This is a genomic window from Novosphingobium sp. NPDC080210 (genome assembly GCF_050281025.1).
GTDB lineage: Bacteria > Pseudomonadota > Alphaproteobacteria > Sphingomonadales > Sphingomonadaceae > Novosphingobium.
Genome location: NZ_JBNNWL010000007.1, coordinates 1 through 100567, shown reverse-complemented (window position 1 = coordinate 100567; position 100567 = coordinate 1). Strand labels below are relative to the sequence as shown.

Genomic DNA, 100567 nt, shown 5'->3' with positions numbered 1-100567 from the left:
CGCTCTTTACTTCGGGAGACATCGTGTCCGTCTATGTTGGCGACCAGACCAGAGCATCTCAGCGTCCCGTCCGGTGAAGCGGCCTCTAAGCCCACACCTCGATTCGGTCAACAGGCTTTTTGCAATTTTATTTCAATCGCCCGGAACTCGCGGGATTTCAGGGCTTTTTGCGCCTCTGGCCAAGACACCAAGCGAGGTCCTTGCATCGCTTTCCTGTTCATTTCCCTCAGATTCGGTGGATTTGATGCCGATTCTTGGCTGCCAAGGAACGTGATTCCCGCTCTCGGACGCCCTGCTCTTCCTGCTGATTCAGTTTTCGACAGGCGACATGGCCTGGCAGAACCATCGGAGGTAGCTTGATCCCGTTCGATGAGGATCGGCCATGTCGTTCACCTTCGCCCTTGCATATCACTCCATAGCCTTTGCAGCGCTGAGCGCGCTCACCGTCTTGCCCATGCAGCAGGAGGGTGCCCAGCAGGCGAGCGAGGTGGACCTGATCGAGACCGGTCAGGACCGGCACCAGCGCATGACGGTTCCGGTCAGCATTGGCGATGCCGGTCCGTACGAGTTCATGGTGGATACCGGATCTGAGCATACGGTCCTGTCTTCGGCTCTGGCGGGGTCGCTGGGCATTCCCCTCGGGCGCCGGGCGAAACTGACCGGCGTTGCCGGGACCGAAATGGTCGACACGGTCGAACTGGACGCAATCACTCTGGGCAAGCGGTCCTATTATGCCCTGCTGGCTCCCCTGCTGGAGCGGTCTGACATCGGCGCTGACGGGATCATCGGGCTGGACAGCCTGCAAGGGCAGCGGGTGCAGTTCGACTTTCGCAAGGGCCTCCTCGCTGTCGCCGATGCCAAGAGCCTGGGCGGGGATCGCGGCTATGAGATTGTCGTGACCGCACGGCGCCGGTCCGGGCAGCTGATCATGACCAATGCCCTGATCGACGGAGTGCGCGTCCAGGTTGTGATCGACACCGGTTCGGACACCTCCATCGGCAACCGCGCCTTGCAGCGCCAGCTTTCCCGGAGCGGACAGACGGGCCAGCTGACCCTGCAATCCGTCACCGGCCAGACCATCGTGGCCGACATCGGTTATGCCCGGAACCTGAAGATCCATGACATCACCTTCCGGAATGTCCTGATCGCCTATGCCGACTCTCCGCACTTCCCGCTGCTGGGCCTGGACAAGAAGCCGGCCCTGTTCCTGGGCATGCGCGACCTGCGGCAGCTGGACCGGGTGGCAATCGACTTTGCCAGCCGCAAGATCTTCTTCGATGTTCCCGGCTCCGCGATCAGCAGGAGCAACCTGGTCGATCCGCGAGATTCCGGCCTGAACTGACGCTGGGCGCTTCCTTTTCCGGGCAAGACTCCTAAATGGAGCCGATGCCGCCAGACTTTCCCGCCGCCCCTTCGCGCGATGCCCGCCATGATGGCTGGGGCACGCTGCGCCGCTTCATGCCTTACCTCTGGCCCAAGGACGACTGGCGCCTGCGCGCGCGGATCGTCGGCGCGGTTACGCTGATCCTGGCCTCTACGGCCACGCAGTTCGCCCTGCCCTATTTCCTGAAGTGGGCGGTCGACGCGATGAACATGACCGGCGAGCGGGTGGCGACTTTCGCCATGCTGTTCGTCCTGGCCTATGCCGCCGGGCGCCTGGGCGGCGTGGTGTTCGACAATCTGCGCAACATCGTGTTCGAGCGGGTCGGCCAGCAGGCGACCGCGCAACTGGCCGAGCACGTGTTCAACCGCCTGCACCGCCTCTCCCTGCGCTTTCACCTGGCCCGCCGCACCGGCGAAGTGACCAAGGTGATCGAGCGCGGGACCAAGAGCATCGATACGATGCTCTATTTCATGCTGTTCAACATTGCGCCGACGATCATCCTGCTCGTGGGCATCGCGGTGGTGTTCTACCTCAATTTCGGGTGGCCGCTGGTCGCTTCGACCAGCTTGGCCGTGGTGGCCTATATCTGGGCGACCCGCGCGATCACCGAATGGCGCAGCAAGCTGCGCGAGCAGATGAACCGACTGGACGGGCAGGCCTTGTCGCGCGCGGTGGATTCGCTGCTGAACTATGAGACGGTAAAGTACTTCAATGCCGAGGCGCGCGAGGAAGCGCGCTATGCCCAGGCGACCCAGGCCTATGCCGCAGCGGCGGTGAAGAGCGAAAACAGCCTGGGCCTGCTCAACATCGCGCAGGCGCTGATAACCAACCTGCTGATGGCCGTGGCCATGGCGCTGACCGTGCGGGGCTGGGCGCGCGGCGAATATAGTGCCGGGCAGCTGGTCTTCGTCCAGACCTATCTGACGCAGCTGTTCCGCCCGCTCGACATGCTGGGCATGGTCTATCGCACGATCCGCCAGGGCCTGATCGACATGGCCGACATGTTCCGCCTGATCGATACCGAGATCGAAGTGAAGGACGCCCCCGGTGCCCCGGCGCTGGTGATCAAGCGCCCGACCCTGGCCTTTGACAACGTGGTCTTCGGTTACGAGCCAGACCGGACGATCCTGAAGGGCCTGTCCTTCGAAGTGCCCGCCGCGCACCAGGTCGCCATCGTCGGCCCCTCCGGCGCGGGCAAGAGCACGATCGCACGGCTGGTGTTCCGGTTTTATGATCCGTGGTCAGGCCGCGTGCTGATCGACGGACAGGACATCCGCGAAGTCACCCAAGCCAGCCTGCGCCAGCACATCGGAATCGTGCCGCAGGATTCGGTCCTGTTCAACGAGACCATCGGCTATAACATTGCCTATGGCCGCGATGGCGCCACAGCCGCCGAAGTGGAGGCCGCCGCGCGCGGGGCCGCCCTGTGGCCACTGATCCAGCGTCTGCCGCAGGGCCTCGATACCGAAGTGGGCGAGCGCGGGCTGAAACTGTCCGGCGGGGAAAAGCAGCGCGTGGCGATTGCCCGCACCCTGGTCAAGAACCCGCCGATCCTGCTGCTGGACGAAGCGACCAGCGCGCTCGACACCCGGACCGAGCAGGAAATCCTCGCCACCCTGCACAGCGTGGCAGAAGGGCGCACCTCGCTCTCCATCGCGCACCGCTTGTCGACCATTGCCGATGCCGACACGATCCTGGTGCTGAGCGAAGGGCAACTGGCGGAACAGGGCAACCACCAGGACCTGCTGCGGCTGGGCGGCCTCTATGCGGAAATGTGGACCCGGCAGGCCGAAGCCATCGAGGAATATGGCGAAGCCGCGCAGTAAGCGCGGTTACTTCACCACGTCCGCTTCGTGCCAGACCACGGCCTGGGCGACCTTGATGCAGTCCATCCCGCCGTCATAGGTCATGGTCGGCGATCCATAAAGCCGCCAGCCCTGGGCGAGGGCTTCGGACACCCGCTCACAAAAAGCGCGGTCGTCCTTGCCGGTGAGCAGTCGGTAGATCGGGCGGTCATCGGGGGTTTGCAGCGAAACCGCTGTTGCAACGTCTTTCGGATTCTGCTCGGCAAAAGCGGCGATCAGGTCCGAAGCCTCAATTTCAAAGACTGTCGCAAGCTTCCGAATGCTTGAGATTCCCGGTTCGGACTTACCCGATTCCCAACGAGCGATTGTCGATTGCTCAACTCCCAAAACCTTAGCGAGGTCGCTTTGGGTGAGGCCAGCTTGCTTTCGAAGTTCACGGATGCGGGTCAATTTAAATACGCCTATATCTAGAGTATATATTTCGACAGATCGGTATCGCGCGCCAGGCTGGCGAGGCGCGCTTCGACGTAGGCGGCGTCGACCGTTACGACCTCGCCTTCGCGGTCCTCGGCTTCGAAGCTGAGTTCTTCGAGCAGCTTTTCCATCACGGTCTGAAGCCGCCGGGCGCCGATGTTTTCGACCGCTTCGTTCACTTGCGCGGCGATGCGGGCCACTTCGCGGATGGCCTCGGGAGTGAAGTCCAGCGTCACCTTTTCCGTGGCCAGCAGGGCCTTGTACTGCTGCACCAGGTTGGCCCGCGTTTCGGAGAGGATGCGGACGAAGTCGTCCTCGTTCAGTGCCGCCAGTTCGACCCGGATCGGCAGGCGCCCTTGCAGTTCAGGCAGCATGTCGCTCGGCTTGGCCACGTGGAACGCGCCGCTGGCGATGAACAGGACATGGTCGGTCTTCATCGGGCCGTACTTGGTGGCCACGGTCGTCCCTTCGATCAGGGGCAGCAGGTCGCGCTGCACCCCTTCGCGGCTGACCGAGCCGCCGCGCACGTCGGACACGGCGATCTTGTCGATCTCGTCGATGAAGACGATGCCGTTGGTCTGCGCATTGGCCAGCGCGACGCGGGCGACATCGTCCTGGTCCATCCGTTTTTCAGCCTCTTCATCGACCAGCTTGGTCCAGGCTTCCGGCACTTTCAGCTTGCGCCGTTTCAGGTTCTGCTTGCCCAGCGCCTTGCCCATCATTTCGCTGAGGTTGATCATGCCGATCCCGCCGGGCATTCCGGGGATCTCCATGCCCGCGCTGGGGCTGTCCTCGACCTCGATCTCCACCTCGGTCTCGTCCATCGCCTTTTCGACGATGCGCTGGCGGAAGGCTTCGCGTGTCGCTTCGGAGGCACCATCGCCGACCAGCGCCTTGAGCAGGCGGTCCATCGCCGCTTTCTCTGCCGCATCGCGCACAGCCTCGCGGCGGCGCTCCTTTTCCAGCCGGATCGCCTCTTCGGCCAGGTCACGGGCAATCTGTTCGACGTCGCGGCCGACATAGCCGACCTCGGTGAACTTGGTCGCCTCGACCTTGACGAAGGGCGCGTCGGCCAGCTTGGCCAGGCGGCGGCTGATCTCGGTCTTGCCGCAACCGGTCGGCCCGATCATCAGGATATTCTTGGGCGTCACTTCATCACGCAGGTCATCGCTGATCCGCTGCCGGCGCCAGCGATTGCGCAGCGCCACGGCCACGGCCTTCTTGGCATCGGCCTGCCCGACAATGTGTTCATCCAGCGCGGCGACAATCGCCTTGGGAGTGAGGTTCTGGGTCATTTTCTTCCTTCTTCCCTCCCGCCTGCGGAAGGGGCCGGGGGTGGGCACAGGGCGGGCTGAATACAGACCCACCCCTGACCCCTCCCGCAAGCGGGAGGGGGACTAGATTACTTCAACCGTCACGCGGTCATTCGTGAAAACGCAGACTTCCGCTGCCACCTGCATCGCGCGGCGGGCGATCGTTTCTGCATCCGCTTCATAATCGTCGAGCGCCTTGGCCGCCGACAGGGCATAGTTCCCGCCCGAACCGATCGCGGCAATGCCGTGTTCCGGTTCCAGCACGTCGCCATTGCCGGTGAGGATCAGCATGGTGTCCTTGTCGGCCACGATCATCAAGGCTTCCAGGTTGCGCAGGTATTTGTCGGTACGCCAGTCCTTGGCCAGTTCCACCGCGGCGCGCATCAGCTGGCCGCGCGCGGCTTCCAGCTTTTTCTCCAGCCGTTCAAACAGGGTAAAGGCATCGGCGGTGGCCCCGGCAAATCCGGCGATCACACTGCCATCGCCGATCCGCCGCACCTTGCGCGCGTTCGGCTTCATCACCGTATTGCCCATGGAAACCTGGCCATCGCCGGCGATGACGGTCTTGCCGCCCTTCTTGACGCCGATGATGGTCGTGCCGTGCCACTGGACCAGGCCGTGGCTGGAATGAGGATCAGTCATGTCGCCGGATATATGTCTTATCCGGCGGCCTGCAAGTTAGCTGCCGTTCGGACCGCCAGCACCGCCCGTTCCGGCAGCGCCGACCTGGCCGATATTGCCGAACAGATCTTCCAGGAAGGTGCGTTCGCGGCCCAGGGTCGGCGTCTTGTCGCCATCGGGATTGATCCGCGCGACCTTTTCCATGCCGGTCCGCTCAACGCCCGCAACGTTGCCCTTGGCATCGAAAGTGATCTTCACCAGCAGCTGTTCGTGCGCCTTGGGGCTGCTGAACGCGGCCTGGCGGGTCTTGGTGGAAATGTAATACCAGTCCTTCTGGCCATACTGGCTGATGAAGCTGGGCCGGCCGAGCATGCGTTCGACCGAAGTCTGGTTGTCGATCCCCGGCTGGACCGAATCGAGCAGGGTGGCATCGACCAGATAGCCACGCTGATCCTTGATCGAGGCGCAGGCAGACAGTGCCAGTGCAGCAATGGCCACGCCCATGAAACGAACCTTACCTTGCCCAACCATACCCAGCATCGTCGATCTTGCTCCGTCCGGCGGCCTTGCGGGATTGCCCGCGCCGCCCCATTTGCTCTATCGCACAAGCCTTAGGCGGCCTTGGCCCTGCGCGCAATGCTGCCGCTTGGGCCCGGCGCCTTTAATGCCCGCTGAATGAAAAGGAACCGTCCCGCGATGTCGCTGTTCAACCGCCTGCTTGGCCGCCCCGATCCGGGGCAGGAGCAGATCCGCCCGCTGTGGCACAAGGTGGTCGAACTGGCCCGCGATCCCGATTGGTACGCGCGCGGCGGCGTGGCAGACACTGTGCCGGGCCGGTTCGATGCGATCACCCTGGTGCTGGCCCTCGTCATGCGGCGCATGGACGGCCAGCCGGAACTGCGCGCACCGTCCGCCCGCCTGACCGAGCTGTTCGTCTCCGACATGGACGGACAATTGCGCCAGAGCGGGGTGGGCGACCTCGCCATGGCCAAGCGCATGGGCAAGCTGATGAGCGTGCTGGCGGGCCGGATGGAAGCGCTGGAACAGGCGCTCGCCCAGCCGGACGATGCCGAACTGATCGCCGTGATCGAACGCAATGTGACCCTGAACGACGGGGCGGACGTTGCAGCGATTGCCGCCAGGGTCCGGCAGCTGGCAGCCAGGCTTGCGGCCATCGGCAACGATGACCTGCTGACCGGAAGGATCGCGGCATGAGCGAACTCTCCCGGCCCTATGATGCTACGCGGCTGCCTACGGCCGAACAGGTGATCGAAGCCAGCGCAGAGGAATGCGCCGCCCTCGCCCAGCGGTTCGGCCTGGTCGCGGTCAAATCGCTCGCCGCGCGCATCACGCTGAAGGCAGACGGCCCCACCGTCCGCGCCACAGGCCAGCTCAAAGCGGACGTGGTGCAAAGCTGCGCCGTTTCGGGCGAGGACCTGCCGGTCAAGATCGCCGAGCCGATTGCCCTGCACTTCGTTCCGCCCGCCGATTCGCCCGAAAGCGAAGAGGAAATCGAACTGGAAGCCGAAGACCTCGACGAGATCGAGATGGAAGGCACCCGCTTCGACCTGGGCGAAGCCGTGGCGCAATCGCTGGCCCTGGCCATCGACCCCTATCTGGAAGGCCCGGGAGCGGAAGAAGTCCGCAAGGCCGGCCTGCTCGGCCAGGCCGAAAGCAGCCCGTTTGCGGCGCTGAAGGGATTGATCAAGGAGTAGGCGCCGGGTTCCCCGCTCACCCTGAGCCTGTCGAAGGGTGTGCGCGATGACCGGCTTCGACAAGCTCAGCCTGAGCGTGGTTTTGGAAATGCACTTTCAAGCCCGGCTACCCTCTCGTCATTGCGAGGAGCGCAGCGACGAAGCAATCCAGGGCCGCGTAAACCGCCCTCGACTGCCGCGCGGCTATGTCGTTCGCAATGGCGAATTGCGGGGAGTTGCGCTGTGTGGATCAGCGGTACGGATTGAAGAACAGGTCCTCCACCGGAACTTCGAAATAGGCGGCAATCCGGTAGGCCATCGGCAAGGATGGATCGTACTTCGCCGCCTCTAGCGCGATAATCGTCTGGCGCGAAACTTCCAGCGCCTCGGCCAGGTCCGCCTGGTTGATCCCGCGCGCCTTGCGCAGTTCGCGCAGCCGGTTTTTCATTCCGCAGGCCCACGCAGGCGCAAGCGCCAGACCAGCCAGGCGAATGAACTGACCGCGCCCTGCACGATCATGACCGCACCCGCGCCTCGAGTGAGGCTGCTGTCGATGCCGTTCGCCGCAGCAAAGCCCAGGATGACCAATCCTCCGCCGATCAGTCCGCCCCAGTACCAGCTTACCAGATGCCCACTTTTCTGGACATCGTCGAACCGACGCCACCACGGCAAGGTCGCTGCCATACCAAGCGCAAAGATGGCCAGCAGGACCGAATAGACCAACCAGAAATTTTCACCCGGAGCACCCATTCGGACAATTCGGCCACCAATCAAACCGACCGCAACCATGGTCACGAAAGAGGCCATGGCAAGCGCCAGCATCCGGTTACGATATGAATGTGCAGTTTTCATCACGACCCTCCTGTAATGTCAAAACTATTTGACACTCGCCACAAGGCAATGTCAAATAGTTTTTACATTGAGAGTCGCGGAAAACAGAACGATCAGAACGGGATGTCGTCGTCCAGGTCGTCGGCATAGCCGCCTGCGCTCTGGCCGCCGCCGAAGCTGCTGCCCCCGGAACGTTGGCCACCGCCGAAGTCTCCGCCGCCGCCCGAGCGCTGGCCGCCGCCGAAGTTGCCGCCACCGCCGCCCTGGCCGCCGCCGCCGCCCGGTGCGCCGTCGAGCATGGTCAGCACCCCGCCCATGCCGCCGACCGAAATCTCGGTGGTGTAGCGGTCATTGCCTGACTGGTCCTGCCACTTGCGGGTGCGCAGCTGGCCTTCGATGTAGACCTTGCTGCCCTTGCGCAGATAGCGTTCGGCCACGCCGACCAGGCCGTCCGAATTGAGCACGACGCTGTGCCACTCGGTCCGCTCCTTGCGCTCGCCGGTGTTCTTGTCCTTCCACTGCTCGCTGGTGGCGATGCGCAGGTTGGCGATCCGGCCACCGTTCTGGAACGACTTCACTTCGGGATCGGCGCCCAGATTGCCAATGAGAATGACCTTGTTGACGCTGCCTGCCATCGAATCGTGTCCTTTTGAATTTCGCGCTTCCGACTAGCCGCTTGCCATGCGCGGTGCCAATCGGGGCACGCAGCTTATCCCAATGGTTTGACTCACGCAAAGCCGCGAAGACGCAAAGAGGCTGTGCATCCGGCAAGGCCGGGAGATTCGTCAGCCAATGAGTAAACGCGGAAAAGAACGAACAAGGCCTGCGACAACCACTACATCTTAGCGCCTTTGCGGCTTTGCGTGATAATCTCGATTCAGCCCAACCCGAACCAGACCGCCATCCAATAGGTAAGGCCCGCAAACAGATAGGCCAGGCCGAACAGGTAGGCGAGCATGAAGCCCGGCCATTTCCAGCCGTTCGTCTCGCGCCGGGTGACGGCGATGGTGCTCATGCACTGGGGGGCGAAGACGAACCAGGCGAGGAAGGCCAGGGCCGTGGCCAATGACCAGTCGGCCTTCAGCCGCTCGCCCAGTTGCATCGCTTGCGCCTCCTCGTCCGCCGCGCCGACGGCATAAGACGTAGCGAGCGAGCTGACCGCCACTTCACGCGCGGCCATGGCGGGGATCAGCGACAGGGCAATGTCGCGGTTGAAGCCGATTGGCTCCACCACCACGGCCAGGCCATTGGCGATACGGCCCGCGATCGAGGCATCGACCTGGTTCTGCCCTTCCCCGGCGCGCGGGAAATTGAGCAGCAGCCACAGCACCACGGTAACGGTGAAAATGATCGTCCCGGCGCGGCGCAGGAAGATCCAGGCGCGCTGGAACAGGCCGATCATCAGGTCCTTCAGGCGCGGCATCTGGTACTTGGGCAGTTCCATGATGAAGCCGCTCGCCGCGCCCTTGGTCACCGACCGGCGCAGCACCAGCGCAACAATCATCGCCGCGATGATTCCGAAAACGTAAAGCCCCAGCAGGACCAGCCCCTGCAAGCCTACCGGCCCCAGCACCGAACGGTTGGGAATGAAGGCGGCGATGATTACGGCATAGACCGGCAGGCGCGCCGAACAAGTCATCAGCGGCGCGATCAGGATCGTCGTCAGCCGGTCCTTGGGATCGGTGATGCTGCGCGTCGCCATGATCCCCGGAATGGCGCAGGCAAAGCTGGACAGCAGCGGAATGAAGCTGCGCCCGGAAAGCCCGACATGGGCCATCAGGCGGTCCATCAGAAAGGCTGCGCGGGCCATGTATCCCGATGCTTCCATCGCCAGGATGAAGAAGAACAGGATCACGATCTGCGGTAGGAACACGACGACCGAGCCGACTCCGGAGAGGATGCCGTCGGTAATCAGGTCGCGCGCCAGACCTTCCGGCATGGCCGCACGGACCTGCTCCGTCACCCAGCCGATTGCGGCTTCCAGCGCGTCGGCAAAAGGGGTGGCCCAGGAAAACACCGCCTGGAATACCACGAACAGCAGCGCGAACAGGATCAGCGGCCCGGCCCAGGGGTGCAGGAACAGGCGGTCCAGCTTGGCGTGGAGGCGGTGGCGACTGGTTTCCGAAACGATGGCCGCCTCGGCAATGGCATGGGCGGTCACGCGCCGTTCGGTCAGCGTGGTGTGCGGGCGGTGATGCTCCGCCTTGCGCTTTTCCGCTTCGGCAATCGCGGCGGCGAGTTCGTTAAGGCCTCGGCGCCGCACGGCCACTGTGGGGATCACCGGAACGCCCAGCGCCTCCTGCAAGGCCGCCGGTTCGATCACCAGCCCGTCCCGCTCCGCCAGGTCGATCATGTTGAGCGCGACCACGGTCGGGCGGCCCAGCGCGATCACTTCCTGGGCAAAGACGAGGTGCTGTTCCAGGTTCGAGGCATCGAGCACCACGACCAGCACTTGCGGCGCGGGCTCTCCCGGCAGTTCCCCCAGGATGACCCGGCGCGTCACTTCCTCGTCCGGGCTGGTGGCGTGAAGGCCGTAGGAGCCGGGCAGGTCGGTCAGCTCAATCGCCTCACCCGTAGGCAGGACCAGGCGGCCCGCCTTGCGCTCCACGGTCACGCCCGGATAGTTCGCGATCTTCTGCCGCGCGCCGGTCAAGGCATTGAACAGCGCGCTTTTGCCGGCGTTGGGATTGCCCACCAGGGCGGCGGTGCGCATGGTCACAGCCACTGCACCTCAATCGCCTGGGCATGGGCACGGCGCAGGGCCACGGTCATACGCCCGATCGACAGGGCAATCGGGTCCTTGCCCGAGAACACACCCCGATGCGCCACGCTGACCGTCGCGCCTTCATCCACCCCCAGCGCCTGCAAGCGCTGCGCCTCTTCAGGCACCAGCCGCGACCAGTCTACGCCCGTAATCCGGGCCCTTACGCCTTGGGGAAGGAGATCAAGTGTCATGCCAAACGCGCGCTGCCACAGAGCGCGGCTTGTTGCAAGTCATTCGCAATAATTTTGATCAAGGTCAAAGATGTCTGGCGGTGGGATTGGGGGCGGGCACGCTTCGACAAGCTCAGCGTGAGCGGTCATAGGATAAGCTTAGTCCAACCCCGCTCAGGCTGAGCTTGTCGAAGCCGGGTTAGCCAGAAGGATTCACGCAAAGGCGCAAAGGCTTGGACGCCGCAGGCGAGCAACTGCAACGCTGCGTTTGCCCTGGCTGAAACGGCGCGCAACATGGCCGCAAGCGCAACCCCTTCGCGCCTCCTTCTTCTTTGCGCCTTTGCGTGAATCATTCAGAGCTTGTGAAACCACGGCCTAGAACGCGGTCCTTCGAGACGGCGCTTCAGCCTGCGGCTTCACCGCCTCCTCAGGACGAACGGATGGATGATTTCGCGCAGAGAGCGCAGAGGACGCAGAGGTGGATATTCTCTGCGTCCTCTGCGCGAACCATATGGATAGTGCGCGAAACACAGCGCCCGGGAACACGCGAACAGGATACCGCCCACCCGCTCAGGCTGAGCCTGTCGAAGCCGGGTTTCGCCCCCTACCGCGCCGGATAGCGCAGGCGGCCCAGGAAGCGGGCGGGGCTGAAGTGTTCCTCGCGCGGGCGCAGGACTCGGGCTTTGGCTTTTTCGAACTTCATGATGCCTTCGATCCGGCGGTCCAGGAAGGCGCGCGTTTCGGCGTGGTCTTCGCTCTTGTCGTTGACATAGACCGCCAGCGTTGCGGCATAGATCGAACCCAGCGTCAGGCGCTTGGTGTAGTGGTTGTAGTCTGCCGCCGTATCGCCGGCCAGCCGCCACATCGCATCGGCGCTGCTCCAGCCTAACTTCACAGCGCGGCCAGCGTTCTGGGGCATGGCCATGATCGAAAGGGCGCGGCGCAGCGCCTCTTTCTGACCGGCAATCGCATCCAGCCGGAACTGCACCAGGGTGCGGATCCGTTCACGGATTTTCAGCGTGGCCAGCTTTTCGGCAGGCAGGGCCGCCTGCATCGCGCGGTCGATCGCGTGGACCCAGGCCTCGACCATGTCCATCGCCCCGCCGGAAAAGGCGAAGGCGGCCGCGTCGGGATGCACGCCCTTGATCATCGCCGCATCGCGCACGGCAGTCGCGGTCCAGCCGTCAAAGGCGGCCGCGTCGGCAATGGCGGGGGCCAGAGTGATCCGCAGGTCTTCCAGGTTGGCGGGTTCGGTCATGGTCAGAATTTCGGTCCGAAGGACTGCGGCCCCTGCCCCGGCTTAGTAGCGGGCCTGGCATCGCTTTCAATCGCGTTGAGCAAGGCCGGGTTCCCGGCCAGCCGCGCATAATCGCGCGCGGTGCGTCCCGAATTGTCGGCACGGTCCGGATTGGCGCCGGCCTTCAACAGGACCCGCATCATCGGCACGTTGCGGTTGTGCACCGCCGTGATTAGCGGGGTTTCACCCGAATTGTTGCTTTCGTCGACCCGCGCACCGCGTTCGACCAGCAGCTCCGCGCCCTCCACGAAGTTGAGGTTGCAGGCCAGGACGAGCGGCGTCACGCCCTTGGCATCGCGGATGTTCACGTTCGCGCCCTTGGCGATCAGGAACTGCATCCAGGTCAGGTCGCGGCGCTGGGTTACCAGGTGAAGCGCGCTTTCACCGCTGGTAATGTCGCGCGTGTTGATCAGGTTCGGGCTGCCCTCGGCCAGCATGTCGGTGACCTCCTGGCCTTCCTTTTTCTTCACCGCCTCAAGGAACTTGTAGCTTTCCGAAAACTGCGCCGCAGCCGGGGCGGGAAAAACTGCCACCGCGGCAAGCGGGGCGAGACAGGCCAAAGCAAGCGGCAGCTTGGCAGACTTGAACACGTGAACGGCCTCCTGTTGCGTGGGGCAGCACGGAATCGCCCGCGCGCCGCCAATCGCTCCTTGCGCGGCGTCGTTTAGCAGAGCATGAACCGGCACGCCATGACCAAGCCGATTTTCGCACTCGCCCTTTCCGCTTTTGCCCTCTCCTTTTCCGCCTGCTCGCCGCAGGCGGCGCAAGAACCGCAAGTGACCGGCGCTCTGCTGGACGGCGCGGCCATCGGCGGGCCGTTCACGCTGACGGACAAGGACGGCAAGCGCGTCAGCTGGGACGATTTCAAGGGCAAGTACCGGATCGTCTACTTCGGCTATACCTTCTGCCCCGATGCCTGCCCGACGGACCTGTCGGTGCTGATCCAGGGCTTCACCCGCTTTGCCAAGGACCATCCGCAGGAAGCGGCGCAGGTCCAGCCGATCTTCATCTCCATCGACCCGGCCCGCGATACGCCGGCCCGGATGGGGGAATATACCGCCGCCTTCTCGCCCCGCCTGCTGGGGCTGACCGGCACCCAGGCCGAAGTCGACGTCGCGGTCAAGGCGTTCAAGGCGGTGGCCCAGCGCGGTGCCGATACCTCGGGCGGCTACCTGATGGACCACAGCCGCATGGCCTATCTGATGGGCAAGAACGGCGAACCGATCGCCGCCCTGCCGGTCGACAAGAACGCCGAAACCGTTGCTGCGGACCTTGCCGCGCTGGTCAAGTGACCAGGCTGCGCGACCGTTTCTGGGAACTGCCGATCCAGGGCCTGACCAAGCCCGAATGGGAAGCCTTGTGCGATGGCTGCGGGCAATGCTGCCTGCACAAGGCCGAGGATGAGGACACCGGCGACATCTATCACACCAATGTCGCCTGCCGCCTGCTCGACATCCCTTCGGCAAGGTGCAGCGACTATCGCAACCGCAAGGCCCAGGTGCCGGACTGCGTCCGCCTGACCCCGCATCTCGCCGCCACTCTGCCCTGGTTGCCGGATACCTGCGCCTATCGCCTGCGGGCCGAGGACTTGCCTCTGCCCGATTGGCACTATCTGGTCTGCGGCGATGCCGAAGCGGTTCACCGCGCCGGAGCCTCGGTTCGCGGGAAGGCGATACCCGAAGCCCTGGCCGGACCGTTGGAGCAGCATGTCATTCTTCCGCCCGGCATGGAATTTGCTGATGATTGACTGGCTGAAGAAAGGCCAGGACGAACCGCAGGTCGAAGTGGCCGGCCGGCTGCTGCCGGTCGTGCTGCGCCGCACCGCCCAGGCGAAGCGGATGACGATGCGCCTTGCGCCGGATGGCAGCGAAGTGCGCATCACCCTGCCGCGCTGGGCGCGCAGCGTGGAAGCGCTGGACTTTGCCCGCAAGCGCGCGGGCTGGCTGGCGGGACAGCTGGCCGCCGTGCCGCAGCCGGTCTGCCTGAGTGACGGGGCGGCCCTGTCCTATCTGGGCCAGCCGCGCACGATCCGTCACGATCCCGCTGCCTCACGCCGCATCCGGCTGGAGGACGACCTGCTCCACGTCGGCGGCCCCGCCGAATCGCTGGAGCCGCGCCTGACCCGCTGGCTGGAGGGTGAGGCGCGCCGCCTGCTGACCGAAGACCTGGCCCATTACTGCGCCGAGGCCGCCCAGCCGGTGCCGCGCCTGATGCTCAGCCGCGCGCGGCGGCGCTGGGGATCGTGCGCGCATGACGGCACGATCCGGATCAACTGGCGGCTGATCATGGCGCCTGATTTCGTCCGCCGCTCGGTCGTGGCGCATGAAGTGGCGCATCTGGTCCATTTCGACCACAGCCCGGAATTCCATGCCTTCCTGGACGCGATCTACGAAGCGGACATCAGCGCGGCGAACCGCTGGCTGAAGCGCAACGGACGCTCGCTCTACACGGTCCTGTAGCGCGGCCCGCGCGCTGTAACCTCGATTTAACCAACATAAGTCAAGGTTTTGCCATGAAGCGAAGCCTTGCCCTTGGCCTTGGTGCCCTGCTGCTTGCGGCCCTGCCCGCACAGGCGCAAGAGGCGTGCCGGCTGTGCTATTCCGAGGGGCAACCGGGCGAGCGGCCGCTGACTCTGGAAATCTGGACCGGCCTCAGCTTTGCGCGGCTCGCCCTGCTCAGCCGCAGCGGCGGAAGCGCCGAAGTCGATGCCCAGACCGGCGGCAAGACCACCCAGGGCGACCTGATCAGCCTGGGCGGGGCGCCGGTAACCGGACGCGGCAAGGTGACCGGCATTCCCTTGCGCCAGGTCCGCATCGACCTGCCCGCCCGCGTGCCGATGACCACGCCGGACGGGGCGAGCGCCGAACTGGTCGATTTCACCACCAACCTGCCGCATCGCCCCACGCTGGATGCCAATGGAGAGCTGGAATTTACCTTTGGCGCCAGGCTGGTGGTCAGGGATGGACGCGGCGGAAACTATCGCGGGCGCATTCCGATCACCGTGGATTACAACTGAACGCTGGCGAAACCGGCCCAGCGCCCCTATCTTGCCGCCATGTCCTATTGGCAGAAGATCAACCCCACCGGCGCCATCGCCGATTTCCGCGCCGTGTTCCGCGATGCCGGGCCAAAACGCTGGCCGGTCGCCCTGGTCGCGGCCTCGATCACCTTCGGCATCTTTTCGATCATGGCGGCGGAAAGCTGGAAACAGCCCCGCCCCTTGCCCAAGGTGACCTATATCAAGTCCTGGCCGCTGGACCGGACGGACGAGGAAACCAGGGCCTTCATCGCCGCCAACCAGAAGGAAAAGGACGCCCGCGAAGCCGCGATCGAAGCCTACGAAAAGGAAGGCCGCGAATTGTGGGCGACCCTGGGCAAGGCCTCGGGCATGGACGTGGACAAGATCAAGCGCGAGGCCGAGGCGGAACGCGCCCGCGAAAAGGCCGCGCAAAAGGCCAAGGCCGATGCCATCCTCAACAAGCAGGCAGAAGAGGCCAAGCCGGTTGCCGAGTGACGCCGATTCGCGCCTGGATGCCTTGTGGCTGGGCGCGGCGGCGCGGCTGGCCACGCGCGGCATTCCGCTAAGCCGTCCCAACCCCTCGGTCGGCGCGATCCTGGTCAAACAGGGTAAGGTTATCGCACGCGGCTGGACACAGCCGGGCGGTCGCCCTCATGCCGAGGCCGTTGCCCTGGCCGCTGCGGGGGAGCAGGCTCGCGGCGCCACCCTTTACGTCACGCTGGAGCCTTGCGCCCATGCCTCCACGCGCGGCCCGGACTGCGCCGGGCTGGTCGCGGAGAGCGGCGTCGCCCGCGTGGTCATCGGCTGCCACGATCCCGACCCCCGCACGGCCGGAGCCGGAGCCGCAAAACTGCGCGCGGCGGGCATTGAAGTGGTCGAGGCCGACAATGCGGAATGCGCGCAGAGCCTGGCCGGCTATCTGGTCCGCCAGCGGCTGGGCCGCCCGCACGTCACCTTGAAGCTGGCCCTGTCCGCAGACGGCTATCTCGCGCCGCCACCAGGCGAAGGACAATGGCTGACCGGGGAGGTGGCCCGCGCCCATGTCCACGCCATGCGCGCCCGGATGGATGCGATCCTGGTCGGGCGCGGCACATGGCAGGCAGACGCCCCCCGGCTCGACGTGCGCCTGCCGGGGATCGAGGATCGCAGCCCGCAGCGCTGGCTCCTCTCCAGCGGGGCGGCCCCGTCCGGCTGGAACCGCCTTGCCGCACCGCAGGACATTACGCAGATCGAAGGGGCGCAGCACCTGATGGTCGAAGGCGGGGCCGAGACGGCGCGCGCTTTCCTTGCCGCCGGTCTGGTCGACCGCCTGCTTCTCTACCGGGCCCCGCGCGAGGTGGGCGGCGGTGGCGCGGCCCTGCCGGAGCTGACTGGCACAGCCCTTTTGGGAAAGCCGGAATGGCAGCTCATCGATACGCGCCAGCTTGGCAAGGATACGTTGCAAGTCTACGAGCGGGCGCAAATCAGCGATTGAAAGACCAGGCCATGTTCACCGGGATCATCACTGCCATCGGCACCATCCGCGAAACCCGCGATCAGGGCGATCTGCGTGCGATTATTGAATGCCCCTATGATCCGGCGCACATGGCCATCGGCGCTTCGATTGCCTGTTCGGGCGTCTGCCTGACCGTGGTGGAGCGCGGCGGCGCGGCAGGCGATGCCTGGTTCGCCGTGGATATTTCCGGCGAAACGATCAGCCGCACCGCGCCGGGGCAATGGACCGCCGGGCGCAAGCTGAACCTGGAACAGGCGCTGAAGCTGGGCGACGAACTGGGCGGCCATATCGTCACCGGCCATGTCGATGCCGTGGGCCGCGTCGCCAGCCGCGAAGAGATCGGCGGTTCGCTGCACGTGAAGATCACCGCCCCGGCGGAGATCGCCCCCTATATCGCCACCAAGGGTTCGGTCACCGTCGATGGCGTGTCGCTGACCGTCAATGCGCTGGACGATCACGCCGATGGCTCGTGCGATTTCCACCTCAACCTGATCCCGCACACGGCGGACGTCACCACGCTAGGCGCGCTGCGCGAAGGCGATGCTGTGAACCTGGAGATCGACGTGCTGGCCCGCTACCTCCAGCGGCTGCAAAGCCTGCGCGGTTAATCCTACCGTACCAATAGCGCCCCGCCCCAACACACCGCTCACCCTGAGCTTGTCGAAGGGTGTTTTGCCAAACCGGCTTCGACAGGCTCAGCCTGAGCGGGGTGGGTGAACATCTGTTTCGCTCCGCCTGAGCTTGTCGAAGGCTCTTTGCAGCGGGAACCGGAATTTGATTGGGTCGCGCAGAGAGCGCAGAGGCCGCAGAGAAATCGCCTCTGCGCCCTCTGCGGCCCCGGCGCGAAACCCGTCATTGCGAGGGGCGGCGCGATAGGCGCATTCCACGCGGCGCTGCGCCTATAGGCCAAGTCGGATTGGTTCACGCAAAGGCGCAGAGAAGAAAGGAAAGGCGCGAAGGGGTTGCGCTTGCGGCTCTGCCGCTTTCCATTCTTTCCGGGCGGTAAAAGCACCCGAAAAGGAGAGAGCGGCGCCAGGGCCTGAACCTCCGCGCCTCCCTTTCTGCTCCGCGTCTCTGCGTGAACCAATCCAGGCTTCGACAGGCTCAGCCTGAGCGGGGTTATGAACCACCCCCTCATCATTGCGAGGAGCGCAGCGACGCGGCAACGCAGGGCGTCCAGACCAGACGCCCCGGCGATTGCCCGCTTCATTCAGGCCTGAATCAGCCGCTGACCTTGGCCACGTCGGCAATGAACTTGTCGATATTGCCCATGGTCAGTCCGGCCACGTTGATCCGGCCCGATCCGGCCATGTAGATCCCGCAGTCGTTGCGCAGCGCCAGGATCTGGTCCGCATTGAGCGGGAGGATCGAGAACAGGCCATTCTGGCTACCCAGCGGCTTCAGATCCACGGCACCAGCCTGTCCAGCCTGGGCCAGACGGGCGCGAACCTGGCGCATGCGGGTGCGCATGGTGTCCAGTTCGGCCAGCCACATCGCGGTCAGGTCGGCATCTTCCAGGATCAGGCGAACCGCCGCCCCGCCGTGATCGGGCGGCATCGACCAGGCTGCGCGGGCCAGGGAGTGACCGTTGGACAGCGCCCGGCCCAGCGTGTCGGCGTCTTGCGCCATCACGTAGAGCGCACCCACGCGGTCGCGGTAGAGACCGAAGTTCTTGTCGCAGGAATAGGCGATCAGTGCTTCGGGCACTTCGGCCAGGACGCGGCGCACGCCATAGGCGTCTTCTTCCATGCCTTCGCCCAGGCCCTGGTAGGCCAGGTCGAGCAGCGGCAGGATCTTCTTTTCGGCCAGCAGCGGGGCAATCTCGTCCCACTGCGCCGGGGTATAGTCGATCCCGGTCGGGTTGTGGCAGCAGCCGTGCAGCAGCACCGCATCGCCGGGTTCCGCCAGGGTCAGCGCCGTGCGCAACGAATCCATGTCGGCCAGACCGGCTTTGTTGGCATGGACGAACGTCTTCAGCTCCAGGCCCAGGTCGGCCAGGATCTGCGCGTGGTTGGGCCAGCTAGGCGTGCCCATCCACACCCGCTTCACGCCCGCCTTCTTGGCCAGGGCCACGGCCAGGCGCACCGCGCCGGTGCCGCCGGGGGCCTGCATCCCGTCAATCCGGCCGCCCTTGCTGGGGTCCTGCTTGCCGAAGATGAAGGGCATCAGCGCGTGGACAAAGCCCATGTCGCCTTCCGGGCCGAGGTAAGCCTTGGAATCCTGCGTTTCGAGCAGCTTTTTCTCTGCCGCCTTGATCGCGCCGAACACGGGAGTGCCGCCATCGTCGGTACGATAGACGCCGACCCCCAGGTCGATCTTGTCGCCGCGCGAATCGGCGGCGTAAAGCTTGATCAGCGCGAGCAGCGCATCGGCGGGCTGTTGTTCAAGGTTGCTGAGCATAATGGGGCGGCCCTTAGACCCGTGGCCCGCGCCGGGGCAAGGGAAGAATCGCACCCGCAGCTGCGGAAATGGCTCTTGTCCGGCAGCGCTGCGCCCGCGCCGCACGCCGCCGCTTTCGACCAGCCGAGCAGATCAGGACTTGAACCAGAGGCAGCGACGGCCCAAGTGGGGCACCATGCTAGCCCCCCTGACCCGTCCCGACCTGCCCGCAACGCTGTCCGCCGCCGCTTGGCGCGGGATCAAGGGCGAATGCCCGCGCTGCGGCAAGGCGAAGCTGTTCGCCCGCTTCCTGAAGCCGGTGGCCACTTGCCCGTCGTGCCATCAGGACTGGACGCAGCACCGGGCAGACGATTTTCCGCCCTATATCTCGATCTTCCTGACCGGACACATCCTGGCCCCGGCCTTCATCGCCATTGGCACCAGCGAGCTTTCGATGACGGCGATGATCGGCATTTCGATGGTGCTGGCCGCGATCATGCTGGTCGCTTTCCTGCAACCGGCCAAGGGCGCGACGATCGCCCTGCAATGGTGGCTGGGCATGCACGGCTTTGCCCCCGGCGGGCGCGAGGAATTCGCCGCTCCGCCCAAGGGCGCGCCGGGCAGCCCCTGGGGCTGAACCCGGCGGCGGGGATCACGGGCCGACTAGAACGGCGAGATCTTCTGCTTCTTGGAAAACTTCATGTAACCGGCATTGAGGCCGAGCCGCAGCCCCACGCCCATCCGTACCGGGATCAGCACCACGTCATTGCGGCGCAGGTACGAAATGTTGAAGCCGCCAACCAGGTAGGCCTGCCCCTCGCCCGCCGCATAGCGATGGAAAATCTCCTCGGTGTCATACAGGTTGTAGACCAGCACGAAGGTGTTGGCTGCATTGGCGCCCAGGTCCAGCCCCACCGATGGGCCGGTCCAGTAGATCGGGCGCGTGCCCTCGATCTTGTGGTGCAAGGTGCCGGAACCATAGCGCAGGCCCAGGATCAGCGCCCCGCCGCCTTCGCGTCCGACGATATAGCCATTCGGCTCACCCTGCTTGCGCAGCAGATCCTCGATCATGCCGGCCAGCCCGGCCGCGCCCTTGCCGAACACGCCTTCCGCCGCGCCGACCAGTTCGTCCTTCTGGTACGTCTTGCTGGTCGTAGCAGGTGCCGAAACGGCTTCTGCGCCCGGCGTAGCCGCGCCTTCAGCCGTTTGCGCCGCCTGAGCCGGGGCCGGAGTTGCCGCAGCGACCGGCGACGGACTGGGCGCCGCTTGCGGACCGGAAATGTCCCCGTCGATCGCGCGGTCCGGATCAACCTCCTGCACCTGGGCCGGAGCGGCCGCCGAACCGGCCAGCGCAGCCGCGCTCAGCACGGAGAAAAGGGCAACCTTTATATGGCGGGTGATGCCCTGGATCATCGCGACAGTCCTTTCACTTTTGCACTGGCTAAAGAATCCATCGCCGCTTGACCAGCAATGAACGGGCGGCAGACCGAGTCCGTTATGCGATTAATCGAGCGATGCACAATCAGGAGAAAACCCGAATAAACTTGATCCTTCCCCCCTTGCCGCCCCGCAAACCCCTCGCTATAGGCCGCGCTTCGCCGCTGCGATCCGGAGACGTGGGTGAGTGGCTGAAACCAACGGTTTGCTAAACCGTCGTACTGGTAAATCCGGTACCGAGGGTTCGAATCCCTCCGTCTCCGCCATTCAACCTATTGGAATCGTTCTATTCCTTAGGTTGGGCTCTAAAAATCCCGTGTGTTTCAAGGGTTATAGGCCAAGGGCTCTCCACCGGGTTCAGCCGGATATGCCTCTGCCATGCTCTCTCTCGGCCGATATTCTCCAAAGCTCTCGACTACACCGGTTTCAGTGTAGAGCTTTATCGCATTGAAACTATGTGGATATTTTGGCGATCCATTTTGGGGTCAGAACCGAGATTCACCTCAAAAACCGTCCCGGTTCCAACCGCTGCATCACCGCAAAGCTTGGGCGATTATCAACGCGAGAGCCATGATCGTGATCCACGGCCAGGGCGTTGCCCAGGGCGACCGCACCTTCAACTGTTCAAGCTGGGCAATCGCCATCTGAACGCTGGCCTGCTGAAAGTGCAGATCCGTGAGGGCCGCTTTCATCACGTCGGTCTCGACGTAAGTCGAGGCATCGTCGGCCAGCAGCTCGACTTCCTCAAGCAACCGAAGCACCTCCCGCAGTCGGGGAACTGCGCTCGGATCAGGCGTGCCGAGCTTGGCGATCGCCTCTTGATGCTTGCTCTTGGCCAGCGTCAGCATCTGGCTGATGTGTTCGACAGCAGCATCAGGCAGGTCAGGATCAGCAGCGTCCATGGAGCACTCTTACCCCATCTTGGCGGCAGGAATATCCCCCCACCGAGTCGTAAAGCTGGGTGACAGGTTTTCTTGCCGCATTCGCCATTCGCCGCCCTTGTGGGCCAGCCCCAGTCGAGCCTTGCCGCGACCGAAACGGGAGTTGATCTCGTCCAGCGCCGCCATCAGTCCGTCAGGCCGCTCAATCACGTCAAACAGCGACGCAGGCACCGAGGCAGGATCACCGAGGTCGAGAAGCAAAACTCCGGCCTTCCGCCAGCCATACCCATCGCGCCAGATGCGGTCGAAGATCCGCAGGACGGCATCGGTGATGACGCGGGTGTCGTTGGTAGGGCGCTGGAATGTAGCGGAACCCGACACTGACTTCTGCGCGGCGTTCTGGTCGAATGGGTCGGTCCGGATGAACAATTGGACTGCACCCGCCACCTGTCCGGCATGCCGAACCTTTTCGGCTACCCGTTCGGCAAAACTCATCACGGCATCGTGAACCTGACGCTTGTCGCGGATCGCTTCCCCGAAGGTTCGGGAGCAGCATGTCGTCTGGCGCGGCGCTGGCTGGTCCTCGAGCGCGTGACAGGCAATCCCTCGCAGCTCATGAACTGTTCTGAGGCCGACGATACCCATACGCTGCCGCACCCATCCGTCCTGGGCGCAAGCGAGGTCATGCGCCGTGAAAATGTCTCGCTCTTCCAGCATCGCGCTCCAGCGCCGCCCAATCCCCCAGACATCACCCACGGTGGTCTTCCGCAGTGCCGCCTCCGTCCATTGCGGGTGATGGCTGAGATCAAGGACGCCGCCTGCCTTGGCTGATTTCTTCGCGAGCCGATTGGCAACTTTGGCCAGGGTCTTGGTTGGCCCGACGCCGATCGATACCGGAATCCCGGTCCACTGGTGTGTGCGGCGCCTCAGGTTCCGACACCAGTCAGTGAGATCGGCCACCGCCATCCGGTCGAGGTCGAGGAAGCATTCGTCGATGCTGTAGATCTCATGGGCCGGCGCCTGCGAGCCCAGCACGCTCATCACGCGCTCCGAGATGTCCCCATAGAGCGCGTAGTTCGAGGAACGGACGATGACGCCATGCTCGTCGACCAGATTGCGGATCTTGAACAGCGGCGCGCCCATCGGGATGCCCAGCGCCTTGGCCTCATTGGAGCGGGCGATCACGCAGCCATCGTTGTTGGACAAGACCACGACTGGTCGGTCCCGCAGGTCCGGCTGAAACAGCCGCTCACAGGATGCATAGAAGTTATTGCAGTCGACCAGTGCGAAGGTGGGCATCAGCGGCCACAGTGACGCCGTATGCTGTGGGTGACGACGCCCCAGATTTCACAGCCATCATCGCGGATGCGCAAGGTCGGGAAATTCGGGTTCTCTGCCGCCAGTTGCCACGCTCCGTTGACTCTCTGGAGCCGTTTGACGGTCAGTTCACCGTGCACAACGGCAATGACTATATCGTCGGGCTGCGGGGTGATTCCCCGGTCGATGACGAGCAGATCGCCATCGAAAATCCCGGCGCCACGCATGGATTCCCCGGCCGCGCGCACAAAGAAGGTTGCGGCCGGCCGCCGCACCAGATGCTCGTTTAGATCGAGCTTGCCCTCAATGTGGTCATCCGCTGGGCTCGGGAAGCCGGCCGGCACCGTGGAGGTGAACAGCGGCAGTTCCAAAGGGGTGGGATGATCGACGAAGCGCAGCACGTTTCATATTCCTGAATGAATGGAACATAAATAGAACGAACTGCGGCTGATTCGTCAATGACCCCAATCTTGCCGAGGCAGGTTTGAGTACTCTTCCGGAACTCAGTGCGGCACTGCTCCGAGCTCAAAGCCCGTCTTGTCGTGCATGGCAAAGCGGTCAACGATATCGGCACTGGCTTCGTTATAGCCGATCACGTTCACTTCAGAGCCGTCGCGGCGTAGGCGGGCAATGATCTTGTCGAGGGCTCCGACCCCGGAGATATCCCAGAAGTGCGCGCGTGACACATCGATGGTTACCGGCCGGCCATCCTCGGCCTGGAAGGCGCGAGTGAACCGATCGACAGAGGCGAAGAAGATCTCTCCGCGAACCTTGTAGAGGACCATACCTGTGTCCCCGTCAGAGGTGCGTTCCACCGAGAACATGCGGCGGACCTTGCCGGCGAAGAAGATGCCCGAGAGCAGAACGCCGGTCAGCACCCCGAGCGAAAGATCGTGCGTGACAACGACCACCACCACAGTTGCCACCATCACGATGGAGGACGTGGGCGGATGGCGGCGCAGGTTGGGGATCGAGTTCCAGCTGAAGGTGCCGATCGAAACCATGATCATCACCGCGACCAGCGCAGGCATAGGGATGCGGCCAACCCAGGGGCCGAGCACCGCGAGCAGGAAGAGCAGGAAGGCGCCCGCCACGAAAGTGGACAACCGGCCTCGGCCGCCGGACGTGACGTTGATCACTGACTGACCTATCATCGCGCAACCGCCCATGCCGCCGAACAGGCCTGCCACGATGTTCGCACCGCCCTGGCCGGCGCATTCGCGGCGCTTGTCGCTTTCAGTGTCCGTCATGTCATCGACAATCTGTGCGGTCAGCAGGGATTCGAGAAGGCCGACCGCTGCCATCGTCAGCGAGTAAGGCGCAATGATTTGCAGTGTTTCGAGCGTGAGTGGCACCTGCGGCAGGGCGAAGAATGGTAAGCCGTCCGGCAGCTTGCCCATGTCGCCCACCGTGTTCACCGGCAGGTTAAGCCAGATGCTGAGGGCGCTCAGCACCAGGATCGCCACCAGCGGCGATGGCACGGCCGTGGTCAGGCGCGGAAACAGGTAGATGATCCCCAGGCCACCGGCGACCATGGCATAGGTTTCCCAGCCCACACCCGTCAGCTGCGGCAGTTGCGCCATGAAGATCAGGATCGCCAGTGCATTGACGAAGCCGGTGATGACTGAGCGAGACACGAACTGCATGAGCAGATCGAGGCGAACCAGACCGGCAACGATCTGGAACACCCCCATCAGGAGCGTCGCAGCGAACAGATATTCAACCCCGTGTTCGCGCACCAGCGGCCCGACCAGAACGGCAACCGCGGCCGTCGCCGCAGAGATCATGCCCGATCGGCCACCGGTAAAGGCAATGACCATGGCGATGGCAACGGACGCGTAGAGGCCGACCCGGGGATCGACCCCGGCGATGATCGAAAAGCCGATCGCTTCAGGAATGAGCGCAAGTGCAACCACGATGCCGGCGAGTACATCACGGCGGATTTGTGGTGCGTCACCCAGCCACCGGCTGGGAGAAAGGAAACTGGAATTGGTCATTATTGTTCCGCAACAAGGCACGCGGTGCGCGCTGGCACCCGTATAACAGTCGTGCATGATGTTGCCCGGCGGATCGGCGGCCGGGATAGCCACCCGGGGTCTCACCGGGTCCTTGTGATTGCGCGCTCCATAGCTGGAGACCCTTGTATCAAGCAAGTCAGGCTGGATCAGCCGCTCACAGGATGTGTATAAGCCGGCCACTGCGAAGGTGGCCATTGGTCATGGCGCCCGCGATAGCAAGCCAAGGTCGCTGCCGTCAGCAAAAAGCATCCGCGGTTTTCACGGAGAGGCCCCCTATCAGGCGTCGAGGCCAAAATGTCGCCGCTGCGCGCCCCACTCGTTGGGGAAAGGCGCGGCCAGCGTGGCAAGATCAATCCCGTCCCCCTGCCGGCCGTCAAGAATGGCATCGACGATGTCAGGGGCCAGCAGCGTCATGCGCAGGACCCGGGTTAGATAGCTCAGGCCGATCTTTTCCTTCTCCGCGAGGTCAGACACCGAGGTGTAGGCCCCGGTTTCCAGCAGGCGTTTCCAGCGAAAAGCTCGCGCCAGCGCCTTGACCACGGTGTTGTCAGTGCGCGGGCGCTGAAGCTGGGCACCGGCTGGCAGAACCATCTCCTTGCGGCCCCCGCGCTTGGTGATCTGGAACGGAATGTGGATCGACAGTGTCTCGGGAATTGTCACGACCTTGTTCACGCTGCCTCCTCCAGTTCCGGCACCTGCAGTTCGCGGGCCAGCGCATCGAGCCCGTCCACCCGCAGCTTCAGCTCGAGACCGGCGCTGCCAACGATGACCCGGTCGATCAGTAGCTGCACGATCCGGGCCTGCTCGGCCGGGAACAGGTCATCCCACATCGGGTCCAGATTGATCAGGGCCTCCCGCGCTTGAGCTTCGGTCATTGCGGGCGCGTGTTTGACGGCCTCCTTCCATGCGCCGATGATGATTTCCGGTTGCCGGAACACGGCCCGCAGCTGGTTGACGACCGCGCCCTCGATTTCGGCGGCAGGCACGCGCCCCACCGCGGTGGAACCTGCTCCATGGCGGAGCAGCGTCTGGCTGACATAGTAGCGGTAGAGCTTGCCGTTCTTGCAGGAGTGGGTCGGTGAAAACGCCCCGCCATCCGAACCCCAGAGCAGTCCCTTCAGCAAGGCAGGCGTATTGGCGCGCGCACGGTTTGCCCGGGTCCGAGGGCTTTCCTTCGTGATGGCGCGCACTGCATCCCAGAGTTCCTGATCAATGATCGCTTCATGCTCACCGGGATAGCTGTTGCCCTTGTGGACGGCCTCCCCGATGTAAGCCTTGTTGGCGAGCAGGCGATACAGGTAGCCCTTGGTAATCGTCTTCCCTTGCCGGGTCGTGATGCCTCGCCCCCTCAATTCCCGCAGCAGAAGTGTGGCCGAGCCGACATCGCGGAACCTCTGGAAAATGTAGCGGACATTGGCGGCCGCCGGTTCATTCACCACCAGCTTTCGTGCCTGAACATCATAGCCCAGTGGGGGGACACCGCCCATCCAGATGCCCTTGGCGCGACTGGCGGCGAACTTGTCGCGGATGCGTTCGGCGGTCACTTCGCGCTCGAACTGGGCAAAGGACAGCAGGACGTTGAGGGTCAGCCGGCCCATGCTGGTCGTCGTATTGAACGCCTGCGTCACCGAGACGAATGTCACGTCGTTCCGGTCGAACACCTCGACCAGCTTGGCAAAGTCCATCAGGGATCGCGAGAGGCGGTCGATCTTGTAGACCACCACCACGTCGATCAGCCCGTCCTCGATATCGGAAAGCAAGCGCTTCAATCCCGGACGATCAAGGGTGCCGCCGGAAATACCGCCGTCGTCATACTGGTCGCGGACCAGCACCCACCCTTCGGCACGCTGGCTGGTGATGTAGGCCTCACAGGCCTCGCGCTGGGCATGCAGCGAGTTGAACTCCTGCTCCAGCCCTTCTTCCGATGATTTACGCGTGTAGACCGCGCAGCGCAGCTTGCGGACGACCGGTTTGTTCATGCTGCCCTCCGATGATCCTTAAGGCCGAAGAATATCCAGCCATTCCAGCGCGACCCGGTTATGGCGCGGGCGATTGCTGACAGTGACTGGTAGGGGCGTCCCTGCCATTCGAAACCGTCCTGGGTGACGGTCACGGTGTGCTCGACCCCCTGCCACTCCCGGATCAGGCGGGTCCCGACGATCGGCTTCAGGTCAGCCCGAACGCGGCGGGTGGTAATGTTGCCGCCGTCGAGCTGTTCGCCCATCTGTTGCAGGCGCCTGACTGTTTCCTGCTTGAGACCGCCGTAGGCCAGCTCCTGGATGCGGTAGGCCAGTCGGCTTTCGAGGTATCGCCGGTTGAAGGCCGGCGGTTCCTCGCTGAACAGCTCGCGCCACTGCTTCTTCAGCTCGGCGACCGGAGCCGCCTTCATGGCGGCCAGGCGGGCAAGGACGGGATCGGGTTTCATTGTGCGTTGCTCCATTGAGTTGGAGGTGCACTACCGCTCTGTTCAAGCGCGAAGTGTAGCGGAAAGTCTCCATCTTCTTCAGATAGTTGGCCGACATTCCGAAGGTGCAGGCGGGCGAGGCCAAGCCCGAGGATAGCGCACAGCTCGCTCCGACGCTGGGCCGGAGTCATTTCGCAGGGTGGCAGCGGATTGGGGCGTTTCACGTGTGGGTCTCCGTCTCTCGTCCAGCTGTGCCGAACGATGGTGCTGAGACGGAAAAGCCAAATGCCCGAGGGCAACGGGACACTGATGGAAACCGAGAGAACCGCTGTGGGAGAAAAAGTTCAGGCGCGACCCTAGGTCATTTTTGACTGGGGCACCTTATGCTCCTTATACGACTTAACGTTCGTCATGGTTACATACGTCCTGATTCAGGAGACACTCTCGCCTCTCCGGTAGAGGCGGTAATGACCGTAGCCCTGGGGTTAAATATGTCCCCGGGTCAATCCTTGTGCATTCGACTCAACGGGCCCATTTACCGGGCATGGAGATTGCGAATGACTGACACGAATCAAGACGAAACAACGACCGACAAGGTAGCACCGGAGAAGAAGTCCCGGAAGTCCCCCGCTAGCCAGAAATGGGGCGCGAAGGTCATGGACAGTGGGTTTTGCATGCTGCCGTCCCTGTTGCTGAGAGCGCAGCGCCGTCTGCACCTGAACCCGACACAATTGGCGGTACTGATCCAGATCGTGGATCACTGGTGGGATGCTGGACGCAAACCCTATCCGAGCAAGAAGGAGTTGTCTCAGCGGCTCGGCATCGGCGAACGCCAGATCCAGCGTTACCTGACAGATCTTGAGGACGAAGGCCTGATCAAGCGCATTCCGCGCTATGCAGACCACAAGGGCCGTATGTCGAACATGTACGATTTGCAGGGCTTGGTCGACAAACTCACCGAACTTGAACCGGACTTCCGCGAAGCCCGCAACCAAGCACGCCAGAGCCGTCAGAAGGCTGCCAGTCTTGGCTTCAAACGGCGCGGAGCGGAAGCCGAGGCCGGCGAAGCCGCCTAACACACGCTGAAATCTCGCATTTTCAAAACTGCCTCAACGGGAAAGCACGCGCTTTTCCGAACCACCGATCTCGTCCCTTTAAAACCCCCAAATGGAGTCCCCGACTATGAATGTTGACCGCTCTCATCCTTCCCTGACGCAGGCTGCCGGAAAGCCGCACACGAGTGCCTACCAGCTCAAGAAGATCCGGCGCCACTCCGCTGCTAACGATGGCGGCGATAATGCGCCTATCAGCAGTGGCGGCCTGACCGGTGGCGAACCTGAATGGCGCTGTACTGAGTGCGGCAAGCTCCTCGGTGTCGCCAACGGAAACCAGCTGCACATCCGCGTTCAGAAGCACCGCGAGTATCTCGTTGGGTTCCCGGTTACCGCGAACTGCCACGGTTGCGGCACCCTGAACAAGAAGTCCGCTTGCTAGCGTAGCGGCAGACTTACCCGAACATCCCCGAAACGAGAGGCGCTTGACGCCCTGATCTGGCCAGTAGGAGGCGCTCGACGCCCGGCCGTCAGGCTGGCGTCAAATGCCCTCCTCGTGGCACGATTTTCACCAACACCTCGTTCAATCGTCTTCCACCCTCAACTTCCAGCGCGGTTTCGCCACGGTGCGTACCAGTCACCGCGGATTGACCGGTTTTGCGGATCCAGCGGCGTTGCTGGACCACCTGCATCGCGGCGTTGGCTCGCCCGATCAGAAGAACCTGCTCCTCGGCGATCTGATCCAGAGCGCCAAGGCCAATGATCGCGCGGGGGACTGCGCTCTTACGCTGATGCTTCTTGCGCTGTGGCCCGGGCTTGACGGCGTCTTCCGTCGGTCACGGGCCCGCCGCCTTGGACATACCGACGAGATCGCGTCTGAAATCCTGGCCCGCGCGACGACCGCGATCCGCGAACTTGATCTCGATCGCGTGAACTGGGTCGCGGCCACAGTCCTGATGAATGTCGAGCGCGACATGCTGCGGGCCCATCAGCGCGAAACCAGCCGTGCGTCCAAGCAGGTAGAATTCGACACCGATCTGCACGGCGGGATCGCGGATTTCGTTGATCCCGACCTTTCACCGGAACGCCTGCTTGCAGAGCTGACCGACCTAATCGGCGTCGATGCAGAACTGGTCCTGCGCGTGGTCATCGACGGCTACACCCAGGCGGAGGCCGGTCAGCAACTGGGCCTGTCCGAACCGGCTGCCCGCAAGCGTTTCCAGCGCGCGCTGAAGCGGCTTCGCGACCATGCAGAACAAAAATCCTGACCTCGTTGTCCCGCTCGGTGCGCGTGGTTGGCTTTTCAACTTCGGACGCACCGAGCGTCCATCCAAACACAGAAAGTCCCAGTTGATGAGCCATACCACCGCCATCCCGACTGAGCCTCTGAAGCGGATCCCCGGCCTTTATCGTCGCTGGGAGTTGCCGGAAATCTTCGAGGTTCAGCGCCGGTATCACATTGAAGAAGCCGGCACCCACGCCGACGGCACCCCGCTGTTGGCCGTTTACTCCAGCGAGCCCGAGGCAGATGCCATGGCTAAAGGGGGGGCCAACTGATGGCGATCTCCCTTTCCTCTCTGCAGACCTCGAGCACGCTGCGCCCGCCCCGTATCCTCATGCACGGCGTGCATGGGGTCGGGAAAACCACCTTCGCTGCCGGAGCCGACGCCCCCGTCGTGATCATGACCGAGGATGGCCTTGGGATGTTGAAGGTCCCGCATTTCCCGCTCGCCACCAGCTACGCTGATGTAGTCGAAGCGCTCGATGCCCTGCTCAACGAAGAGCACACCTACAGCACTGTCGTCATCGACAGCGTGGACTGGCTGGAACCGCTGGTCTGGGCGGAGACCTGCCGCCGCAATGGGTGGGCCTCGATCGAGGCGCCCGGCTTCGGCAAGGGCTATGCCGAGGCGCTGACCGTCTGGCGCGAATATCTCGATCGCCTGAATACCCTGCGTGATCGCCGCGGCATGGCCGTCGTCCAGATCGCCCATACCGACATCAAGCGCTTCGATAGCCCTGAACACGAGCCCTACGACCGCTACGTCATCAAGCTCCAGGCCCGGGCTGCAGCCCTGCTGCAAGAGCATTGCGATGTCGTGCTTTTTGCCAACTACCGCATGTCCATCGCGAAGGCCGACGTTGGCTTTAACAAGAAGGTAGCCCGGGCACTCGGCTCCGGTGAGCGCGTCCTGCACACCGCCGAGCGTCCGGCCTTCCTCGCCAAGAACCGCTACGGCCTGCCCGACACGCTTCCGCTCGATTGGAAAGCCTTCGTCGCGGCCATGCCTCAGCCCGAACAGCCCTGATCCGGAGTATTTTCCATGGCACGTTTTGACACCGCCTTCGATGCGACCGGCATCGATCCCACGACCGGCTACGATGTAATTCCCGCCGGCAAGTACCGCGCCCAGATCGTCGAGAGCGAGATGCGCGTGACCCGCAACGGCATGGGCCAGTTTCTCTGGCTGATGCTCGACATCATCGAAGGGCCGTACCAGGGCCGCAAGCTGTTCGACCAGCTGAACCTCGTGAACTCGAACCCGCAGACGGTCGAGATCGCGCAGCGCACGCTGTCGGCCATTTGCCATGCGACCGGCAAGCTGCAGGTCAATGACAGCGTTGATCTGCACCTGGTACCGATGTCGATCCAGGTTGGCGTGAAGCCGCCCAAGGACGGGTATTCGGAGAAGAACACGATCCGTTACCTCGTCCCGGAAAAGGCGCCGGCGGCACCTGCCTATCAGGCAGCGCCCGCGGCCTCGCAGCCTCCGGCCGCTCCGGCTGCTGCCCCCTGGAACCGTAACGGCTGACCCTTGAAGGCCGCTGCGGGAAATCGCGGCGGCCTCAGCCAGACAAAGAGACTGACCATGACTGAACCGCTCAACGCGGCCCCTGTGGCCGCGAACGCCCCCGGCTTGCCCGAAAAACAGCGCCGTCTGATCGAACTCGACGACGCCATCGCCAAGATCCGCACCCAGATCGCGACCGCCGATCTGACCCGCCAGACGCAGGGAAAACCGATCGACCCGGTGTGGTTCAACCGCGCCCGCACCGCCCAGCGTCACCTTTACCGCGAGCGTGCCGAACTGCTCGCCGACGGCAGCGGCTGGCACCGCCGTAACAAGATGAAGGACGCGCTGATCGATATCCTGCGCGCCCGCCACGATCCCGAAGTCTGGGCTGACCTGATCGCCGCAGCCCGCGCCCGTAGCGAAGCGGAGGGTTTGTGATGGCAGAGCTTCCCACCCCACCAACGCCCACCCTGACGGCGATCTATGCCGCATACGAAAACCGCCAGGGTGACGGCTTTCGCGAACATCTCGGCGCATCGCTGATCGGTAAATCCTGCGGCCGCGCGCTGTGGTTCGATTTCCGCTGGGTCACGCCTTCGCGCTTTTCCGGTCGCATGCTTCGCCTGTTCGAGACCGGGCAGCGCGAAGAAGACCGGATCGTCGCCAACCTTCGCTCGACCGGCGCCACGGTGCTGGAGGTCGATCCCGAAACCGGTCGCCAGTTCCGGGTCGAGGCCCATGGCGGTCATTTTGGTGGCTCTCTTGATGGCGTCGCCCTTGGCCTGCTGGAAGCGCCGAAGACCTGGCACGTCGTCGAGTTCAAGACCCATTCGATCAAGAGCTTCGCGGATCTCGTTGCCAAGGGCGTTGTCGTCTCGAAGCCGCAGCACACCGCCCAGATGCAGATCTACATGCACCTGACCGGGTTGACCCGGGCCATGTACATTGCGGTCTGCAAGGACACAGACGCGCTGCATATCGAGCGGATCGAAGCCGATCCTGAGGCTGCGACCCGGCTGCTCGACAAGGCCAAACGCACCATTGATGCCCAGCATCCGCCGGCCAGGATCAGCGATGATCCGACCTGGTTCGAGTGCCGCATGTGTTCGCACCATGCGGCCTGCCACGCTGGTGAGGCAGCGGCCGTAAACTGCCGGACCTGTCTGCATTCCACGCCCGTCGAGGGCGGTTGGCACTGCGCCCGCCACGATCGCAGGCTTGATGCCCAGAATCAGCGCCGCGCCTGCGCACGCCATCTCTTCATCCCTGATCTCGTCCCCGGAACCGTCACCGACGCCGGCGAGGATTTCGTCGCCTACCGCATGGCCGACGGCTCCGACTGGCTGAATGACGCGCGCCAGAAGGAGGCCGCAAATGCTTAAGCTCCGCCCCTATCAGCAGTCGGCGATCGCCGCGATCTACAGCTACTTCGAAGACAAGAACGGCAACCCCCTGGTGGTCATCCCGACCGCTGGTGGCAAAAGTCTGGTCATGGCCTCGTTCATCGACGGGGTGCTCAAGGCCTGGCCCGATCAGCGCATCCTGGTCGTGACCCATGTGCGTGAACTCATCGCCCAGAACCATGCAGAGATGCTGGGCCTGTGGCCTGACGCACCTGCCGGTATCTACTCGGCTGGCCTCGGTCGCCGTGATGCTGAGGCGCGCATTTTGTTCGCCGGGATCCAGTCGATCCACCGCCGCGCGGCCGAAATTGGCCACTGCGATCTCATCCTGATCGACGAAGCCCATCTGATCCCGGGCAAGGCCAGCACGATGTACCGTAAATTCCTTGATGCGATGAAGCGGATCAATCCGAAGCTGAAGGTGATCGGGCTGACGGCAACACCCTATCGCCTGGACTCCGGCATGCTTCACGAAGGTGAGAACGCGCTTTTCAGCGACATCGCTTACGAGGTGTCCGTCCGGGACCTCATCACGGCAGGCTACCTCAGCCCGCTGATGTCCAAACAGCCGAAGACCAAGCTTGATGTGACCGGTGTCGGTTCGCGTGGGGGCGAGTTCATCGCTCGTGATCTGGAAAAAGCCGTCGACCAGGACGCCATCACCAAGGCCGCAGTCGGTGAGATCATCGCCTATGGCAAGGACCGGAAGTCTTGGCTCGCTTTCTGCTCGGGCGTCAGTCATGCAACCCACGTTGCCGAAGAATTCCGCCGCTGCGGGATCAGCTGTGCCACCATCTTCGGCGATACCCCCAAGGATGAACGCGACCGCATCATCGCCGAGTTCAAGGCTGGCAAGATCCGCGCGCTGGCCTCGATGGGCGTGCTGACCACCGGCTTCAACGCCCCGGCCGTGGACCTGATCGCTATGCTGCGCCCGACCAAGTCGGCCGGGCTTTACGTCCAGATGGCTGGGCGCGGCACGCGGCTGGCGCAAGGCAAGGACAATTGCCTCGTCCTGGACTTCGCCGGAAACGTGAAACGTCACGGTCCGATCGATCTCGTGAAGCCGAAGCGGCCGGGTTCGGGCGACGGTGATGCGCCGGTCAAGGTCTGCCCCGAGTGCGAGAGCATCGTTGCTGCCGCAGCTCTGGAATGTCCGGATTGCGGATACATTTTTCCGGCCCGCAAGGTGAAACTGGCACCCACCGCATCGACACTGGCCGTGCTGTCGTCAGGCAAGCCCAAGCGTCCGGAATGGCTGCAGGTCTCCAACGTCACCTACCAGCGCCATGAAAAGCCGGGTGGCCGCCCTTCGCTCAAGGTCACCTATCAGTGTGGCCTTGGCTGGCACCACGAGTGGATCTGTCTCGAGCACACCGGCTACCCCCGCACCAAGGCCGAGGCATGGTGGCGTGAACGCGCGCCGGGCATTCCTGTGCCGCGCTCGGTCTACGCGGCTCTGCAGCTGGTCCATCGTCTGCGCCGCCCCAGCCACATCGCTGTGCGCCCGTCAGGCAACTACACCGAAATCACCAAGGCAAGGTTCGACACATGCCATACGCCAACCCAGGGCTCTGCTCCGTCTGCCACCGCGAACCCCGTGGTTTCGGCTGGTTCGTCCCGCACTACCGGGTTTCCGATCCCCGCCGGGACGAAAGCCGGAAATATCTTTGCAGCCGTATCTGCCAGGAACTCTGTCACCGGAGGCAGGGCATGATCAACACCAGCCGCAATGAACAGGCCGCAATGGTCAAAGGCGGCCAGGCAGGCGGCCGCTTCCTTGAGAAGATCGGCAAGACCGACCTTGCAACCCTTAGTGATGCCGAGTGGGCAGGCTTCGTCGAGCATCTGATTACGGGCTACTGTGATCATCTGCGCGAGCTCGCAGCTGACATGTCGGAGTGCCCCTTCTGATGAGCACATCCTTCATGGCGCGCCATGGCTCGCGCCTTCTGGCCAACGGCTTTACTATCCTGCCCATCGCGCCCGGCGGCAAAAAGCCGGGCCGATACCAGCGCGGTGTGTGGGTCGATTACCCCGAATGGAACCGTCATGCGGAGCGGCCGACCACTGAGGTCGAGGTTGCGACATGGTCGGGCTGGCCCGACTGTGGCATCGGTATTGTCGGCGGCGGCGTTGCGGCCATCGATATCGACATCCTGTCGGACCCGGACCTTGCGCTGCAGATCGAGCAGCTGGCACGCACCAGGTTCGGCGACACGCCGGCACTGCGGATCGGGCGGGCCCCCAAGCGCCTGCTCGTCTATCGCACCCGTGCGCCGTTCCGGGGCATTCGTCGGGCACCGCTTGAAGTCTTGTGCCTCGGCCAGCAGTTCGTCGCCTACGCCAACCATCCCGATACCGGTCAGCCCTACGCATGGCCAGAAGAAGGTCTGGCCGAGCTCGACCTGGAAAGCCTGCCGGTTATCGATGCGGACATGGCTGCGGCTTTTATGGAAGAGGCCCTAGAGCTGGTCCCCCCAGAATTGCGCCCGGCAAGTCTGGCCACACTCACGGTTGCGGGCGCTTCCGTCTCTGGCCACGCCCAGATTGGAACGATCGAGGCTGTTCGTTCAGCGCTGATCCACATCCCCAACACGGATCTCGACTATGACAGTTGGGTCCGGATCGGGATGGCCATCAAGGGCAGCCTCGGGGAAGCCGGCAAGGAAGTCTTCTCAGACTGGTCTGATCAGGCGTCAAAGAACGACCCGGCCATCACTGAGAAGGCCTGGGGCAGTTTCCGTCCCGAACGCATCGGCGCAGGAACGATCTACCATCTGGCGATGGAACGCGGCTGGAAACCCGATCCAGGCATGGTGCTCGACGGAAGCCAACCAATCGATGAGTGCCATCCTGCCTCTGGCCTGCTGGCCCGGCTCGACGTGACGGCAGATGCCGAAGCAGTGACTGCGCCCGCCAGCTTCAACCTCACGATCCCCGGCGGGTTGGTCGGCAAGCTGACCGATTACATGCTGTCTACCGCTCGCCGGCCTCAGCCGCTGTTGTCGCTTGGCGCCAGTCTCTGCGCGATCGGGGCGCTGATGGGGCGCCTCTACCGCACCGAGAGCAACCTGCGCTCCAATCTCTATGTCGTCGGCATCGCGGACAGCGGATCGGGCAAGAACCACTCGCGCGAGATCATCAACGAGGTGCTGTTCGAGGCTGGCCTCGCGAACCATCTAGGCGGCAACAAGATCGCGTCTGGTGCCGGGCTGCTGACGGCCCTGCATCGCCAGCCTGCAATCCTGTTCCAGATCGACGAGTTCGGCATGTTCCTGTCGGCTGCCGCAGATCGCAAACGCAGTCCGCGCCATATCACCGAGATCCTCGACAACATGACCGAGCTTTACACCTCGGCTGGGGGGATCTTCCTGGGCGCGGAATACGCCAATCGCGATGGCACGAACGAGCGGCGCGACATCGTCCAGCCCTGCCTGTGCGTTTACGGCACGACGACCCCGCTGCATTTCTGGGGCGCGCTGCAAGGGGCCAACGTGGTGGACGGATCGCTTGCCCGCTTCCTGATCCTGCCCAGTGATGAAGACTATCCCGATGAGAACGTTGCTGTCGGGCTTCGCACCCCGCCACAGGATCTGATCGCAGGGCTCCAGCTGCTCGCTTCCGGTCCGGGGCAGCAGCGTGGCAATCTGGCGGGCGCAACCTCTGGCCCGCAGACCGCAGTCGTGCTGACCACCGTGCCGATGACCGACGAGGCACGCGCGCGGTTCAAGGCACTGAGCGGGGAGCTTACCGGCGAATTGCGGGCGGCTGCGGGAACGGCCTTTACCGCCATCTTGGCCCGTATTGGCGAAATCGCGCTGAAGCTGGCGCTGATCGTTGCCGTTGGCCACGATCCTGCCGCGCCGATTATCACGATCGACGATGCGGACTGGGCCATCGCCTTTGTGCGGCACTTTGCCAAGCGGGCAATGGAGGCCGTCGAACGCCATGTCGCTGACACCGAGACTGAGGCCCATCTGAAGCGGCTGCGTGAGGTAATCAGGACTGCCGGCGCCAAGGGGATCACCAAGTCCGAGCTGACGCGCGGAACGCAGTGGCTCAAGTCGAGGGACCGCGACGACATCATCCAGACCCTGATCGAAAGCGGTGATGTGACCACCAGCATGCGTGGGTCAGTAACCCGCCAAGCCATGGTCTACCGGTTGGCTCGCTAGATGGAGGATGTCGAACCGCCAACGCCTCCGGGCAGCTGCACGTGGCATATGCCTCGGCTGGCTAATGCTTCAGCGGGCCGAATGCTTCAAAATGAAGAATTCACCCCTCCAACCCCATGAAGAAGCTTGAGAAAATCGAAATCCGGAGATGTTTCAATCTTTCAAGGGGTGCCCTGTATATACCCTCGCGTACGCGCGCGTTTAAGAGTTAGAGAGGTACCCCCTAGAAAGATTGAATAATTGAAAGATTATAAATTACCTAGGATTCCCGGGGGTTTGAGCCGTCAAATGTTTCAATCGGCCCCCTTGAAGCTTTAGAGAGATCTCGGACGGCGCCCCCCGTCCGGATGACGACCAGACCAGACCCACTTCGGGTCCGGGCGAGCTGCCAGCCTTCACCGGCCCATTGCCTCGCCCCGACCACCCCACACGAAGAGGAGGTCGTCATGACCCTGCCAGAATTGCAGGCCGCAGCCTGTCCCGATAGTTCCCAAGTCCGGCCGAGTGGCACAATCACTCGTGGTGCCGTTCTTGCCCTCGATCTCGGCACCAGCACCGGCTGGGCGCTCCAGTCTCCTGATGGCCAAATCACGACCGGCACGGTGTCGCTGAAGCACACCCGCTATGACGGTGGCGGCATGCGCTACCTGCGCTTCCGGCGTTGGCTCGAGCAGCTCGACATCGATGCCGGTCCGATCGAGGCAATCTACTTCGAAGAAGTCCGCCGTCACGCAGGAACCGACGCGGCCCATGTCTATGGCGGCCTGCTGGGGATGCTGACCGCTTGGTGCGAAGAGCATCTGGTCGCCTACCAGGGCGTGCCTGTCGGCACGATCAAGCGGTTCATCGCCGGCAAGGGCAATGCAGGCAAGGCGGCTGTCATCGCGGCCGTCCAGGGCAAAGGCTTTGCGCCCGCCGATGACAATGAGGCTGACGCCATCGCGATCCTGCTCTGGGCTATCGAGACCCGTGGAGGTGTCCGGTGAGCGCGGCCGGTTTCCTGAAGCGGGCGGCGCAGGTCGGCCATGATCGCGCGGGCGGCAGCCATCTCGCGGCGCGCCTCGGCCTCGCGCCCGGCGGCGCGGAGCTGCTTGGCGAGGCCGAACCCGGCCAGGAACCGCGCTTCGTCCGCGCGTTTGTCGGCCGGGTGACGGCGGGCCAGAGCCTCGGCCAGGTCCAGTTGCTGGCGGCGCAAGGCCAACGCGCCGGGCAGATCGCCGTTGGCGGCCTTTGCATCGGCTTGCCAGGCATAGCTGGTGGCCAGGTTGAGCGCCGTTTCGATGTCGTTCGGCTGCTTGCGCCAGACCGCCTCGAGCAATTCGGTCGCCCGCAGGCAGTGGGGCAGGGCCGCAGCGGGCCGCGCCGGTTCGGACAGCTCCAGCGCGCAGAGATTGCCCTCGGCATAGCTGGCCTCGAGCTGCCATTCGGTCAGGTCGGGATTGATCGCGGCCAGCCGAGCCGTCAGCGCCCTGTTGCGCTTCCAGTGGGCCGAGACCTGATCGCGCCGGGCGGCCGCGGGCAACGTGTCATCGATGAAGAAACTGTAGCCCAGCCAATATTCGCTGCGGGCATGGGCTGCGATCACGTCGCCGTCGTCGGGATGGGCACCGATCAGGAAGGCTGTTATCCGATAAGCCTCGCGAGCTTCGCCGCGGCCCTGCTCCTTGCGGCCCTGAAACGACAGGGCGTCCTCGGCCATCGCCTGCATCAGCTTGGCCCGGCGCAGCAGTTCCGCCCTGGGCAGGGCCGACAGGTCAGCCTGCCCGGCATAGCGCTGCATCACCCGCCGGTTGACCGCGTCCATCACGTCAAGCCGGCCGACGCCTTTCAGTCTGTCGCGCAGGTCGGTCAGCATGAATTCCACCAGTCCTTCCGCTTCGGCGCGCTGGCGTTCGGCCTCGTTGCGGGCCCGGATCGCGGCCACCAGCAGCGCGGCAAGGACTAGACTGAGAACCAGAGCCCCTGCCGTGACGGCCATCACGCGGCGCTGGCGGGCCTGGGCATCGCGCTGGACCAGCCGGTCGAGCGGCTGGCCGGTCAAGCCGGCAACGACCTTCAGCAGCCCCAGCCGCCGCCCGTCGCGCCCTGTCCGGAAATCGGCGGCAAGCGGCTCCAGCGCGCGGTCCCCGTCGCGGACCAGGGCCTCGGGAAAGGCTTCGTCCGGCTCGCCCTCGGTCAGGGCGGCAAGGATCGGGCGGTCGGGATGCAGCTGGCGGAACAGCGCGATTTCCTGCCCGACCCAGCGGCTCGCCCGGGCAGTCGGGCTGGCAATCACGATCAGCGCGGCCGAACGGGCCAGGGCATCGCGGACCTGCGCGGGCAGATCCGGCCCGGCCACCAGTTCGGCCCGGTCGATGAAGATCGGGGCGAGCCTTGCTCCGCTGGCGTCGCGGCTGCGTTCAAGCGCGCTATGGAGCCGCGCGGCAAGTCGGCTGTCGGCATGGCTGTAGCTGATGAACGCCCGGTAGGGCGGCACGGTGTCCCGTGTCGAATCATCGTCCATGACAAGTCCCCACCTGTTCCGCGCAAGACTGCCCGCCGGCGCCTGCCTTGGCAACGGCCTTCCTGCGGCCGGCAGGGCGGGCAGGTGTGGCAGATACGCTACGGTTTGGCGCGCTTCTAACCTTTCGATTAAAACCGGTTGTCAAGCGGCGCGGACGGTGTTCTATTCGTATGCGCAACCGCCCGGTAAAGGGACGGGCATTTTAAGGAGAGAGGGCATATGAGGGGTAAATTGACCCTGCTTGCTGGCGTCTGCGCCAGTGCATTCGCGGTTCCGGCCTATGCGCAGGACGCTGAAGAAGATACCGCCAGCACCGAAATCATCGTTACCGCCCAGCGCAACAACCAGCGCCTGCAGGACGTTCCGATCGCGGTCAGCGCCTTCAACACCGAAGCGCTCGAAAAGCAGCAGATCAAGAACACGTCTGACCTTCAGCTGTCCCTGCCCAACGTGACGTTCACCAAGACGAACTTCACCGGCTCCAGCTTCACCATCCGCGGGATCGGTGACCTGTGCGTGGGCGTGACCTGCGACCAGGCCACCGCCATCCACATGAACGACGCGCCGCTGTTCGCCACTCGCCTGTTCGAAGGCGAGTTCTATGATCTGGCGCAGATCGAAGTTCTGCGCGGACCGCAGGGCACTCTGTTCGGCCGCAACGCGACTTCGGGCGTTATCAACATCCGTTCGGCCCGTCCCAACCTGACCGGCGTTTCCGCCAATGCCGAGCTGGAATACGGCAACTACAACCACGTCAAGGCCAAGGGCATGGTTAACCTGCCGCTCGGTGACATTGCAGCCGTGCGCGTGGCGGGATTCTATCTTAATCGCGACGGTTATACCAAGAACATCTTCGACAATTCACAGATTGACGATCGCGATATGTGGGGCATGCGCGGCTCGATCCGGCTTGAGCCGGGTTCGGGCACGACGGTCGACCTCGTCGTCCAGTACTTCCACGAAAAGGATAGTCGCCTGCGCATCCAGAAGCAGATGTGCCAACGCGACCCGACCGGTGTGCTGGGTTGCCTGAACGGAAAAAATCAGTTCCAGGTGACCAATGCGAACACGACATTGGCTTCGGTGCTCACTTCGCGTGAATTTTTTGCCATGCAGGGCATCCCGACCGCCTTCGCGCTGGGCAGCCTCTATGGCGCCGACGTCTATTCGTGGCCTGGCGCGGCCAATCCCGCCGATTCCAGAACGGTCAATACCGACTACCCCCCCTATTATTTAGCAGAAGAATGGATCGTTCAGGGAGCGATCGAACAGGATCTTGGTGGCGGGTTGAGCCTCAGGGTCCAGGGAAATTGGCAGGATACCTCGGTCGATGCGGGGCAGGACTATAACCTGTCGGTGCAGAATCGGGCAAATTATCTGCCTGGCCTGACTGCGCTCAACACGGCAGGCACCACCGGTATTCCTGGACTGCCCGTTTCCTATTTTGCGCCTGTCCGGAACGCTCTGATCCCCAATGGACCGGGCAACGTCATTTGCACGTCCTTGTCCGAGGAAACGAATACCGGGGCATATGGCGGGCACCGCATCTGTTCGATGACCCCCCAGGATTTCGACCGGTCGAATGCCTATCAAAGTAGCTGGACGGCTGAGGCCATCATTTCTTCCAAGTGGGATGGCCCTTTCAATTTCCTGCTGGGCGGCATTTACGGCAAGGCCCACTTGGAAGAAAGCAGCTACTACGTAAATGCCTTCGGTCTTGACTATGCCGCCGGCATACTCGGTGCCTTCAATGCGTTGGGTCGGGCTCCGCTTGCCGGAATTGGCGCGACACCGCCACCGCCCGGCTTCCTGGGTTCGCCGTTCTACCGTAATCACAGTGATGATTTCCGGCTCGAATCTTACGGCTTGTTCGGTGAGCTGAACTATAAACTCACCGATACGCTTAAAATCACGGCGGGGCTGCGTTACAATCATGACAAGAAGGCGTTCTCCGCGCGAAACACATTTGCTAATTCGCTTGTGCCATTTGGTTCGACGGACATGTTTAATTCGCCGTATATCTACGGCTTTGCAGTCACTGGGGCGCCAACATCTTCTTATCTGCAGCCTTTTGACGCAGATAGTTCGACGAACTGCACCATTACCGGTACGACAGCATCGGGCACTTTGACCGCTGCCAACTCCACCGGTTGCGAGCTGTTTGCCTCAAGCAATGTGACTTTCAACGAGATGACTGGCAGGTTCGTCGTCGACTGGAATGTCACGCCCGATAACCTTCTCTACTTCAGCTATTCCCGGGGTTATAAATCCGGCGGGATCAACCCGCCCATTCCTTCGATATTCAACGTTCCTTCGACGTTTTCTCCGGAATTCGTCAATGCCTTCGAAATTGGTTCGAAGAACAGCTTTGCCAACGGCAAGATTATCCTGAACGTCACTGCGTTCTACTATGATTACAAGGATCTGCAGCTCTCGCGCATCGTTGCCCGTACCTCGGTCAACGACAACGTGGGCGCCGAGATCTACGGCCTGGAAGCCGAAGCCATCCTGCGTCCGGCCGATGGCCTGACGCTGAACTTCGGGGCCAGCTACCTGCACACCGAAGTTTCGCAGGACAAGCTGCTTTCCAATCCGCGTGACTTTGGCGCGGGCCGGGCCGATGCGGTGATCATCAAGGACATCACCAATTCTTCAAACTGTGCCGTGGCATCCAACACCGGCAACGTTGCGGGGGTCAACGCCTTCGTCAACGGGGTGAACAACCTGATCAACGCGGGTGTGGTGACCGGCAATGCCGGGGCCGGCCTTCAGCCGACCACTGCCTTCCCGTCGGGTTCGGGGATCAACTCGACCGGTGCCTTCAGCGTTTGCGCAGCTCTGGCGGCGGGTGCGGCCGGTGCCTTCATCCCGGCGGGTCTCGACCCGGCGGCGCTCGGCGGCGTGACGGTCTACACCTCGGGTATTCCGACCAATATCAAGGGCAACAAGCTGCCCGGCGCACCGGACTACAAGTTCTCCGCCGGCATCCAGTACGAAGTGCCCGTTGGTGACCTGACCGTGACCCCGCGTGCGGACTTCATCTACACCGGCAAGTCCCATGGCAACATCTTCAACGGCGCGATCAACGAGATCCCGAGCTACACCCAGGTGAACGCTCAGCTCCAGATCGACGGGCCGGACAAGAAGTGGTTTGCCCGCGTGTGGGTGCAGAACCTGTTCGACAAGGACTCGATCACCGGTCTTTACGTGACCGACCAGTCCTCGGGTAACTACACCAACATCTTCACCCTCGAGCCGCGCCGTTACGGCCTGACCGCGGGTATCAAGTTCTAAGTTCAAAGCACTCCTGGGAGGGATGCTTTAGCGGGGGCTCCGGGTGCAAACCCGGAGCCCCTTTGCTGTGGTGCGTCAGGGCGGACCCTGCCTGGGTTGCGATCGGGGGGTAAAGCGGAGGAAGCGCGGCCTGGCGTCAGCGTTCGGGTTTGCTGCCCCGGTCCGCCCAACGGGGACGGTAAGCGGGCCGGGGCAGCAGGTCCGGGACGGGGTAGGTCTGCGGGTTGTCCTTCCAGGTACTGATTTGCGCCGCTTGGCGCACAACCGGATATAACCGGGCCGCTTGAACAGGCGGTGTTCGGACGGCCCGGGGGAACTGCGTAGTTCCCGGTTTCAGGAACCGACCAGCGATGCCTCGATCGCGATGCGGATTGCCTCGCTGGTGTGGCTCGCGCCCATCTTGTTGAGCATGTTGGCACGGTGGATCTCGACCGTGCGCGGGCTGATCCGCAGCTTCTCGCCGATCAGGCGGTTGGACAGGCCGTCGGCAACACCTTCCAGTACCTCGCGTTCGCGCCGGGTCAGTTTCTGCACGCGGCTGCGGGCGCGCGCCTCGCGCAGGCGCAGGCTGCCGATATTGCCGGCGGCGCTTTCCGCCAATTCGATCGCGGTCAGGATCTTGTCGGTGGGGCAGGGCCATTGCAGGTAATCGAGCGCACCGGCCAGCACAGCTCTCACCACCCGTCCGGTATCCGGTCCTTCGCTGAAGCCGATCACCGGCAGCCACTGGCCGTGGTCGGTCATGTGTTCGATCAGTTCCTCGATCCCGTGGCCGTCATCGGCCACCAGGATCGCGCCGGACCGCGGCCAGCGATAGGTGATTTCGGCAATGTCCTCGAACGGTTCGACATGGACATTGCAACCGGCCAGGGCGTGGCTGATCGCGGCCCGGCGGCGAAAGTTTCCATCGATCAGGGCAAGATTGCGGCGTCGATCCATCGGAGTGCTCCCTAGTGATTTCCGCCTAGGGAATTAGGCCGATGTCGCGGCGCGGTGTCATGCCATTGGTTCCGGACCTGACCCTTGGGATAGGGATGGATACATAGGTAAATGCAGATTTAACCATGTTATCAGCGACATGGCATTGGGCCGTATCGGAGCAATCCGGTTCAATCCGGGGCATGGCGGAAGGCCTCCAGCAGGTCGGCAACATCCTCGCGCAGCCGCTCGATCGCGCGGGGTTCGAACTGGACCACGCTGCCCAGCACCGCCTTGCGGCCGCTTTCCAGAAAGGTGGCCAGCGCCGCCGTGATCGGCTGGCCGGGATCGAGGCCCATCTGCAACGCGGTCAGCGCGGCAAGCGCCCGGGTCAGGGCTTCGCTCTTGCGGGCATTGTCGCCGCGCCCGGCCGCCAGCAGCGCGGCGCCCAGCGCGGCGGCCAGCTGTTCGTAGCAGACAATGACCAACTGGCGCGGATCGGCCCCGCTGATGCGGGCATCGAAATCGACCCGGCGATAGGCTTCGGCAGGGCTTTTCAGCGCGTACATCTCAGCGGTCTCCGGCATTCCAGGCGTCGATCTGATTCTGCAGGAACGACAGCGTCGATTTCGACGCGGCGACCCGGCTATCGACCCCGGCGAACTGGGTGGTCAGGCGTGAACGCAGCTTTTCCTGCGCTTCGGCCAGCTTGCTGGCTTCGTCTCCCAGGCTGCGCTGCTGCTTGTTCAGACGGCTGAGCGAACCGGCCAGGGTGCCGGGATCGCCTGGTGCGGTCAGGCGGCGGCTGAGCTTGTCGAACGTGGCGAAGACCCCGAACAGGCCGGTGGTGAACATCGCCGCCGCGCCTTCGGGCGATGCCGCCAGCGTTGCCGAGAGGCGCGCGGAATCGAGCCGGAAGGTGCCGTCGCGGTTGGTGGCGAGGCCAAGGTCGGCGAGGGTCGCGGGATCGCCGGATGCCGCACCGGGCATAACGGTGCTGCCGGCCAGCTGGCTCAGCGCCCGGCGGTAAGAAGCCGGGCCGGTACCAGCGCGGCGCATGGGTCGATTACCCCGAATGGAACCGTCATGCAGAGCGGCCGACCACTGAGGTCGAGGTTGCGACATGGTCGGGCTGGCCGGACTGCGGCATCGGTATTGTCGGCGGCGGCGTTGCGGCTATCGATATCGACATCCTGTCGGACCCGGACCTTGCGCTGCAGATCGAGCAGCTGGCACGCGCGCGGCTTGGCGACACCCCGGCACTGCGCATTGGCAGGGCCCCGAAACGCCTGCTTGTCTATCGCACCAGCGCGCCGTTCCGGGGTATTCGCCGAGCACCACTTGAGGTCCTGTGCCTTGGCCAGCAGTTCGTCGCTTACGCCGATCACCCCGATACCGGCCAGCCCTATGCCTGGCCCGAGGAAGGTCTGTCGGAACTCGATCTGGAAAGTCTGCCGGTCATCGATGCAGAGATGGCCGCGGCGTTCATCGAGGAGGCACTGGCGCTGGTCCCGCCTGAACTGCGTCCGGCAAGCCTGAGCACGCCTGCGAGCACAAGTTCGGCCGTACCGGGTCACGCTAAGACCGGCACCATCGAGGCGGTGTGTTCGGCGCTCACCCAGATCCCCAACAACGATCTGGATTACGACAGCTGGGTGCGGATCGGGTTGGCCATCAAGGGCAGCCTGGGTGAAGCCGGCAAGGATGTCTTCACCGACTGGTCCGATCAGGCGGCGAAAAATGATCCTGCCGTCACCGAGAAGGCGTGGGCCAGCTTCCGTCCGGACCGGATTGGTGCAGGCACCATCTACCATCTCGCCATGGAACGCGGCTGGAAGCCCGAGCCCGGCATGGTGCTCGATGGCAGTCAGCCGACCGACGGATGCCATCCTGCTTCCGGCATGTTGGCCCGGCTCGACGTTGCGGCAGATGCCGATGCAGTGACTGCGCCCGCCAGCTTCAACCTCACGATCCCGGGTGGGCTGGTCGGCAAGCTGACCGATTACATGCTGTCGACCGCTCGCCGGCCTCAGCCACTGTTGTCGCTCGGCGCCAGCCTTTGCGCGATCGGCGCGCTCATGGGGCGGTTGTACCGGACTGAGAGCAACCTGCGCTCCAACCTCTATGTGGTCGGCATCGCGGACAGCGGATCGGGTAAGAACCATTCGCGTGAGATCATCAATGAAGTGCTATTCGAGGCTGGCCTTGCGAACCACCTGGGCGGCAACAAGATCGCGTCTGGCGCGGGGCTGCTGACCGCCTTGCATCGTCAGCCCGCGATCCTGTTCCAGATCGACGAGTTCGGCATGTTCCTTTCGGCAGCCGCAGACCGCAAACGCAGCCCGCGCCATATCACCGAGATCCTCGACAACATGACCGAGCTCTACACCTCGGCCGGCGGGATCTTCCTGGGCGCGGAATACGCCAATCGCGACGGCACTAATGAGCGGCGCGACATCGTCCAGCCTTGTCTGTGCGTTTACGGCACGACGACCCCCATGCACTTCTGGGGCGCACTGCAAGGGGCCAACGTGGTGGACGGCTCGCTCGCCCGCTTCCTGATCCTGCCCAGTGACGAGGACTACCCAGACGAAAACGTCGCCGTCGGGCTTCGCACCCCGCCTGCGGACCTGATCGCAGGGCTCCAGCTGCTGGCGTCGGGTCCAGGGCAGCAGCGCGGCAATCTCGCCGGCACGACATCGGGGCCGCAGACCGCTGTCGTGCTGACAACGGTGCCGATGACCGACGAGGCACGCGCGCGGTTCAAGGCACTGAGCGGGGAACTTACCGGCGAATTGCGGGCGGCTGCGGGCACGGCCTTTACCGCCATCCTTGCACGCATCGGAGAGATCGCCCTGAAGCTCGCGCTAATCGTGGCGGTGGGCAAAGATCCGGTGGCTCCCGTCATCGCGATTGATGACGCGGACTGGGCCATCGCTTTCGTGCGGCACTATGCGCAGCGGGCAATGGAGGCGGTGGACCGCCATGTCGCTGATACCGAGACTGAGGCCCACCTGAAACGGCTGCGTGAACTGATACGGGCAGCCGGCGCCAAGGGCATCACCAAGTCTGAACTGACACGCGGCTCACAATGGCTCAAATCTCGGGACCGCGATGATATCATCCAGACCCTGATCGAGAGCGGTGACGTCACAACGGGCATGCGCAGTTCTGCCACCAGGCAGGCCATGGTCTACCGACTGGCGCGCTGGTCGGGTAATTGGCGGGACGCGAGTGGCAAAAAGGTCGCCACACACCACCAAGGGCCATCGTGATGCATCCCCCCTCTGGATGGTCCTTCAATGGCCCAATATCCGTCAAAAGCAGCTTTATGGCATCCAAGCGCATGGATTTACACAATAAAATCGGGTTTCGGAGAAAGTTCAATCTTTCAAGGGGTGCCTTATATATCCCCTCGCGTACGCGCGCGTTTTAAAGATAGAGAGGTGTACCCCTATAAAAATAATAATAATTGAAATATTATATATTCCCTAGCCTACTCAAGGGGTTGGGCGCTCCGATGTTTCAATCGGCCCAGCTGAAACCCCATGAAGATTTCCGGCGGCAGTGTCCGCCCGGATGACGACCTGACCAGACCCGCTTCGGGTCCGGGCGAGCTGACAGCCTTCACCGGCCCAGTCCTCGCCCCGACCGCCCCACACGAAGAGGAGGTCGTCATGACCCTGCCTGAATTGCAGGCCGTTGCCTGCCCCAATCCAGCTCAAGCCAACGTCGGCGGAACGAGCCGCCGCGGAGCCATTCTTGCCCTCGACCTCGGCACCAGCGCCGGCTGGGCGCTTCGGTCGCCTGATGGCCACATCAGCACCGGGACGGTGTCGCTGAAGCACACCCGCTACGACGGTGGTGGCATGCGCTACCTGCGTTTCCGGCGCTGGCTCGAGCAGCTCGACATCGATGGCGGTCCGATCGAGGCGATCTACTTCGAGGAGGTCCGCCGTCACGTCGGCACCGACGCCGCCCATGTCTACGGCGGTCTCCTGGGTATGCTGACCTCGTGGTGCGAAGAGCATCTGGTCGGCTATCAGGGCGTGCCGGTCGGTGCGATCAAGCGGTTCATCACCGGCAAGGGCAACGCCAACAAGGCGGCTGTCATCGCGGCCGTCCAGGCAAAGGGCTTCGCGCCTGCCGACGACAATGAGGCTGACGCCATCGCCATCCTGCTCTGGGCCATCGAGACCCGCGGAGGCGTGAAATGAGCGCGGCCGGTTTCCTGAAGCGCGTGGCGCAGGTGCTCGAAGATCGCGGTGCTGCCTATGGTGATCCCAAGACCCAGATGGAGGCGATTGCCCGGCGCTGGTCGATCACCCTTGGTACGCCCGTCACCGCCCAGCAGGTGGCGCTTTGCATGATCGACCTGAAGCTTGCCCGGCTGGCGCACGACCCCAGCTATGCCGACGGCCCGATCGATGTGATCGGCTATGCAGCGCTCATCCCGGAGATCAACCGTGGCTCGCGGTCGTAAGCGCAAGGCGGGCCGCCGCCATCCCTGCGGCAAGCTGGTGCAACCGGGCAAGGCCGAGACCATGCGGGAGGTTACAGCAACCGTCCTGGATGCCCGGCAGCGTCATTATGGCGTCACCGCCAGGCAGGCGAAGGACGAGCGTCTGGGGTCGGCGATCGGGCGGCTGGCATTCGCCGGCAAGATCTCGGCAGAGCAATTGGCGGCAGCCGAGCTCTATGGTGACCTGATGGCCCGCAACCGGGCGGTCATGGGACTGCCGCCAATCCACCCGCATTCCGCTACCGGCTTGCTTCTCGACGAAGGGATCTTCGGTCGCAGTATCACGGAGTACGATGCGGACTACGTCGAGAAGATCCGCAAACGGGCAGCGGCGGCCATCCTGATGCTGCGGACTTCTGACCACGATGCCATCGCCGCGACCAGTCGGCGACCGAGCATGCTTGTCCATGCGGTGGTCTGCTACGAGGTGGATGCCGCAGGCTGGGGAGATGCGGACTTGCGTAATCTGGCGCACGGGCTTGAAGCACTGGTCACCCTGTTCGGTATCAACAGGGACAGTTCGCTGCCAGTATCATCCGCCTAGCGGTTGATCTAACAAACTGTGATTCAACGACAAAAATACATTTCAGCATTGACGGGAGCATTGATCTCCTATAGATGTTTCCGAAATGTAGAGATGCGAGTTGCGCCCGGGGCTGAAAGGCTTTCCGGGCGTTTCTCGTTGCAGGCGTTGTGCGATGGCTGAACGACTTCGGGGACGCCAAGCAGTTGCGCAGCGCCTGCGTCGATTAAGGGCCGAACCGCTCTGCCGGGACTGCGCCACCCTGGACGTTGTTCGCGAGGCCACCGTTCCCGACCACATCGTGCCGCTGGCCCACGGCGGATCGGACGACGACAGCAACATCCGCTGCCTTTGCGCCGAGTGCCATGCAAGGCGGACTGCCGAACAATTCGGCTTGCGCCGGACCGTCGGCACCGGCCCCGATGGCTGGCCGGTCGGCTGAGAATCCCCCGTCGTTGGAGGCGGGATAAAATCTGAAACTGACTGGGAGGTCGCCATGGCACAATTCGCCTCGGCGGGAGCCGCCCCTCTGTGCCAGATTTGTTCTCAGCCGATCACAAGACGAATTAGAAAGTCGCGCGACAGTGGACGGTGCTGCTCGCGGGCCTGCGGCTTTGAGATGATGCGGCGTGAGCGCTCTGCCTCACGGGCTGCCCGGCTGGCCCGTCTTGCCGAAGTCAGGAAGGCCAAGCGTCAACGTCAGTGCATTGAATGCGGGGGAGTTTTCGAAGCGCGGGCGAGTGCGAAATTTTGCTCCTACCACTGCTCGGCGAGCAGCAAGGCAGTCAGAAAGGCAGAATGCACCTGTCAGGAATGCGGCAGCACATTCCTGCCCGCGTATGGTGACAAGCGACGCAATTTCTGTTCGGAATTTTGCGCTAACCGCCATTTCAAACGTGTCGCCAAGGGCTTGTCCCGGGCGAAAGCCTATGGTGCTCAAGCCGAACCGATCAATCCCATTGCGGTGATGGAGCGTGACGGATGGACCTGTCACATCTGCGGCGAGGAAGCTCCTCGCGAACTGCGCGGAACGATGCATTGGAACGCTCCGGAACTTGATCATATCATCCCGCTGTCTGCTGGCGGGTCGCATACCTACGACAACGTCGCCTGCGCCCATCGCTCCTGCAATCTGGAAAAGGGCGATGCGCTACCTCTCGGTTGGACCGACCCACAGCGCCTCTGGGTCCACCGGGGGTCGGGGGGCCTCGCATAGTTTGGCACCTGCTAGACGGACACCGCGCTTGGTCCAAACTTTTCGCACCCGCGAAACTCGGACCGGGGGTCAGATCGCAAAAAGTCGATGTTTTCCATCGAATTGACTGGATAGTCGCCGCGATAAGAGCGGTAGTCGCTTCACGAACACGGAGCGATGCAGATGACCAACTCGACCCTGCCAACTGCCAACCAAGCCTGGGGCTTCTACAGCACCAGCAGCGCCTTCGCGGATGCCGATGCAGCCTGGGCCATTGCCTTCCCGGCGATTACCAAGGTCACGGTGGGCAGCGCGGAAGGGGTGCGGGATTTCCTTGATAGCCGCCACGGCCGGCACTTTGCCGACGATGTGCACAATGGCATTCACACCGGGCTTGGCCTTGAGGCCGCCATTGACGCCGCCATCACCCGCTGGATGGGCTGGAAGATCGACCGCAACACCGCGCGGGAACATGGCATTCCAAAGGGCCTGCCTTATCTGACCGGCTTTGTCGGCCTTTACGAAATCATGGCAGAGGCAGAATGAGCGCGGGCATCACCAGCACCATCCGCCTTGCGATCAGCACGCTGCCGGAGAACTTCGACGGCAGCCGGATTGTCGCGGTGATGGAGACGATCGAACAGGAACTCTACGAGGGCGGCGTTTACGCCAGCGCGACCGCAGACAGCATGACGATCGAGATCACGGTCCAGACCGGCCAGTTGCTCGACGCAGCGAAGGTGCTGAGCGAGCTCGAACTTATTTGATTGGTGGGCCCGGCAGGACTTGAACCCGCGACCTAGCCGTTATGAGCGGCCAGCTCTAACCAACTGAGCTACAGGCCCCACCTCCAACGCCCATAGCGGCTTTCCAACATCGCAAACAAGTGCCGCAAGCCCTTCCGGGCTCCTGCGGCCAAGCCCGTTTCAAGGACATCTATGGATCAGAACTGGCCGGCCCAGAGCAGCGAGCTTTGGCCGATAGAGAAGATCACGCCCTATGCGCGCAACTCCCGCACGCACTCGGACGAACAGGTCGCGCAGATCGCAGCCTCGATCCGCGAATGGGGCTGGACCAACCCGATCCTCGTTGATGAAGACGGCGGCCTGATCGCTGGTCACGGCCGACTACTGGCTGCCCGCAAGCTGGGCCTGACCCAGATCCCGACTATGGTCGCCAAGGGCTGGAGCGAGGCTCAAAAGAAGGCCTATGTCATCGCCGACAACAAGCTGGCGCTGAACGCCGGCTGGGACCTCGAGCTGCTCGCCGTCGAACTGGGCGATCTGCAGGGCTTCGATTTCGACCTGATGCTGACCGGCTTCTCGGACGACGAGCTGTCGAAGCTGCTGGCCGAGAAGACCGAGGGCAACACCGACCCGGACGAAATCCCCGAAGCGCCGATCGACCCCATCGCCAAACCCGGCGATGTCTGGCTGCTCGGCAAGCACCGGCTGGTCTGCGGCGACAGCACCGATGCCGACACCGTCGCCAAGGCGCTGAACGGGGTCTCACCCCACCTGATGGTCACCGATCCGCCCTACGGCGTGGAGTATGATCCCGCCTGGCGCGAAAAGGCCGGCGTTGCCGCTTCAGGCACTGCCAAGGGCAAGGTGCTGAACGACGACAAGGCCGACTGGCGAGAAGCTTGGGCGCTGTTTCCGGGAGACGTCGCCTATGTCTGGCATGCTGGACTCTATGCCGGTGTAGTGGGCGACAGCCTGGCTGCCTCCGATCTGATGCTTCGCTCCCAGATCATCTGGGACAAGGGTCAGCTCGTGCTCTCGCGCGGCGACTACCATTGGGAGCATGAGCCCTGCCAACCTGCCGGGACCATGGTGCAGAAAGTCATCGCACGCGGTGCGGGCTCACAGCCTGCCCAAATTGCAGAAGTCCCGATCGAAACGCTGCAAGCCGGTGATTACGTCGTATCCTACAACTCTTATTCCAGCGTGGTTTTGCGGCGCGGTCGCGAAATCACTCGGTTCGGTAAGCGGCAGTTTGATGGGCTGATGCACACCATATCTGCCGGAGGGCGCGCGACGCAGGCAACCCCGGAGCATCAGTTCTCTGTGCGTCTGAACCCGGGCGCAGCGGATAAGAATGTCGTCTATCTTATGCGCCGGGGCAATTGGTGGCGGGTCGGCCGGGTCAGGCTGTTCAACAGCCGCGGCTTTGGCCTTGCCACCCGGATCGCCGATAACAAGGCCGAAGAGGCCTGGATTGTTTCCGTCCATGACACCACGACCGATGCGCAATGTGCCGAGCAAGTCCTGTCCTGCAAATATGGAATTCCGACGACCCATTGGGAAATCGATGATTGGGCTCAGTCACAGGAAAGCCAGCGTTCTCGGGCCCAGATTGCAGGAATATACTCCAGCTTGAACCTGAGCGCCCTTGAAGCTCGGGCGACCTTGCTGCTGCGGGACAATCGGCTCAAACGTGAGCAGCCGCTGATCCGTAGTGGTGAGCGGTTGATGTTTTCGCGCAAGTCCACGCGCCGCATTCGGGCCTGCAATCTGTTCGCAGGAATCATGCAGATTCCGATGCCGACATCGGGTGACGATTTCGATTGGGTTACGCTCACCGGAAACGATGCCACCCCATTCAGCGGTATGGTCTACTCCATGGATGTCGAGGGCGATCAGCACTACGTCGCTGACGGCCTGATAACCCATAACTGCTGGTATGCCGTCAAGAAGGGCGCGAAGGGTCACTGGGCCGGTGACCGCAAGCAGACCACCGTCTGGCATATCGCCAAGCCCAAGAAGAACGAGACGGGTCACGGAACGCAAAAGCCAGTCGAGTGCATGAAGCGCCCGATCGAGAATAATTCCAGCCCGGGACAAGCGGTCTATGAGCCGTTTTCTGGTTCGGGCACTACCATCATTGCTGGTGAGATGACCGGCCGCGTTGTCCACGCCATCGAGCTGAATCCCGCTTACATCGATGTTGCCGTGAAGCGCTGGCAGGATTTTACGGGCAAAGCTGCGACCCTCGAGGGTGACGGCCGGACCTTTGACGAGATTGCAGGCGGGAGAATAGCTGAGGCTGCATGATTACCGGCAGGAAGCCGAAGCCCACGCAGCTGAAGCTTGTCACCTCCAACCCCGGCAAACGGCAGGTCAACCGCAAGGAGGCGAAAGCCAAAGCCGCGATCCCGGCGCCGCCTGCGCATCTCAATGCAGATGCGGTAGAAGAATGGAACCGGGTCGCAACCGAGCTCTACAACCTCGGGATCCTCTCGGAGATCGATCGGGCGGCGCTCGCTGCCTACGCCATGGCCTATGGCCGCTGGGTCCAGGCCGAACGCGCGATCGCGAAGATGGCCGAGAAGGATCAACTGACCGGCGGCCTCATGATCAAGACATCGAACGGCAACGCAATCCAAAACCCGCTGGTGGGCACCGCCAACAAGGCGGCGGCGGACATGATGCGTTACGCCGCAGAATTCGGGATGACGCCGAGTGCCAGAAGCAGGATCGCGGCCCAGCCGCCAGAAGAAGGCACGGACCCCGCCGACCGCTTCTTCGCCTGACCGGACATTGGCCTATGCCAAGGCTGTGGTCACGGGCGAAATTGTCGCCGGACCGCATGTGCGGAATGCCTGTCAGAGGCACATCGCGGACCTGAAGCGCAAGGATGGCATCTGGTTCGACCAGGATGCTGCCAACCACGCCTTCGCCTTTTTCGAGGAGGTGTTGAAACTTTCCGAAGGGCAGTTCGAAGGTCAGCCGTTCGAGCTCCAGCCAAGCCAGGCGTTCATCGTCGGCTCGCTGTTCGGCTGGAAGCGCAAGGACGGGCGCCGCCGCTTTCGCCGCGCTTACATCGAACAGGGCAAAGGCAACGGCAAATCGCCGGTCGCGGGCGGCATCGGCATCTACGGGATGACGGCCTGTCAGGAAGCTGGCGCGCAGATCTATGCAGCAGCGGCCAAGAAGGAGCAGGCCAACATCCTGTTCCGCGACGCGGTGCGAATGGTCCGGCAATCGCCGGCGCTGGCGCGGCGGCTGGAGTTCTCTGGCGGTCCGGGGCGCGAGTTCAACATCGCGCATCTGGCTTCGGGCAGCTTTTTCCGCCCGGTGTCGCGCGACACGGGCAAAACCGGTTCAGGCCCGCGGCCGTACTTTGTGCTTGCGGACGAGGTCCACGAGCTTCCGGATCGCTCGATCATCGAGATGCTGGAGCGCGGCTTCAAGTTCCGCCGCGAACCGCTGCTGTTCATGATCACCAATTCGGGCTCCGACCGCAATTCGGTCGCATGGGAGGAACACGAACACGCGATCCGGGTGGCGGCTGGCAATCCCGATGCGGTGACCGACCCGACCTTCTTGGGCCAGGTCCTCGACGACACGACATTCAGCTATGTTTGCGCCCTCGACGAGGGCGACGACCCGCTGACCGACCCCGGCTGCTGGATCAAGGCGAACCCACTGCTCGGCGTCACGATCACCGAGCAATATCTCTCGGAAGTGGTGGCGCAGGCCAAAGCCATCCCGGGACAATTGAACGGGATCCTGCGGCTTCACTTCTGTGTGTGGACCGATGCCGAAACCGCCTGGATGGCGCGCTCGACGCTGGAACCGTTGCTCGCAGAGTTCGAACCCAAGGCCGGTGGTTCCATCTGGCTTGGGCTCGACCTCAGCCAGAACCGGGATTTGACCGCTCTGGCTGCGGTCCAGCGCAATGGCGAGAAGGACGGCAAGCCCTGCTTTGACGCGTGGGTCGAAGTCTGGACGCCGGGAGATACGCTTGCCGCACGCGTACTGCGGGACAAGCAGCCCTACGACCTCTGGGTCGCGGACGGATTTCTGAACGCACCGGCCGGCGAGAACATCAGCTTTCGCCATGTGGCGCAGGCGCTCGCCGAGATGGCCTCGGATTTCCGGATCGAGGCCGTGGCCTATGACCGTTATGCGTTCCGGCGGTTCGAGGAAGAGGTCGCCGAACTCGGGCTGGACCTCGCCTTTGTTGAACACCCGCAGGGCGGCACCAAGCGGGCCAAGCCTGCGGGCGAGATGAGCGAAGGCCTGTGGATGCCGGGCTCGCTCCGGCATCTGGAAGAACTGATCCTTGAGGGCCGCATCCGGCTCAGACGCAATCCGGTCCTCATCTCGGCAATGATGTCGGCGGTCACCGAGACCGACCGCTGGGACAATAAGTGGCTCTCCAAGCAGCGAGCCATCAACAAGATCGACGCAGCCGTCGCGCTGTGCATGGCAGTAGGGGCAGCGATGGCAGGCGACACCTCCGGCACCATCGACGACTGGCTGAAGAGCCTCGCATGAACCTAATTCAAAAAGCGATCGGCTACCTCGCGCGCTCGATCGGCCTCACGGATCCACGGCTGGTGCAGGCTGCAGGCGGCCGCACAACCACGACCGGTGAACTGGTCTCTACCAGCTCAGTGCTGGGGCTCGCCTCGGCCTGGGCCTGCGTCAATCTGCTCGCCGGCACGATCGCCTCGCTCCCGCTCATGGTCTACCGGACCAAAGGCGGCGCGCGGACGGTCGCTACCGACCATCCGCTCTACCGGATCCTGCACGACAGCCCCAACGCCGACCAGACCGCGGTCGACTTCTGGGAATTCATTTGCGCCTCGATTGAACTGAGCGGCAACGCCTATGCCGAGATCATCCGGGGCAGCAATGGCCGGGTGGTGGCGCTCAGCGTCCCCATCGCGCCCGAGCTGATGACGGTGCGACGCCTGCGCGACGGCAGCCTCGAGTATGAGTGGTCCGACAATGGCGTCCGCTCGATCGTCGGCCAGGACAACATGCTCCACATCCGGGGCTTTGGCGGCAACCCGCTGGGCGGTCTTTCCACCCTCAGCTTCGGCCGCCAGACCTTCGGATTGGCGCAAGCCATCGAGCGCGCCTCCGGTGACACCTTCCGCAACGGGGTCCGGCCTTCGGGCCTGCTCAAGACGGCCGACAGCCTGACCCTCGACCAGCGCAAACAGGCCGAGGAACTGCTGCAGGAGAAATTTGCCGGCGCGATCAACGCGGGGCGGCCGATGCTGCTCGACCGGGGCATGGACTGGGTCCAGCTTTCGATCAGCCCGGAAGATGCACAGATGCTCCAGAGCCGGTCCTTCTCGGTCGAGGAAGTTTGCCGCTTCTTTGGCGTTCCGCCCTTCATGGTCGGCCATACCGAGAAGACCACCAGCTGGGGCACTGGCCTTGAGCAGCAGACGCTGGGGTTCCAGAAGTTCACGCTACGTCGGCGTCTGAAGCGCATCGAACAGGCTCTTGCCAAACAGCTGCTGTCCCCTGCCGACCGTCAGGCCGGCCTCGTCATTGAATTCAACCTAGAAGGCCTGCTGCGAGGCGACAGCGGCGCGCGGGCCTCCTTCTACCAGCAGATGCTCAGCAATGGCGTGATGACCATCAACGAGGTCCGCGCCCTTGAAAACTTGCCGCCCGTGGAAGGCGGCGATGTCCCCCGCATGCAGATGCAGAATGTCCCCATCACGCAGGCCGGTGCACCTGCCGGAATCCTGCCGCCAACCGGAGCGATTGCCCCATCGGAGCCCCTTAAATGAAACATCTCACCCTGACCCTCAAATCCAGTGACCTTCAGGACACCGGGCAGTTCGAGGGCTACGCCTCGACCTTCGGCAATGTCGACCAGGGCGGCGATCTCATTGAACCGGGCGCTTTCCGGGAGAGCGTCGCCAAGGCCCGCGCCGAAGGCTGGGGCATCCCGATGCTCTGGCAACACGACCAGCGCGAACCGATCGGCGTCTGGCGTGACATCTTCGAGGATGACCGCGGCCTGTTCGTGCGCGGGCAATTGATCCTCGACGGCGATCCAGTCGCCCAGCGCGCATACGGCAAGTTGAAGCACGGTGCGCTTGGCGGCCTGTCGATCGGCTACACCATCCCCAAGGGCGGTGCCGCTCCCGACCCTTACAAGGCCGGCGTCCTGCGGCTCAAGAAGATCGATCTTCGCGAAATCAGCCTTGTCACCATGCCCATGAATACCGAGGCCAAGGTGACGGCAGTCAAGACTTTGACGGACGGCCAGATCCTGCCGTCGCTCCCCGATTTTGAGAATTTCCTGCGCGAGGCAGGGTTCTCGAAAAGCCAGGCCACCGCAATCGCGGGCAAGGGCCTCAAGTCACTGCTCCGGAGTGAGTCCGGCAGTGAGACAACCACCGACTTTCTGTCGGCACTCGCCGCGCAAATTCGCGGCTGACCCTCACTCCACGGAGCTACCCCATGACCGATACCAAGAGCGCCGAGCAGCTTGCCGGCGAAGTGAAGGCTGCGTTCGACGCACAGCAACAGGCCGTAAAAAAGGACTTCGACACCCGTCACGACGAGGTCAAGGCGCTCGCCGAGGAAGCCCTCGGCAAGGCTGCCAAGGGCGAAGAACTCTCAGCGTCCACCAAGCAGCTGGCCGATGAGGCGCTGACTGCGCTCAATGAAGCCAAGGCCCGCCTCGATGAGGTCGAGCAAAAACTCGCCCGCAAGAAGCAGGACGACGAACGCGTTGCCCCGCGCTCACTGGGGGAACAAGTGGTCACCAATGAGGCAATCCAGCCGTTCCTGAACAGCAAGACCGCGCGCGGCCGGGCCAGTGTCGAGGTCAAGGCGATCATTTCTGCCCTCACGAACGATGCCAATGGCTCAGCCGGCGACCTAATTTTGCCCGATCGTCAGCCGGGGATCATCGCACCCAATCAGCGCCGCCTGACGGTCCGCGACCTGCTAACCCCGGGCCGCACCAACAGCAATGCGGTGCAGTATGTGAAGGAAACCGGCTTCACCAATGCGGCCGCCACCGTCTCAGAAACGGCTGGCGCCACCAAGCCGCAAACCGACATCAAGTTCGATGTCGTGACCAGCAGCGTCACTACGATCGCCCACTGGGTTCTCGCCACCCGCCAGATCCTCGACGATGTGCCGATGCTGCAGTCCTACATCGACGGCCGCCTGACATATGGCCTGGCGCTCGTTGAAGAGAACCAGCTGCTCAACGGCGGGGGTACCGGCACCGATCTGCACGGCGTCTACACCCAGGCGACCGCCTTTGCGCCGCCGATCACCATCCCGGCGCCTGTCACCCGGATCGATGTCCTGCGCCTCGCCATGCTGCAGACGGCTCTATCCGAGCTGATGTCGACGGGCGTCGTTCTGCACCCGTCTGACTGGGCAGCGATCGAACTGCTTAAGGACACGACCGGCCAGTTCATCATCGGCAATCCGCAGGGCAACCTATCGCCGACGCTGTGGGGGCAGCCGGTAGTGGCAACGCAGTCAATGGCGACGGGCAAGTTCCTGACCGGCGCCTTCCAACTCGGCGCGCAGATCTTCGACCGCATGGACGCCATGGTCGAGATCTCGACCGAGGACGACCAGAACTTCCGCAAGAACCTGGTGACGGTCCTGGCCGAAGAGCGCCTCGCGCTCGCGGTCTACCGCCCGGAGGCCTTCGTGAAGGGCGATTTCGCGGCTGCTGCCACTGCGGCAACGGCTGCGTGATGATGCAGGGGCCGGCTCGTTCCGGCCCCTCTCATCCAACGGAAGGGATAATCCATGATCCTCAAAGCCCTTGATACCCTGCACATCAGCTCGGTCAGTTCCAACAACATCCTGGCTGGCCAGAGCTTCGAGCTCGACGATCATTTTGGCCGACAGCTGATCGAACGCGGGCTTGCGATTGAGGTCGGCGGGAGTGAACCTGCACCTGCGGTCACGCGCAAATCCGGCTCCACGCACCGCACCAAGGCGCAGTAATGTCCGAGATCGTCACGATCGAGCCACCCCAGGATCGCGCCGTGACGCTTGAGGAAGCGCGTCAGCAATTGCGCCTTGATGGCCGCGATGAGGACCTGTTGCTCGGCGCAAAATTGGACGCCGCCCAAGCCGAACTCGAACAGCAGACCGGCCTGAAGCTGTGCGAACAGACCATCGAATTGCAGCTGGAAGACTGGCTGGACGAGATCACCGTGCCTATCCGGCCCTGCTTGGTGGCCGAGATCCGCTACACTGCCACGAGCGGGGCAACGGTGACCCTCCCAGAGACGGACTTCGTCGCCCGCCGCCGGCACGGGTTCACCCGCATCCGCCCGGCATCCGGCAAATCTTGGCCTGAGCTGGGCGTGGACGGTCTCGTCCAGATCACTCTGTCAGCCGGATTTGATGAGAACGACGCTGACCTGGCGATCGCTCGCGCTGCAATCCTGGTCAAAACCGCCTCCCTGTTCGAAAACCGCGAAGGTGCAGCCTGTCTCGCCTTCGACACGTTGGTGGGTCAGCTCAAATGTCGCTGGATCTAGCCTCGAAGCTCGACACAAGGATCCGGATTGAGTGCAAGGCCGTCACGCACGACCCGCACTATGGCACCGCGCAGGTCACTTGGACCGAGTTCGCCTGCGTCTGGGCCGAGGTTAAGGACATTCTCCCCTCCAAGGCCGAGCGCCTGGCCGACAGCATCCAGATTGGTCGCCGTCCTGCCCGGATCCGCATCCGATATCTGCCTGGCATCTCCGCAGATATGCGGGTCATCATCGATACACGCGTCCACCAGATCATTTCCGGCCCGGCAACACTGGGGCGGCGGGAGGCCATGGAGTTCATGGTCGAGGAACATTCGAGCGAAGGAGCCGCACCATGACGATACGGCTCAAGGGCGGCCCTGAACTGCTGCGTCTGCTCGATGAACTGCCCAAAAACCTCGAGCGCAACGTCATCAGGGGTGGCCTTCGGGCCGGCGCCAAGGTGATCCAGCAGCAGGCCAAGGCCAATGTCCCGGTGAAGACCGGACAATTGAAGCGCGCGATCGGGATTGGCACCCGAACCGACGGCGCCAAGCTCTCGTCTTACGTCAAACTGCGAGGGAAAGGCTCCTATCTTGGCCTGTTCATTGAATATGGGGTCGCACCTCACCTGATCTCGGTTTCCGAGGCGGACAAGCCGGTGCGTGATACCCGGCGTAGCCCGCGCAAAGTCAGTATCGGCACAATCAACAAGATGGTGAAGCGCGGCAGCCTCAAAATTGGCGAGAACTTCGTCGGGCCCACGGTCATGCACCCGGGTCACGCCGCAAAACCCTTCCTGCGCCCAGCGCTTGACCAGAAAGCCGAGGAAGCGGTGAATGCCATGGGCTCCTACATCGCCCACCGCGTCCAGATCGGTAACCTGAAGGCACCGACCCTCGAGGTCGATGACGAATGAACGGTGTTATTGCGGTCCGCTCGCTCCTGGTGGCTGACACCGGGGTGACGTCGCTTGTCCCCGTTGCGCGGATCGCCGCTGGGATGCTGCCGCAGGGCACGGACTTGCCGGCGATATCGCTGATGTCGGTCAGCAGCGTCGACCGCAACGTTCCGGCTCCGGGCGCGAAACGCCGCGTCACCGAGCGCGTGCAGGTCACCGTTCTGGCCCGGACCTACCCCGAAGTGAAAGCCATTATCGCAGCCGTCCGCCAGGCGGCGGCCGACCAGATGCCCACCATCGATGGGCTCTTTGACGTGACCGTCCACACAGATTCCGCCGGACCAGACTTCCTCGACGAGGAGACCGGCATCCACATGCAGACGCAGGATTTTCGCGTCTCATTCAACGAGGCGCGCTGAGCCTCACCTTCATAAGGACCCATTGCCATGACCGTTCGGACTTCCGCCGGCACCACTTTGAAGGTGTCGGCCTCTACCCCTGCGACTTTTGACGCCACCGGCTACAATGCGCTCACCATGACCGTGGTCGGCGAAGTCTCCGATCTTGGCGAGTTCGGCCGCGAGTTCAACCTCGTTACCTTCAATCCCGTAGGCAGTCGCGGCGTCGTTAAAAAGAAGGGCAGCTTCAACCAGGGCACGATGCAGATCCAACTCGGCCTCGACACTGATGATGCCGGCCAGATCCTGCTGAAATCCGCCTCGCTCTCGGACGCTGATCACAGCTTCCTGGTCACAACCCAGAACGGCGACAAGTACTATTTCCAGGCGCAAGTCATGAGCTTCAAGGTCAATGTCGGTTCGGTCGATCAGATCACCACCGCCACCGTGACCCTCGAACTCACCACCAATTCCGCCGGTGTGGGCATTGTCGAAGTCCTCGCGCCCTGATCCCTAACACCCTGACGGAGATACTCCATGTTTGACATCACGACCCTCGCTGCCACCGATACCTCGACTGTTGAACTCGTCGGCGGCGACGATGCCCCGCTCTTCGACGAGAAGGGCAAGCGCCTCTCGATCACAGTCTACGGCCCAGGCTCCAAGGTCTATCAGCGCGCCCAGGCCCGCCAGCAGAACCAGCTGATGGACAAGATCAAGAAGCGCGGGAAGATGGACCAGTCGGCCGAGGAGAAGCTCGCCGAACAGGCTGATTTTCTGGCTGCCTGCACGGTCAGCTTCAACGGCTTCACCTATCCGCCCGCCGACGGGCTCGAAGGCCAGGAACTGTTTCGCAAGGCCTATGCCGATCCATCGATCGGGTTCATCGCCACGCAGGTCGCCGCTCACATCAATGACTGGGCAAATTTTACGAAGAGCTCGGCCGAGAGCTGAGCCTTTACGTCCGGCAACTGGCGTGGCTGGGCACGGCGCCCAAGCCGCGCACTACCAAACAAATCAAACCCGACACCGATGCTGAACCGCTGACCCGGCTGCAGCGGATGGCCATCGACGACCTTGCTCCGGACTTTCCCACCATCCGCACCCCTTGGGTGATCGACTGGCTCATGGAAGTCGGCCCCACCGATCCCGGCGCGATGGGCGCAGTCCCCATTTCATGGGCCACGATTGGCCAGTGGCAGCACTGCATGTGCCTTGACCTGCCTCCTTGGCTGGCCCGGCTCCTGCGGCGCCTGTCGATGGAGTTCGTCGCAGAAACCGTCCGCGCCCGCGAGCCTGATTGCCCGCCGCCATGGACCGCCACGTCCGTCCTCAACCGTGATGAAGTCTCCCGGAAAGTGACCAATGCCTTCCGGGCACTGATGATGTCGAAGGAGCCCAGCACGTGAAAGCAGGCACCCTCGAAATTGAAATGATCACCAACGTCGCCCGGCTCCAAAAGGAGATGGCCGACATGAAGCGCACAGTGGCAGGCGCGATGGGCGATATGGCCGACAGCGCCTCGCGTGCAGACAGGGCGCTCAATGCGGTCGGTGGCGGCGGTGTCACGCGCATGGGCGGCTCGGCCAAGCTCGCCGGGCATCACGTCCAGAACCTCGTTTATCAGATCAACGACATGGTGGTCGGGCTGTTCTCCGGGCAGAAACCCATGACCGTGTTCATGCAGCAGGGCAGCCAGATCGGACAAATCGCGATGCAGGCCGGTGTCGGCATCGGCGGCATGGCCCGGGCGCTGCTGGGGCTCGCAGCCAGTGCGGCAGCGGCGGCATTGACCAACCCCTATCTTCTGGCAGCCGCTGCGGCCGCTGCACTCGCGTTCGGCGCGTTCAAGCTGTTCCAGTCGAGCGTCAAACAGACGGGCGAGCTCAACCGCTATGCGCAAAGCCTCGGTCTCACCAAGAAGGAAATGGAAAAGCTGGGCCCAGTCGGGATCACCGTCGGCGACACCATGAAGGGGCTGTGGAAGACCGTCTCGGATGGGCTGAACCTGGGCACCGTATTCTCGACCCTCAAAGATTGGGCAGTCACGGCCTTCGAAGCGGTGCTGACTGCTGGCAAATATGCGGTCGCCATTCTCTATGCAGGCTGGGTTGGCGGGTTCAATGCGATCCGCGTGACTTGGGCTGCACTACCCGGCGTTATCGGCGAAGCCGCCGTGGGCGCCGCTAATCTGGCAATCAGCGGGATCGAGTATCTGGCCAACAAGGCAATCGCTGCCCTCAACTGGCTCGCCGAATGGGTAAACCCGGTGCTCGACCGAGTGGGCCTTGCCACCATCACCCGGATCGAGAGCGTGGCTCTACCGCGGATGGAAAACAGCTTTGCCGGTTCGACCGCGCGTATGGGCGCCCAGGTCCGCGACGAGTTTGCATCTGCCTTTGGTGATGCGATGAGCATGATGGACGCCTTTTCAGCGCGCTGGCGGGAAAACAGCATCGCTGCTGCCAAGGCCCGGCTTGCCGCCAAGGCGGAAGAGATCCGCGGCGACAGCACTGACCGTGCCAGCAGCGCCAAAGGCCCCAAGGAAACTGAAGCCGAACGCGCGCTCCAGGCCGCCCGGGACTTTGCCGCCAACCTCGCGCTCGAGACCGCCAAGATCGGCAAGACCCCGATCGAGATCAAGCGGATGGAAGTCGCCATGGCAGCGCTCAAGGCGCCGACAGACGAAGCGCGCATTGCCATTCTGGAAGCCGGTGAAGCCTGGGAACAGGCGACGCGCGCTTTCGCGACCTCTGAGTTCCTGCGCCAGACGGTCGGCCCGCTTGAACAGCAGATCGCTCTGCTCGGCCAATCGGCTCGCGCTCAGGCACTCGCCAATCTTGAGGCCGAGCGCGAACAGATCGTGCTCGAGCGCGGGGCCGAAGCCTGGGAGCGGTATCGGGCCGCACGCATTCGGCTGATGGAAGCAGACTTTGCACAAAGCGGTCAGGAACAGTTCCTCCAAAGCCTGGAGGACATGGTCTCAGCGACGGAAGCCGCAGCCCAGAACATGGCTGATGCCTTTGGCTCCGTTGGCGGGGCAATTGGCGCGATTACGGTCGAGATTACCCGTTTTGCCTCGGCGCAGGTGGCTGCAGCCCAGCGCGTGGCCGAGGCTGAACGCGAGTATGGACGCACCTCGTTTCAGTATGCGGATGCGCGAGCCGCGCAGGCATCGGCTGAGATCAATCACTATGGCAATCTCGCCTCGGCCGCGAAGGGCTTCTTCAAGGAAGGCTCGGACGGCTACAAGGTGCTGCTGGCGGCCGAGAAGGTGTTCCGTGCCTTTGAACTGGCGATCGCGATCAAGAATGCGGCGGTTAAGATCGGCCTCATTGGCGCGCAGACGGCGGCGAAGGTCACGAGCGACACCGCCATGGCGGCCTCCGACACTGCGCGCGCCGGTGTCGAACAGGGCAACTCGATCATTACCACCGGCATCAAGGCGGTGGAGGCCGTGGTCAACGCCATCCGCTCGCTGCCGTTCCCGCTCAACATTGCGGCCGGCGCCATCACGGCCGGCGTCATTGCCTCGCTCGGTGTCGCGATCAGCGGTGCCTTTGGCGGTTCGCCAAAACTGCCGGCTGCCAATGATGGCACCGGCACCGTGTTCGGAGATAGCGCGGCAAGATCCGAGAGCATTGCTAAAGCCATCGATCATCTGCGCGAGGTGGACACACTAACCATGCGCTACTCCGCCGCCATGCTGGCTTCCTTGCGCAACATCGAGGCCAACATCGGCGGGCTCACCAATCTCATTATCCGAACCAATGGTGCTGAAGCTTCCGCTGCTGGCGTGAACACCGGCTACCAATCCACGGGCGTTACCGGCCTCATTGGCAAGGGTCTGGAAGGCGTCGGCGGCGTTCTGAGCAAGATCCCCATCATCGGCGGCATTCTGGGCGGTCTGGTCGGGCTCGTCGGCAAAGCGTTCGGCGCACTGTTCGGCAACAAGACTACGATCACCGGCCAGGGCATCTTCGGTCGCGGCCAGTCGCTGGCAGAGATCCTCTCCGGCGGGTTTGACGCGAGCTATTACAGCGACGTCAAGAAGACCAAGAAGTTCCTCGGGATCAGCATGGGCTCGAGTTACTCGACCCAATATTCTGCCGCTGATGCTGAGCTCGAACGCCAGTTCGCGCTGATCTTTTCCGGCTTCTATGATGCGATCTCGGCCGCAGCCGGGCCGCTGGGCTTGTCGCTGAGCGAGGTCCAATCCCGCTTGCAGGGCTTTGTCGTCAACATCGGCAAGATCGATCTGAAAGGCCTGACCGGCGCTGAAATCCAGGAAAAGCTGACCGCTGTCTTTGGCGCAGCGGCCGACAATCTTGCTAAGTACGCGATCCCAGGGCTCGAGCAATTCCAGAAGGTCGGCGAAGGCTATTTCGAGACGCTGATCCGGGTTGCATCGAGCGTCGAGGCGGTGAGTTCCTCGCTCAACCTGCTCGGCACCTCGGTCGAGGATCTGAGCCTTGCGGCAAAGATGAGCCTGCTCGACCTGTTCGGCTCGGCCAGCGATATGACCTCGGCGACGGGCGAGTATTTTGCCCTCTACTACACCAAGGCCGAGCAGGCCTCGGCCCAGACCGCGCAGATGGCCCGGGTGTTCGAGAGCCTGGGGCTTCAGCTGCCGGAGGGCATCGCAGGCTTTCGGGCTCTGGTCGAAGCGCAGGACCTGACCACCGAGGCTGGCCGCGCGGCCTATGTTACCCTGATCCAGCTAGCGCCCGCCTTTGCCGAGCTCATTGGCGCGGCCCAGGACGCAGCCAGTGCAGCCGCGATTGCCGACGAGCGTCTGTCGCTCGAACGTCAGCTGCTAGAGGTTCAGGGCAATACCGCGGCGCTGCGGGCGCTCGATCTTGCCCAGCTTGATGAAAGCAACCGCGCACTGCAGCAGCAGATATGGGCACTGCAGGACCAGCGAAAGGCAGCCGACGAGGCTGCCGCCGCGGCCGAAAAACTGCGGTCGGCCTGGGAGAGCATTACCGATAGCCTGCTGTCCGAGGTTGCCCGCATCCGTGGGAGCATGGGCAGCGGAACCAAGACCTACGCCCAGGCTCTGTCGGATTTCAACGCTGCCACTCTTGCTGCCCGGGCCGGTGATCAGGAGGCGGCCAAGTCACTGCCTGGGCTCAGCCAAAGCCTGCTGAACGTGGCGGCTGATGCTGCCACCTCGGCACAGGAACTTGCGCGCATTCAGGGCCAGACCGCTGCCAGCCTCGAGCAGACCGTCGCGATCATCAACGGGGTGGCCGGGTTGCCAACGGACACGGCAATGGCAGCCGCATCGAGCACACCGACCTGGTGGGAACAGTTCGCTTCCAATCAATCGGCGACAGCGTCGTTGCCAGCAAACGACAGCGCCACGGTGCTGGTTGACGGGCTCGCCGCGCTCCGTCAGGAGCTTGCTGACCTGCGCGATGAACAGCGGATTGCTTCGGCTACGATTGCATCAGGCACCAGCAAGACGGCCCGCATCCTCGAACGGGTGACGCCAGACGGCGATGCCGTAGCCGTGAGAACGGCAGCATGAAACTGATCCGGCCGACCACACTGACCGATGCCATGCTGACCAGCAGCACGGCCCCGGAGAACGACCACCCGGTCTGGGCATCCGGGACAGCCTATGCGGTAGGCGCCAAGGTGATCGTGACGGCAACCCACCGGCGCTATGAAGCACTGGTAGCATCGACCAGCGTGAACCCCACGAGCGATCCGACCAAGTGGCTCGATCTGGGGCCGACCAACCGCTGGGCCATGTTCGATGACCGTGTGGGCACTGCCACGACCCGGGCCGGAAGCCTACAGGTTGTCCTGACGCCGGGTGCAACCGACGGGGTTGCACTCATCGATACCGATGCGGAGAGCGCGACCGTGTCGCTCACGGTTTCGGGCACGCAGCTCTATTCGAAAACCCAGAGTTTCAATGTCGGCGGCACAGCCATCGACAACTGGTTTTCCTGGTTCTTCGAGCCTGTTGGACGCAAGTCGAGCCTGCTGTTCCTCGATATCCCGGTCTACGAAGCCGGCGTCATCACCGTCACTATGACGCGCGACAACCCGGCTGACCTCGTTTCCTGCGGCGCGCTCTTGTTCGGCCGGCAGTTCACGATCGGCGAGACCGAGCACGGCGCCGACATCGGCATCATCGACTATTCGAGGAAAGAGACCGACCAGTTCGGTGTCACGTCAGTAGTCGAGCGCGCCTTCGCCAAGCGGATGACCGCGCGGGTGGTCATGCCGACCAGCGCCATCGACGATGTGGCCCGCAATCTTGCAGCGCTCCGCGCCTCGCCGGTCCTTTGGATTGGTTCTGAAAGCTTCGAGAGCCTTACCGTCTACGGCTTCTACAAAGAGTTCTCGATCGACCTTGCCTACCCGACCGTCAGCTACTGCAGCCTGACCATCGAAGGGCTCACTTGATCCACCCCGAGGGGTAATTTCATGCCTATCACAGCACTGCCCACGCCGCCGTCCCGGACGGATGCGGCGAACTTCTCTGCGCGCGCGGATGCTTTCCTCGGCGCGCTGCCAACCTTCGGCACTGAGGCCAATGCCCTGGCGGTCGAGGTCAATGGCTACGCAACCAATGCTGCTGCCAGTGCGGCGACAGCCGTCAATGCGCCCGGCACCAGCGCCACCAGCACGACCTCGCTTGCCATCGGCACCGGCTCCAAATCGCTGACAGTCCAGACCGGAAAAGCCTTCGTCGTGGGCCAATGGGTAACCATCACCAGCACGGCCACGCCTGCCAACTGGATGCATGGGCAGATTACGGCCTACACCAGCGGCACCGGTGCGCTCGTCGTCAATGTCGCCATGGTGGGTGGCAGCGGCACGATTGCCTCCTGGACTGTAGCGCTCTCCGCGCCGTCGGTTTCCGGCAATGCCGTGCTCACCACCAGCACCTATGCTGATCCCGCCTGGCTGACCTCGCTGGCCGGCTCCAAGATTACGGGCACGGTGGCCATTGCCAATGGCGGGACCGGTGCAGCCGATGCCGCTACCGCCCGCAGCAATCTCGGCCTTGCCATCGGCAGCGATGTACAAGGCTACAGCGCCAATCTCGCTTCCTGGTCAGGCAGGTCAGTTCCCTCAGGTGCAGTCGTAGGCACGACAGATAGCCAGACGCTTTCCAACAAGACGATCTCGGGTGCAGCCACCGGCTCCACCGTGAATGATGCCGGCGGCTCGGCATGGTCGATCGGTTTTCGCGAAGTACCCCAGAATGCACAGAGCGCGTCCTACCAGCTGGTCGCGGCCGACAACGGCAAGCACATCTACTCGCTGAATTCTGCTGCGCAGACCATTACTGTGCCCCCCAACGGCACGGTCGGCTTCCCGCTCGGAACGACCATCACCATCATCAATAATGGCGGTTCAGCCATCACCATCGCCCAAGGCTCCGGCGTTACGCTTTGCCAGGCCGGCACCACCAGCACTGGCAACCGGACGCTCGCCGTGCGTGGGCTCGCAACGCTGATCAAGGTCGAGACCAACGTCTGGTTTGTCTCCGGTACTGGGATCAGCTGATGTCGGGCGTACTTGGAGTACTGCTCGGATCGGGCAGCGACGAGCGGCAGATCGATCTGCCCGTCAGCTATTACTCGTGGGGCGACAAATACAGCGCTGGCGAGCAGTTTGGCGCTGATGCCGGCTATTTCACATCGCTTGTGGGTGGCGCCTTCACGCCGGCAAACTGGCAGGGTCGCAACATCCGCGCGATTGCCCATGAGTATGATTTCTACGCTGCGACGTCGCGCACGCTGATCGGTCTCGACGGATACGGTGTGACGCCCGAACCCAGCCGTTTGCGCATCAACGGTACGGTCTATCCATTAAGCACGGGCTCGGTTTCCTGGGTGACTTACGTCACCGGGATCACCTTCAGTCCATCGCCAACCAACACCATCAACTGGACTTCGCATGGGCTTGCCGTTGGCGATCCGGTCCAGTTCTATTGCAGCGGCGGCATGCCCAGCGGGCTGACGGCGTTCATCATCTACTATGTCCAGTCGGTGGTCAGTGCGAGCGCATTCAAGATCGCGGCCACTCCGGGCGGCGCGGCGCTCAGCTTCACCGGCTCCGGCTCTGGCACACGCTACGGCTACAAGGATCCGATCACGGCTTATCAGGCCAACGGCACGCTAAGCGGCAATGTTTTTGCGAGCATGCTGCCGCGCGCCGCTACCATCACGATCGCTACTCCGGCGACCGTCACTTCTGCAGGCCACGGCCTGACAAACGGAAAGCGTGTCCAGTTCACGACCTCCGGGGTGCTTCCAAGCGGGATCTTCGCCAACACAACCTACTTCGTCGTCAACGCCGCGACCGACACGTTCAACCTTTCCGCCACTCTGGGTGGCGCCGCAATCAGCACGTCGGGCGGCCAGTCCGGCAGCCATGCTGTGCGCGAGGTCGTCTCGGTCACGGTCAGCTAGAGGAAAACACAACATGCAGGCAGATCGCCGGCCGACGGTCACCGACGAGGTGATTGCGATCAACGACGACCTCGAGATCAACTACGGGGTGTTCAAGAACGACTTCACCTTTCGTCGGCCAGCAAACTCGTGGAGGCTCTGGCCGATGCTGGGCTTCGTGCCGCCCCGGCTCAATGCCACCATCGCTGAGATGTACCAGGCAGGCGTTGCCTGGACCCTTTGCGAGCATGTCTCGATCTGCATCAACGGATCGGCCGACTACGTGTTCGAAGGCCCTGACGGTCCGATTATCCAGACCTGGACTCCGGGCTGCCACAACGTCGAGAATGGCGGTGGCTATCTCCCGGCAGGTGAATTCACCCGGCATTTCCACGACGACTTCACGCTGTGCTGCGTGGTGCAGAAGTTAAAGCGGACGCCGGGTGTTCAGTACCGGTTCGAGGTTCTCACCGAGCCTCGCGTGCTCACGCAAGCCGCGCTGTTCATCCACTACGCCACCGGCCCACGCCAGCGCCAGACCGACTTCAATCCAACGCCGGGCTACGCTGTCGATCTTGCGCCCGGTGACATCGCCATCATCTGCTCGATCCGCTGAGACCTGCCATGCCCGAACAAGACCCCGCCGTGGAAATGGCGCTCATCCGTGCTGACCTCGAAGCCATGCAGACCGAACTCAAGGCCGTGCGCAAGGAACTCAAAGACCTGCTCGACGCCTGGAACACGGCAACGGGTGTGGTCCGCTTCGTCAAATGGCTCTCTACCCTGGTTGCCGCGATCGCGGTGATCACCGCTGCCTTCAAGGGCTTTTCCGGCCGCTAACCTCCCACAGGAGAAACTTCCATGAACCCTCTGCCGCCGGCCTATGGCTGGCTCGATGAACTGCGCCCATTGCCCCGGATGCTGGAAGAAGCGCGCAAGCTTTACGGCATCTTTGAAGTAGCCGGGCCAGCCAGCAATCCGCTGATCCTCGAATGGGCCAAGGAGGTCGGGCTTGCCCGGACCTATCTTGAGGATGGCATTCCCTGGTGCGGCCTGTTCATGGCGGTGGTCGCCAAACGGGGCGGCAAGCCAATCGTCGAAGGTCCGCTCTGGGCGCGCAACTGGGCAAAGTTCGGCAAGGCCGCTGACAAAGCCCAGCTTGGCGATGTGCTGGTGTTTCGCCGCGGCCAGGGATCTGGCCATGTCGGGCTCTATGTCGGCGAGGATTACGGCGCCTACCATGTGCTTGGCGGCAACCAGTCTGATGGCGTGACCATCACCCGGATTGCCAAAGACCGCTGCATTGCTGTGCGCCGGCCGGCCTATCGCAAGGCGCCAGCGACCGCGAAGCCGGTCCAACTGGCTGCAACCGGGACTCTGTCCACCAACGAGGCCTGATCAGGCCACGACCAATCCGCTGCCCCTTTGCGCAGCCGGACAACCGCCCGCCTTCTGGCGGGTTTTCTTTTGGAGAACTGACATGGAAGACTTGAAGCCCTGGTGGACATCGAAAGCCATCTGGACGGGGATCATCGGCAGCATCTGGGGTATTGCTGGCGCGATCGGCATTTTGCCGGAAGGTCTCAGCCAGACGGACGTGCTGACCGTCGTCCTGGCGCTGACCGGCATTGGCGGGGTCCTGTTCCGCAAGACGGCAACCACCCGGATTGGCTGAACCCGAGACCTTCACCCAGCAGGCGGAGGCTTTGGCCTCCGCCACCCTCCTTTCCCACAGGTGAAGGCATGACCAGGCTGACCATCCGCCGCGGCGGCACCAAGCGCGTGCGCGCCACCTTCTTTGCCGACCAAGGCGCCGGAATTGCTCGCGATCTCTCCGGTCTCGCGCTCATGGTCATTGACCAGAGCCCGAACATTGCACCGCCCGCGCTTGCTATTCTGCCGCCGGCAACGGGCGGCCAGATCGAGGTGCTGTGGACCGATGAGCAGACTGCGCCGCTGAAGTCGGGCGCTGGGCGGGTCTGGCTGACGCTTGGTTTCGAGAACGACAGCGGGGAGCGTGAGGTCCTGCCGACACTCACGTTTGATGTCGAATGACGGCCACGCTGCAGATCATCGAGGCGGTTCAGACCATCCTCGTCGAGAGCGACGGCGTCAGCATAACCCTCGAGGTCTCAAACGCCGGGATCTCAGGTCCACGCGGGTTTACCGGACCTCAGGGCCCACCAGGTCCGCCCGGGCCGCTCAGCGCATTGACGGACTTGTCCGACGTGGCCTTGGCCGCACCCGAGGGCGGCGACGTCCTCACCTACTCATCCCCCACCAACACATGGATCAACGAGAAAGCGGCCAGACTGGTCGACGGAGGTAATTTCTGATGGCCAATACCCTGCGTATCAAGCGCCGGGCCGCAGGCGGTGCGGCCGGGGCTCCGGCATCGCTCGCCAATGCCGAGCTCGCATTCAACGAGCAGGACAACACACTCTACTACGGCACCGGCACCGGGGGTGCTGGCGGAACAGCGACCTCGGTCATCGCCATCGGCGGCCCGGGCGCCTTCTTCGGGCTCTCGGGCGACCAGACCGTCGCTGGGATCAAGACCTTCTCGAGCACGATTGTAGGTTCGATCTCGGGCAATGCTGGCACTGCAACCGCGCTGGCAACGGCGCGCGCGCTCGGCCTGTCCGGCGATGTGACCGGCACAGCCTCGTTCAATGGCACCGCCAATGCGACCATTACCGCAACCTTGGCGAACAGCGGCGTCACCGCTGGCTCCTATGGTTCTGCCACGCAAGTCGGTCAGGTCACGGTCGATGCGAAAGGCCGGGTAACAGCCGCCAGCAATGTCGCGATTACATTCCCGGTGACTTCGGTGGCTGGTCGTACCGGTGCCATCACTCTCTCCACCAGCGACGTCGCCGAAGGCACCAACCTCTACTTCACCGATGCCCGGGTGCGCGCCAACCGGCTCGACCAGTTGGCTGCACCTACGGCTGCAGTGGATTTCAACAGCCAGCGCATCACAGGCCTTTCTGACCCGACAGCTGCCCAAGACGCAGCCACCAAGAACTACGTCGATCTGACCGTTCAGGGGCTCGATCCCAAGGCTTCAGTGAAAGCCGCATCGACTGCCAATATTGCCTCGCTGTCAGGCACAATGACGATCGACGGCGTGGCGCTAGTGGCAGGCGACCGCGTGCTGGTGAAGGACCAGACTACGCTATCCCAGAACGGCGTCTATGTCGTTGCCTCGGGCGCATGGGCGCGCGCGATCGATCTCTCGACCTGGGACGAGCATGTCTCGGCTTACCTGTTTGTCGAGCAGGGTACCGTGAATGCCGACGTGGGCTACCTTTGCACGGTTGATGCGGGCGGCACACTGGGCACAACCGCCATCACCTTCGTCCAGTTCAATGGCGCGGGTCAGATCGTTGCCGGCAATGGCCTCACCAAGACCGGCAACACGATCGACGTGGGGGCCGGCACAGGGATTGCTGTGGCCGCTGACGCTGTCGCACTGACCGGTCAGGCGCTGGCACTCCACAACCTTGGCACCAACGGGATTATCGCCCGCACGGCCGCTGGGACTGTGGCAGCGCGCACGCTTACGGCCGGTTCGACCAAGATCGCAGTCACCAATGGCGATGGTGTGGCGGGCAACCCAACTGTCGATGTCAACGAAGCCAACCTGACGCTGGGCAATATCGGCGGTACGCTCGGCGTGGCCAAAGGTGGCTCGGGGGCCACCACGCTGACCGGCTACCTCAAGGGCAACGGCACGGCGGCGTTCACGGCATCCGCGACCATTCCCAATACTGACATTTCTGGCCTTGGCACCATGTCGACGCAGGCAGCGAGCAACGTCGCCATCACCGGTGGCTCGATTGATGGCGTGACGCTGGATGGTGGAACCTTCTGATGCCGAGCACCATCCTGCTCAAACGATCGTCGACCGCCTCCAGCGTGCCTGCGGCGGCATTGCTGCAGTCGGGCGAACTCGCCGTCAATCTGGCTGACCAGAAGCTCTATTCGAAGACTGCGGGCGGCACCGTCGTTCAGGTGGGCTTTGGCAATCTGACCTCTGCGATGGTGACGACCGCGCTCGGCTTCACGCCCTACAATTCGACTAACCCGAGCGGCTACGTCACGGCCAGTGGGTCGATCACCGGTTCCTCAGGATCCTGCACCGGCAATGCCGCGACAGCGACCAGGTGGGCGACTGGGCGCACCATTGCCCTGACCGGCGATGTGACCGGCACAAGCACGGCATTCGATGGATCCGCTGCCCTGTCGTTTGCGGCAACGCTGGCCAACAGCGGCGTAACGGCAGGCACCTATTCCAAGGTCACAGTTGATGCGAAAGGCCGGGTGACAACGGGCGCAACGCTCGTTTCTGCGGACGTAACCGGCGCGTTGGGCTTTACGCCTGCCAACAAGGCGGGTGACAGCTTTACCGGCAGCATTTCCGTGTCTGGCTCGATTACCGCGACCGGCGATATCACGGCCTATTCCGACGCCCGCCTGAAGACTGACATCGAGACGATCACTGGCGCGCTGGACAGGGTCCGGAAACTGCGTGGGGTTACCTTTAGTCGGCGCGACACAGGCAATCGCGGCGTTGGTCTTATCGCCCAGGAGCTGGCAGCCATTGTGCCCGAGGCGGTCATGACCCATGAGGATGGCCTGCTGTCTGTCGCCTATGGCAATCTAGTCGGCGTGCTGATCGAGGCCGTGAAGGACCTGGCCGACAAGGTCGAGCGCCTCGAGGCCCAACCATGACGCTGCAGAGTTCGGGGCCGATCTCGCTTGGCAACGTCGCATTGGAACTGGGACGGGCATCGACCACCACGACTTCGCTCGGCGAGGCGGCAGTCCGCACACTGGCTGGTGTCGCATCAGGGCCGATCTCGCTTTCCAACCTCTACGGTAAGTCGAACGAGAGCTTTTGGTATGCGACCTTTGGCTCGACCGTTGTCAATTTCCTTATCCTGGGCACTGACAGCAGCGGCAACATCTACGCCAGCGCCACGAGCGCGGTCTTCAAATGGAACCGTGACGGCGCGCTCATCTGGGCACAAAATGTCTCCGGGCCTTTCATCAACGGCGGTTGGATCGATGCCAGTGGCAATGTCTACCTTGCCGGGGCCTACTACTCGAGCAACTACTATGGCTGGCTGGCCAAGCTCGATACCTCAGGAACCCTGCAATGGCAGCGCAGCCTCAACGGCTCGGGCCAAGAGATCTGGTACAATGCGGCGGTCGATGCGTCCGGCAGCGTCTATGTGGCCGGCTATTCAACATCGAGCGGTGGCTCCGGAAATGCCGACGCGCTGATTGCCAAATACAACAGCGCCGGCACCCTGCTGTGGCAGCGCTCGATTGGCGGATCCGGCAACGAATATGCCAGCCAGATGGCGCTGAGCCCGGACGGCAGCCTGCTGGTCCTTTCGGGCAACACCTCGACGTCAACAGCGGGCAACATCGATGCCTTGATCACCGTCATCAGCACCGCCACCCCCTCTGTGAGCTGGCAGCGCTCGATCGGGAGTACTGGCTATGATTACGGCTATGGCGTTGCGATAGACAGCAGCAACAACATCTACTGGCTCGCAGGCATCAACGGCACGCTGAGCCTGCTCAAGATCAGTTCTGGCGCCGTGATCCAGTGGCAGCTGTCCCTGCCTTCCAGCTACGGCAGTGGTTCGGTGAACCTCGGGCCCGACGGCAGCCTCCGGGTTTTTGCGCCAGTCTATGCCGGGGCGGACATCTATCAGTTTTCAACCGACGGCACCTTGCTGCTGTCCCGCTCTATCAGCCTCGACACGAGCAATGGCGCGAACTCTTTTAGCATCACGGGTCTGGCGGTTAGCTCAACGGCAATGGTGTTTTCCATCTACACCATGATGGATTTCTCGCCCTACGGGTACATGGATCTGTGCGGCGCCATCTTCAAAGTGCCAATCGACGGATCAAAGACCGGCACCTGGTCAGTGGCCGGTGCCTCGACCCAAGGCGTAACCTACAGCGCCTCATCCCCCAGTATCGGCAACACCTTCTGGTCTCTGACCTTCCGCAGCTTCTCGTTGCTGAGCCGCGCTCTGACCGCGGGCACCCCAGCCTACAGCTTTGCGATCGGGTCCTACACCAACACCACGACCGGGATTTGACCCATGATCATTTCGCATGACCGCCAAACGCTGTTCATTGGCGTGCCGAAGAACGGATCGCAGACTGCGCGGGCTGTGCTGGGACAGGTCGGGGTTGATTTGGTTGGCGAGTTGGGGCGGCATCCGATCGCGCGGGAGGCGATCCGGCTGGCCGAGGCTCGGTTCCCAGACGAGGCGATTGCGCCAACGGCGATCTATGCTTTCTGGCGGGATCCGGTCGAGCGATTCTGCTCAGCGGTCGAGTTCCACAAACGCTGCCTGCCGAACTCGTTCATTCAGCTATTCCCCGATCGGTTCGTTGGCATCGAGCGGCATCCGCGATGGCTTGAACCCGATCCTAACGCTATTAATCTGGATATGCGCGCGGTCATCGATAGCGTCCCGCCACTAGACATCCTTGCCGCATTGCCGCCACCACCAGTTCCCGGTGTTTCCCTCCAGCCGCGGGGTAGCAATCTGAGTTTTTATCGGCCGCAGTCGGAATGGTTGGGTGGAACTGCCGTTACCATTCTGCCCTTTGCGGATTACGAGGCCGGGCTGCGAGAGATTGTCGATTGGTTTGGCGGGGATGGTGTCTCGGTAGAGATACCCCAGATCAATGCCGCGGCAGGCCCGTTGTCCGAGCTGAGCATGTACGAAGCAGAAGCGGTTCGGGCCTACTATGCGGGAGATTTGCCGCTATAGTGGGCAGATGAACCGGGGCGACGAAAAGCGCATTGCTGTCAGGATGGCGAAAACGCTGGCGATGATGTGCGTCCGCAACACCGGCCTCGAAACCCTGCATGCTGGCGTCGTCCCGATCACCCATACAGGTGATTATTCGGACGTCCGCGTAATTGATGCTGATGGGCGCGAGATAGCGTGGAATGACGTCTCCCATCTCGACAACGATCAGATGCGCGCGTTGATGAAGGAGATCGTCAACCGGCTCTACACGTTCAACATCTCGATCGATGATCAGGAATTCCGGGACCGGGTCGATCGTTGGGCCAGGATCGCCGATCGCTGGGACGAGCCGGACCCTGATCTGGAGTTCTTTCGGAAGTTGGCGGAGGAAGACTGACGGCAGAAGTCGCATGAATGCTTGCAATTTATGCGAGCACCTAGGTCGGGGAACAAAAAGAGGTCGCCAAAAATGAATCGGGACAAAGGTTGCTGCCACCGGTTACGCTAAACACTCGAATCAATGGGACGACGCAAAAGGGGAAAATCGTGCGCTTTGGGGGATACTGGGTTTCTGCAGTGCAGGGCAAAATTGAAGTGACGGCAGGCGAGTTCGATGACACCGAGCTGTCCGATCGCTCGGACTGGCAAGAAGCCTGGCAAAATGAGGATCCTGACTATCCTCATGGTTTCCTCGATCCTCTCACGATGTTGCACGACATCAGCAAAAAGATCGCCGGCGAACTCGACGCGGAAGAGCTGGAAGTGGCCGCTGCTAAATTCCGAGAGGGAACTCCCTGTCCGGTAACTGACCTGCAGGATCTTGCCATGTTGATCCAGTTACTCATTCCCAAGGCTTTGCCCAAGCCTCCCAAGCGCAAAAATCCAGACCCATCCCTCACAGATGATGGGGCCGATATCGCATTCTGATGGAATTACCTCATGCCAAATCGATTTGAATGGTTATATCTATGAAGGCTGAAGAATTCAATGAAATGTCGATTGGCGATGCCAAGGCCAAGTTCGAAAAAGTCGGATTGAATATTCTAAGTAAAAACGCTGGAGAATTCTATTACGACTTTTTCAATTGGGGTCATTGGCGTCCGGGATTCAAGGAGAAGCTTTCCATTCTCGCGGGGCACGGATTGGATCTGAACCAGCCGATTTGCAAACGTTGGAATGAAAAAAATGCTCCTGTTTTTCAGGTGTTGTCAAACCCAGATGGCAGCACAGCATCAGCGATTAAGGCACTTGCTGAATTTGGCGCTGACATAAATCTACCGGACAAAGATGGGCGAACGCCTATCATGGTTGCGTGCACTGGTCGGTATCAGGGTGACCTTAGCAAGCCGTCAGTGGTGAAGGCGCTTATCAAAGCTGGGGCGGACCTAAGCCTGCAGGACCCCAAGGGCAACCTTGTTACAGACTTGGCGGACCACAAGTCGCTGCCTGCGCTTGTCGCCGCCGGAGCACCGTTTAATGCCAGAAAGAGCCATGCCTTATGGACCGCAGTTTGGGGGAGGGATATCAAGCTGGCGCGCGATTTGCTTCAGAGAGGTTTGAAAAAGAAACTTAATAGTTGGGAGTTGCAAGTCCGCCTCCCCTTTCTTGAAACCATTGCGCAGACTTACCCAGACCTTTTCCAAAAAGGGTTTTCGCTTGAAGACTCTGAAGCGCAACCGGCAGATAAAAAGGCTGCCAGGGCTTTCAAAGCTCTGCTGGATGCGTGCAGCAGTGAGCCGAAAACTAATTCCATTGACGAAGCTGATCAAGGCGCGTTGCCCCCACCCCTCCTTCCAGGGGCATGGCCTCGCAAGGCCGAACCACCAACACCGCACATCAAATTCGACATATCGTCAAACTACGGACGTCCCCCCTCGTTCGATCCTCCGGAAGTGTTTGATGAGCGGATGAGATCTCTCCACGATGATATTCTCACAGATATATCAAGTTGGGAGCCAGCTGAACAGCAAAGCCACAGGAAAGAAAAAGAGAAAGAAATTTTAAAGTTATGCAAAAGACATAAAACTCGCAAGTCCGGACTATCCAGCTGGGATATTTATGAAAATAGATTCGATGTAGATGACTTTCTTATTTGTTCAAATAGCGTAATATTGCAATTATGGAACGATTGCTTTGATATATTATCAGATCTGGTTTGTTCTTACAGCCGAAAACTATCTGATAAAAGTAAGTACGAATTGGCACTTTATCGTCTGAGAGGAGAAGCTTTCGAGGGCATCAGAAAAGATCATGGTGTCGCAATCCAGTGCCTATCATATTTCGATGCTATCGAGGTTGCACCAGTTATGGCGCGGGCCCTTGGGAGCTTGCCAGCGCAAACATGGCTAAAACGCTTCCCCGACACCGCAATAACGGGTTTGTTGGCTTGCGCATTTGGTGAGTTTGAGAGCGACCGAAGTGATGCCCAGCAAGCATTACGCTGGCTCTCAACTCAAGGCTTCAGGGGGAAAATTGAAGAGACTGCAAAACGCTATGGAACGGAAGCCCTTGCTGTTGCCTTGGCTTTTCTTGACCGCAGCGATGAGGCCGACTTTCTCCCCAAGAAGCTCACGAAGCTTCCCTCCTATTTTGTTGCGTCTGCACATCCGGCCCCCATTCTGAAAGAGAGCGGCAAAGCGCTGCCAGTACATGCAGTCGAGACGATTGGCCGCATGATGCTTGCATCGACTTGCCAGTTGCAGGCGCCAGCGCTGATTAAGGTGATGGAGGTTTGCGATCGAGAGTCACTCGCTGATTTCGCCCTAAGCGCATACTCTAGCTGGGTCAAAAATGGTGCGAAGAAGGACGGGATCGGTTTCCTCCATGCGTTAGCTTATATGGGCGATGCGCGAGCTGCTGCGCTGCTGGTAAAAGATTACCGGAATGCCCCCTTCTATCCTGCAACAGCTGCGGCCATTGATGTCTTGGGCGCATTGGGCACTAATACTGCTATATCCGGCCTCCAGACAATCATGCGCTTCAGTAAATATGACAAAGCACAAGCCTACGCCCAGGAGGTTCTTGAAAATATTGCGGAAGCACGCGGTCTGGCACCGGAGATGCTGGAAGACCTTGCGGTTCCCGATCTTGGCCTAGAACACAACAGCCAGATGACCCTCGACTTTGGTCCTCGCCGTTTTTCGGTAACTCTTGATTCCAATCTGGATGCTGTTCTCACTGACGAGAGTGGCGATATCCTCAAGGCATTGCCCAAGGCCACCAAGAGCGACAACGCTCAGTTGGCCAAAGCAGCGACAGCCCAGTGGAAAGAATTCAAGTCTGCGCTCAAGGGGCAAGCATCGGACCAGAAAAAAAGGTTCGAGAAAGGCATGCTCAGTCGCCGCGAATGGCTTGGGGCCACCTTCAAAGAGGTTATTGCAGTCCATCCGCTGCTCTCGAAGATGGTTCGTAGCCTTGTGTGGGCAACCCTCAGAGATCAGTCTCTTGAGACGACGTTCCGGATCGATGCCGAAGGGCGATACGTGGCTGCTGATGGGAGGGAACTGTCTCTCGACAATGAGGCAAGAGTCACTCTGCCGCACCCGTGTCTGTTCGGCGACAATGTTGAGGCCTGGCTTCAGATCTTTGCGGATAACAAACTCACCCAGCCGTTCCCTCAACTGGCAAGGAAGTGGTTCCTCCAAGGCCCTGAAACCGAGCACCTTATCAGCAAGAAAGATGGCACCAAGGTGCCGCTTGGCGCGCTGCGGGGGCTCAAGGCCAAAGGCTGGGAGTTCGAGGAAGGTGGCGCTGGTATGGTATGGAGCGTCTACAAATTCGATGCGGGCGCTCGCGCCTCTATCGATGTTGATCCGGGCTGGTCGCTGTCCGGGTTCGATTACGAAGACTTCGGCGGCGATCAGACTGTGAAGCTGGATGTCAGTGGAAGCGACCCTATCGCCTACAGCGAACTGGTACGCGAATTCCTCTCGCTGCCGGTTGCGACGGGTGAGGAGCCCTGATGAGTGATCTGGTGGCTGGGGATCCGGATCTGATTAACCTGTCGGCGGCCGAGTTGGACAGGCTGGTTGGTACTTCTGACAAGTTGGACATAAAGATAGCGCAACACGAGCGGGTGGCCGGTTCAACACTGGAGAAACTTGCCAAGTCCCCCTCGCCATCGGTTTTGCGCCATGTGGCTCTAAACCCCGCCTGTCCGAAAGAGACCCTGCTGAGGCTGGCGCCTAAATTTCCGAACGAGTTTTTCGCCAATACGGCCATTCTTCTCCAATTGCTGGTCGACCCGGATCTTTTTTTGCGCCTGCCGGTGACGGCTATCAAGGCGATACTGAAATCACCGGAATGTCCACAATCGATCATCGACTGGGCAATGCGCTCTGGTAATAGTTCACACGCCCTTGCCCTGGCAGGTCGGGGGGACGTACCCGCGCCCTTGTTACGGCAGATTGCAAACGGTCCCCACATCAAGGCTGCGGAACTCGCAACATCTCGGTTAATGGGCATGGGAGAGCCACTTAAAGAGAAGCCCGAATGACTGTGAAAGCCACAAAGCAAGCCAAAAGCTCAGTCGGTTTGGTCCATACGCCTGAGGCCTTGGCCAGTTCACTGGCGGCAATAATCTCCAATGACGTCAAGCTGAGCCTGATGATCTGGGGGCCACCGGGGGTGGGAAAGTCGAGCATCGTTGCGCAATGTGCCAGCGAGAACGCGCTGGATCTGATTGATCTCAGGCTCAGCCAACTCGCTCCGACCGATCTGCGCGGCCTTCCAGTGCCGGTCGACAACGTATGCACTTGGTACCCGCCAGAATTTTTGCCGCGCGATGGTCGGGGCATTCTGTTTCTTGATGAAATAAACATGGCGCCCCCAGCCATGCAAGGCATCGCACAACAGCTAATCCTCGATCGGAAAGTCGGCAACTACGAGGTCCCTGATGGCTGGTTCGTCTGGGCGGCCGGGAACCGGAAAGAAGACAAGGCCTCGGTGTTCGATATGCCGGCGCCGCTCTCTAATCGTTTTGTCCACCTGGAGGTGCAGCCTGACTTCGAAAGCTTCAAGTTTCATGCCCTGAAGACACGCGTCGACGAGAGGATTCTGGCGTTTCTGGCCTACAGGACCAACCTGTTGCATCAGCTCGACCAGCGCAATCCAGCTTGGCCGTCGCCGCGCACCTGGATGATGGCCAGTAGATTACGGGCAATCGGACTGCCGATCTCATCGGCTGTAGGCAATGCCGCAGCAATCGAGTTCGATGCGTTTGAATCCGTTTACCGCAAGCTGCCGGACCTCGATGCCATTGCCGCCGGCAAGAAGGGTATCGCATTTCCGGATGAGCCATCTGTCCGCTATGCAGTCACTATCGGCCTGACCATCAGAGCCGTGGATTCAGGGCGGGCAAACCACATCGTCGAATGGGCCAGTAAGGAGGCACCTTCAGAGTGGTTCCAGGTTCTTGCCTCCGACATTGTCAGGCACAGTCGCGAAGCGGGATTTGGAGACGATCTCGTTCGAACGTTGGTCAGCAACCAGGAAATCAAGGAACGCCTGCTCGCCTTCAGGGATCTGCTGTTTGGATGAACGAGGACCCAGTTCTCCAAAGGGCTATTCTGGGGCTGCGAATGTCCGCCCCCTTCTTCGCAGGGCTGTTGCTATTTGCGGACCTGCAACCTCGCGTGGGTCTCGGAACAGCAGCAACAGATGGCTCAAAAATCTACTATGACCCTGCCTACCTTGCCACTCTGACCGTCAGGCAGACTCAGGGGCTGCTGATGCACGAAGTGCTGCATTGCGCCCTGCAGCATGTTCCGAGGCGCAAACATCGCAACCATGAGCTATGGAATTTTGCCGCGGACATTGTCGTAAATGGAATGATTGCCCCCCTCGAAGCTTATGAGTTGCCGCTTGGGGCAATCCGCCTCCAGTCAATCGAACATTTCAGCGTCGAGGAGGTCTATGCCATCCTTGAGAGAGATGGCATCCTCATCCCGCCAATGCTCGTGATGGACCTGGCAGGAGGGGAAGGCTGCCCAGTCTCCCTCGACGGTTCCGACATCTCCAGAGTGGCAGGCGAAAACGCAGCCTATTGGCAGCATGCGATCAGATCAGCCCAGATCATGGCCGAAACGAGCGAAAGAGGCCGTGGCTCAATTCCTGCCCAGTTTGACCGGGAAATGCGGATTGCTGACACACCGCAGATAGACTGGAAGACGGCCCTCTGGAGATTTCTGGTCCGCACTCCGTGTGACTTTGGCGGTTTCGACCGTAGGTTCATTCACGGCGGGTTGTATATCGATGACATGGCTGGAGAAAGCCTGAAGGTTCACATGGCGATAGACACCAGTGCATCTGTCAGTGATCAGGAGCTTGCGCAATTTCTGGCCGAGGTGCAGTCAATTGTGTGGGCCTATCCGCACATCGACTGCGATCTCTATTACGCTGACGCCGATCTTCACGGTCCCTACAAGCTCAGCCGATCTTCGGATATGCCGCCTCCCAAGGGCGGAGGCGGAACATCCTTCAAGCCGTTTTTTCGTGCAATATCGGACGCAGCGTCCTCGCACGAAGAGGGCCTCTGCATCTACCTCACGGATGGTTACGGCGACTTTCCAGCCAAGGCACCTGATTGTCCTGTCATGTGGGTTCTCGTCCCCGGCGGGGCCAATGACGAGCACTTCCCGTTCGGGGAAGTGCTCCGAATGATTTAGGCCGCAAGGCTGCAACAATTGCTTGGATCTACAAACCCTATGGAAGACGAAATCATTTCCTATCCGTCGATTTTCAAACGGGACACCATGGGCCGAATTCGTGTGTGGCGGATGGAGCGTCAGGGTGCGGCGCACAGAGTGTTATCTGGACTGCGCGACGGGGCACAGGTCGCAACAGGCTGGACAATGTGCGAAGGAAAGCAGGGGCGAACCGACCTCCAGCAGGCTGAATTCGAGATTAAATCGGCCTATGCTTATCACCTGAAGCGGGAATATTTTGAAAACGTCGATGATGTGGATACGCCTCGGTTTTTCAAACCGATGCTTGCCAAGAGTTACGAGGCCTTTGCACCGGGTTTTGCTCAGCCAAAGCTCGACGGGATCCGCTGTGTCGCGCGTCAGGATGGCCTCTTCACCCGCGAAGGGCAGCCAATTTTGGGCGCCCCACACGTGCATGAAGGCCTTCTGCCGCTGTTTTCAAACAACCCTGATCTGATCCTCGACGGGGAACTCTACAACCACGAGTTGAAGGACGATTTCAATTCCATCGTGAGTCTGGTTCGCCGCAAGGAGCCCGACCCTGAGCACCTAAGGCGTTCGAAAGATTTGGTGCAATATCACGTCTACGACCTACCTTCGTCGGAAGCGATGTTCGCTCAAAGGTGGGACCTTCTGCAGGAAACGATCGATCGCGTATCAGCCGATATGATCAAGCTGGTTTCCACCAACCGAGTGGTCGATGAAGACCACTACGACACCCTTCATGGGGAGTGGCTCGAAGCCGGATATGAAGGTTCGATGTGGCGGGCCGATGCTCAATATGAGCAGAAGCGCTCAAAGGGCCTGCTCAAGCGCAAGGAATTCCAGGACGCCGAATATGAATGTGTCTCTATCGAAGAGGGCGTCGGAAACTGGGCCGGAATGGCCAAGAGCGTGATCTGTCGCCTGCCAGACGGTCGAACATTTGGGGCAGGCATCAAGGGGAGCCAGCAAAGGGCTGTTGAACTTCTGTCCGAAGATCACCGCGTCGTGACTGTTCAGTTTTTCCACCTGACCCCTGACGGGATACCGAGGTTCCCTGTCGTCACCAAGTTCTGGGGTGATGAACGAACCATGTAGTGCTGTTGGCTTGCACAGGAACTGAGGCATGAACGACAAAGATCTCTGGCCTATTCATATAATATTCTTCGGGTTTTTGATTGCTTTGGTGATTTTTGCTGTCAAAATGATGTTCGAAGAAATTTTGAATAGCCCACTTTTGCTCGTTTTCATACTGGTGGGGATTCTTTCACTTTGGCTGTTTCGCAAAGGCAATTAGAATTTGTTGCGGGGCACTGATGCCATGAGAAGTAACGGATCAAAGCGCAAAGCTTCGGGCTCGACAGATCCTTTAAAAAAATCAGAGATTTCATCGATAGATGCATTTTTACTGCGTCGATCAGCATATTGAAAAAATGCGTACGGCTTATCGGTTGTCATCGCTACCCATTCCGGCTTGTCATCGGCATGAAGAAATGTCCTGACGTCCAGAATCTTCGTATCAACAACTTCATTCCCGGCTACGACCTCGCGTACCGTTCCCGTCAGAAAGCCCCCCAGAAACCGAAGGGCGAAGGCATTTTCGCGTCCTTTGGGGTCTCCAATCGAGTGAAGTTCAAGGATAGTGTCGATAAACTGGCTGTTCACGATAGCCTTGGCCACCTCAATCGGCGGGCGTAAATCCCGTTCAAAGATTCGACCAAATGCATGGTGCGGGATGTTCATGAACGGAGTGATTTGGGTGACTATTCCGGATTTCTGGATTTTATAGGCGATCCTTGAAATCATCACATTACGTTCAACCTCCTCTCCGTCGGAGACGTAAGCAGTGCCAAGACAAGGGGCAATGAATTGTCGCTTGCCTGTGATCAGGAGGCGGTTCTCCTTCTCCATGCCATGGAGGTAGGTTTTCAATTTAATCTCAGCCGCGGCTTTCTTGAGCTGTTGGTCGGCCCCGGGCCTGACCTTGTACAGTGATACATAGGCTGGTGTGCCATCCATCAAGTCGATGGCCTTCCTGGCGTTGTTCCTTGCCCAAAGCGGGGGTCTCAAGGAGATGCTCACATCAATGCCTATCCGTATCCATTGAGAAATCCATCATTTGCCTGCAGTCGCCTTAATTTTGAGGCGCTGCAAACAGCCTCGCCTGATTCGCAGGGAAGTTTAGATGATGGGGGGAGAGCTTGTCGCGATTCAAAACTTGCGCCCCCCTGAATGTTCCTGTCAATTTTACGCAATTGCCGTGGAATGAAGCAGTTAAGCCGGCATTCTGTTGATGGTGTCGCAGTCTTCGTGTAAAACGAAACAAGAACAAAATGCACTTGCACTCCGGGAATCTCTGTGCCAATCCGTCAAAAAATGACCCAGCTACTCCGGCGATGATTTGGAAGGATTCCCATGCACGACTGGTCCGCGACGTTCGAGGAATTGTTTAAGCGGTCGGGCCTGTCGCTGGATGAGGCAGAAGCGGAGCTGGGTGTGTCCGCCCGCCAGATCCGTCGCTACATTTCGAACGAAGCTGCCCCGACAAAGCTGGCGATGGAACGCATTCGGGAGATTGCCGGAAAGCGCTCGACCAAACGGGCTCAGCCTGCATTCCGGTTCATCGACCTTTTTGCCGGCATTGGCGGCCTTCGTCTCGGGTTTGAAGCGATTGGCGGTGAGTGCGTGTTCACCAGTGAATGGGATCGCTGGTCAAACGAGACCTACCGCAAGAACTTTGCCGAGACCGAGAACCATTTGATGGTCGGTGACATCAGGCCTTATGGTTCCGATCCCTCGAAGATCCCTGAGTTCGATGTGCTGCTGGCAGGCTTTCCTTGCCAGCCGTTTTCTCTCGCTGGCGTATCGAAGAAGAATTCACTTGGCCGTGCGCACGGTTTTGCTGACGAAAAGCAGGGCAACCTGTTCTTTGACATCGAGGCAATCCTGCGCCACCATCGACCGCCAGCTTTCCTGCTCGAAAACGTCAAACACTTGCAGCGTCACGACAAGGGGCGCACTTTCGAGGTGATCCGTCGCACTCTCGAAGACGAGCTGGGCTACGCAATCAGCTACCGGGTGGTCAGCTCGGAGCCATGGGTGCCGCAAAAGCGCGAACGCATCTTCATTGCCGGCTTCCGCCAAGATGTCGGTTTCAGCTTCGAGGATTTCGACAAAATGATCCCGCCCCAGAAATTCTGGCCGAAGTTGGGCGACATCCTACAATCGCACAATGAGGTTGATTCCAAATATACGCTGACGCCCAAGCTTTGGGATTACCTGCAGGCCTACCGCGCCAAGCATGAAAAAGCTGGAAATGGCTTTGGATATAGCCTGTTTGGCGAGAAGGACGTCGCCCGAACGCTGTCGGCCCGCTACCACAAGGATGGTTCCGAGATCTTGATCGGCCAAAAGGGAACCCGACCGCGCCGCCTGACCCCGACGGAGTGCGCGCGCCTGATGGGTTTCGAGTATGGCGACCGGAAGTGGCATATCCCGGTATCTGACACCCAAGGCTACAGGCAGTTTGGCAATGCTGTGGTGGTACCTGTGGTGGAAGCCATCGCCCGCTTTATGGAACCGTCGATCAAGCAAATGCTGGAGATTGATCAGGTGCAGTCCCGGTCCGCAAGAAAGCGCGCAGTTGGCTGACAAAGTCACACAGGAGGTCCGCAGCAGAATGATGGCTGGTATCGGGCCTGCGAATACGAAGCCCGAGATGCTGATTCGTCGTGGACTTCATGCGCTGGGCTATCGTTATCGGCTCCATGTGAAGGAACTGCCGGGTAAGCCGGATCTGGTCTTTCCCGGAAGGAGAGCCGCCATCTTTGTGAACGGATGTTTCTGGCATGGGCATGATTGCGCCCTGTTTCGCTGGCCGGCGACCCGAGAAGATTTCTGGCGGGATAAAATTGCAGGGAACATCAACCGGGACCGGAAGACTGTCGCGCTGCTTCTCGATCAGGGCTGGCGGCTCATGAATATCTGGGAGTGTATGCTCAAGGGACGCACGAAACTGCCCCTTGAAGATGTACTTGCCGGATGCGTAGCTTTCCTTGACGGGAACGAAATTCAGGCAAGCATTGGCAGCGATCAGACTGTGACGGTGGTGGCCTCAGCGTAGAGCAGATCCATGGCCTGTGTTAGCTGACTGGAATTGATGCGCCATTGTGGTCGCACCTTGGCACGATTGTCGGCGTAGATCGTATCGGCGGGATCATAGAACACGATCCCGCGGTCGATTGCCCGAAGGAGGCGCCATACATCTGTGCCGCGGCCCTGAACCCAGGTCGGCGAATATTGGTATTCTGCAAGGCCGCCTTCGCCCTCGCGGCTCCTGAATGTGATGTATAGGGCACTCGCGTGTTTGGCGTTCCAGCAATTGGCGAGCTTCTCGAGCGACCAGGCAGCAGCGACCTCACCGGTTTCTACATGCCAGAGCTGTACGGAGACCTCTGCCGCATCCCCAAACCTGTCTTCTTCTCGGTCATAGCCAGTGAGTCGAAGTTCGAGGCCTGTCTTGGCGTTTACGGTACCGGACTTGTGCAGGCCCGTGAAACGGCGGGAACCATCGCCATTCACTGCGGGATGTCCGAACCGCTCCATGAACTCTCGGAAGTTGTGTGTGCCCTGAAAGCCTAGATCGGGCGTCGGCGTCATTAGGCTGATGCGGCTTCCCGAGAAGCTCTTGATCTCGAAGCCGTGGCGGTCGGGCGCCTTCTTGGCATTCGCTGCCACGCCCAGGAGTGCCTCGAGAGTGTATCCGCCACCCTGAGCTCCGGTGAAGGGCTCGATCCGTCCGCCGCGGTTGATCCGGGAGCTGTGCCAGCCGCCTTGTACTATGGCCGCCAGTTCATGCCGCAGCAGTTCGGCTGGGTCAGCGCCAGCCTCTCCATCGACCAAAAGGACGCGCAGTACGCCTCGGGCTCCAACCAACGGCAGGTCAGGGAACTCAGCGACCAGCGGATCGTCCCGTTCGGTCAGTACAACGCCCACAACCTTGCCGTCAAAGGCGGTGCCCATGACGAGGATACGTCGTCCGAACTCACCCAGCAGCCGGCGCCGAAGCGCGTCAGGCCCTGCTTCGCAGCCATTGAGGAAGCCCGACATTCGGACTTCCGGATACTGGAAGTAGTCAATGATCCGGGTATTCGGTGCATCGTAGCGGGCCCCATTGCCGCCAAGCCAGGCAAATTCAAGCTTGGCCTCCAGTTTGGGTTTGCCAACTGCGGATTTGCGCTTTGCTGTGCTAGCGCTCGCTGATCGAACTTCTATCGTCGCCGGAAACAGGTTGGTGACGCCGTCGAGGCCGCCCCCCAAGTATATTTGATTCTTGTCGTTATCCTGCTTTGGTGAGAGCAGCTTCACATAGGCTGTTCGGACACCTTGTCCCCGCAAAAGGTTTTGAAGCTGACCGAGAGTGGTGATGCCAAGCATGGCTGAGGCATATATCGCTCAGCAAAACTTGAACAGGGAGATGACATACGGAGTTCGAACTAGTCCGGTATGGGCGAAGCGAAACGATCCGCGGGCTAGCTAATGGCCGTTCTCTGTTTAAAATCCTCAATTTTCGGGATAATACTTTTCCAGCTTATCAACGATAGCAAGTGCAGCAACGCACTGCTTCTCGGTCGGGATCCGTGTAGGAAGGAGTGTGCATGCCCGGAGAATTCCACTTTCTCTCGGGTCAAGTTTCCCGATTGATTGTCCGAATGCTAGCACCTGCTTCCAGTAATCCGCACCTTGAGAAACCACTTCGCTCTGCGCCTCAATACCGCTCCTGGCCTCCCGTTCACGGCGCTCGTCGCGCTTGTTGGCTCTGGCTTCGTCTGGGTCAATAAGGCTATCAAAGAAGCCTGACTCATAGTTAACGGGGCGCTTCGACAAGTCCGCCCAGCAGGCTTGCTTCTTCGCCCATTCGCTGAGGTTTCTGACCCCAGCCGGCGGATGCGTGATAACATCGTTGGCCACCTCGGCAGCGGCCAGACATGCGCGCTCCATTGCAACGGGGACGCGCTGAAGTTTCCAGACTAGGTCAAGGTCCAGGACCCGCTTGCGCTGTTCCGCATCATGCACAACCTTGGCGAAAGCATAGGTCACGATGTTCGCGCGATAGCCGCCAGCGTACCATGGCTGGTGGGGAACCAGACGTTCAAGATTCTTGAAGATGATCGCCTTGGCGATCAACCTCTTGAACCAGACCTCGTCGAAGCCCGCGTCGCCGCGCCCCCATTCCTCGCCAACAACCCTCGCCAACTCACCGAAGTTCTTCTGGGCACCGAAGCTGACGATGTGCGGCTTGCAGCGGTAGGAGTTCTCGAACTTGGCCAGATCGGTTTTGGTGAAGAACTGCAGTCGCGGGAATTCCGCGTCGAACCTCTTGCGCTCGGCAGGCGTTCTCCTCGCCCGTTCGTCGGCAAACTGCCCGCGCGCGCGCTCGTAGAACCATTTAGTTTCCCGGTAGCTGCTGTCACCCGCAGGTGCGAGCACGCGGCGTGAAAACTCCTGCATCCGGATGTGGAAAGGATGATTGGCGAAGAAGTCCGCCGCGTTTACCTTGTTCTGGCTGTTCGCATATTGCGAAATCCGCGGCACGACCTCCTCGGCGAGGTCGGGTGGGACCACGGTCAGCTTCATCTGGACGAATACGTCCTTGAGCTGATCAAGCTTGCGGGCCGCATGAATCGATGCGGTGGTTTGACCGCCGTTCACAATCTGGAAGTTTGTCGCGGACATGAGCAGCAATCCCTCTCCCATGTCGGCGATCTCTACCGCCTCGGCCGTCGCAGTCAGACCGTTGTTGTAAGAGAAGAACATGTTCGGTTCGTCGCGGATCGTGTCGCGGATGCCCCGGTTCACCTTGTTACGAGCCTGAAGGAAGCTTCGAACATTGGCCTCGAGCAGACGGGCTTCCCATTTGTCGTAGATTGCGGCGAGCTGGGTGCCCGGAATGACCGCGATGAAGCTCTCGAGCGGAGCTCCATCGAAGGAGGCTTTCAGGACGGGAACAGGATCCCCAAAATCCTCGGCAAAGTCGACTATCAGATCTTCACGCGTCTGACCGGAGGAGACAAACCGCTGAATGCGGGATAGATCCCAGACGTTCGAGGTCACCGGCACATTGCCGATCGAGCCAACAGGCTGGGCATCGGTCTTCGAATTGTTGATGCGGTTCGTGACGAGGATCAGCTTGATCTTTCCGATCTGCTTCCAGATCCGGGCAATCAGGTCGGCGATCACAAAGCCGTTGCTTGCTTCCTCGAGCTTCTCCCGAAATTCCCGCGTTTTCGCCGCCACCACGAACTCGACAAGCCTCGTCAGAAGCTTGTTGATGTCCGTCTTGCCAATCGACTGCGGTTCTTCCGATAGAACGAAATCGCAGATGACTAGACTGAGCACACCCTCCTCGTCGGTGGGGTCCCACGAGTAGGCATCCACCTGAACCGTCTTCTGGCCATTCTTGCCGCTGAAATAGCCCTGCGAGAGCGAACTTGCCTCGCCCGCCTCATCAAGAATTTCAGCAACCTTTTCCAGAAATGCCTCGGCGGTGATCATCCCCATCGCGTCGGCATCGCCCTGAACATCCGCGATCAGCTCGCGGTGAAAGTCGGTCAATTCGTCCAAGAGCCGTTCCTTTCGACAATTAGCTGATCAATCACATCCGCCTCGACCGAGAACGGCGCGCAGGCATCAAGACCGATGCTGTACCGGACACCGGAAACGCCAATGGCCAAAGGCAGCGCAATACGGGGAAAACCGTCGCGAACCTCGAAATGAAGGCTCTTGCCGATCACCCATCGGCGGTCGGAGTAGTCATCGCCAAAATCGAAGCCCGTCTCCGCGATCGCCGCCTCCCAGAGCGCGCAGGCATCGGGGTCGGCAACCGCGAACAGCTTGTCCAGCTCGGCAACATGATCCGTGAGGGTCTTGCCGTCCGGCTTGACCACCGCGTCGACCGGACTGACGACCAGAAACAGCCGTGATCCGCCGACATCGGTGAGCTGGTCCTCCGACGAGACCTGCACAAACGGCTTGGCGGCTCCCCTTCGGGCCTTCACCTCGACAAGGCAGCCATCCAGCTCGAAGTCCTTCGAGGATCCCGCTGGCCCCTTCCAAGCCTCGATCGCGGCGCGTGGTCCGACAAGATCGATCAGGTGGGTGAGGAATTGCAGCTCGCCGATCAGGCCCCGCTGTTCCTCAAGGGACAGCTGCTCCGTCCTTCCGCCGCGAAGAAGATGATGCCAGCGTAAGGTTCTCCGGATCGCGCGGCTCAGCGCGTCCTGATTATCCGAGGCAGCCTCGCCGGCCCTCACGATATCGTCACACAAACCGGCGAAGAGCTCGTGCTGCTCCCCATCCTTCAGCAGGATGACGAGGGAGGGGCGTGCGGCCACCTCGCGATACGCGATATCGAGATTGCGCATCTTCGGCAGCGGCCGGATTTCGGTTGTTTCCGGCGCAAGGCGCAACAGCAGGCCCGGTTCCGAGTTCCCGGATACGACCCAGAAGAAATCATGACGGCAATTCGCGACGCGGCGCGCGTCCTTGCCACCGGCAACCAGGCCGTCCCAAGGATTGTCAGGCATCATCATCCCCCATGTCCTCGTCCGCGTCGTCGTCTCCGAAGAGCTCACGGAGCTTGGTTGTGTTCAGGATATACTCGACCTTTTGATCCGGCTTGGACGATACCGGGAAGCTGATGCCCCATCCGACAACAGGCTCATCAGGCAGTTTCGACCGATCCTTCTCCTCAACGTCGCCATCCTTGATCCTGATGTTGTAGAGCAGCAGCAACGGGCGCTGGCGACGGGCACGGTAGACGCGATCCGGATAATTGAGTTTCGCGCCGGGAAGCGCGTTGTTTTCCTCCCGGTAGTCGGCTTCCGCCAGCTCGATCAACTCCGGCGCAAGTCCGGCCTTCTCATATCCGCGCGAGGCCACGCGAGCGCTGGGGCCGCTGACCGAGAGGATGTTCCTGGACAGATCATCCGCTCCAATCGAACGGTGGATCGGCACGAGGCTCCAGCCACAGACGTCCTCGACCGGCTTCTCCTTGGTGGGATTGAGCGAGACCACCAGGACATCCCATTTCCCGAGCTCATCATCTAGCCTGTCCCGAATGTAGCGCCGGATCGGATCAACCGCGCTCAGCGGCGAATCCGGATGATTCTCGAAATCACGAAGGAAATCGTCGACGATCCCGAAGGGGACCTGTCGCAGCAGCTTGCCACCTGCCACCGGCTCGGCAGTGGCCTCGCCGAAGCCCGCCGTTTCGAGCGCCGCCATCAGGCGGTTCCGCGCCTTGCGGTTGTGATCGATCGAACCGAGTCCGAGCCGGGTGGTTTCGACGAAGCTGTTCGACAGGCCCACCATCACATGCTTGACGCCCGAGCCCATCTTGTTGCGGGCGGTCACCATGAGAGCGCTCGGGTGACTGCGAACGGCCAGCCCGAACTGCATGGGTGTCGCGTTGACCCGCTCCATCCGCTTGAGCTCGCGCTGCAGCTCCTCGGTCGCGTCGGCAATATGCGCGTACCAAGAGGCGGCCTCTTCCGGCATCCAGACCCGGCACAGGTCCTCGTAGCCCTCGCGATAGCCGAACCACCGCCCCATCTGCATCAGGGTGTCGTACATAAGTGAATTGCGAAGGAAGTAGGACACCGTGAGCCCCTCAAGGGTAAGACCACGGGACAGGGAGAACCCGCCGACAGCGATGACCGTGAGGCCATTCTGGCCGCCGGCGTCGTAGTCGAGACTGTTGGGGGAGTCCTTGTTGACCGAGATAACCGTTGCCGAGGCGACAACGGGTAGCAGAGCGCTACGGACAGCTTGCCACTCGGAATACACTTCGGAGTATTCATCCTCCCAGCAACGGCGCAATTCCGCGATGACCGGATTGCTATCCGCATCGGGCTTCGCCCCATCGACCCTGAGCGCGTCCTCGATCGTCCTGAGGTGCTCGTGAAGCCGGTTGCGAAGCAGGTTCTGGATCCCCGTGAACCTTGAGGCGTTCACCAGCATCGATGCGTGCTGGTTACCCTGCCCCCGGAGGTTGCGGATCGTTCTGGCCACAAGGAAAGCCCGCAGGGCGTCGATCATGCTAGCCGGCAGCTCGGTGACATCATGGTTTATGCGGTGCTTGACAGGGAGCAGGTCCCCGTTGTCCGAGATGTAGCGCAGATGCGGCGGTCTGGTGTCCGCGTCCTCGGCCACACCCTCGAGAAAGACCTTCCTCGCGCCAAAATAATTGCTCGGCGCGTCCAGCCCGATGATGAAGTGCCGGGGGAACAGATCCTCCTTGTAAACATCGTCTTCCGTGTCCGGATCGATGAAGATGTTCGCGAAGGGGGTGGCGGTGTAGCCAACGTAGCAGCTGCGGCGGAAAAGGCCGAGCAAGTCGCGGATTTGACCGTTGATCCGCGAAACCTCCTCCCGGCCATATTTGATATTGATCGAAGCGTTGTCCGCCTCGTCGTCAATCAGCAGCATCGGCTGATCGACCATCTCCGAATAGCGCCCGGTGCTGTGCTCACGGAGCCAGTCGACCAGGTTTGCGAGTGTCCGGGAATTCTTCTTGATCACCAGCACCACAGGGACCGCGTAGGAAGCGATCTGGCTGGTATTGGTGGTCGCGGTGGCCTTGTTGAAGTCCTTCAGCGTGGTTGTCAGGCTGACCGGCGCGCGACGGTCATCAAAGGTCCCGACACCGATGACCTTTGGCTTGTCGCGGGTATCGCGCTTCTCGAGCCGGCCGGTGTCCCGCCCGACGAACCCCTCGTCGATACGTGCCTGTGTCTGGTTTCGCAGGTTGTTATGAATGCCGGCGATCACCACGATAAGCCGGTAGCCAGCGTCCGCCGCCTTGCAGACGAGGCCGGTGTAGTTAGCAGTCTTTCCGCTCTGGACGTGCCCGACCACCATGCCCTTGCGGTCCCACGGATTTGTATCGTGGGGGTTGCCCATGCGGTCCAGAATGCGGTCTGTCACCTCGTCGGTCGAGGTGATCACATCCCTCGGCAGCCGCTTCTTTTGGAGAAGCTGGCGGTAGCGGATCCAGTAATATGGATCAATTCTGCCGGCGGCCTTGGCGTCGTTGAGCCACGGAACGAATTCACTGTCGCTTACAACGGCACCCACGCCCATGCTGATGCCGACGCGCTCCTCGATCTGGCGCGCCAGCAGCTCGGCCTGCTCGTCTGTCACATCTGCGAACATTGGCGAGATACGCATAGACGCGATCGTCTCGCGGATGCTGTCCTCGGTGGGGCGATCCTGTCCGGCGACAAGCTGGGACACGACGCCATCAAGTTTGGTCAGGGCATCAGGCATCCGGAATTTCCTTGCTAATGACTTCTTCAATGATCGGCTTGGAGGAAGGCCACGCCGATTGGAACGGATCGACCTGTTTCAGGATGTCCAGGATGCGGTCTGTATCGGTTCCCTGGGCCACCAAGCGGGGCACCATGGCCTCAGCCATCTGCCGCAAAGCCTCCACGTCGACATCGTCAGCCACGAGCTCTTCTGCGCTGCCTGCGAAATCAGAGTGTAGCGACGCTATGGGAACGGAGGAGCCAATAAGTCCGATGAGGTTGGCGAAGTCAGACTGCAGATCAACCGGTAGCCGGGCTGAGAAATCCGCAAAAACTGGATGCGCTGGGTCGGGGCGGTAGACTATGGCGCCATCCTTCTGAATCCTTTGCCAGATCGGCATGTAGTCGTTGTCGACCAGCCGTTGCCCGCGTCGCTGATATGTCCGCTTCGAGGTCTGAGTAAGGCGCTCTACAAGAAGGCGCATGCGCTCCCTTACCGCCGGTGGCAGCTGGGCTGAGGCCTTCTTGACGTCGATCTTCCAATCGGCGTCCATGGTGTTCGGGATATCGACCCTGATGCGGCACAACTTGGTCAGTTCGGTCTGGCGGGCTAGACCTAGCCAGCTTCCGGCTATGATAAGGCGTCGTCCCCGATAAACATAGAAACCCTGTGACCGCAGATGCCCCTCCGGTCCTCCCATGTCTTCCCAGTCCGCTTTCGATATCGATTTGTGGTGAGGTAAGGTAAAGCATTGAAATGCTACCGACCCATTCTTCAGATCAAGGCTGTCCGGCCGGTCTGCTTGGTGCGTCGAAAACTTTGTTCCGAATGGATCGATTGGTTCCAGCCTTCGACCGTTCAGGCGGATAACGAGCGGGCTACGCCCCTCAGACATAAAGCGATGAAAAACCAGACGGATATGGCGCTCTGCACTAGCGATGGCTCTATTGACATGCTCAGCTCGCTTGCTGTGGTCATGGTCGAGCCCACCGGAGAGCCGGTCCATAGACCGCCATATCACCAGCGTGCCATTATCCTGCAGGCGACTAGCCCACGGTATTTCATCGGCGACATCGTGCAGTTCAATATCCCAGCGATTTGTTCTGGCAACCTCGTCGAGGTCCCACGTTGCGCCTGCAAGGGTGCCATTCTGGCGGCTCACAACTGTTAAGCGCTTGCATTGCGAGAAGCTTGCGCTCTTGAGGCCAAGTCCAAAACGACCGAGGTCATGGTCAGCTCGGGGTGCAAGAGGGTTCCGACTGCCGGGCCTCATTGCCTCTACTAGCTCGCTGAGGCTCATGCCGGAGCCATCATCTAATATTCCTAACGCAGGCTCCGCTGAGGCTGTGTCTGAGAGTATCTCGATATTTTCCGCCCCAGCCGTGATTGAGTTGTCAATAATGTCAGCAAGGGCCGTTTCGCACGAATAGCCTATGTCGCGCAGACTTTGGATTAGTGACGCGGCATGGGGCGTCGCATCCGCAGTTTTTCTTTCATTTCCATCAGCGGATATGTCTATCTGCATTAATTAATACCCTTCTTGTAAAAAGAAGTAATATTATTACCATTCATCATAACAATCTGCTGATCTTGTGGCTTGCGCGCCGCGGGATCCGTATCAAGCCCGAGCCTCTTTAATGCGTAGTAAAGCAAGGCTCGGCGGACAGGGATAACAACCCGACCATTTTGCATCCCGTAGTCGAGTTCAATCGCTCGCTTCTGATTTTGGCTGAGAGCTGGATGCGGGCCGATCTCAAGCTGAACGATTTCGTCCCAATCAGTATCAGCCGCCGTTTGCATTTGAGTGGACCGTGACTGACGGGTCTCGACAATCCGCGAAATGACGAAGTCACGGTACTCCCCGCTCTTCTCGCAGAATGACCGTGCGTGCCAACGGAAGCCATCAAATGCCAACGCATGCGGCGCAATCCAGCGCCACTCGGGATCGGGGGACGACATCGACTGATATCGGACCTCAACAGCTTCACGCCGCCGAATAGCGATTACTATCGAACGTAGTACAGCTGGATCGATACCCCGGGCAGGCGCGGGTGTAGCATCGAAAGGCGGCAGGTTGCCGATCCATGCATCTTCTGGAGCGACAATCCCTTCAGCAACAGAACGTACCTGAGCGAGATATTGGGTGGCGTCAGGTTTCATGAAGTGGGGGCTGAAAGCTGGTGAACGGACATAGGTCTTGCCGCTCTTGTCGTAGACCATGTTGTCGGGCGCGAGCGCGATGTAGCGGTTGAGGTCGCCCGATGCCTGGTTCAGCGAGACACCGAACGTGTCCATTAGATCGGCTCTATTGACGTGACCTTCCCAGAAGAGGCGGAACTCGATGAACTGGAGCTTTTGCTCCACGCTCCATCGTAGACTTGGTTTGCCTTCCCCCATGGCCGCCCTCGAATCAGATTCCAAACCCATCCAATTAGTGGGCGTATTGAGGTGTAAGCGAGCATGTGTCGTTCGGGCAAGGAAAAGAGTCGGCGGTCGTGCCCGCAAACGATGTTTAACCGATCTCAAATGGGATTCGAACTCAAAGTCGTAATATAATAATCAATGTGTTACATCTCAGAGAAGGTCGGAACCCGGCTCCGTTCCCACCGCCATTCAACCCATTGGAATCATTATGTTCCTTGGGTTGAGCGCGAAAATCCCCTTTGTTTCGACGGTTATAGACCAAGGGCTCTCCACTGCATATCTGTGGCGCCGGGGCAAATTTGCTCTCTTAAGCCCGATGTTCTCTCAAGCTCTCGACCGCACCCGTTTTAGTGGATGATCGCAGAGCGTTGGATTTTCGCGGTTTTCCTTTGGAAAAGGCTTTGAGTTGGCGACGGGTATCATTAGATGTGATGGGGCCTGAAGCGAAATGGGTCCCCCAGTTAGGATCATTGCCCGCGCCTAGTGCCGACAACAGCAAAATTGCTAAGCGATAACGATCATTCCAATTTCGTCGTTTGAAGCATGCTTATGAGGGGGTTGGATCTCCGACCCGCTTACGGAGCTGCTGGTTCAATGTTGCTAGCGGGGTTCGGAATGCGGCCTCGAGCTTGCGGACGTGCTCGGAGAGCCAGGAGATCATCTCTGGCCAGCTTTCTTCGCTGTACCCATCAAAAGCTTTTGCAAACACAATCCGGCAGGCTTTTTTGGCGTCCATCCTTCGCCAATCGAACTGAGCACCGAACTCCGCTTCAATCTTGTCTTTTTGAGCAAACAGCTTGTCAAACAGCCACTTGTTTTCATCCGCCTCCGAGCGGCTCAGGTTAAGCTCGACGCGCGCTTCATCTTTGGAGAAAATCATCGTGTAGGGGCAACTTGAGAGGCCCGATCCAGCGTTCAGCCAGTGGTCGCGTGACGGGCTGATATTTCGAAAGATTTCCACTCCATCAGCTCTCAACTGCTCCAAGGCGACTTCCCAGAAAGATAGGCGCAGCTGATGGCGCTTCTTCTGGGTGTCTTGAGCTACCTTTTCATCGTTATCCTTGGACGACATGCCGATCATGAAATCTGCAGCCTCCGGGGTCGGAATTATCTGCTGCACATCAAGGATTAGCTGGTCACCAAAGGCATAAGGGGTGACCTTGAAGCACTGGGCGCGTATGCCGCGGCTGAGCAGCCAGAGGACGGTGCTTGTCACTTCTCTTCGAAAATTCGCAGCGATGAAGATCATCCGCTGGTCATTTCCGGGGTTCAGCACAATCTCACTGAGGTCCTCCACTTCCAGGAATTCGCAGAGCCTGTTCACCGCATGCCCGCCCCCACAGTAGCGGTCGAGATATTGCTGATAAATATCGACAATCTGAGTTTTGTTGAGCCCGGAAACATAGGCGGTGTATTTCAGCGCCTGCCAGGTCACGTCCCGGCCGCTGTCATCCAGCTTGTTCTCGATCACGACCAGATTGCCATCCTTGTCCAGCGCAAGCAGGTCCAGCCGTTCGCGGGTTTCATCGAACCCATCGAATTCCTTCTGGATGATCAGCAACTCTTCGCCAAGTGCGTCTGGCTGGTTTGCCAGCCACTCTTGCAGGTGGTCCCGTTCCCGCAGCTGCAGGTCGGAAAACCGCTTCTGAACGAGGCGCGCGAGGCGATTTTGGCTAAGATCGATACGGAACATTCGGCACCTCAATAAATCTTCGCATGCTTTAGAAGTGATGCGAATGCTAACCAGCTCACCAAGCAGCAATTGCGATGGGCAGCTGGCTTACGCTGGGCCCCTAATCAGGTTTGTCGGTTGACCTGACCACGAAACCCGCAGCGCCTTCTTCGCTCGCGTCGCGGCGACGTGAAGAAGCGAACGGTACTGAGCAGTTATGTCATCGCGATCCGCTGCGTCGACCGCGCTCTTCAGGGCCTTCTGAGGTGGAAATGATCCATTAGAGAGGAACGGGATCGCAACGGCAAAAAACTCGAGCCCCTTGGCCCGATGCATCGTTGTGATCCTGACCCCAGGAACGGAACGGTCGTCCGCGCCGGACTGAAGTATAACGGTCTCGATGCCAGCTGCGCGCAGTGCGCTCTGAACTCTGTCCGTATCCGCTCGACGTGCGCAAAGGACACCGATCTCAGCCAGCCGGATTTGGTCGGTCGGGAGTGACCGAACCCAAGCCACCAACCCATCCAATTCTTCGGCCTCAGATCGACATCCGACCAGCTCCGGAGCAACCCCGCGCATGAGACTGATGTAGCCGCGTAAGCTATCGGTACCCTCGTCAAGGTCGTCCACGTCGACCCCCTCAAGGATGGAGACAGCCCAGGCACGGATTTCTTGTGTCGTGCGGTAGTTGAGCCGAAGCCGCTTCGAGCGCCCCCGGACGTTGATCCCGCACGCGGACATAGCGGCCCGCCGTCCGTAGATCCGCTGATGCGCATCCCCCACGATGAAAAGTGAGTTTTTATCTCCGGACAGGCTCTCCGGAACGATCGCTCTGATCAATCGGAACGCCTGCTCCCCCATGTCCTGGGCCTCGTCTACAATTACGGCCGTATAGGGAAGGTTCGGCGCCTCGGCGGACAGAATTTCGGTTGCCTCCCGGTACGCGTCATCCGGCTCTGCGAGCCGTTCACTGATCAGTCGAGCCCGATAATCGGCGAAGATATCCCAGAGGGCAGCTCTTTTCTTCCGGTCGAGTGGGGTGCCACGTCCTGCTCTGGACGCCTTCAGGTATGCCTTTTGGTCGATAAGCCCTTTCGCCTGAATGATCTGTGACCATTCCGCCCGCACAAATGCTTCAGACAGCCCCTCGGGCAGCTCATGATCGTCAAACACTTCCTGCCAGACTTGGTCCAGCCGATCTCGCGCCTCCCCGAAGAAGGCAACCTCGCGCGCAAAGCTTTTTCGCTTCAAGAACTGGGAGACCCACCGATCGAGATTGATCACCTCGATCCGGGGCGGGCGCGCATCAAGATGGGCCGGACAGAGCGTCTGCAAGTTTGCCTCGATGTCATGGGCTAGGCTGGTCGTGAATGTGGTCATGAGGACCCGCTGGCCCGCCCGGTCCGGGCTCTTTTCGATCTGGTCCGCCAGGTGCTTCGCCCTGTGCATCGCGACGACAGTTTTGCCGGTCCCAGCACCACCACGGACCAATGCCGGGCCATTATAGTCCCGGTAGGCGATCTTGCGCTGTTCCGGATGCAGGAAAATGCGCCATCCTTCTAGCCCTTCCTCGAAAACGCGACGCAGCTCGGCTTCGCTGTCTGGGATGAAGATTGTCTGGCGGCTCTGCTCCGTCTCGATCATCTGACCGAAAGTTAGCTCCGTCGCAGGCACTTGGACTTCTGCCTCAGTCTCTCCGCCGATCCCGGTCAGAGACCGGATTTCCTCGTCCTCATAGCCGGCAGCGACCGCGTAGAGTATTTGGTAGGTAAGCGGATCGAACCGGTCTTCAGCCGCCTCCAGATCATCGATTGTCGGGACGAGGTAAACCGCGGCGAGTTCTTCCTCCGGTACGCCGAGCGCGCGCAAACGCGCGTTAGGGACACCTTCGAAGAGACGTGGGGCGGCTACAGCTGGGGTTGCCACCAGCTCTGGCACCACCTCAACCTCTTCGATGACCCGAACGCGGTTCGTCTCCGGATCCAGCTTGACCCGACGTCCGGCCGCCCAGCGGTATGCTTTGTCGTGCTCGTTTACGTGCACAAACATGATGTCGCGGCCCACCTCAAAGGCGATTGCACGGTAACCCTGATCGACACGCAGTGACTTGATCGAGCTGTCCTTTGCACCTTCCACGGTTTCGAGGTTGAGCCCGTTCGCGGACGGGTCGGACATGTAGCGGGTCATCATATCCATGAACTTGAGCGCCACCCGATCCGGCAGCTTCCGCAAGCTCTTCATGCAACCGATGTCGTAGGAGACCCGTTTGTTCATTGTGTCTGTCATTTCCGCGCCTCCTGAAGGGCTGTAATAACTCTCGAAACCGTCTCTCCGACTTGGTCCGTCTCTGGGTCAAACTGGATGAGGACCCAGCCGACCTCATCTACGGCCATCTCAGAGACAGCTACGCGCGCGTCCGCCCAGCCGAACTCCATCATCCCAATTACGCGGCCACCTGCGAGCAAGTCGTCCCCAATTCGGTCCGGTCCGGGTGTCTCTGCGGCTATCAGTGCATCGATCAGAGAATGGAATGCTTTGTCGCAGAGGGCGCGCGCCTCCTCCCAGGCGGCGGCGCCGGCACCAAGTTCATCGTGCTCAACGGGGTCCAGCATGTCCGGCGGGGCAAGCGTGTCGAGCCCATCGAACTCAACATGAAGCCCTCGCGCACCCTGGAACAGGTTTACCAGCCGCCAGAGACCCCGCCATGCCTCGGTGTAAAGCGTTTTAGCAGCCGGTACCTCGCCTGGGTCGGGAAGGACAGCATGCAGCAGAAGCCGGATATCATTATCTGACTGGGCCCATTCGGTTGGCGAGATTTTCTTGCAAGCCAAATAGAGATCGAGCGCGCCGGTCCCCACATGTTCCGCAGCCTCAGATGATGCAAGGAACAAGCGACCTGTTTCGGACAGGGCAGCATGCCTTTGATCTGCCCCCTTCTGAGTGGTCCAATTTCTATTTTAGGAATGGCCACGAAGGAGGAATGGAATGGCAAGGAAGCACAAGCCGGAAGACATTAT

At 61.6% G+C, this 100567-nt stretch carries 104 protein-coding genes, 2 tRNA genes, 2 pseudogenes and 1 other annotated feature; of the genes and pseudogenes, 72 read left to right on the top strand and 36 right to left on the bottom strand.

All coding sequences use genetic code 11. The features are described from left to right. Positions 1-382 precede the first annotated feature (382 nt). Together ACQKOE_RS15405 and ACQKOE_RS15400 are read left to right on the top strand one after the other, a co-directional pair. Positions 383-1342, top strand: coding sequence for an aspartyl protease family protein (locus ACQKOE_RS15405; protein WP_427513590.1), 960 nt, complete (start codon positions 383-385; stop codon positions 1340-1342). A 44-nt stretch (positions 1343-1386) separates the two neighbouring features. Beyond that, complete coding sequence (locus ACQKOE_RS15400) at positions 1387-3210, top strand: ABCB family ABC transporter ATP-binding protein/permease (RefSeq protein ID WP_427513595.1); 1824 nt, start codon at positions 1387-1389, stop codon at positions 3208-3210. Positions 3211-3216: 6 nt separating this feature from the next. On the opposite strand, the gene ACQKOE_RS15395 is transcribed toward ACQKOE_RS15400, so the two are convergent. The 5 genes and pseudogenes from ACQKOE_RS15395 to ACQKOE_RS15375 all read right to left on the bottom strand — a co-directional run bounded on the left by ACQKOE_RS15395 (position 3217) and on the right by ACQKOE_RS15375 (position 6128). Then, positions 3217-3414, bottom strand: coding sequence for a DUF1737 domain-containing protein (locus tag ACQKOE_RS15395; RefSeq protein WP_374591514.1), 198 nt, complete (start codon positions 3412-3414; stop codon positions 3217-3219). Between the two features lie 57 nt (positions 3415-3471). After that, positions 3472-3639: pseudogene (locus ACQKOE_RS15390) on the bottom strand (helix-turn-helix transcriptional regulator); the annotation flags it as partial. A gap of 17 nt (positions 3640-3656) precedes the next feature. Continuing rightward, positions 3657-4958, bottom strand: coding sequence for an ATP-dependent protease ATPase subunit HslU (hslU, locus tag ACQKOE_RS15385; protein WP_374591512.1), 1302 nt, complete (start codon positions 4956-4958; stop codon positions 3657-3659). Positions 4959-5060: 102 nt separating this feature from the next. Continuing rightward, positions 5061-5618 carry an ATP-dependent protease subunit HslV gene (gene hslV, locus ACQKOE_RS15380; protein ID WP_427513589.1) on the bottom strand — a complete coding sequence of 186 codons (558 nt, stop codon included), beginning with the start codon at positions 5616-5618 and terminating at the stop codon, positions 5061-5063. A gap of 36 nt (positions 5619-5654) precedes the next feature. Then, positions 5655-6128 carry an outer membrane protein assembly factor BamE gene (locus ACQKOE_RS15375; RefSeq protein ID WP_427513594.1) on the bottom strand — a complete coding sequence of 158 codons (474 nt, stop codon included), beginning with the start codon at positions 6126-6128 and terminating at the stop codon, positions 5655-5657. 144 nt (positions 6129-6272) lie between these two features. Between ACQKOE_RS15375 and ACQKOE_RS15370 the strand changes: the two genes are divergently transcribed. Further along, positions 6273-6812 (top strand): ubiquinol-cytochrome C chaperone family protein, encoded by a 540-nt coding sequence (locus tag ACQKOE_RS15370; RefSeq protein ID WP_427513588.1) that lies wholly within the window; start codon positions 6273-6275, stop codon positions 6810-6812. Beyond that, a complete protein-coding gene (locus tag ACQKOE_RS15365; RefSeq protein WP_427513587.1) occupies positions 6809-7312 on the top strand; it encodes a YceD family protein in 504 nt (167 codons plus the stop codon). The genes ACQKOE_RS15370 and ACQKOE_RS15365 overlap by 4 nt, the downstream gene beginning before the upstream one ends. Before the next feature lie 229 nt (positions 7313-7541). Here ACQKOE_RS15365 and ACQKOE_RS15360 read toward each other — a convergent pair whose 3' ends face one another. From ACQKOE_RS15360 to ACQKOE_RS15330, 7 genes are all read right to left on the bottom strand, one after another. After that, positions 7542-7739, bottom strand: coding sequence for a helix-turn-helix transcriptional regulator (locus tag ACQKOE_RS15360; RefSeq protein WP_427513586.1), 198 nt, complete (start codon positions 7737-7739; stop codon positions 7542-7544). Continuing rightward, positions 7736-8146, bottom strand: coding sequence for a hypothetical protein (locus ACQKOE_RS15355; RefSeq protein WP_427513585.1), 411 nt, complete (start codon positions 8144-8146; stop codon positions 7736-7738). The genes ACQKOE_RS15360 and ACQKOE_RS15355 overlap by 4 nt, the downstream gene beginning before the upstream one ends. A gap of 89 nt (positions 8147-8235) precedes the next feature. Continuing rightward, entirely contained in the window at positions 8236-8757 is a 522-nt protein-coding gene (gene ssb / locus ACQKOE_RS15350) for a single-stranded DNA-binding protein (RefSeq protein ID WP_427513584.1), read from the bottom strand. Positions 8758-8999: 242 nt separating this feature from the next. Further along, positions 9000-10835 carry a ferrous iron transporter B gene (gene feoB, locus ACQKOE_RS15345; protein WP_427513593.1) on the bottom strand — a complete coding sequence of 612 codons (1836 nt, stop codon included), beginning with the start codon at positions 10833-10835 and terminating at the stop codon, positions 9000-9002. A gap of 2 nt (positions 10836-10837) precedes the next feature. Continuing rightward, the gene (locus tag ACQKOE_RS15340; RefSeq protein WP_427513583.1) at positions 10838-11077 is read right to left on the bottom strand and encodes a FeoA family protein; all 240 of its coding nucleotides are present in this window, start codon (positions 11075-11077) and stop codon (positions 10838-10840) included. A 583-nt stretch (positions 11078-11660) separates the two neighbouring features. Further along, positions 11661-12314, bottom strand: coding sequence for a COQ9 family protein (locus tag ACQKOE_RS15335; RefSeq protein ID WP_427513582.1), 654 nt, complete (start codon positions 12312-12314; stop codon positions 11661-11663). 2 nt (positions 12315-12316) lie between these two features. Then, positions 12317-12943 (bottom strand): ankyrin repeat domain-containing protein, encoded by a 627-nt coding sequence (locus ACQKOE_RS15330; RefSeq protein WP_427513581.1) that lies wholly within the window; start codon positions 12941-12943, stop codon positions 12317-12319. Positions 12944-13042: 99 nt separating this feature from the next. Between ACQKOE_RS15330 and ACQKOE_RS15325 the strand changes: the two genes are divergently transcribed. From ACQKOE_RS15325 to ACQKOE_RS15295, 7 genes are read left to right on the top strand one after another with little or no spacing between them, the layout of a single operon-like run. Then, positions 13043-13645, top strand: a complete 603-nt coding sequence (locus tag ACQKOE_RS15325; protein WP_427513580.1) for an SCO family protein — start codon at positions 13043-13045, stop codon at positions 13643-13645. Further along, complete coding sequence (locus ACQKOE_RS15320; RefSeq protein ID WP_427513579.1) at positions 13642-14100, top strand: YcgN family cysteine cluster protein; 459 nt, start codon at positions 13642-13644, stop codon at positions 14098-14100. Before ACQKOE_RS15325 ends, ACQKOE_RS15320 begins: the two co-directional genes overlap by 4 nt. Continuing rightward, the gene (locus ACQKOE_RS15315; RefSeq protein WP_427513578.1) at positions 14093-14812 is read left to right on the top strand and encodes a M48 family metallopeptidase; all 720 of its coding nucleotides are present in this window, start codon (positions 14093-14095) and stop codon (positions 14810-14812) included. The genes ACQKOE_RS15320 and ACQKOE_RS15315 overlap by 8 nt, the downstream gene beginning before the upstream one ends. 53 nt (positions 14813-14865) lie before the next feature. Continuing rightward, positions 14866-15369 (top strand): DUF4402 domain-containing protein, encoded by a 504-nt coding sequence (locus tag ACQKOE_RS15310; protein WP_427513577.1) that lies wholly within the window; start codon positions 14866-14868, stop codon positions 15367-15369. Between the two features lie 39 nt (positions 15370-15408). Further along, complete coding sequence (locus ACQKOE_RS15305; RefSeq protein ID WP_427513576.1) at positions 15409-15867, top strand: hypothetical protein; 459 nt, start codon at positions 15409-15411, stop codon at positions 15865-15867. After that, positions 15857-16846 carry a bifunctional diaminohydroxyphosphoribosylaminopyrimidine deaminase/5-amino-6-(5-phosphoribosylamino)uracil reductase RibD gene (gene ribD / locus ACQKOE_RS15300; RefSeq protein WP_427513575.1) on the top strand — a complete coding sequence of 330 codons (990 nt, stop codon included), beginning with the start codon at positions 15857-15859 and terminating at the stop codon, positions 16844-16846. The genes ACQKOE_RS15305 and ribD overlap by 11 nt, the downstream gene beginning before the upstream one ends. 11 nt (positions 16847-16857) lie before the next feature. Then, the gene (locus ACQKOE_RS15295) at positions 16858-17475 is read left to right on the top strand and encodes a riboflavin synthase (RefSeq protein WP_427513592.1); all 618 of its coding nucleotides are present in this window, start codon (positions 16858-16860) and stop codon (positions 17473-17475) included. 613 nt (positions 17476-18088) lie between these two features. Here ACQKOE_RS15295 and ACQKOE_RS15290 read toward each other — a convergent pair. Next, positions 18089-19267, bottom strand: a complete 1179-nt coding sequence (locus tag ACQKOE_RS15290) for an aromatic amino acid transaminase (protein WP_427513574.1) — start codon at positions 19265-19267, stop codon at positions 18089-18091. Positions 19268-19442: 175 nt separating this feature from the next. On the opposite strand from ACQKOE_RS15290, the gene ACQKOE_RS15285 reads away from it, so the two are divergent. Continuing rightward, complete coding sequence (locus ACQKOE_RS15285; protein ID WP_374591477.1) at positions 19443-19883, top strand: DUF983 domain-containing protein; 441 nt, start codon at positions 19443-19445, stop codon at positions 19881-19883. 26 nt (positions 19884-19909) lie between these two features. Here ACQKOE_RS15285 and ACQKOE_RS15280 read toward each other — a convergent pair whose 3' ends face one another. Continuing rightward, entirely contained in the window at positions 19910-20659 is a 750-nt protein-coding gene (locus ACQKOE_RS15280) for a DUF1134 domain-containing protein (protein WP_427513573.1), read from the bottom strand. 197 nt (positions 20660-20856) lie between these two features. Here ACQKOE_RS15280 and ACQKOE_RS15275 point away from each other — a divergent pair. Further along, positions 20857-20949: transfer RNA gene (locus ACQKOE_RS15275), tRNA-Ser, on the top strand. Between the two features lie 267 nt (positions 20950-21216). Here the strand turns inward: ACQKOE_RS15275 and ACQKOE_RS15270 are convergent. The 7 genes from ACQKOE_RS15270 to ACQKOE_RS15240 form a co-directional block, all read right to left on the bottom strand. Continuing rightward, complete coding sequence (locus tag ACQKOE_RS15270; RefSeq protein WP_427513572.1) at positions 21217-21585, bottom strand: hypothetical protein; 369 nt, start codon at positions 21583-21585, stop codon at positions 21217-21219. Between the two features lie 9 nt (positions 21586-21594). Then, the gene (locus tag ACQKOE_RS15265) at positions 21595-22863 is read right to left on the bottom strand and encodes a Y-family DNA polymerase (protein ID WP_427513571.1); all 1269 of its coding nucleotides are present in this window, start codon (positions 22861-22863) and stop codon (positions 21595-21597) included. Then, entirely contained in the window at positions 22863-23282 is a 420-nt protein-coding gene (locus ACQKOE_RS15260; protein ID WP_427513570.1) for a LexA family protein, read from the bottom strand. Before ACQKOE_RS15260 ends, ACQKOE_RS15265 begins: the two co-directional genes overlap by 1 nt. 102 nt (positions 23283-23384) lie before the next feature. Further along, positions 23385-24878: a SulP family inorganic anion transporter gene (locus ACQKOE_RS15255; RefSeq protein WP_427513591.1), complete on the bottom strand. Its 1494-nt coding sequence runs from the start codon at positions 24876-24878 to the stop codon at positions 23385-23387. A 59-nt stretch (positions 24879-24937) separates the two neighbouring features. Continuing rightward, positions 24938-24993 (bottom strand) — a sequence feature (sul1 is cis-regulatory element that is thought to sense ions involved in sulfur or methionine metabolism; They are found in Alphaproteobacteria). Between the two features lie 182 nt (positions 24994-25175). Next, a complete protein-coding gene (locus ACQKOE_RS15250) occupies positions 25176-25571 on the bottom strand; it encodes a hypothetical protein (RefSeq protein WP_427513569.1) in 396 nt (131 codons plus the stop codon). Further along, on the bottom strand, positions 25568-26878 hold the full coding sequence (locus ACQKOE_RS15245) for a recombinase family protein (protein WP_427513568.1): 1311 nt from the start codon (positions 26876-26878) through the stop codon (positions 25568-25570). The genes ACQKOE_RS15250 and ACQKOE_RS15245 overlap by 4 nt, the downstream gene beginning before the upstream one ends. Beyond that, positions 26875-27324, bottom strand: coding sequence for a DUF2924 domain-containing protein (locus ACQKOE_RS15240; RefSeq protein WP_094472994.1), 450 nt, complete (start codon positions 27322-27324; stop codon positions 26875-26877). The genes ACQKOE_RS15245 and ACQKOE_RS15240 overlap by 4 nt, the downstream gene beginning before the upstream one ends. Before the next feature lie 536 nt (positions 27325-27860). On the opposite strand from ACQKOE_RS15240, the gene ACQKOE_RS15235 reads away from it, so the two are divergent. The 11 genes from ACQKOE_RS15235 (at position 27861) to ACQKOE_RS15185 (ending at position 36731) form a co-directional block, all read left to right on the top strand. Beyond that, positions 27861-28379, top strand: a complete 519-nt coding sequence (locus ACQKOE_RS15235) for a helix-turn-helix domain-containing protein (protein ID WP_094472993.1) — start codon at positions 27861-27863, stop codon at positions 28377-28379. 106 nt (positions 28380-28485) lie between these two features. Beyond that, entirely contained in the window at positions 28486-28797 is a 312-nt protein-coding gene (locus tag ACQKOE_RS15230) for a hypothetical protein (RefSeq protein ID WP_427513567.1), read from the top strand. Positions 28798-28900: 103 nt separating this feature from the next. Beyond that, positions 28901-29623: an RNA polymerase sigma factor gene (locus ACQKOE_RS15225; RefSeq protein WP_427513566.1), complete on the top strand. Its 723-nt coding sequence runs from the start codon at positions 28901-28903 to the stop codon at positions 29621-29623. Beyond that, positions 29604-29912 carry a hypothetical protein gene (locus ACQKOE_RS15220; protein ID WP_427513565.1) on the top strand — a complete coding sequence of 103 codons (309 nt, stop codon included), beginning with the start codon at positions 29604-29606 and terminating at the stop codon, positions 29910-29912. The genes ACQKOE_RS15225 and ACQKOE_RS15220 overlap by 20 nt, the downstream gene beginning before the upstream one ends. Beyond that, on the top strand, positions 29912-30664 hold the full coding sequence (locus ACQKOE_RS15215) for an ATP-binding protein (protein ID WP_427513564.1): 753 nt from the start codon (positions 29912-29914) through the stop codon (positions 30662-30664). The genes ACQKOE_RS15220 and ACQKOE_RS15215 overlap by 1 nt, the downstream gene beginning before the upstream one ends. Positions 30665-30679: 15 nt before the next feature. Then, the gene (locus tag ACQKOE_RS15210; protein ID WP_427513563.1) at positions 30680-31168 is read left to right on the top strand and encodes a DUF669 domain-containing protein; all 489 of its coding nucleotides are present in this window, start codon (positions 30680-30682) and stop codon (positions 31166-31168) included. Positions 31169-31225: 57 nt separating this feature from the next. Beyond that, the gene (locus ACQKOE_RS15205) at positions 31226-31588 is read left to right on the top strand and encodes a hypothetical protein (protein ID WP_427513562.1); all 363 of its coding nucleotides are present in this window, start codon (positions 31226-31228) and stop codon (positions 31586-31588) included. Continuing rightward, the gene (locus ACQKOE_RS15200) at positions 31588-32532 is read left to right on the top strand and encodes a hypothetical protein (protein ID WP_427513561.1); all 945 of its coding nucleotides are present in this window, start codon (positions 31588-31590) and stop codon (positions 32530-32532) included. The genes ACQKOE_RS15205 and ACQKOE_RS15200 overlap by 1 nt, the downstream gene beginning before the upstream one ends. Next, positions 32525-34270 (top strand): DEAD/DEAH box helicase, encoded by a 1746-nt coding sequence (locus ACQKOE_RS15195; RefSeq protein WP_427513560.1) that lies wholly within the window; start codon positions 32525-32527, stop codon positions 34268-34270. The genes ACQKOE_RS15200 and ACQKOE_RS15195 overlap by 8 nt, the downstream gene beginning before the upstream one ends. After that, on the top strand, positions 34267-34467 hold the full coding sequence (locus tag ACQKOE_RS15190; protein WP_427513559.1) for a DUF6511 domain-containing protein: 201 nt from the start codon (positions 34267-34269) through the stop codon (positions 34465-34467). The genes ACQKOE_RS15195 and ACQKOE_RS15190 overlap by 4 nt, the downstream gene beginning before the upstream one ends. After that, positions 34467-36731 (top strand): PriCT-2 domain-containing protein, encoded by a 2265-nt coding sequence (locus tag ACQKOE_RS15185; protein WP_427513558.1) that lies wholly within the window; start codon positions 34467-34469, stop codon positions 36729-36731. Before ACQKOE_RS15190 ends, ACQKOE_RS15185 begins: the two co-directional genes overlap by 1 nt. A gap of 808 nt (positions 36732-37539) precedes the next feature. Here ACQKOE_RS15185 and ACQKOE_RS15180 read toward each other — a convergent pair. Then, a complete protein-coding gene (locus ACQKOE_RS15180) occupies positions 37540-39234 on the bottom strand; it encodes a toll/interleukin-1 receptor domain-containing protein (protein WP_427513557.1) in 1695 nt (564 codons plus the stop codon). A gap of 219 nt (positions 39235-39453) precedes the next feature. Here ACQKOE_RS15180 and ACQKOE_RS15175 point away from each other — a divergent pair, with 219 nt between their 5' ends. After that, positions 39454-42528, top strand: a complete 3075-nt coding sequence (locus ACQKOE_RS15175; protein WP_427513556.1) for a TonB-dependent receptor — start codon at positions 39454-39456, stop codon at positions 42526-42528. Between the two features lie 333 nt (positions 42529-42861). Here ACQKOE_RS15175 and ACQKOE_RS15170 read toward each other — a convergent pair whose 3' ends face one another. From ACQKOE_RS15170 to fliD, 3 genes are all read right to left on the bottom strand, one after another. Continuing rightward, positions 42862-43467 (bottom strand): response regulator transcription factor, encoded by a 606-nt coding sequence (locus ACQKOE_RS15170; RefSeq protein ID WP_427513555.1) that lies wholly within the window; start codon positions 43465-43467, stop codon positions 42862-42864. Between the two features lie 170 nt (positions 43468-43637). Beyond that, positions 43638-44033, bottom strand: a complete 396-nt coding sequence (locus ACQKOE_RS15165) for a flagellar protein FliS (protein ID WP_427513554.1) — start codon at positions 44031-44033, stop codon at positions 43638-43640. Next, positions 44017-44505, bottom strand: coding sequence for a flagellar filament capping protein FliD (fliD, locus tag ACQKOE_RS15160; RefSeq protein ID WP_427513553.1), 489 nt, complete (start codon positions 44503-44505; stop codon positions 44017-44019). The genes ACQKOE_RS15165 and fliD overlap by 17 nt, the downstream gene beginning before the upstream one ends. A 20-nt stretch (positions 44506-44525) precedes the next feature. Between fliD and ACQKOE_RS15155 the strand changes: the two are divergent. From ACQKOE_RS15155 to ACQKOE_RS15115, 9 genes and pseudogenes are all read left to right on the top strand, one after another. After that, positions 44526-44828, top strand: a pseudogene (locus tag ACQKOE_RS15155) (bifunctional DNA primase/polymerase); the annotation flags it as partial. Between the two features lie 90 nt (positions 44829-44918). Next, entirely contained in the window at positions 44919-46721 is a 1803-nt protein-coding gene (locus ACQKOE_RS15150; protein ID WP_427513552.1) for a PriCT-2 domain-containing protein, read from the top strand. 273 nt (positions 46722-46994) lie between these two features. Continuing rightward, positions 46995-47663, top strand: coding sequence for a crossover junction endodeoxyribonuclease RuvC (locus ACQKOE_RS15145; protein ID WP_427513551.1), 669 nt, complete (start codon positions 46995-46997; stop codon positions 47661-47663). Further along, the gene (locus ACQKOE_RS15140) at positions 47660-47929 is read left to right on the top strand and encodes a DUF6378 domain-containing protein (protein WP_427513550.1); all 270 of its coding nucleotides are present in this window, start codon (positions 47660-47662) and stop codon (positions 47927-47929) included. The genes ACQKOE_RS15145 and ACQKOE_RS15140 overlap by 4 nt, the downstream gene beginning before the upstream one ends. Next, positions 47913-48512: a hypothetical protein gene (locus ACQKOE_RS15135; protein ID WP_427513549.1), complete on the top strand. Its 600-nt coding sequence runs from the start codon at positions 47913-47915 to the stop codon at positions 48510-48512. The genes ACQKOE_RS15140 and ACQKOE_RS15135 overlap by 17 nt, the downstream gene beginning before the upstream one ends. Before the next feature lie 154 nt (positions 48513-48666). After that, positions 48667-48933 carry an HNH endonuclease gene (locus tag ACQKOE_RS15130; protein WP_427513548.1) on the top strand — a complete coding sequence of 89 codons (267 nt, stop codon included), beginning with the start codon at positions 48667-48669 and terminating at the stop codon, positions 48931-48933. 54 nt (positions 48934-48987) lie between these two features. Further along, positions 48988-49707 (top strand): HNH endonuclease, encoded by a 720-nt coding sequence (locus ACQKOE_RS15125; RefSeq protein WP_427513547.1) that lies wholly within the window; start codon positions 48988-48990, stop codon positions 49705-49707. 162 nt (positions 49708-49869) lie between these two features. After that, positions 49870-50232, top strand: coding sequence for a hypothetical protein (locus ACQKOE_RS15120; protein WP_427513546.1), 363 nt, complete (start codon positions 49870-49872; stop codon positions 50230-50232). After that, positions 50229-50453 (top strand): hypothetical protein, encoded by a 225-nt coding sequence (locus tag ACQKOE_RS15115; protein WP_427513545.1) that lies wholly within the window; start codon positions 50229-50231, stop codon positions 50451-50453. The genes ACQKOE_RS15120 and ACQKOE_RS15115 overlap by 4 nt, the downstream gene beginning before the upstream one ends. Position 50454: 1 nt before the next feature. Here ACQKOE_RS15115 and ACQKOE_RS15110 read toward each other — a convergent pair. After that, positions 50455-50531: transfer RNA gene (locus tag ACQKOE_RS15110), tRNA-Ile, on the bottom strand. Positions 50532-50624: 93 nt separating this feature from the next. On the opposite strand from ACQKOE_RS15110, the gene ACQKOE_RS15105 reads away from it, so the two are divergent. The 36 genes from ACQKOE_RS15105 (at position 50625) to ACQKOE_RS14930 (ending at position 83441) form a co-directional block, all read left to right on the top strand. Then, positions 50625-52742 carry a DNA methyltransferase gene (locus tag ACQKOE_RS15105; RefSeq protein WP_427513544.1) on the top strand — a complete coding sequence of 706 codons (2118 nt, stop codon included), beginning with the start codon at positions 50625-50627 and terminating at the stop codon, positions 52740-52742. Next, positions 52739-53221 (top strand): phage terminase small subunit P27 family, encoded by a 483-nt coding sequence (locus tag ACQKOE_RS15100; RefSeq protein WP_427513543.1) that lies wholly within the window; start codon positions 52739-52741, stop codon positions 53219-53221. The genes ACQKOE_RS15105 and ACQKOE_RS15100 overlap by 4 nt, the downstream gene beginning before the upstream one ends. Positions 53222-53228: 7 nt before the next feature. After that, positions 53229-54971 carry a terminase large subunit gene (locus tag ACQKOE_RS15095; RefSeq protein WP_427513542.1) on the top strand — a complete coding sequence of 581 codons (1743 nt, stop codon included), beginning with the start codon at positions 53229-53231 and terminating at the stop codon, positions 54969-54971. Continuing rightward, entirely contained in the window at positions 54968-56227 is a 1260-nt protein-coding gene (locus tag ACQKOE_RS15090) for a phage portal protein (protein ID WP_427513541.1), read from the top strand. Before ACQKOE_RS15095 ends, ACQKOE_RS15090 begins: the two co-directional genes overlap by 4 nt. Continuing rightward, positions 56224-56883, top strand: coding sequence for an HK97 family phage prohead protease (locus tag ACQKOE_RS15085; RefSeq protein WP_427513540.1), 660 nt, complete (start codon positions 56224-56226; stop codon positions 56881-56883). The genes ACQKOE_RS15090 and ACQKOE_RS15085 overlap by 4 nt, the downstream gene beginning before the upstream one ends. A 23-nt stretch (positions 56884-56906) precedes the next feature. Next, complete coding sequence (locus ACQKOE_RS15080) at positions 56907-58172, top strand: phage major capsid protein (protein WP_427513539.1); 1266 nt, start codon at positions 56907-56909, stop codon at positions 58170-58172. A gap of 54 nt (positions 58173-58226) precedes the next feature. Further along, positions 58227-58427 carry a hypothetical protein gene (locus tag ACQKOE_RS15075; RefSeq protein ID WP_427513538.1) on the top strand — a complete coding sequence of 67 codons (201 nt, stop codon included), beginning with the start codon at positions 58227-58229 and terminating at the stop codon, positions 58425-58427. Further along, positions 58427-58969, top strand: coding sequence for a head-tail connector protein (locus ACQKOE_RS15070; protein ID WP_427513537.1), 543 nt, complete (start codon positions 58427-58429; stop codon positions 58967-58969). The genes ACQKOE_RS15075 and ACQKOE_RS15070 overlap by 1 nt, the downstream gene beginning before the upstream one ends. Next, the gene (locus ACQKOE_RS15065) at positions 58954-59307 is read left to right on the top strand and encodes a head-tail adaptor protein (RefSeq protein ID WP_427513536.1); all 354 of its coding nucleotides are present in this window, start codon (positions 58954-58956) and stop codon (positions 59305-59307) included. Before ACQKOE_RS15070 ends, ACQKOE_RS15065 begins: the two co-directional genes overlap by 16 nt. After that, positions 59304-59867, top strand: a complete 564-nt coding sequence (locus tag ACQKOE_RS15060; RefSeq protein WP_427513535.1) for an HK97-gp10 family putative phage morphogenesis protein — start codon at positions 59304-59306, stop codon at positions 59865-59867. Before ACQKOE_RS15065 ends, ACQKOE_RS15060 begins: the two co-directional genes overlap by 4 nt. After that, positions 59864-60268: a DUF3168 domain-containing protein gene (locus ACQKOE_RS15055; RefSeq protein WP_427513534.1), complete on the top strand. Its 405-nt coding sequence runs from the start codon at positions 59864-59866 to the stop codon at positions 60266-60268. The genes ACQKOE_RS15060 and ACQKOE_RS15055 overlap by 4 nt, the downstream gene beginning before the upstream one ends. 27 nt (positions 60269-60295) lie before the next feature. Then, the gene (locus tag ACQKOE_RS15050; RefSeq protein ID WP_069309497.1) at positions 60296-60757 is read left to right on the top strand and encodes a hypothetical protein; all 462 of its coding nucleotides are present in this window, start codon (positions 60296-60298) and stop codon (positions 60755-60757) included. Positions 60758-60784: 27 nt separating this feature from the next. Further along, positions 60785-61201 carry a hypothetical protein gene (locus ACQKOE_RS15045; protein ID WP_324075481.1) on the top strand — a complete coding sequence of 139 codons (417 nt, stop codon included), beginning with the start codon at positions 60785-60787 and terminating at the stop codon, positions 61199-61201. 107 nt (positions 61202-61308) lie between these two features. Further along, positions 61309-61656 (top strand): phage tail assembly chaperone, encoded by a 348-nt coding sequence (locus tag ACQKOE_RS15040; protein ID WP_427513533.1) that lies wholly within the window; start codon positions 61309-61311, stop codon positions 61654-61656. Beyond that, the gene (locus ACQKOE_RS15035; RefSeq protein ID WP_427513532.1) at positions 61653-65780 is read left to right on the top strand and encodes a phage tail length tape measure family protein; all 4128 of its coding nucleotides are present in this window, start codon (positions 61653-61655) and stop codon (positions 65778-65780) included. Before ACQKOE_RS15040 ends, ACQKOE_RS15035 begins: the two co-directional genes overlap by 4 nt. Next, positions 65777-66670 carry a hypothetical protein gene (locus tag ACQKOE_RS15030; protein WP_427513531.1) on the top strand — a complete coding sequence of 298 codons (894 nt, stop codon included), beginning with the start codon at positions 65777-65779 and terminating at the stop codon, positions 66668-66670. Before ACQKOE_RS15035 ends, ACQKOE_RS15030 begins: the two co-directional genes overlap by 4 nt. 21 nt (positions 66671-66691) lie before the next feature. Further along, positions 66692-67780 (top strand): hypothetical protein, encoded by a 1089-nt coding sequence (locus ACQKOE_RS15025; protein WP_427513530.1) that lies wholly within the window; start codon positions 66692-66694, stop codon positions 67778-67780. After that, a complete protein-coding gene (locus tag ACQKOE_RS15020) occupies positions 67780-68688 on the top strand; it encodes a hypothetical protein (protein WP_427513529.1) in 909 nt (302 codons plus the stop codon). The genes ACQKOE_RS15025 and ACQKOE_RS15020 overlap by 1 nt, the downstream gene beginning before the upstream one ends. A gap of 13 nt (positions 68689-68701) precedes the next feature. Continuing rightward, positions 68702-69283: a hypothetical protein gene (locus tag ACQKOE_RS15015; protein ID WP_427513528.1), complete on the top strand. Its 582-nt coding sequence runs from the start codon at positions 68702-68704 to the stop codon at positions 69281-69283. A gap of 8 nt (positions 69284-69291) precedes the next feature. Further along, a complete protein-coding gene (locus tag ACQKOE_RS15010) occupies positions 69292-69507 on the top strand; it encodes a hypothetical protein (RefSeq protein ID WP_427513527.1) in 216 nt (71 codons plus the stop codon). Between the two features lie 21 nt (positions 69508-69528). Then, positions 69529-70065, top strand: a complete 537-nt coding sequence (locus ACQKOE_RS15005; protein WP_427513526.1) for a TIGR02594 family protein — start codon at positions 69529-69531, stop codon at positions 70063-70065. Between the two features lie 82 nt (positions 70066-70147). Beyond that, entirely contained in the window at positions 70148-70342 is a 195-nt protein-coding gene (locus tag ACQKOE_RS15000) for a hypothetical protein (protein WP_427513525.1), read from the top strand. Positions 70343-70410: 68 nt separating this feature from the next. Then, the gene (locus tag ACQKOE_RS14995) at positions 70411-70722 is read left to right on the top strand and encodes a hypothetical protein (protein ID WP_109799525.1); all 312 of its coding nucleotides are present in this window, start codon (positions 70411-70413) and stop codon (positions 70720-70722) included. Beyond that, positions 70719-71003 (top strand): hypothetical protein, encoded by a 285-nt coding sequence (locus ACQKOE_RS14990; RefSeq protein ID WP_427513524.1) that lies wholly within the window; start codon positions 70719-70721, stop codon positions 71001-71003. Before ACQKOE_RS14995 ends, ACQKOE_RS14990 begins: the two co-directional genes overlap by 4 nt. Then, complete coding sequence (locus ACQKOE_RS14985; protein WP_427513523.1) at positions 71003-72544, top strand: hypothetical protein; 1542 nt, start codon at positions 71003-71005, stop codon at positions 72542-72544. Before ACQKOE_RS14990 ends, ACQKOE_RS14985 begins: the two co-directional genes overlap by 1 nt. Then, positions 72544-73404 carry a tail fiber domain-containing protein gene (locus tag ACQKOE_RS14980; protein WP_427513522.1) on the top strand — a complete coding sequence of 287 codons (861 nt, stop codon included), beginning with the start codon at positions 72544-72546 and terminating at the stop codon, positions 73402-73404. The genes ACQKOE_RS14985 and ACQKOE_RS14980 overlap by 1 nt, the downstream gene beginning before the upstream one ends. Beyond that, positions 73401-74792 carry a hypothetical protein gene (locus ACQKOE_RS14975; RefSeq protein WP_427513521.1) on the top strand — a complete coding sequence of 464 codons (1392 nt, stop codon included), beginning with the start codon at positions 73401-73403 and terminating at the stop codon, positions 74790-74792. The genes ACQKOE_RS14980 and ACQKOE_RS14975 overlap by 4 nt, the downstream gene beginning before the upstream one ends. A gap of 3 nt (positions 74793-74795) precedes the next feature. Beyond that, positions 74796-75476: a hypothetical protein gene (locus ACQKOE_RS14970; RefSeq protein WP_427513520.1), complete on the top strand. Its 681-nt coding sequence runs from the start codon at positions 74796-74798 to the stop codon at positions 75474-75476. 7 nt (positions 75477-75483) lie between these two features. Further along, positions 75484-75855 (top strand): hypothetical protein, encoded by a 372-nt coding sequence (locus tag ACQKOE_RS14965; RefSeq protein WP_427513519.1) that lies wholly within the window; start codon positions 75484-75486, stop codon positions 75853-75855. 149 nt (positions 75856-76004) lie between these two features. Further along, entirely contained in the window at positions 76005-76385 is a 381-nt protein-coding gene (locus tag ACQKOE_RS14960) for a hypothetical protein (RefSeq protein WP_427513518.1), read from the top strand. A 41-nt stretch (positions 76386-76426) separates the two neighbouring features. Then, positions 76427-79420 carry a DUF4132 domain-containing protein gene (locus tag ACQKOE_RS14955; protein WP_427513517.1) on the top strand — a complete coding sequence of 998 codons (2994 nt, stop codon included), beginning with the start codon at positions 76427-76429 and terminating at the stop codon, positions 79418-79420. Then, complete coding sequence (locus ACQKOE_RS14950) at positions 79420-79953, top strand: hypothetical protein (protein WP_427513516.1); 534 nt, start codon at positions 79420-79422, stop codon at positions 79951-79953. Before ACQKOE_RS14955 ends, ACQKOE_RS14950 begins: the two co-directional genes overlap by 1 nt. After that, positions 79950-80996, top strand: a complete 1047-nt coding sequence (locus ACQKOE_RS14945) for an ATP-binding protein (RefSeq protein ID WP_427513515.1) — start codon at positions 79950-79952, stop codon at positions 80994-80996. Before ACQKOE_RS14950 ends, ACQKOE_RS14945 begins: the two co-directional genes overlap by 4 nt. Then, complete coding sequence (locus tag ACQKOE_RS14940; RefSeq protein WP_427513514.1) at positions 80993-82123, top strand: vWA domain-containing protein; 1131 nt, start codon at positions 80993-80995, stop codon at positions 82121-82123. Before ACQKOE_RS14945 ends, ACQKOE_RS14940 begins: the two co-directional genes overlap by 4 nt. Before the next feature lie 39 nt (positions 82124-82162). After that, positions 82163-83242 carry a hypothetical protein gene (locus ACQKOE_RS14935; protein ID WP_427513513.1) on the top strand — a complete coding sequence of 360 codons (1080 nt, stop codon included), beginning with the start codon at positions 82163-82165 and terminating at the stop codon, positions 83240-83242. Positions 83243-83270: 28 nt separating this feature from the next. Next, on the top strand, positions 83271-83441 hold the full coding sequence (locus ACQKOE_RS14930; protein WP_427513512.1) for a hypothetical protein: 171 nt from the start codon (positions 83271-83273) through the stop codon (positions 83439-83441). Here ACQKOE_RS14930 and ACQKOE_RS14925 read toward each other — a convergent pair. After that, the gene (locus ACQKOE_RS14925) at positions 83438-84166 is read right to left on the bottom strand and encodes a hypothetical protein (RefSeq protein ID WP_427513511.1); all 729 of its coding nucleotides are present in this window, start codon (positions 84164-84166) and stop codon (positions 83438-83440) included. The genes ACQKOE_RS14930 and ACQKOE_RS14925 overlap by 4 nt on opposite strands. A 393-nt stretch (positions 84167-84559) precedes the next feature. Here ACQKOE_RS14925 and dcm point away from each other — a divergent pair, with 393 nt between their 5' ends. Together dcm and ACQKOE_RS14915 are read left to right on the top strand one after the other, a co-directional pair. Next, on the top strand, positions 84560-85795 hold the full coding sequence (gene dcm, locus ACQKOE_RS14920; RefSeq protein WP_427513510.1) for a DNA (cytosine-5-)-methyltransferase: 1236 nt from the start codon (positions 84560-84562) through the stop codon (positions 85793-85795). Between the two features lie 31 nt (positions 85796-85826). Next, entirely contained in the window at positions 85827-86267 is a 441-nt protein-coding gene (locus ACQKOE_RS14915) for a very short patch repair endonuclease (RefSeq protein WP_427513509.1), read from the top strand. On the opposite strand, the gene ACQKOE_RS14910 is transcribed toward ACQKOE_RS14915, so the two are convergent. From ACQKOE_RS14910 to ACQKOE_RS14870, 9 genes are all read right to left on the bottom strand, one after another. Continuing rightward, complete coding sequence (locus ACQKOE_RS14910) at positions 86237-87580, bottom strand: MvaI/BcnI family restriction endonuclease (protein WP_427513508.1); 1344 nt, start codon at positions 87578-87580, stop codon at positions 86237-86239. The two genes, ACQKOE_RS14915 and ACQKOE_RS14910, sit on opposite strands and share 31 nt — an antisense overlap. Before the next feature lie 126 nt (positions 87581-87706). Next, positions 87707-89767 (bottom strand): AIPR family protein, encoded by a 2061-nt coding sequence (locus tag ACQKOE_RS14905; RefSeq protein ID WP_427513507.1) that lies wholly within the window; start codon positions 89765-89767, stop codon positions 87707-87709. Next, on the bottom strand, positions 89755-90735 hold the full coding sequence (locus ACQKOE_RS14900; protein ID WP_427513506.1) for a PD-(D/E)XK motif protein: 981 nt from the start codon (positions 90733-90735) through the stop codon (positions 89755-89757). Before ACQKOE_RS14900 ends, ACQKOE_RS14905 begins: the two co-directional genes overlap by 13 nt. Next, positions 90722-93472 (bottom strand): Z1 domain-containing protein, encoded by a 2751-nt coding sequence (locus ACQKOE_RS14895; RefSeq protein ID WP_427513505.1) that lies wholly within the window; start codon positions 93470-93472, stop codon positions 90722-90724. Before ACQKOE_RS14895 ends, ACQKOE_RS14900 begins: the two co-directional genes overlap by 14 nt. Then, positions 93465-94979 (bottom strand): ATP-binding protein, encoded by a 1515-nt coding sequence (locus tag ACQKOE_RS14890; protein WP_427513504.1) that lies wholly within the window; start codon positions 94977-94979, stop codon positions 93465-93467. Before ACQKOE_RS14890 ends, ACQKOE_RS14895 begins: the two co-directional genes overlap by 8 nt. Continuing rightward, positions 94979-95818, bottom strand: a complete 840-nt coding sequence (locus ACQKOE_RS14885; protein ID WP_427513503.1) for a WYL domain-containing protein — start codon at positions 95816-95818, stop codon at positions 94979-94981. The genes ACQKOE_RS14890 and ACQKOE_RS14885 overlap by 1 nt, the downstream gene beginning before the upstream one ends. Positions 95819-96425: 607 nt before the next feature. Then, entirely contained in the window at positions 96426-97571 is a 1146-nt protein-coding gene (locus ACQKOE_RS14880) for a DUF4268 domain-containing protein (RefSeq protein WP_427513502.1), read from the bottom strand. Positions 97572-97658: 87 nt separating this feature from the next. Further along, on the bottom strand, positions 97659-99836 hold the full coding sequence (locus ACQKOE_RS14875) for a UvrD-helicase domain-containing protein (RefSeq protein ID WP_427513501.1): 2178 nt from the start codon (positions 99834-99836) through the stop codon (positions 97659-97661). After that, positions 99833-100441 (bottom strand): hypothetical protein, encoded by a 609-nt coding sequence (locus ACQKOE_RS14870; protein WP_427513500.1) that lies wholly within the window; start codon positions 100439-100441, stop codon positions 99833-99835. The genes ACQKOE_RS14875 and ACQKOE_RS14870 overlap by 4 nt, the downstream gene beginning before the upstream one ends. Between the last annotated feature and the right edge of the window lie 126 nt (positions 100442-100567).

Excerpts from the sequence above, each read along its gene's own strand:
- ACQKOE_RS15200 (WP_427513561.1), top strand. The coding sequence starts at position 31,588 with ATGGCAGAGCTTCCCACCCCACCAACGCCCACCCTGACGGCGATCTAT.
- ACQKOE_RS15055 (WP_427513534.1), top strand. The coding sequence starts at position 59,864 with ATGAACGGTGTTATTGCGGTCCGCTCGCTCCTGGTGGCTGACACCGGG.
- ACQKOE_RS15170 (WP_427513555.1), bottom strand. The coding sequence starts at position 43,467 with ATGGATCGACGCCGCAATCTTGCCCTGATCGATGGAAACTTTCGCCGC.
- dcm (WP_427513510.1), top strand. The coding sequence starts at position 84,560 with ATGCACGACTGGTCCGCGACGTTCGAGGAATTGTTTAAGCGGTCGGGC.
- ACQKOE_RS15365 (WP_427513587.1), top strand. The coding sequence starts at position 6,809 with ATGAGCGAACTCTCCCGGCCCTATGATGCTACGCGGCTGCCTACGGCC.
- ACQKOE_RS15305 (WP_427513576.1), top strand. The coding sequence starts at position 15,409 with ATGTCCTATTGGCAGAAGATCAACCCCACCGGCGCCATCGCCGATTTC.
- ACQKOE_RS15140 (WP_427513550.1), top strand. The coding sequence starts at position 47,660 with ATGAGCGCGGCCGGTTTCCTGAAGCGCGTGGCGCAGGTGCTCGAAGAT.
- ACQKOE_RS15090 (WP_427513541.1), top strand. The coding sequence starts at position 54,968 with ATGAACCTAATTCAAAAAGCGATCGGCTACCTCGCGCGCTCGATCGGC.
- ACQKOE_RS15360 (WP_427513586.1), bottom strand. The coding sequence starts at position 7,739 with ATGAAAAACCGGCTGCGCGAACTGCGCAAGGCGCGCGGGATCAACCAG.
- ACQKOE_RS15085 (WP_427513540.1), top strand. The coding sequence starts at position 56,224 with ATGAAACATCTCACCCTGACCCTCAAATCCAGTGACCTTCAGGACACC.
- ACQKOE_RS15040 (WP_427513533.1), top strand. The coding sequence starts at position 61,309 with ATGGCCATCGACGACCTTGCTCCGGACTTTCCCACCATCCGCACCCCT.
- ACQKOE_RS15060 (WP_427513535.1), top strand. The coding sequence starts at position 59,304 with ATGACGATACGGCTCAAGGGCGGCCCTGAACTGCTGCGTCTGCTCGAT.
- ACQKOE_RS15310 (WP_427513577.1), top strand. The coding sequence starts at position 14,866 with ATGAAGCGAAGCCTTGCCCTTGGCCTTGGTGCCCTGCTGCTTGCGGCC.
- ACQKOE_RS15125 (WP_427513547.1), top strand. The coding sequence starts at position 48,988 with ATGGCACAATTCGCCTCGGCGGGAGCCGCCCCTCTGTGCCAGATTTGT.
- ACQKOE_RS15340 (WP_427513583.1), bottom strand. The coding sequence starts at position 11,077 with ATGACACTTGATCTCCTTCCCCAAGGCGTAAGGGCCCGGATTACGGGC.
- ACQKOE_RS15105 (WP_427513544.1), top strand. The coding sequence starts at position 50,625 with ATGGATCAGAACTGGCCGGCCCAGAGCAGCGAGCTTTGGCCGATAGAG.
- ACQKOE_RS15050 (WP_069309497.1), top strand. The coding sequence starts at position 60,296 with ATGACCGTTCGGACTTCCGCCGGCACCACTTTGAAGGTGTCGGCCTCT.
- ACQKOE_RS15120 (WP_427513546.1), top strand. The coding sequence starts at position 49,870 with ATGACCAACTCGACCCTGCCAACTGCCAACCAAGCCTGGGGCTTCTAC.
- ACQKOE_RS15080 (WP_427513539.1), top strand. The coding sequence starts at position 56,907 with ATGACCGATACCAAGAGCGCCGAGCAGCTTGCCGGCGAAGTGAAGGCT.
- ACQKOE_RS15315 (WP_427513578.1), top strand. The coding sequence starts at position 14,093 with ATGATTGACTGGCTGAAGAAAGGCCAGGACGAACCGCAGGTCGAAGTG.
- ACQKOE_RS14875 (WP_427513501.1), bottom strand. The coding sequence starts at position 99,836 with ATGACAGACACAATGAACAAACGGGTCTCCTACGACATCGGTTGCATG.
- ACQKOE_RS15220 (WP_427513565.1), top strand. The coding sequence starts at position 29,604 with ATGCAGAACAAAAATCCTGACCTCGTTGTCCCGCTCGGTGCGCGTGGT.
- ACQKOE_RS14900 (WP_427513506.1), bottom strand. The coding sequence starts at position 90,735 with ATGATGATGCCTGACAATCCTTGGGACGGCCTGGTTGCCGGTGGCAAG.
- fliD (WP_427513553.1), bottom strand. The coding sequence starts at position 44,505 with ATGCGCCGCGCTGGTACCGGCCCGGCTTCTTACCGCCGGGCGCTGAGC.
- ACQKOE_RS15130 (WP_427513548.1), top strand. The coding sequence starts at position 48,667 with ATGGCTGAACGACTTCGGGGACGCCAAGCAGTTGCGCAGCGCCTGCGT.
- ACQKOE_RS15375 (WP_427513594.1), bottom strand. The coding sequence starts at position 6,128 with ATGGTTGGGCAAGGTAAGGTTCGTTTCATGGGCGTGGCCATTGCTGCA.
- ACQKOE_RS15370 (WP_427513588.1), top strand. The coding sequence starts at position 6,273 with ATGAAAAGGAACCGTCCCGCGATGTCGCTGTTCAACCGCCTGCTTGGC.
- ACQKOE_RS15245 (WP_427513568.1), bottom strand. The coding sequence starts at position 26,878 with ATGAACAAACCGGTCGTCCGCAAGCTGCGCTGCGCGGTCTACACGCGT.
- ACQKOE_RS14930 (WP_427513512.1), top strand. The coding sequence starts at position 83,271 with ATGAACGACAAAGATCTCTGGCCTATTCATATAATATTCTTCGGGTTT.
- ACQKOE_RS15180 (WP_427513557.1), bottom strand. The coding sequence starts at position 39,234 with ATGGACGATGATTCGACACGGGACACCGTGCCGCCCTACCGGGCGTTC.
- ACQKOE_RS15265 (WP_427513571.1), bottom strand. The coding sequence starts at position 22,863 with ATGCCCACCTTCGCACTGGTCGACTGCAATAACTTCTATGCATCCTGT.
- ACQKOE_RS14965 (WP_427513519.1), top strand. The coding sequence starts at position 75,484 with ATGAACCGGGGCGACGAAAAGCGCATTGCTGTCAGGATGGCGAAAACG.
- ACQKOE_RS15400 (WP_427513595.1), top strand. The coding sequence starts at position 1,387 with ATGCCGCCAGACTTTCCCGCCGCCCCTTCGCGCGATGCCCGCCATGAT.
- ACQKOE_RS15290 (WP_427513574.1), bottom strand. The coding sequence starts at position 19,267 with ATGCTCAGCAACCTTGAACAACAGCCCGCCGATGCGCTGCTCGCGCTG.
- ACQKOE_RS15225 (WP_427513566.1), top strand. The coding sequence starts at position 28,901 with ATGCCCTCCTCGTGGCACGATTTTCACCAACACCTCGTTCAATCGTCT.
- ACQKOE_RS14935 (WP_427513513.1), top strand. The coding sequence starts at position 82,163 with ATGGAAGACGAAATCATTTCCTATCCGTCGATTTTCAAACGGGACACC.
- ACQKOE_RS15175 (WP_427513556.1), top strand. The coding sequence starts at position 39,454 with ATGAGGGGTAAATTGACCCTGCTTGCTGGCGTCTGCGCCAGTGCATTC.
- ACQKOE_RS14970 (WP_427513520.1), top strand. The coding sequence starts at position 74,796 with ATGATCATTTCGCATGACCGCCAAACGCTGTTCATTGGCGTGCCGAAG.
- ACQKOE_RS15065 (WP_427513536.1), top strand. The coding sequence starts at position 58,954 with ATGTCGCTGGATCTAGCCTCGAAGCTCGACACAAGGATCCGGATTGAG.
- ACQKOE_RS14880 (WP_427513502.1), bottom strand. The coding sequence starts at position 97,571 with ATGTTCCGTATCGATCTTAGCCAAAATCGCCTCGCGCGCCTCGTTCAG.
- ACQKOE_RS15285 (WP_374591477.1), top strand. The coding sequence starts at position 19,443 with ATGCTAGCCCCCCTGACCCGTCCCGACCTGCCCGCAACGCTGTCCGCC.
- ACQKOE_RS15270 (WP_427513572.1), bottom strand. The coding sequence starts at position 21,585 with ATGGACGCTGCTGATCCTGACCTGCCTGATGCTGCTGTCGAACACATC.
- feoB (WP_427513593.1), bottom strand. The coding sequence starts at position 10,835 with ATGCGCACCGCCGCCCTGGTGGGCAATCCCAACGCCGGCAAAAGCGCG.
- ACQKOE_RS15045 (WP_324075481.1), top strand. The coding sequence starts at position 60,785 with ATGTTTGACATCACGACCCTCGCTGCCACCGATACCTCGACTGTTGAA.
- ACQKOE_RS15190 (WP_427513559.1), top strand. The coding sequence starts at position 34,267 with ATGATCAACACCAGCCGCAATGAACAGGCCGCAATGGTCAAAGGCGGC.
- ACQKOE_RS15185 (WP_427513558.1), top strand. The coding sequence starts at position 34,467 with ATGAGCACATCCTTCATGGCGCGCCATGGCTCGCGCCTTCTGGCCAAC.
- ACQKOE_RS15195 (WP_427513560.1), top strand. The coding sequence starts at position 32,525 with ATGCTTAAGCTCCGCCCCTATCAGCAGTCGGCGATCGCCGCGATCTAC.
- ACQKOE_RS15020 (WP_427513529.1), top strand. The coding sequence starts at position 67,780 with ATGTCGGGCGTACTTGGAGTACTGCTCGGATCGGGCAGCGACGAGCGG.
- ACQKOE_RS15165 (WP_427513554.1), bottom strand. The coding sequence starts at position 44,033 with ATGCCGGAGACCGCTGAGATGTACGCGCTGAAAAGCCCTGCCGAAGCC.
- ACQKOE_RS15210 (WP_427513563.1), top strand. The coding sequence starts at position 30,680 with ATGGCACGTTTTGACACCGCCTTCGATGCGACCGGCATCGATCCCACG.
- ACQKOE_RS15235 (WP_094472993.1), top strand. The coding sequence starts at position 27,861 with ATGACTGACACGAATCAAGACGAAACAACGACCGACAAGGTAGCACCG.
- ACQKOE_RS15075 (WP_427513538.1), top strand. The coding sequence starts at position 58,227 with ATGATCCTCAAAGCCCTTGATACCCTGCACATCAGCTCGGTCAGTTCC.
- ACQKOE_RS14945 (WP_427513515.1), top strand. The coding sequence starts at position 79,950 with ATGACTGTGAAAGCCACAAAGCAAGCCAAAAGCTCAGTCGGTTTGGTC.
- ACQKOE_RS15030 (WP_427513531.1), top strand. The coding sequence starts at position 65,777 with ATGAAACTGATCCGGCCGACCACACTGACCGATGCCATGCTGACCAGC.
- ACQKOE_RS15145 (WP_427513551.1), top strand. The coding sequence starts at position 46,995 with ATGAAGATTTCCGGCGGCAGTGTCCGCCCGGATGACGACCTGACCAGA.
- ACQKOE_RS15255 (WP_427513591.1), bottom strand. The coding sequence starts at position 24,878 with ATGACCAATTCCAGTTTCCTTTCTCCCAGCCGGTGGCTGGGTGACGCA.
- ACQKOE_RS15070 (WP_427513537.1), top strand. The coding sequence starts at position 58,427 with ATGTCCGAGATCGTCACGATCGAGCCACCCCAGGATCGCGCCGTGACG.
- ACQKOE_RS15215 (WP_427513564.1), top strand. The coding sequence starts at position 29,912 with ATGGCGATCTCCCTTTCCTCTCTGCAGACCTCGAGCACGCTGCGCCCG.
- ACQKOE_RS14895 (WP_427513505.1), bottom strand. The coding sequence starts at position 93,472 with ATGCCTGATGCCCTGACCAAACTTGATGGCGTCGTGTCCCAGCTTGTC.
- ACQKOE_RS15325 (WP_427513580.1), top strand. The coding sequence starts at position 13,043 with ATGACCAAGCCGATTTTCGCACTCGCCCTTTCCGCTTTTGCCCTCTCC.
- ACQKOE_RS14995 (WP_109799525.1), top strand. The coding sequence starts at position 70,411 with ATGACCAGGCTGACCATCCGCCGCGGCGGCACCAAGCGCGTGCGCGCC.
- ACQKOE_RS14890 (WP_427513504.1), bottom strand. The coding sequence starts at position 94,979 with ATGCAGATAGACATATCCGCTGATGGAAATGAAAGAAAAACTGCGGAT.
- ACQKOE_RS14980 (WP_427513522.1), top strand. The coding sequence starts at position 72,544 with ATGCCGAGCACCATCCTGCTCAAACGATCGTCGACCGCCTCCAGCGTG.
- ACQKOE_RS14975 (WP_427513521.1), top strand. The coding sequence starts at position 73,401 with ATGACGCTGCAGAGTTCGGGGCCGATCTCGCTTGGCAACGTCGCATTG.
- ACQKOE_RS14990 (WP_427513524.1), top strand. The coding sequence starts at position 70,719 with ATGACGGCCACGCTGCAGATCATCGAGGCGGTTCAGACCATCCTCGTC.
- ACQKOE_RS14915 (WP_427513509.1), top strand. The coding sequence starts at position 85,827 with ATGGCTGGTATCGGGCCTGCGAATACGAAGCCCGAGATGCTGATTCGT.
- ACQKOE_RS15205 (WP_427513562.1), top strand. The coding sequence starts at position 31,226 with ATGACTGAACCGCTCAACGCGGCCCCTGTGGCCGCGAACGCCCCCGGC.
- hslV (WP_427513589.1), bottom strand. The coding sequence starts at position 5,618 with ATGACTGATCCTCATTCCAGCCACGGCCTGGTCCAGTGGCACGGCACG.
- ACQKOE_RS15230 (WP_427513567.1), top strand. The coding sequence starts at position 28,486 with ATGAATGTTGACCGCTCTCATCCTTCCCTGACGCAGGCTGCCGGAAAG.
- ACQKOE_RS15025 (WP_427513530.1), top strand. The coding sequence starts at position 66,692 with ATGCCTATCACAGCACTGCCCACGCCGCCGTCCCGGACGGATGCGGCG.
- ACQKOE_RS14950 (WP_427513516.1), top strand. The coding sequence starts at position 79,420 with ATGAGTGATCTGGTGGCTGGGGATCCGGATCTGATTAACCTGTCGGCG.
- ACQKOE_RS15295 (WP_427513592.1), top strand. The coding sequence starts at position 16,858 with ATGTTCACCGGGATCATCACTGCCATCGGCACCATCCGCGAAACCCGC.
- ACQKOE_RS15010 (WP_427513527.1), top strand. The coding sequence starts at position 69,292 with ATGCCCGAACAAGACCCCGCCGTGGAAATGGCGCTCATCCGTGCTGAC.
- ssb (WP_427513584.1), bottom strand. The coding sequence starts at position 8,757 with ATGGCAGGCAGCGTCAACAAGGTCATTCTCATTGGCAATCTGGGCGCC.
- ACQKOE_RS14985 (WP_427513523.1), top strand. The coding sequence starts at position 71,003 with ATGGCCAATACCCTGCGTATCAAGCGCCGGGCCGCAGGCGGTGCGGCC.
- ACQKOE_RS15240 (WP_094472994.1), bottom strand. The coding sequence starts at position 27,324 with ATGAAACCCGATCCCGTCCTTGCCCGCCTGGCCGCCATGAAGGCGGCT.
- hslU (WP_374591512.1), bottom strand. The coding sequence starts at position 4,958 with ATGACCCAGAACCTCACTCCCAAGGCGATTGTCGCCGCGCTGGATGAA.
- ACQKOE_RS15280 (WP_427513573.1), bottom strand. The coding sequence starts at position 20,659 with ATGATCCAGGGCATCACCCGCCATATAAAGGTTGCCCTTTTCTCCGTG.
- ACQKOE_RS15100 (WP_427513543.1), top strand. The coding sequence starts at position 52,739 with ATGATTACCGGCAGGAAGCCGAAGCCCACGCAGCTGAAGCTTGTCACC.
- ACQKOE_RS15405 (WP_427513590.1), top strand. The coding sequence starts at position 383 with ATGTCGTTCACCTTCGCCCTTGCATATCACTCCATAGCCTTTGCAGCG.
- ACQKOE_RS14910 (WP_427513508.1), bottom strand. The coding sequence starts at position 87,580 with ATGCTTGGCATCACCACTCTCGGTCAGCTTCAAAACCTTTTGCGGGGA.
- ACQKOE_RS15000 (WP_427513525.1), top strand. The coding sequence starts at position 70,148 with ATGGAAGACTTGAAGCCCTGGTGGACATCGAAAGCCATCTGGACGGGG.
- ACQKOE_RS15015 (WP_427513528.1), top strand. The coding sequence starts at position 68,702 with ATGCAGGCAGATCGCCGGCCGACGGTCACCGACGAGGTGATTGCGATC.
- ACQKOE_RS15335 (WP_427513582.1), bottom strand. The coding sequence starts at position 12,314 with ATGACCGAACCCGCCAACCTGGAAGACCTGCGGATCACTCTGGCCCCC.
- ACQKOE_RS14955 (WP_427513517.1), top strand. The coding sequence starts at position 76,427 with ATGAAGGCTGAAGAATTCAATGAAATGTCGATTGGCGATGCCAAGGCC.
- ACQKOE_RS15005 (WP_427513526.1), top strand. The coding sequence starts at position 69,529 with ATGAACCCTCTGCCGCCGGCCTATGGCTGGCTCGATGAACTGCGCCCA.
- ACQKOE_RS14940 (WP_427513514.1), top strand. The coding sequence starts at position 80,993 with ATGAACGAGGACCCAGTTCTCCAAAGGGCTATTCTGGGGCTGCGAATG.
- ACQKOE_RS15115 (WP_427513545.1), top strand. The coding sequence starts at position 50,229 with ATGAGCGCGGGCATCACCAGCACCATCCGCCTTGCGATCAGCACGCTG.
- ACQKOE_RS15150 (WP_427513552.1), top strand. The coding sequence starts at position 44,919 with ATGGCCGCGGCGTTCATCGAGGAGGCACTGGCGCTGGTCCCGCCTGAA.